Here is a 106,905-nt window from a genome sequence, read left to right on the forward strand (position 1 = left end):
GCCCGACCACAACAGCAAAGCCGGACGCGCACGCTCCAAACAGCTCGCAGCCGCTATCGACGCGCCCCGCTACTGCTACGGCGGCAGCCAATCCGCAAGCTGCTCCTCGAACACCTCGAAGGCGACAGCGCATCGGAAATCTAAGACCAATAACATGATGAAGGCGCAGGCCAACGCTCGGGCCAAGAAAAAAGCCGAAGCTGAACGCCGCAAGAAGGACGGCATCTTCGGATGGGTGAAGAAGGGAGTCAGCGCGGCACACGGGTTCATGCAGGAGCACAGCACGCTCCTGGGAGGGATCGGCGTGGTGCTTGGCGTGGCCGCTATGATCACGCCAGTCGGATGGATAGTGGCAGCTGGATTTGCGCTTGCTGCCGTCACCACAGCTGACGCGTGTTTCTCTAAGCAATGGGGAAGTTGCGCGATTGGCGCTGTAAGCTTCGGGCTGGCTGGGGGCGGGGCTGCTCTCGCAAAATCGGCAGATTCGCTTAGTGCCGTTCCGAGTGCAGGAGGTTTCGGTCGCGAGGTACTTCAATCAGCGTATGAGGGAGGTATGCGCGGTATCGGACGTGTTTCCGATGGTGCCTCTGTAGCCTTTGCCGGAATCGGAACTCTGACGGGAGGGAATCTTGGCCACTCCCGCACAGAGGACGACTATTAATTAGTCATAACCTGCGATGGTTCCAACAGTTCAACTGGCGGAACCATGCAAGAGGTGCCAGGGTTTCGATCACGGCACATTAATCTCGATCTTTCGTCACGGTCCGTCGGTTTCCACGGCGGGCCGTTTCGATTGTTCCGGCTGTTGATGGCAGGGTTGATGACTCGGCCGTCGGTCATGGTGGAGGGCGTTGAGCGACTGGTTCCGGTCGAGGTGGTGCTGTCCGCAGGGACGGGAACTGGCTGGCATCTGTGGCACTGATGCCTGTCGGCCTCGGGGCGCTCGATCTGGGAAAGGTCCCGAACCTGGACCGACGTGATCATCAACGCTCTTGCGCAGCTCGAAGTTCTCCCAAACCTCAGCTGACCAGCATTTACCGCCCCTGCGAACAGCACCACCTCGACCGGAACCATCGAACCCAGCTCCCGCCCCGCCGCGCCAGCCGGGCGGCCCAAAGCCCAAGGCCGTGAAGTTACGGCTCCGGGTGGGTTGGCGATTGTGCTCTGATCTGCCGCGTTCTCGTATGTGAGAAGCGGAGCCCCGGTAGAACTGGCAGTCGACCAAGACAGCCGTTCACAGCACCGGAGGCTCCGCTGTCCGATCAGTGTGTCATCACGCGTGAAATCATGGTAACCAAGGGCCTGTTCGCCCCCGGGCACCTACCAGATCGTCCCGTTCGAGATGGTCGATGCGGCCCTTACCGAGACGGGTGCCGTCCAGCAACGGCTGCGGAAGATCCCCGCCCGGGTCGTGGTCTACCTGCTGTTAGCCGCAGCCCTGTTCGAGGACTGCGGCTACCTGGCCGTCTGGCGCAAGCTCACTGCCGCACTGGAGGCGATACCGGGTCGTGAAGGTCACCGGCCCCGCGCTCTGGGACGCCCGGACCCATCTGGGTGTCCGCCCGATGCAGGCCCTGTTCGACCTGCTGCGCGGGCCGGCCACGGCGATCCGTACCGCCGGCGCCCGTTTCAAAGGTCTGCTGACCGTCGCGATCGACGGCACCTGCCTCGATGTCCCCGACAGCCCGCTGCACCGGGCCCGACTCGGCAAGGGCACCAACCAGTACGCAGCCTCCGGCTACCCGCAGATCTGCCTGACCACCCTGGTGGCCTGCGGCACCCGCGCGGTCCTGGACGCCGCCTTCGGACCCCCGCTCCAGCGGAGAGACCGTCTACGGCAAGCGGCTGACGCGTTCCCTGCACGCCGGGATGATCGTCCTGCTGGACCGGGGTTTCTCCGGCAATCCGTTTCCTGGCTGCGGTCGCCGCCACCGAGGCCGCGTTCCTGGCTCGCCTCTCGGCCGCCCGCAAGCCACCGATCCTGGCCCGCTTCGACGACGGCTCCTACCTCTCCCGCTTCGGCGCCCTCGAGGTCCGCATCATCGAGTGCGAGATCACCATCACCACCAGCCGGGGCCGTCAGACCGGGCTCTACCGACTGGCCACCAACCTCCTTGACCACCACCGCTACCCAGCATCCGACCTGGTCAGCCTGTATCACGAAAGGTGGGAAGTGGAGAGCGCCTACTTCGCGATCAAGAAGTCCATGCTGGGCCGCCGGGTCCTGCGCTCGAAGACCTGGGCCGGCATCGCCCAGGAGGTCTACGCCCTGCTCAGTGCCTACCAGGTCCTGCGGATCGCGATCGCCGACGCCACCGAGACCACACCCGGAACGGACCCGGACCGCGGCAGTTTCAGCGTCGCGCTTCGATGCGCCCGCGATCAGATCGTTCAGGCCGCGGGCATCATCGCCGACACCGCCATCGACCTCGTCGGAACGATCGGCCGAGCCGTCCTGGACCAGCTCATGCCCACCCGCCGCCTCCGCATCAGCCCTCGCGCAGTGAAACGGCCCTTGTCCCGGTACGCGTACAAGAGCCTCAAGGTCGACCGACGCAGCTACACGGCCACCCTCAGCATCAACATCTTGACGCCCACGATCAGCCCGTAACTTCACGGCCTTGGCCCAAAGCCCGGCCGCCTACAGCCCGAACAACAGGCGGAACGGCCCATCGAAGAAACCGACGGGCCGTCACGAAAGTCGAGACTGAACAGTCGCCCGTTTCTGTAGCATCACGAGTATGACCAATGCATGGATCACTCTCGACACTGCCGGACGGCGTAAGATCTGGTGGAGAATTGCCGGATTGACGCTTATATGTGCTGGTCTAGCGGCGGTGATGTCACTATCTGAGCCTACGGTGCCCTGGTGGTGGATCGGAGGTGTAGCCGTGTTCTGGTTGATCGCGCTTTCCACTATGGTCAAGCGCGGATACGGCAGGTCGCTCCTTACTTCTGACCATCTAGTTTTCCGGACCCTTGTGAGCCGGAGGCCGATACCCTGGGTCGAGATAGCGCAGATCGAGAAGCGGCGTCACCAGTCACGTAGCTTTGAATGGTGGGACGTACGCGTTGTTCGGGTCAGCGGAAGATCGCTTACCGTCCCCGGCACCTTCACTAGCAAACGGTACGATGCCGCACTTGAGCAGAAGTTGGCTTTGATCCGTGAATACTGGTCTCGCTCGACCAGTCGCTGATTACGCTTTGCGCTCGTAACATGATCTTGGCGAAACGTGCTGGTTGTCCGTGCCCGGTGTGAAGATTCGGTCGTTCGTGATGGTGTGAGTAATCGGCCGTGGATCGTGGACGACGACTTGTGGGCGCTGATTGAGCCGCTCCTGCCTCCTTGGCCGGAGCGGTCGCCGGGGCCGAGACCGGTGCCGGATCGGCTCTGCCTACAGGACATCCTGTTCCGTCCTCTACAACGACATGGCGTGGCAACTACTACCGCTGGAGTCGGAGTTCGGCTCGGGTCAGACGTGCTGGCGGCCGTCTGGACCGGTGGCAGGAGGCGGGGGTCTTCGACCGGCTGCATCAGGTTCTGCTCGCAGAGCTGAACGCGGTCGGCGAACTCGATTGGTCCCGGGCCTGCGTGGATGGTTCCCACATCCGCGCGGAAAAGAGTGCGCCGACACCGGTCGACCGAGGGAAGACGGGCAGCAAACACCACCTGGTCTGCGATGGACGCGGCACCCCGCTCAAAGTCATCGCCACTGCGGTGAACGTTAACGACATCATCCAGACCCTTAATCTGGTCGATGGCATCCCGCCCGTCGCTGGCCGGCTCGGCCGACCGCGACGGCACCCCGAGTCTGTCCTGGGCGACAAGGCGTACGACTCGAAGGCCGTACGCCGGGAACTGCGGCGCCGCAGGGATCCCGCCGGTCATCTCCCGCAAGGGCGCCCCGAACATCAAGGGCCTGGGCAAGCTCCGCTACGTCGTCGAGCAGACCTTCACCCTGCTCCACCAGTTCAAACGTCTCGCCGTCCGATGGGACCGACGCATCGAACTCCACGACGCCTTGGTCTCGTTGGGCTGCAGCCTCATCTGCTGGAGGCGCCTCAAGAAGATCGGATCATGAACTTGCGCTGCAGTTCTAGGAGTTACGGCTCACGATTGAGTTGGTGTATGACGCGAGATCGTGGACCCAAACCTGCAGACGCCGTCTCCTGAGCATGTCCAGGAGAGGGAGGGTGTGTCGGTAGGTCGCTGACCAGGTGATGTCGGTGCCGCCATGGGGGGCTCGGGCCAGGTCCACAGACCCTCGATGAGAGGTGAACAGTCCTGCGGCCTGTTCGTAGCTGAACCGCTGGTCGGGAACCATCTCGACGACGCGCTCGCGGCAGCACACACGCCCAGTGCAGGAACGGATGGTGCGCAGGTCATCCACGCGCGCCGGTCGGTCAACTCCCGCAGGCACATCCCACTCGACGTCGGCGTAGGCGGACCACAACGGCCAGGATTCTGCATCCAGGAGCGCCGCGTAGACGATGGCGGCAGATGCCGATGAGTGCGAAGAAGCAGTAACACCGAGAGGCGACACCCTAACAAGGGTAGACCGCGTCTCACCGTGATCTGTTACGAGCTCTTAGGATCGCGGTATCAGGGGCGCGTCCATAATTCTTATGGACGCGCCCCTCCTTGTTGTAACCGGGTCTGGGCAGCGCCCTTCGGGATGAGCCCTGTTCCGCTTGCTCCGCTTTCGCAAGCCGAAAGGCCGGCGCGCCGGAGGTCCGTTGGACGTAATACTCCGCGGCCGGCGGGCCGGACGGTTCGACCCGTTCGTCGCCCCCGCGCCCGCGGCCACCTCGGCACGGAGAGTGGGGGGACCCCGGAAGCGTCGGCGCCGCGGCTGCGGGGATACTCCGGCGCACGGTCACGTTATTTCTGTCCAGTTTTCGTCGTCCCCGGCATGGTGCTGGTCCGGCGTACGGCAGAGGCCCAGACCGGTGCGTACGGCTGACCCCGCCCGGTGCTTCCGCCGGATGATCTTTCGCTACGCAGGGTCATCGCGCCCGCCGCGAGTAATGGTGAGGAAGGAGGCTCGAATCCCGTTGCAGCGCAGAGGTGATCCGTGGCCGTGGGTGCCGAGCCCCCATACTGCTCGGGGGCGGCGGTCGTGCTGGGCGAAAAGAAACTGGTGTGGCGAACGCCTAACCGCTCCCGATCGAGCTGGATCAAGGAGAACGTAGCCGGATGGAATCGGGCCTATATATCCGTTTCTTCGGCATCGTCGCAGGTGAGAACCGTCACCGGTTTGGGTTCGAGTCCCACCCGCCCCACCGCCCGCAGGTCAGGCGAAACGTTCTGACCTGCGGAAACGTGGGTTTCCCTTTGCTGGGGTGCCATGAATCGGTGCGGCGAGCGTGCATCGTTGTGAGCCTCCGCCGATTTTGGGCCGTCGCCGTCCGTACCGCAGGCTGTGACCGCTGGCAAGCCGTTGACTTCGACGGACTGGTCCTCTCGGTTCGCCCCCCAAAGCAACTAAATGAAAACGGCCACTTCGCCGGGTAAAGTCCCAGCTCAGGAAGTGTTGCCCCCGCGCCCGCGGGGATGGTCCCCCGATGAACACCACCGCCGCCGCAGACACCGCGTTGCCCCCGCGCCCGCGGGGATGGTCCCCAGACCTTGTCGATCGAGCCGAGGAGCTTGCCGTTGCCCCCGCGCCCGCGGGGGATACTCCGTCCTTGTGCTCAAGGGGCTTCAGCGGGCGTTAAGTCCGTTACTGGTAGCGGCCTCATTGGCGGACCGGGCTTCACGGCAGATCACCCGGCCGAGCCGAGGTCAGTGACGTGTGCGCGAAGTCGGAAGAGAGGGGTAGGTCACCGTGACGGACAACGGCTTGGTGTGGATCGGTGAGCACTGGTACAGCGGTGCGATCGTCAAGCACGGGATGCTCTCGGACATCAGCCTCACGGCGGTGCGTGGCGTGGATCCGGTGGACTTCGTGGTGCGCCTCGGCGCCGACCGCGGCATGGCCGAACGGCCGACACGGTTCAAGGACTTCGACAGGCTGAGCGTGAGCCCGGGTGACAGCGTGGCGACGTTCGGCCGGAACGGCGAGTGGGCGTATGTCCTGGAGGTCGAGCGGTCCACCTGGCACCTCGTCTTCCTCGACCGGCTGGGCCAGGACACCTTGGTGGAGCAGGGTGACGAACTTGTCTGCCTGGACCGCTTCCTGCACGAGTCCCCGTGGGTGTGCTGCGTTGACGCAGCCGGCGAAGTGAGTTCCGGCGAGCTTGGTGACAGCCTGTTGGAGACCGCGGTCCCGCCCGGGGACCGGTTCGGGACGTTTGCCGCGCTGAACGCGGCCATGCGCCGGTCCGGGGCGGTGCGGGACACCTTCCCCGGCTGCGAGGACCCCGAGAACCCTGAGGACAGGACGAGGAGTTGGCGAAGCGGCTGTTCGTGGCGGTGGGCGAGCATCTCGGGCTGTCGCTGCCGCGTCGGGAGATCGAGCTGGGGCTGCTGCCCGCGGTGCACCTGCCCTCGCCGGTGTGAACCGGTAGCGGCCAGGAGGCGCCGCGCCTTCTCGGCGCGGCGCCTCCTGTGAGCGGGTTGGTGCTACTGGTTCTTCGTGGTCATGGTGCACTTCACGGTCGTGCTGTCGGCGGAGCGCGCCGAGCCCGTGTTCGTGTTCAGCCGGTACGGGTCACGGTTCAGCAGTCGCTGGTTCGCGTTGAAGTCCCCGAAACCGGCTGTCGAACCGCTGTTGTCGTTCCTGGGGATCGCGGACCGTCCGCAGACCTCTTTCCACGTCGGCGTGTGGCCGTCGATGTTGAATGGGTGAACGGTGCTGCCCTGCTTGCCCGCAAGGGTCTGCACGCAGGCGTCCCCGCTGCTGCCCGGGTTCAGGTCACCCGCGAGCGAGGGTATCCCGCCCCTGTTGCAGGTGGCGTTGAACGCGAACTCGTCGCAGGAAGAGAGCCTCGATCCGTACCTGTGCGCCGCCCCCGCCGCCACTCGTCGCCCAGGCAAGCATCGATGTTGAACCCGGCTGCACGAATCACGCCGATCAGTCGGCAACCTGAAGCCCTCGCTGACCGTCAAGTGGCGGTCGCGCGTAGGCCCGCAGTTTTTCTCAGTAGACGAAGAGGCTCTTGCGCGCCAGCTGTTCGGCCTCCATCGCCGCAATTGCGTCACGGCAGGCATTGGTGAACTTCCAGAAGTCCGCGTTGGTGGTGGCCGCACGGTTGCTCGCACCGGAGTAGTTGCCGAAGAGACTCTGACGGAGTTCGGTGGTGATCTCCAGCTGGCCGCCGCCTTCGCCCGTCAGCGTGCGGTTGCAGATGTTCTCCGGCAGGTTGCCGTTGATGTCCTCCGGGTCACTGTCGAGTACCTGGAAGCCCGCGCCGCGAAGCTTCGCGGACAGCAGCTGGCGGAGACGGGTGTTGATGCCGCCGACCACGACCGCCTTCGGCTGACCCGTGGGCGCGCCGGCCTGAGTCGCGGTGCAGCCGTGCAGGCTGAGGACATTGGCGCTGCCCGCGGCCATGGACCGTGCGACCGGGTCGTCGCAGTGTGACGCGGTGACGTGCAGCTCGCCGTTGTTGGAAGAGCGCAGGCCTTCGAGCATCCAGTAGTCGTGCACCGGGGCGCCCGCGGTGACGGGGGCGAGGGTGTCGGGCCGGTAGCCCGCTATGCCCAGGCAGAGCTCGGAAGTGCCCATCTCGATTCCACCGCCGTGGATGGCCAGCACGCTGGTCAGACGGGGAAGCGGCGTGGTGGTCTTGTCGTTGTCGAAGGCCTCGTGCCGCTTGAACCGGCGGGCGAAGTCCTGGCCCTCGACCGCCTTCGTGTACAGGTCCGAGTTCGAGGCGTAGAGGTCACCGCCGGCGGCGGCAGCCGGAGTCGCGGCGAGGCCGGTCAGGAGCGGGCCACCTGCGGCTGAGGCCACGAGGGAGGCGAGGACGGTTCTGCGACTGGTGTGGGACGGGGACATCGTTGTTCCTTCAGCGCTGTGCGGGTCGATCCGCGGATGCGTGCGACGCCGGGTTACCCGGCACGGAAGCAGGAAGGACGGCGCATGCCACACGATGGCGCGACTGAAAAGTCGGATCCCCCTTCCGATGGCCGGAATTGTATCGGCTGATTCGAGGAGGCGGAATGCGGGAGAAGGGCTGTACCCCCCACCGGTCAGGTGCGCCGGACCCGGCGTTCGCCGGACAAGTCGCGTGGGTACGGCTTGCGTTCGCTCCCGCAGTCACCTCGGCAACCCCGAGCGAAAACACGGGGATCGGCAGAACAGCCCCGTGCTCACCGGCTTTGAGGGAGTGATCCGAGTCGTGCAGGCGGGCACCGTACGTTGACCACCCGTCCTGCGCGAGGGCGGATCTTGGGTTCTGGCCGCCGCCGGCGCGGTCTCGGTCGGCCCACCGGTGTCGCGCCGGAACCGGAGCGCCGGGCAGAGGAGATCGCCTCGCGCACCGTCAACAAGGAGCGGGCGCGATCCGGGGAGGTCAACTCTTCCAGCCGTGTCTCCACCACTGACCCGAAGTCCGCCTCCCGGCGTGGTGGCGAGCGTTCGCACAGCCTCGGCCGCTGAGGCCCGGCGACATCCTGACATCTCGCTCCTGCCGCGAGCAGCCAGGATTTCTCCCGTAGAAGCGAGGTGAATCGGCCTTTCTTTGCCGCACATGTGGTTCGTTCGCCGCCGGGCGGGCATGACGTGAGGGCAGTCACCGAATGGACTCTCCGCAGGGGGAACCGGATGAGTGGAATCGGCACGCCGTCCCGCACCGCGTCCATACCGGCGGCCTGTCTTCGGCTGGACGGGGAGTTGGCCCGGCCGGCCTCGTTGACCGTGGCGGATCTGCGGGCGCGCTGGGGGCAGCGCCATGCGGAAGTGGTCTTCGACTGCGCGAAGAACGGGCCGCAGCGTCACACCTTCGACGGGCCGCTGCTGCGTGAGGTCGTCGCCGATGCGCGGCCGGCCTTCGATGCGGCGCGGCGCAAGGACCGCTCGCGGTTCCTGCTGGCCGTCACGGGCGGGGACGGTCACCGTACGGTGCTGTCCTGGGCGGAGATCGACGCGGACTTCGCCGACTCGCCCATCCTGCTGGCCACCGCCATGGACGGGCGGGACCTCGACCTGACGGGCAGTCAACTGGTGGTGCCGTCCGACCGGTGCGGGGCCCGCTACATCAGTGCGATCACCCGCGTCTGGGTCGGTGCCTGCGCCTTCCCGGCGCCGTAGGGGGCGTGGGGCGCCGGGGTGCCGTTACCGGTCGGTGGCGAGGGAGACTTCGGTGGACTTGATCAGGGCGCGCACCGATGAGCCCTCGGTGATGCCCAGTTCCCGCACCGCCTCCAGGGTGATCGCGGCGGTGATCTCCTGACCGCCGTCGAGGCGGACCTTGACGGACGCCATGACCCCTCCCTCGGTGACGCCGGTAACGGTGCCGGGCAGCTGATTTCGGATGCTCAAGCTCATGGGGGATCGCCTCACGTGCGGAGTGGGATGTCTGGTTTCAGATGCTACGTCCGCGTTCTGGTTGGTGCGCTCCCGGATGCGCGACAGGTTTTAGGGGCTTCCTCCAAGCAGGGTGGCAGGTGCCATATAGCTTCGCCCTATGAATTGCAAATGCGAGCTGACTGGGGCTACCTTGCCGCATATGCAGTCCTACACAATCGGTCAGGCGGCACGTCTGCTCGGAGTCAGTCCCGACACCGCGCGCCGCTGGGCGGATGCCGGCAAGGTCGCGACCCACCGCGACGAAGTCGGTCGCCGTCTCATCGACGGACGCGATCTGGCCGCCTTCTCCATCGAGGTCGCACAGAACGCCTCCAGTGAGGACGGAGCGTCCTACACCTCGGCGCGCAACGCTTTCCCGGGCATCGTCACCGCCGTCAAACTCGGCGACGTGGCAGCCCAGGTCGAGATCCAGGCGGGTCCGCACCGGCTGGTCTCCCTGCTCACCCGGGAGGCCGTCGAGGAGCTCGGGCTGGAGGTCGGCATGCAGGCCACCGCCCGCGTGAAGTCGACCAGCGTGCACATCGACCGCACCTGAGTCCGGCCGCACCGCATCTCCGCCCGCATCGCATCTCCGCCCGCACCGCATCGGATCTCCGACCGCATCGCATCTCCGCCCGCATCGCATCTCCGCCCGCACCGCATCCGAGTCCGACCGCGCCGTTCTCGCTCCCGGCACTCCGATCGGCGCCACCAGTACCACTGTTCGGACCGTCAGGACTGTCCGCCGCTGCCCGTGGAGCGGCGTCGGCCTCCCCGAGCCCGCGAACGGGCCCGAGCGGGGGAGGTCTTGTCCCGCGTGGCTCGTCCCCATTCGTTCGGGCGGCACAAGTCGCCTGTTCCCCAAGGAGTCCCACTCTTATGTCTCCCACCTTCACCCGTCGCCGTACCGCCGCCGCGATAGTGACTGCCGCTCTGGTCCTGCCGCTTGCGGCTGCCTGCGGCAGCAACGACGACAGCAAGAAGGACAGCGGCTCCGCGTCCACCGCCGGTGGAACGAAGAAGACCGACCTGACCGTCCTCGCGGCCTCCTCGCTCACCGATGTGTTCGCCACCGCGGGCAAGGCGTACGAGAAGGAACACCCGGGTACGAAGGTCCACTTCTCCTTCGCGGGATCGCAGGAACTCGCCGCTCAGGTGAAGCAGGGCGCCCCGGCCGACGCGCTCGTCACGGCGGACACCAAGACCATGGACGGCCTGAAGTCCGACGCCGGTACGCCCACCGTGATCGCCAAGAACCGTCTGGTCATCGCCACCGGCAAGGGCAACCCGGACAAGATCGCCAACCTCAAGGACCTCTCCGACACCAAGCTGAAGGTCGTCCTCGCCGCCCCCGAGGTGCCGGTGGGCCGGTACAGCAAGCAGATCCTGGACGCCCAGAAGATCACGGTGAAGCCGGTCTCGCAGGAGGTGAACGTCCGGGCCGTCCTGAGCAAGGTCGAGCTCGGTGAGGCGGACGCCGGTCTCGTCTACAAGACGGACGCCGCCACCGCGACCGACAAGGTCGACACCGTCGACATCCCGGACGCGCAGAACGCCGTCGCCTCCTACCCGGCAGCGGCCTTGAAGACGTCGAAGCACTCGGCGGCAGCCGCCGAGTTCGTCGCCTGGCTCTCGTCTCCCGAGGCCCAGAAGATCCTTCAGGGCGCGGGCTTCCAGAAGCCGTAGCGAAGCCGGCCGTACGGCGAGTCGTAGTACGGCTCTGCCCACACGGCTCACCGCTCACCGCGTCGCGGGCTCACCGCGTCGCGGGCCGGGCCTCCGCCAGAGGCCCGGCCCGAGCCGCCTGCCGCAGGGGTCCCGGTCACCGGAACCGGGCAGGGGACCGGGCACAGGTCCGGGTCACCGGAACCGGCTACCGGCCCGGACACCGGAACCGGGCACAGAATCACCGATCACAGGGAACCGCCGATGAGACGTCTCCGCACCCGCACACCCGGCACCGGCACCCCCCTGACCCTGGTCCTGCCCGCGCTGCTGGCGATCGCGTTCCTGCTGATGCCGCTGATCGGCATCCTGGCCCGGACCAGTTGGAGCGACCTCGGTACCCATCTGACCAGCCCGGGAGTCACCCAGGCGCTGCGGCTGTCGCTGCTGGTCTCCTTCTGGGCGCTGGGACTCTCGCTGCTGTTCGGGGTGCCGCTGGCCTGGCTGCTCGCACGGGTCGAGTTCCCGGGCAAGACGCTCGTACGCTCCCTCGTCCTGCTGCCGATGGTGCTGCCGCCCACCGTCGGGGGGGTGGCGCTCCTGCTCGGTTTCGGCCGCCGCGGGCTGCTCGGCCCGTGGCTGGAGGGCACCTTCGGGATCACGCTGCCGTTCCACACCTCGGGGGCGGTGGTCGCCGCGACGTTCGTCGCCATGCCGTTCCTGGTCATCAGCCTGGAGGGCACACTCGCCGGTCTGCGCCCCCGCTACGAGGAGACCGCAGCCTCGCTCGGCGCCTCGCCGGTACGGGTGTTCTTCACCGTGACCCTGCCCATGGTGGCCCCGGGGCTGGCCGCCGGTGCCGCGCTGACCTGGGCGCGGGCGCTCGGTGAGTTCGGCGCGACCATCACCTTCGCCGGGAACCTCCCCGGCTCCACGCAGACGCTGCCCCTCCAGGTCTATCTGCTGCTCCAGGACTCCCCGGAGGCGGCGACCTCCGTATCGCTGCTGCTGCTCGTCATCGCGATGGCCGTGCTGATCGGGCTGCGCGGGCGCTGGACCGGCGGGGCCGCGGGGCGCCCCCGGCGCGCCGAACGCCCGGTGGACGACGACGCCACGCAGCCACCGGCCGGCTTCGCGGCAGCCGGAAACCTCCGGCCCGCCGCCCCCGAACCGACCGCCCCGCAGGAACGCTGGCCCCTGCACGCCGATGTCACCGGCTTCAACGAGCTGACCCTGGACGCGGATCCCGGCACCACCATCGCGGTCGTCGGCCCCAACGGGGCGGGCAAGACCACGCTGTTGCGCGCCCTCCTCGGACTGACGCCGCGCGCCCGTGCCGTACTGCGCCTCGGCGACACCGACGTCACCTCGCTGCCCCCGCACCGCCGCGGGGTCGCCTGGGTACCCCAGGACGGCGCGCTCTTCCCGCATCTCAGCGCGCTGACCAACACCGCGTACGGGCTGCGGGCCCGCCGGGTGCCGCGCGCCGAGGCCCGCCGGGAGGCGCAACAGTGGCTGGAGCGGCTGGGTGTCGGTCAGCTGGCCGCCCGCAAACCCTCCCAGCTCTCCGGTGGACAGGCCCAACGGGTCGCCCTTGCCAGGGCGTTGGCGGCGCGGCCCCGTCTGCTGCTGCTCGACGAACCGCTCGCCGCGCTCGACCAGACCACCCGCGCCCAGGTACGGCACACCCTCCGCGCGCACCTCGGCAGTTTCGGCGGGGTGTGCCTGATCGTCACGCACGATCCGGTCGAGGCCGTCTCGCTGGCCGATCGGGTGCTCGTACTCGACGAAGGCCGCACCCTGCAGGACGCGTCGCCCGCCGAAGTGACCCGGCACCCCCGCTCACCGTGGGTGGCCCGGATGCTGGGCAGCAACGCCTGGGCCGGAACGGCCGCCGACGGCGGTCTCGCGCTGGCCGACGGCGGCCGGCTCGTCGTCGCCGAGGGGCTGGCCGACGGAGCACGGGCGCTGGCGATCATCACTCCCGAGGCCGTGTCCGTACACCGCGACAAGCCCGCGGGCAGCCCGCGCAACGTCTGGCCCGGTACCGTCCGGGAGATCACCTCGGCGGGCAGCAGACTGCGCGTCCTCGTCACGTCCGACCTGGCCCCCGACCTGATAGCCGAGATCACCCCGCAGGCCGCCGTCGAACTCGGCCTGGCGGACGGCGTATCCGTATGGACCAGCGTCAAGGCCACCGAGGTCACGCTCGTCGGGCTCTGAGTATCCGGGGGCAGGCCCGGCTACCTCCTGGGCCTGCCCCCGGCTACCCGAAACGGGACAGGCCCCGGCTACCCGAAACGGGGCAGGCCCGCCCTGGCTAGGTGTAAGGGGAAGCCGGTTAGCATCCCGTGTGACCCCGATACGCCCGCCCAAGGAGCTGCCGATACGGCGGCGCATATTCGCCGACCTCACGCCGCTGCGCACCTCGCCGGATTTCCGGCGGCTCTGGTTCGGCAACACCATCTCCTGGGTCGGCCAGGGCATGACCGCCCTCGCGATCTCCCTCCAGGTCTACGACCTCACCCGCTCCAGCTTCTCCGTCGGCCTCGTCGGGCTGTTCTCACTGGTGCCGCTGGTCGCCTTCGGCCTGTACGGCGGGGCCGTCGCCGACACCCTCGACCGGCGCAAGCTCGGGCTCTACAGCGCCCTCGGCTCGGCGGTCCTCTCGGTCGGGCTCTCGGCGGCCGCGTTCGCCGGATTCGACCATGTCTGGTTCCTGTACGGCATCGTGGCGCTCCAGTCCGTCTGCGCGGCCCTCAACGCCCCGGCCAGATCGGCCATGATTCCCCGGCTGCTGCCCGCCGAACAGCTGCCCGCGGCCAACGCGCTCTCCTCCATGACGAGCACCTTCGGCATGCTGATCGGGCCGATGCTCGGCGGTCTCATCGTCGGGTTCCAGGGCTACCAGGCGGCCTACCTGGTCGACGCCCTCTCCTTCGTGGCGGCCCTGTACGCGATGTGGCGGCTGCCCTCGATGCTTCCCGAACGGGCCGCCGGGGCCAAGAAACGGGCGTCGGTCCTGGACGGTCTGCGCTTCCTGGCGACCCGGCCCAACCTCCGGATGACGTTCTTCTCCGACTTCTGCGCCATGATCCTGGCCCAACCGCGGGCCCTGTTCCCCGCGGTGGCCGTGCTCTGGTACGGAGGCGACGCCCGGACGACCGGACTCCTGGTGGCGGCCCCCGCGCTGGGCGCCCTGCTCGGCGGGGTCTTCTCCGGCTGGCTGGGCGGCGTCCGCAGGCACGGTCTGGCGATCGTGGTGGCGGTGGCCGGATGGGGGCTCGCCGTCGCGGTGTTCGGACTGACCAGGAACCTCTGGCTCGGGCTGTTCTTCCTCGCGCTGGCCGGGGCCGCGGACACCGTGTCGATGGTGTTCCGCAACACGATGATGCAGGTGGCGGCGCCCGACGAGATGCGCGGCAGGCTCCAGGGCGTCTTCATCGTGGTCGTCACGGGCGGCCCGCGGCTCGGCGACTTCCTGGCCGGCTCGACGGGCGACCTGGCATCCCCGGAGGTCGCCGTGGTCGGCGGCGGCATCGCCTGCGTACTGGCGGTCGCGCTGCTGGGCCTGACCCGTCGCGGCTTCCTCCGGTACGACGCGCGGTCGCCCGTACCGTAGCCGGGCCGACCGTTACCTCACGACCGGGACTCCCACACCACCGTGTTCCCGTCCCCGTCCCCGTCCCCGTCCCCGTGGTCCGGCGTCCCGTCGTGCGTGACGCTCAGCCGGACCCGTTCCTCCCGCGCGTCGACCACCACGGCGATGTGCGTGACGTCCGGCAGCCGGTGCGCGCGGGCCAGCGCCTGCCGCAGTTCCGCCAGCAGTTGCTCGCCCACCTGCTCGGTGATCCGGGTGTCGACCGGGCCGAGGAAATGCACCGAGGGCGCGAACCCGAGCAGCGCCCCCGCGCCCTCCGTCTCCCGCAGCACCTTGCCGCGCAGCGTCGACGGAGCGTCGGCGGGCGGCTGCTGAAGGGCGAAGATCGCGGTCCGTACGTCCTGGATCGTGGAGTCGAGTTCGTCGACCGCCCGGCCGACGAGTTCGCCGAGTTCCGTCCCGGCGGCCCGCCGTTTGGTGGACTCCAGCATCATCTCGGTCGCGAACAGCCGCTGGACGACCAGGTCGTGGAGGTCGCGGGCGATCCGGTCGCGGTCCTCGTACACCGCGAGCTGCTCCCGGTTGTGCTGGGCGTCGGCCAGCACCAGCGCGAGTGCCGCCTGCGAGGCGAACTGGAGGGCCAGTGTCCGGTCCGCCGCGTTGTACGGACGGCCGCTGCGCCGCCGTGGCAGCGCGAGTGTGCCGATCAGCTTCCCGCCGCTCTGCAGCGGCAGCATCATGCTCGGCCCGAAGCGGGCCCGCACATGGGTGGTCATCCGGGGATCGGTCGACGAGTCCTCGATGAACACCGGGTCCCCGCCCAGCAGTTGGATCAGGACCGGGGAACCTGGCTCGATCGTCGTGCCGATCAGGTCGCCCGGGTCCTCGAAGGTGGAAGCGGCGACGATCTCCATGCCGCCGCTCTCGGTCGGCAGGAGCACCACTCCCGCCACCGCGTCGGCGAGACCGCGGGCCTGCTCGGCGACGGTGGTCAGGGCGTCGGTGGCGCTCTCCCCGGTGAGCAGCGCGTTGGTGACGGCCGCGGCCCCCTTGATCCAGCGCTCCCGCTGCCTGGCCGTCTCGTACAGCCGGGCGTTGCCGATGGCGATGCCCGCCTGCGAGGCCAGCACCCGCAGCAGTGCCCGGTCGTCCTCGTCGAAGGCCCCGTCGCGCTTCTGCGCCAGATGAAGTGTGCCGAAGACCGCGTCGTGCACCCGGATGGGGACCCGGAGCAGCCCGGGGGTTCCGTCGGGGAGGCCGATCAGCGAGTCGCCGTCCTCGCCGGTCGCGAACAGGTCGGTGAGGCGGTCGCGTTCGGGGTCGATGATGCCGAGCGCGCCCTGCCGCGCGCCGGTCAGACCGGCCGCCGAGTCCACGATGTGCTGGAGGGTGCTGTGCAGTTCGAGGTCGGTTCCGACGCTCAGCACCGCTTCGAGGAGCACCGGCAGCCGTGCGTTCTCGGTCATCCCGGTCCCCCGGACATCTCGGCCCCCGCTCGCCTTCGGTCCGTCCGCCGCGGCCTCGCCGCTCAGCCGCTCAGCGGTGCGAGGGTCATGGGCGCGATCTTGCCCTCCAGCATCGCGCCCAGCCCGAGGACCGAGCAGACGTCGGGCCGTTCGGCGATCTGGACCGGCATGCCCGTCGCGTTGCGCACCATCTGGTCGAGGCCGGGCAGCAGGGCGCTGCCGCCGACCATCATGATGCCGCGGTCCGACAGGTCGGCCACCAGATCGGGCGGGCAGCCGCGCAGCACCCGGCCGATGCCGTCGAGCACGGCGGTCAGCGGGGTGTGGATCGCCTCCCGCATGGCAGCGGTGTCGACCTGGACCGAGCGGGCCAGCCCGGTGGCCACGTCACGGCCGTGGATCTCGGTGGACGCGGGACCCTCGGTGGTCAGGCCGTTGCCGCTGAGCGCCAGTTGCAGCGGACGCACGGACTGGCTCGGCAGCAGCAACTCGTGGTGCTGGCGCAGATGCTGCACGATGGCCCGGTCGATGGCCTCGCCGCCCACCGGGACACGCTCCGCGGTGACGATCGATCCGAGCGAGAGGACGGCGATCTGGGTGGTCGCCGCGCCACAGACCATGATCATGGTGGCGGTCGGCTGTTCCACGGGGAGCCCGCAGCCGACGGCCGCCGCGATCAGGGTGTCGACCAGCTCGACCCGCCGGGCGCCGAGCCCGACCAGGGTCTCCACCGTGGCGCGCTGCGCCAGCGGATCGGAGTCGTGCGGGGTGCATGCGGCGGCGCGCAGCATCGGGGTGCGGCGCAGCCTGCGTCGGAGCTTCTCGCCGAGGAGCTGGCCGAGCATCCGCTGAGCCATCTCGATGTCGACGACGCTGCCGCCCGACACGGGGCGCACGACCCGGATGTAGCCGGGGGTACGGCCGGTCATCTGCTCGGCGAAGGTGCCGACGGCGATGAGCGCCCCGCTCCGGACGTTCACGGCGGCGACGCTCGGCTCGTCCACGACGAGACCGGCGCCCTTCACGAACACCCGGGTGCGGGCGGCCCCGAGGTCGACGGCTACCTGGCAACGGCGCAACTGCTCAAGGCTGACGGTCACGGCGGGATCTCCCGAGAGGCGCGGAGGTGGAGCACCGGCGGCAACCGGTCCTCCTCGCATCCTGCGACGGCCGGGGCCCGTGCGCGCGCCGGGCTGAGCCGGCCGGGTGCCTGCCTGACGTCCCGGCTCGACGCTCCAGCCGTCCTGACATCCCGGCCGCGACGCCCCAACCGTCCAGACCCCCGAACGGGAGGCACCCGCTACTGCGCTGTGCCGGTGTACGCCACCTCCTGCAGCAGCCCCCAGGTGAACCCGGCGACACAGGGCCGCCCGCCGGGCGGGGTGAAGGCCAGCCGCCAGCGGGTCGGTGCGGTGCCCTCCAAGGGCCGTACGGGGGCGAAGGCACGGGCCACCTCGTCCACCGTGCACGACCAGGGGACCAGGTCCTCCGCCGTACGCAGCACGGGCCCGGCGGCTCCCGGCGCACGGACCAGCCACTCGTTCCACACCCCGCCGCCCGGCGCGGTCAGCACCTCGAACCGCAGACCGGGCCAGAGCGGTACGGGCCACTGACGGGCCTCGCACTCCAGGTCGCCGATTCTGCGGCGGACCGTGGCCACCGGCTCGCCGAGCACGGACCGGTAGCGCCGCAGCGCCCCGTGGGACCTGGGGGAGCGGACCATCGCCTGCCAGCGCCGGTTGGCCTCGCGCATGTCGGCGAGCGAGACGCCCAGCTCGGCGCGGGCATCGTCGACGAGGGCCGGCTGGTGGTCGGCCATCCTGCGCAGCAGCACCAGCTGGAAGTCGAGCGGCCCGAACGGGGTGGCTGATTGCGGCATGCGTCCATCCTGCCCGTACCGGTGCACGGACCCGCGCCCGCGCCCGTTCCCGGACCCGCGCCCGTTCCCGGACCCGCGCCCGTTCCCGTACACGGACCCACACCCGTACACGGACCCACACCCGTACGCGGACCCACACCCGTTCCCGTACACGGACCCGCACCGGTACCCGTGCGCGGACCCGTCAGGGCTTGGCCGGTGGCTGGTCCGCCGTGCCGCCGAGCATCCGCCGCAGCAGATCGCGCAGCACCGTGCGTTCTTCGGCGGACAGCTCGCCCAGCGGTTCCCGGGCGAACGTCAGCGAGCCGCGCAGCAGGGCCGACGTCTGCCGGCCCCGGTCCGTGACAGCGGCGAGCTTGACCCGGCGGTCGGCCGGATCGGGGCGGCGCTCGACCAGGCCGCGCGTCTCCAGCCGGTCGACGATCCCCGTGACGTTCGACGGCTCGCACTTCAGCTTCTGCGCGAGACGGCGCATCGGCATGGCCTCGATGGAGAGCAGACCGAGCACCCGGGCCTGGGCTCCGGTCAGCGCGTGTCCGGCAGCCACTTCGTCGTACTCCTCGTAGTACCGGGAGACGACGTCACCGATCAGCTCGACGACTTCGAGGGTCAGTGGGTCTGTACGAGTGGCCATGCCCACCATCGTACCCACTTGCTTGACATTCTAAAATATCTAGGCGCATGGTTGTTTAACGCAGTCGATATTTCATGCAGTGAAGCTTTACTCAGGAGGTCGAGCCCCCATGTCCGCATCCCCCACGACGAGCCGCGAATGGCACCTCACCGCCCGTCCGAACGGCTGGCCCACCCCGGCGGACTTCGCCCTGCGCGAGGTCCCGGTGACCGAGCCCGCCGAGGGCCGGATCCTGGTCCGTAACCGCTACTTCTCGGTCGACCCCTACATGCGCGGCAGGATGAACGACGTGAAGTCGTACGTCCCGCCCTTCCAGCTCGGCAAGCCGATGGACGGCGGCGCGGTCGGCGAGGTCATCGCCTCCGCCGCGGACGGGTTCGCCGTCGGTGACCACGTCGTCCACGGGCTCGGCTGGCGCGAGGTGTCGGACGTACCGGCCGCGCACGCCACCAAGGTCGACACCTCGCTCGCCCCGCTCTCCGCGTACCTCGGCGTGCTCGGCATGACGGGCCTCACCGCCTATGCGGGCCTCTTCGACGTCGCCTCCTTCAAGGAGGGCGACACCGTCTTCGTCTCGGGCGCGGCCGGCGCCGTCGGTAACCAGGTCGGCCAGATGGCGAAGCTCAGGGGCGCCGCGCGCGTCGTCGGTTCGGCGGGCTCCGACGAGAAGGTCAGGCACCTCGTCGAGGACCTCGGCTTCGACGCCGCGTTCAACTACAAGAACGGCCCGGTCCGCGAGCAGTTGGAGGCCGCCGCCCCCGACGGCATCGACGTCTACTTCGACAACGTCGGCGGGGACCACCTCGAAGCCGCGCTCTCCTCCTTCAACGTGCACGGCCGCGCGACCATCTGCGGCATGATCGCGGCCTACAACAACACCGAGCCGACGCCGGGCCCGCGCAACATGGCCCTGATCATCGGCAAGCGGCTGCGGCTCCAGGGCATGCTCGTCAACGACCACGCCGCGCTCCAGCCGCAGTTCGTCAAGGACGTCGCGGGCTGGATCGCCTCCGGCGAGCTGAAGTACGAGGAGACGGTGGTCGAGGGCGTCGAGCAGGGCGTCGAGGCGTTCCTCGGCATGCTGCGCGGGGAGAACACCGGGAAGATGATCGTCGCGGTCAACCAGTAGTCTCACTCCCAGGCCGTCGCGGTCGTGGGCGCGAGCCGCGGCGTACACAACAGAAGGAACCTCATGGCAATCCAGCACATCGACGTCGCGTACACCGCTGTCGCCACCGCGGAGAACGGCCGGGACGGCCGGGTCTCGTCCAGTGACGGCAAGCTCGACGTCGTCGTCAACCCGCCGAAGGAGATGGGCGGAAGCGGCGCGGGCACCAACCCCGAGCAGCTCTTCGCCGCCGGTTACAGCGCCTGCTTCCAGGGTGCGCTCGGCGTCGTCGCCCGGCAGGAGAAGGCCGACATCTCCGGTTCGACCGTGACGGCCGCCGTCTCCATCGGCAAGACCGAGCAGGGTGGCTTCGGCCTGGAGGTCGAGATCACGGCGGCCATTCCGAACGTCGACGCCGCCACCGCGCAGTCGCTGATCGAGAAGGCGCACCAGGTGTGCCCGTACTCGAACGCGACCCGCGGCAACATCAAGGTGGAGCTGGCCGTCGCCTGACCCGGCTGCGCGCAGGGCCGTCGGGCCGTCGGCCGGACGGACCCTGGGAGGGCCGCATTCCGCTCGGGCGGGGTGCGGCCCTCCGCGCGTGCTGCCCGGCGCGTACGTTGTGTTCGCTCCGCCGCACGAGCCGCACGAGCCGCACGAGCCGCACGAGCCGCACGAGCCGCACGAGCCGTACGAGCAGCACAAGTGGAACGGGCAGAGCAGTGGAACAGGGGAGGCGGGCAGCGTGATGCGTCCGGAAGTGGCGGTACGCGAGCGGGCCGAACTCGGCGAGGGCCCCACCTGGGACACGGCGGCCGGCCGGCTGATCTGGGTGGACATCCTCTCCTCGCGGGTCCACACCTTCGACCCCGCGACCGGCCGGCGCACGGTCCTGGACACCGGGCAGCACGTCGGCGCCGCCAAACCGCGGTCCGGCGGGGGGCTGGTGGTCAACCTCAGGGACGGCGTGGCGCTCTACGGCGCCGACGGCGCCTTCTCGTGGCTGGCGCACGACCCGGTACCGGGCCGCCGTGGGAACGACGCCGCGGTCGCGCCCGACGGGGCGCTCTGGGTCGGAACCATGCGGTACGACGACGCCGAGGGCGGCGGCACGCTCAGCCGTGTCGCGCCGGACGGCACGGTCACGCGGACGCTGGTGATGAGCTGCTCCAACGGCACCGGCTGGAGCCCGGACGGCTCCCTCATGTACCACGTCGACACCCCGACCCGGCGGATCGATGTGTTCGACTTCGACGGTGAACTCCCGTACCACCGAAGGGAGTTCGCGACCATCGAGGAGGGGGCGGGCTTCCCCGACGGTTTGGCGGTGGACGCGGCCGGATGTGTCTGGGTGGCGCTCTGGGACGGCTCGGCGCTCCGCCGGTACACCCCGGACGGCGCCCTCGACCGTACGGTCCCGCTGCCCGTACGGCGCCCCACCTCCTGTGCCTTCGGCGGCCGGGAACTGCGCGACCTCTACATCAGCACGGCCCGCGCGGGTCTCGACGCACCGCACCCGCTCGCCGGCTCCCTGCTGGTCCTGCCGGACGCCGGACAGGGGCTTCCACAGCCAGCGTTCCCGGGCTGACCCCGGGCCCGTACGCCGGACATCCGGACGCCGGATCGCCGAGCGCCGGACATCCGAACGCCAGGCCGCCGAGCGCCGGACATCCGAGCGCCGGACGGGCGTGTCGGTGCACCCCGCTAGGCTGGAACCCATGGGTGAACTCGGGGCGGGCTTCGGTTATCTCGTGAAGGGCCATCGCTGGGTCGCCCGGCACGGCAAGCAGTACGGATTCGCGCTGCTGCCCGGCCTGGTCACCCTGGTGCTCTACATCGCCGCGCTGATCGCGCTCGTCTTCTGGGCGGACGACGTGACCGCCTGGGCCACACCGTTCGCCGACGGCTGGAACTCCCCCTGGCTCGGGCTGTTCCGCGGCTTCCTGACGGCGCTGCTCTGGGCGCTCTTCCTGCTGTTGGCCGTCATCTCCTTCACCGCGGTGACACTGCTCATCGGCGATCCCTTCTACGAGGCGCTCTCGGAGCGGGTCGACGCGTCGGACGGCTACGCGGCCCACGGGTCCGGACTGCCGCTCTGGCGTGACCTGTGGGTCTCGGCGCGCGACAGCGTCCGCGTCCTGGTACGGGTGACGTTCTACGGGCTGCTGCTCTTCGCTGCGGGATTCGTCCCGGCCGTCGGCCAGACGGTCGTCCCGGTGATCGGCTTCTGCGTCTCGGGCTTCTTCCTCGCGGAGGAGCTGACAGCGGTGGCGCTGCAACGCCGGGGCATGGAGTTCAAGGCGCGGCTGGCCCTGCTGAAGAGCCGCCGCCTGCGCACGCTCGGCTTCGGCGTCCCGCTGACGCTGGCCTTCCTGGTGCCGCTGGTCGCCGTCTTCCTGATGCCGGGTGCGGTGGCGGGGGCGACGATGCTGGCCCGCGACCTGGTCGGCGAGGAGCCGGTGGCAGCGCCCGAACCGGAACCCGAACTCGAACCGGAACCGGCCCCGGAGCCCGTACGGACGACCGGTGAGGCACCGGGGCCCGCCGCGTCCTGACCGGCGCGGGCCATCCCCCGGCCGGCCCCGGGCCGAACCGGACGGCCCGGCGTCACTTCCGGGGCAGGCACTCCGCGCGACGCCACGAACGCCCGGAAAGCGGCCGGCTGTCCACCGACTCCGGATCCAGCAGCCACGGGTACTGCAAGCCGTCCATGACCGCCACCTCCGGCGGTGCCACCTCCAGCGGTGCCACCACCAGCGGTGCCACCACCAGCGGTGCCACCTCCTCCGGCGGGAGCCCGCCGGCTACCGCACCCCGAACCCGTACACCGTCGACGAGACATACGCACCGCCCGGCCGGAGCACCGCACCGGGGAACTCCGGCCGGTTCGGCGTATCGGGGAAGCGCTGGGTCTCCAGCGCGATCCCGGCGCCGGGCCCGTACGGACCGTCGTCGATGTGGTCACCGGTGTAGAGCTGCAGCCCCGGCTCGGTGGTCGTGACGCTCAACGTCCGCCCCGACACCGGGTCGTACAGCTCGGCCGCGTCCGCCCCGTCGAGCACGAAGTTGTGGTCGTACCCCGGACCCACCTGCCGCGCCCGGCGGAAGTCGAAGCGCGTCCCCGCCACCGGCGCCAGCTCCCCGGTGGGGATCAGATCCGCGTCCACCGGCGTCAGCCGCGACGCCGCGATCCGCAGCTCGTGACCGGTCGCGCTGCCCGACCCCTGGCCGCCGAGGTTCCAGTACGAGTGGTTCGTCAGGCTCACCACGGTCGGCGCGTCGGTCGTCGCCCGGTAGGCGATCCGCAGCGCACCGCTCTCCTCCAGGCTGTAGGTCACCGAGACGTCCAGCCGCCCGGGGAACCCTTCCTCGCCGTCGGGGCTGACGCGGAAGAGCCGCACCCCGTGCTCCACGGCCTCGGCGTCCCAGACCCGCTTGTCGAAGCCGCGCTCACCGCCGTGCAGGCTGTTGGGCGGGTTGTTGCGGGCCAGTCGGCAGGTCCGTCCGTCGAGCACGAAGACACCACCCGCGATCCGGTTCGCGTACCGCCCGACCAGCGCCCCGAAATACGGGCCGGTGTGCTCCAGGTACCCGCTCAGCACGGGGAAGCCCAGCACCACATCGGCCACGGCCCCCGCGCGGTCGGGCACCTCGACCGACTGCACGATCCCGCCGTACGTCAGCACCCGCACCCGCGTACCGCCCCGTTCGAAGGTCCACCGGTGGACAGGGGTGCCGTCACCGAGACGGCCGAAGGGTTCCGGCTGCGCGCTGTTCATGATCGGGACCCTACGCCGGGGGCCTTACGGCCGTGACGTTGCGGTAGGCGATGGCCGCGAGCTGCTCCTGGCCGTTCCTGCCGGGGTGGAACCAGTCCCACCGGCTCAGCTGCGCCTGGGTGAACGGGTAGTCGAACACCGCCCCGCCGTCGTACCGGCAGTGCCGATCGGTGGCGCACACGTCCTTGAGCACCTCGTTGTACGCGATCACCCGGTCCCGCACGGTGTCGCGCCGCCGCACGGCCGCCGGGTCCATCGCGTCCGAGTCCCGCAGCATCGAGGAACAGATCCCCAGCTTCCAGATCTCCTTGCCCAGCGGGTTGGTGCGCCCCTGCGACCAGAGCCGCTTGAGGTCCGGGACGCTCGACACGTAGACCTGGCTTTCGGGCAGCGCGGTGCGCAAACGTTTCAGCGCCGTCTCAAACGAAGTCCGGAATTCATCCACCGGTGTCATGTGCGAAACCGAGGTCCGGCAGGCGTCATTGGCACCCGCCATGATCGTCACCAGCTCCGGCCGGTGCGCCACCGCCCTGTCGATCTGCGCGGGCACATCTGCCATCAGCGCGCCGGTCTTCGCGTCGTTCCAGCTCTCCTTCGCACCGAGCCGGGAGACGAGGCTGTGCACCGCGGTGTCCGTACCGGTCGCCCAGGAGACCCGGGGGCAGTCGGACAGCACCGAACACGCGTCGAAGCCACGGGTTATCGAATCGCCCACTGCGGCCACCGACCGGGGACGCGTGTCCCAGGCGGGTGAGGGAGAGGGTGACGCACGGTGCGCGGACTCGGACCGGGCGCCGTTCCCACTGTCGGAAGAGTCACAGCCCGTCAGCGCTCCGAGCGGGACCAGAAGTACGGCCGTCAGAGCGGCTACGGCGCCGCGACTGCGGCGGATCCGGCGGGAATCCGGCATCCCACTGCCCCCTCCATGTGGCGGACCCAGGCGTCCTGCCGAGTGAAACCTGTGTGTTCAACAGCCTTTGGACCGACCGTACGTCACACGAGTGACGTCGCAGCGCGGTACGTTTTTCCCCGTCGACCAGTGGCAACTTCGCCGCACCCAACGGCTCCGATAAATTACATCACGTCACATACTGTCCCATTTCAGGAGATTAACTCCCGATGCTGTTTACTGTTGCACCCCGGGGCAGAACGGGCGAGAGGCTGCTGGGGAAGGCGAACCTCGAACCGCACTGGAGGTCCCGGTGACGACACGTGGAGTTCTGTACGTGCACTCCGCACCGCGCGCGCTCTGCCCGCACGTTGAATGGGCAGTGGCGGGTGTTCTCGGTGCGCGGGTCAATCTCGACTGGATCAGGCAGCCCGCCTCTCCCGGCACCTGGAGATCGGAATTCTCCTGGCAGGGCGAGACGGGCACCGCGTCCAAACTCGCCTCGGCGCTGCGTGGCTGGAACCTGCTGCGCTTCGAGGTGACCTCGGAGCCGTGCCCCACGGCGGAGGGCGAGCGGTACAGCGCCACGCCCGAGCTCGGCATCTACCACGCCGTCACCGGCATGCACGGCGACATCCTGATCCCCGAGGACCGGCTGCGCGCCGCACTCGCGCGGTCACTGGGCGGCGAGAGCGACCTGGAGGCCGAGATCGCCCGCCTGCTCGGCAAGCCGTGGGACGACGAGCTGGAGCCGTTCAGGTACGCGGGCGAGGGCGCCCCGGTGCGCTGGCTGCACCAAGTCGTCTAGACGCCCCCTACGGTGGCCGTATGGCTGACAACACCGCAGTAGCTGTCCTCGGTACGGGCATCATGGGCGCCGCGATGGCCCGCAACCTCTGCCGGGCCGGACTCGACGTGCGGGTCTGGAACCGGACCCGCTCCAAGGCGGAGCCGCTCGCCGGCGTCGGCGCCCGCGTCACCAGCACGCCGGGTGAGGCCGTCGAGGGCGCGGACGTGATCCTCACGATGCTGTACGACGGCGCGGCGGTGCTCGACACGATGACCGCCGCGGCGCCCTCGCTGACCCCCGGGGCGGTCTGGCTCCAGTCCACCACCGCGGGTACCGGCGCACTCGCTCCGCTGACCGAACTGGCCCGCACCACCGGTCTCGTCTTCGTCGACGCGCCGGTCCTCGGTACCAAGGCCCCGGCGGAGAGCGGACAGCTGACGGTTCTGGCGGCCGGTCCCGACTCCGTACGCGAAGCGGTCGCGCCGGTCCTGGACGCGATCGGATCGCGTACGGTCTGGGTCGCCGACAGCGGCAGCACCGGAGCGGCCACCCGCCTCAAACTGGTCTGCAACAGCTGGGTGCTGACCCTCACTCATGGCACGGCCGAGGCGCTCGCGCTGTCGGCGGGCCTGGGGGTGGACCCCGCGCGTTTCCTGGACGCGGTGGCGGGCGGCTCGCTGGACTGCGGATATCTGCGTCTCAAGGCGGACGCGATCCGCAACGGCGACTACACGCCGAGCTTCTCGGTCACGACGGCGGCCAAGGACGCCCGGCTGATCGTCGAGGCGGGACGGGCGGCCGGGGTCCGGATGGACGTGGCGGCGGCGGGCGGCGAACGGTTCCGGCGGGCCGAAGCGCTGGGGCACGGGGGCGACGACATGGCGGCGTCCTACTTCGCCAGCTTCGAGGCGTAGCCGGGCCAAGAGGCGTGGGACGGCACCCGGCGCGGGACCACGGCTTCGAGGCGGCGGCTACGAGGCGTAGAACGGAATCCGGGCGAGCACGGTATCGACGACGACGGCGAGGGGCCCGGGGAGGACGAATCCCCGGGCCCCTCGCCGTCGTGCTGAGCGGTGTCAGACCGAGCGGAACGCGAGCACCACGTTGTGCCCGCCGAATCCGAACGAGTTGTTGATCGCCGAGATCGAACCCTGGGGCAGCGTGCGCGGCTTGTCGCGCACGATGTCCGCTTCGATCTCCTCGTCGAGGTCGTCGATGTTGATGGTCGGCGGGGCCGTGCGGTGGTGCAGCGCCAGCACCGTCGCGACGGTCTCGATGCCACCGGCGCCGCCGAGCAGGTGCCCGGTCATCGACTTCGTGGCGGAGACCGCGACATGGTCGAGCTCGTCGCCGAGGACCTGGCGGAGCGCCTTGATCTCGGCGATGTCGCCCTGCGGCGTGGACGTCGCGTGCGCGTTGAGGTGCACGACCTCGGCCGGCTTCAGATCGGTCGATTCGAGCAACTGCCGCAGAGCCGCGGCGATGCCGCGCCCCGTCGGCTCGGGCTGCGCGATGTGGTGGGCGTCCGAGGACAGGCCCTGGCCCACGACCTCGCAGTAGACCTTGGCGCCGCGCGCCGCGGCGTGCTCGGCCGACTCCAGGACCACGATGCCGGAACCCTCACCGAGGACGAAGCCGTCGCGGGCCTTGTCGTACGGGCGGGAAGCCGTCTCGGGCGTCTCGTTCTTCTTGGACATCGCCATCATGTTGGCGAACGCCGCGATGGGCAGCGGGTGGATGGTCGCCTCGGTGCCACCGGCGACGACGACGTCGGCGCGGCCCGAACGGATCATCTCGACCGCGTACCCGACGGCCTCGGCACCGGACGCGCACGCGCTGACCAGTGCGTGCACCCCTGCCTGCGCGCCGAGTTCGAGCCCGACGTTGGCGGAAGGACCGTTCGGCATGAGCATGGGGACGGTGTGCGGGGAGACGCGGCGGACGCCCTTCTCCTTCAGCACGTCGTACTGGTCGAGCAGGGTGGTGATGCCGCCGATCCCGGAGGCGATGACCGTACCCAGCCGCTCGGGCCGGATCTGCTCGTCCTCGCCCGCCTTCGCGGTGAAGCCCGCGTCGGCCCACGCCTCGCGGGACGCGATGACCGCGAACTGGGCCGAGCGGTCCAGCTTGCGGGCGAGCGGGCGGGCCAGGACCTCGCTCGGGTCGACAGCCGCGGAGGCGGCGATACGGACCGGAAGTTCGGCGAAGCGCTCCCCGGTGAGAGGCTTCACGCCGGAACGGCCTGCGAGCAGTCCGTCCCAGGTCGATGCGCTGTCGCCGCCCAGCGGTGTGGTTGCGCCGATACCGGTGACGACCACGGTGCGATTGGTCGGGCTCACTGGAATTTCTTCTCCACGTGTAGAGGGGATTGAGAGGGACCGGCGATGGTGGGGCGGCGACGCTGCCCCCTCCATCGCCGGTCCCTCCGCATCACGGCGCCACCGCCGGGTGGCGTCAGCCGCGGGCCTGGATCAGGCCTGGTGCTTCAAGATGTACTCGGCAGCATCGCCGACGGTCTTGAGGTTCTTGACGTCGTCGTCGGGGATCTTGACGTCGAAGCGCTCTTCGGCGGCGACGACGACCTCGACCATGGACAGCGAGTCGACGTCCAGGTCGTCGGTGAAGGACTTGTCCAGCTGGACGTCCTCGACCGGGATACCGGCGATCTCGTTGACGATCTCGGCGAGACCGGTGACGATCTCTTCCTGAGTGGCGGCCATGGTGGCGCTCCTTCGATGTGTAACCGTGTGTGACGGGACTTCTGGGGTGTTCGAACGAACCGGATTGCTCCGGAATGCACTAGGGGAGGGTAACGACCGCCGCGGCGTAGACGAGACCCGCCCCGAAGCCGATGACCAGCGCCGTGTCGCCGCTCTTCGCCTGACCGGTCGCCAGGAGCCGCTCCATCGCGAGCGGGATCGAGGCTGCCGAGGTGTTGCCGGTGGTCTCGATGTCACGGGCGACCGTGACGTGCTCCGGCAGCTTCAGTGTCTTCACCATCGAGTCGATGATCCGCATGTTGGCCTGGTGCGGGATGAAGACGTCCAGGTCGTCCGCGGTGATTCCGGCCGCGTCCAGCGCCTGCTGGGCAACCTTCGCCATCTCGAACACGGCCCAGCGGAACACCGCTTGGCCCTCCTGCGTGATCGCAGGGAACTTGGCGCGGCCCTTGCCGTCCCGGTAGTCCGTCCAGGGCACGGTCTGCTTGATGGTCTCGGACTTGTCGCCCTCGGAGCCCCATACCGTGGGCCCTATGCGCGGCTCGTCGGAGGGGCCGACCACGACCGCGCCCGCGCCGTCGCCGAAGAGGAAGGCCGTCGCGCGGTCCTCCAGGTCGGTGAGGTCGCTGAGCCGCTCGACGCCGATGACGAGTACGTACTCGGCGGAGCCCTCGACGACCATGCCCTTGGCGAGCGTCAGTCCGTAACCGAAGCCCGCGCAGCCGGCGGAGATGTCGAAGGCCGGGGCCTTGTCGGTGCCGAGCTTGTGCGCGATCTCGGTGGCGATGGCCGGGGTCTGCTTGAAGTGCGAGACGGTCGAGACGATCACCCCGCCGATCTGGTCGGCGGTGATTCCGGCGTCGGCGATGGCCTTGCCGGACGCCTCGATGGACATCGCTGCCACGGTCTCCTCGTCGGAGGCCCAGTGGCGGGTCGCGATGCCGGAGCGGGAGCGGATCCACTCGTCGGACGAGTCGATCGTCTCCAGGATCACCTCGTTGGGCACCACCCGGGTCGGGCGGTAGCCGCCGACGCCCATGATGCGTGCGTACGGGGAGCCCTGGCTGGGCTTGATCTTCGCCATGCTCTCTCGGACTCCTTAGGCCCCGGCCGCGTCAGCGGCAGGTGATTGGGTCTCGGCGATGAGGGCGCGGGCCGCGTCGAGGTCGTCGGGTGTCTTCAGCGCCAGCGTCCGTACGCCCGGCATGGCGCGCTTGGCGATGCCCACGAGGGTGCCGCCGGGGCAGACCTCGATGAGCGCGGTGGCGCCCAGCTCCTGGAAGGTCTCCATGCACAGGTCCCACCGCACCGGGTTCGAGACCTGGTTGACCAGACGGGCGATGACATCGGCGCCGCCGGTGACCACCTTGCCGTCGGCGTTCGACACGTACGGCACGGCCGGATCGGCGACGGTCAGGTCCTGCGCGGCGCTGCCGAGCCCGGCGACCGCCGGAGCCATGTGGCGCGTGTGGAAGGCGCCCGCGACCTTGAGCGGCAGGACGCGTCGTACGCCCTCCGGCTTGTCCTCGGCGAGCGCGGCGAGCTGTTCGGCGGTGCCCGCGGCCACGATCTGGCCCGCACCGTTCACGTTCGCCGGGGTCAGCCCGAGCTTCTCCAGGTGCGGCAGGACGACCTCGGGGTCGCCGCCGAGCAGCGCGGCCATCCCGGTCTCCGTGACGGCGGCGGCCTCGGCCATGGCGAGCCCGCGCGTCCGTACGAAACCGAGCGCGGCGGTGTCGTCCAGGACACCGGCGAAAGCGGCGGCCGTGATCTCGCCGACGCTGTGTCCGGCGACGGCGCCGGGCACGAGGTCACCCAGCGCGGCGGCGGACAGCAGACCGGCGGCGACCAGCAGCGGCTGGGCCACGGCGGTGTCGCGGATGGCGTCCGCGTCGGCCTTCGTGCCGTAGTGGGCAAGGTCGAGCCCGATGGCGTCCGACCACGCGGCGATGCGGTCGGCAGCGCCGGGGAGGTCGAGCCAGGGAGTCAGGAAGCCGGGCGTCTGAGCGCCTTGGCCGGGAGCGACGAGTACGAGCACCCTCACACTCTCTCTTGTGGATGGCCCCGAACGCCCGTGGGGACAGGGACGAAGAACCGTCGGGGTAATTGTTGGTGTCCGACAAAAGTCTAGAGCTGCGTATCCCCGTCGGCCAGGCGCCCCAGGATGAGCGCGATTCGCAGCGTGAACGCCGAGCGCACATCGGACGGCGACCACCCGGTGACGTCGGTCACACGTCGCAGCCGGTAGCGGACGGTGTTGGGGTGCACGAACAGCATCCTGGCCGCGCCTTCGAGGCTGCTCGCCTGCTCCAGATAGACACTCAGCGTCTCCAGGAGAGCCGAACCGGCTTCCTCCAGCGGTCTGTAGATCTCCTCCACCAACTGCTCGCGCGCGGCCGGGTCGGAGGCGATGGCGCGCTCCGGCAGCAGATCGTCGGCGAGCACCGGGCGCGGCGCGTCCTGCCAGGCGTACCCGGCTTTCAGCCCGGCGGCTGCCGCCTGCGCGGACCTGGTGGCGGCCAGCAGATCGGGCACGATCGGCCCGGCGACCACCGGGCCCGCCGCGTACGGACCGATCAGCGCCTTGGCGACCTGGAGCGGGTTGTCGTTGCCGCCCGCGATGACGACGAGCCGGTTGCCGAGCACCCCGGTCAGCACCTGGACCTTGGCGTGCCGCGCGGCGCGGCGGATCGCCTCGACGGTCAGTTCGCTGTCGCCCTCGGGCGCGGTGCCGAGAATCACGCAGACGTGGTCGGGGGAGTTCCACCCCAGCGCGGCGGCGCGGGACACGGCCCCCTCGTCCGCTTCGCCGGACAACACCGCGTTGACCACCAGGGATTCCAGCCTGGCGTCCCACGCGCCACGGGCCTCGGCCGCCTGCGCGTACACCTGTGCGGTCGCGAAGGCGATCTCCCGGGCGTACACCAGCAGCGCCTCGCGGAGGATCGACTCGTCACCGGGCGCGGCGACTTCCTCGATCGCGGTCTCCATGACCTCGATCGTGGTGCGCACCATCTCGACGGTCTGCCGCAGGGTGATCGCCCGGGTCAGCTCGCGCGGCGCGGTGCCGAACACATCGGTGGAGATGGCCTGCGGCGCCTCGGGATGCCGGAACCACTCGGTGAACGCGGCGATACCGGCCTGGGCGACCAGGCCGATCCAGGACCGGTTCTCCGGAGGCATCGCCCGGTACCACGGCAACGTCTCGTCCATCCGGGCGATCGCGTTCGCCGAGAGCCGGCCGGAGGACTGTTCCAGCCGCTTCAGGGTCGCGGCATGCGGGTGTGCGGCATGGGGTGCGGGCTGCGCGGAATCGGGTGGGGGCACGTGCACAAGACTGCCTTATCGGGACGTCGGCACAGCGCGGCGGGGCTACGGTGGGCTGCGTGATTGATGTACGGCGCTCCGGCGAGCGCTACCGCGGAGGCGACCCGCAGGCCGGTATCGACTCCCTGCACGCCTTCTCGTTCGGCACCTTCTACGATCCGGACAACCTCCGCTTCGGCCCGGTCCTCGCCTGCAACGAGGAACGGCTCGCACCCGGCGCGGGCTTCGACGAGCACCCGCACAGCCACACCGAGATCGTCACCTGGGTGACCGAGGGCGAACTCACCCACCGCGACTCGACGGGCCGTACGACGCTGGTGCGCGCGGGCGACGTCCAGCACCTCTCCTCGGCGGGCGGGGTCCGCCACGAGGAGCGCAACGAGGGCCCGGATCCTCTGGTCTTCGTCCAGATGTGGCTCACCCCGCTGAAGCCGGGCGGCGACCCGTCGTACGAGATCGTGCACGGCATCGCGGACTCCACGCCGTACGCGGTACCGGCGGCGGGCGCCCTGCTCTCCGTCCGCAGACTGGCCACCGGCGAGCGCACGGCGGTGCCGGATTCGCCGGGGGTGTACGTCCATGTCGTACGGGGTGAAGTCGGCCTCGGCGGTGAGCAGTTTGGGCCTGGCGACTCGGCGCGGATCACCGGACCCGAGGACCTGGAGCTGACGGCGTTGCGGCCCGCCGAGGTGCTGATCTGGGAATTCGCGCTCTAGCAGGCTGTCGGTCTGTCGGACATGCCAGGACCGCGCCTATACGAGCGGTTCGCTCAGCTCGATGGAGCGCAGAGCCGCAGCCAGGGCCCGTTCGTCGCCGATGTCGAGGGCCGTGTCGGTCAGCTTGATGACATGTTCGTCGCCGTGCGCCAGCGCCCGTTCGAAGACCTCTTCGGCGGTGACGGTGCCCGGCGGGACGTACGCGACCGGGGCCGTGGATGCGTACATCGCGGTCACCGCCGCGGAAGCCGTCCAGGCGGCCCGCAGGCTCGGCACCCACAGGGACTGCGGGAGCGCGGGCAGGGTGCGCAGCACCGCGTTGGGGGCTGTGGCCGCGTGGACCAGCATCGTCTCCTCGCCGTGGCCGTGAGTGGCGTACCGGTGGGTGGCCGCCTGCACCAGCTCGGTGAGGCGCCTGCGTGCTTCGTCCGGGTCCGTGATCGCGGCTGCCCACACCGGCATGCCCGTGACGCGGCTGAACCGGTCGGCGAAGCCGCCCTCCTGGTCGGCGATCGGTGCCACCGCGTCGAGGGCGGCGGCTGCGCTGTCGGCGCCGGGCAGCGCGGCGAGGTGGTCCGCGACGGGGTGGTAACGGGCGGCCCAGTAACCGAGGCCATGGGCGAGTTCGAGCAGCCGCGGCTCGGTCTCCTCGCTGGTCAGAAGAGTGCGTACGGAGTGTCCCACCCGGATCACCGGATGGGTGGAGCCGCCGTACATGCCGGGCAGGAGACGGGGCCACCACGCGGTGAGCACGTCGCGCCAGGGGCGCTCGGCGATCTCGCGGCCGAAGTAGTCGATCCAGTCGGCGGCGCGGCGCGAATCACCCAGCGCCGAGCGCCAGTTGGCGGCCGTGACCGGCTCGATCCCGGACGGGAACTCCTCAAGCTTGGGCGCGTACAGGTCGAGCCACCGGTGCACCGAGCCGGCCCGACCGTGCGCGGCCAGGGCCTCGACGGCCATGGGCGCGTGATTGGTGAGCCGCCCGAGCCGCTCGGGCCCTGAAGTGTGCAGTCGCTGAAGCGCCTCGTCGAGAATGCCGGTCGTATCCATGGCACGGACGCTAGGCGAGGCGCCATGGCGGCGTAACGGGCGGAAGCCTTAGGACCGGTCCTAGTCCTGTCGTCCGCGAGGTCCTAGCGGAGCCCGTCCACGAAGGCCTGCCAGGCTCCCGCGTGGATGAACAGGGTGGGTCCGGCGGGGTTCTTGCTGTCCCGGACCGGGACGGCGCCGGGGAGGCCGTCGGCCACCTCGACGCAATCACCGCCGGTGCTTCCGCTGTACGTCGACTTCCGCCACGCCGCGCCGTCGGTCACGGTGCACTCCACGCATTCGCCGCCGTTGGTGCCGCTGTACGACGACTTGCGCCACGCCGCGCCGTCGGTCACCGTGCACTCGACGCAGTCACCGCCGTTGGTGCCGCTGTACGACGACTTGCGCCAGTGCGCTCCGGTCAGGTTATGACGGGTCCCCATAACGTTCCTCCATCACGCGAGCGATCAGTGTCGCCGAGTCCTCGGGGGAGAGGGCAGTGGCTTGCAGGCGAGCGTAACCGACCGAACGCTCCTTGATCACTTGAGGATTGGCCGTCATGTGCCCCTGGTCGTAGCTCTCCACATAGAAGAGGTCGGGGTCATCGTCCAGCCGAAGAAGTGTGAACGAGCCCATCATCGCAGTGTGTTGGCCAACTGAGAACGGAAGAACCTGGATCTGCACCCACGGATCGTCCCGGAACTTCAACAGGCGGGCCAGTTGCCTGCGCATGACGTCCCGTCCGCCGACCTCCTGGAGCAGTACGGCCTCGCTCAGGATGATCCACAGGGCAGGCGGATTCTCGCCCTCCAGGATTCGCTGACGCTCCAGCCGGGCTGCCACCATCTCGTCGACCTTGCCCGGGTGGTCGACGCCGAGCAGGGCCCGCGCATACTCCTCCGTCTGAAGCAGCCCGTACACCAACTGCGCCTGGTACGTGGAGATGTACGCCGCGCGGGCCTCCATCTCCGCGTACGGCTGGAACCAGGTGGGCAACTGGCTCCGCAGGACCAGGCCGACCAGCCGGGAGAACGTCCCGTCCGTGCCGAGTGCCGCGTCCACCCGTTCGGAGAAGTCGCGGGTGGGGATCTTCTTCGTGGTCTCGACCTGGCCGACCAGGGAGCCCGTGCAGAACATGATGTCGCCGAGCTGAGCCTGTCTGAGGTTGTTGGCCTCGCGCTGGCGGCGGAGCTCCCAGCCGTAGTAGTCCAACGGGGAAGCGCTGGGGTCGAGCGAGTGGATGTTGGCCACGACGGGCACCTCCGGCCTGCAACGCCTCGCGGCGTTCGGTTCAGTTCGTGGCCGAGCGTAATCGAAGCGTTGCACTCTGGGGTCATGAATGATGCAACTGGTCTGTCGGCGGACGCCGCTGAGGAGATCTACCGCGCTGCCCTCGCGGTGAACGAGCACTCGGCGCGGCACCTGCGCCGCCTCCTGCGCCTGTACCTCACCGGCTGGGACCTGCTGGAAGTGGCCGACGCGGCCGAGTTGGCGCTCACCGAGCTGATCGCCAACGTCGTACGGCACGTCCCCGGCCGCTGCTGTCAGGCGTGCATCCTGCTGCTTCCGGCCGGGGGCGTGCGGGTCGAGGTCGCGGACGGTTCGCCCCGACTGCCCTGCGTGGTCATGGGGGATGAGCTCGACGAGGGCGGGCGCGGGCTGCTCCTGGTCGCCGCTCTCACCGACAGCTGGGGTGTGGAGCTGCGCCGCGACGGGTGCGGCAAGACGGTGTGGTTCGAGTGTCTGGCCGCGAAAGCGGCCGACGCGCCCGTGCCGGGGACGGCCGGGGCGTGACGCGTCACCGTACGGTACGGACCTCCGCGAGTACCGCGTCCGTGAACGGCGGCCAGGCATCGATCGCCCACGGCCCGAAGTCGCGGTCGGTCAGGGCGACACAGGCGGCCCCCGCGTCCGGGTCGACCCAGAGGAAGGTGCCCGACTGGCCGAAGTGGCCGAAGGTGCGCGGGGACGACGAACTGCCTGTCCAGTGCGGGGACTTGGTGGTGCGGATCTCGAAGCCGAGGCCCCAGTCGTTCGGGTTCTGCAGACCGTAGCCCGGCAGGACGCCCTTCAGCCCGGGGTGCACCACCGAGGTGGCCTCGGCGACGGTGCGCGGGTCGAGGAGGCGCGGTGCCTGGAGCTCGGCGGCGAACCGGGCGAGGTCGTCCACGCTCGACACGGCGTCCTTGGCGGGGGAGCCGTCCAGCGAGGTCGACACCATCCCGAGCGGTTCGAGCACCGCCTGGTGGAGGTAGTCCGCGAAGGGGATGTCGGTGGCCCGGGTGAGGTGGTCGCCGAGCGCCTCGAAGCCCGCGTTGGAGTAGATGCGGCGCTCACCGGGGCCCGCCATCACCCGCTGCTCGTCGAAGGCCAGCCCGCTGGTGTGGGCGAGCAGGTGCCGGACGGTGGCGCCGGGGGGACCTGCGGGCTCGTCCAGTTCGATCGCGCCCTCCTCGTACGCCACGAGCACGGCGTAGGCGGCGAGCGGCTTGGTGACCGAGGCGAGCGGGAAGCGGCGTCCGGTCGGGCCGTGCGTACCGGCGAGGGCGCCGTCCGCTCGTACGACGGCAGCGGCCACCGTGGGTACCGGCCAGTTCTCGGTCATCGCCAGACTCTTCATGGGGAACGAGCCTAACGACCCCGGTGTACGTGCCTCACCGCAAGGTCAGCCGCATCGCCGGATCGGGGGTCCGGACGAATCCGAGCGAGGTGTACAGCGGCTCGCCGTCGGACGAGGCGCGCAGATCCACCTTGGGGACGCCGCGCTCCCGGAACCAGCCGAGCAGCGCTTCCATGCAGCCCCGGGAGAAGCCGCGTCGGCGCATGTCCTCGTCGGTGGCGACGCTGAAGACGTAACCGGACGTCCCGTGGGGATTGCCGGGGCCGCCCAGCCGGTACTCGATGGTGCCGACCACGCACGCCGCCAGTCCGCCGTCCGGCCGGTCGACGACGAACGCGGTGAGATCGCCCGTCGGATCGGCGAGCCTCTTGCGGAGCGTCTCGACGGCGGCGGGCTGCCAGCTGACGTCGGGGTCCGGTGCCGGGGAGAGGGAGTCCTGCATGATCTTGCGCAGGCGTACCAGTTCGGAGGCGTCGTCGGGTGTCGCGCGGCGGATGGTGCTCATGGTCCGGCAGGCTAACGGCTCGGTGCGGGACCTGGCCAGGAAGTTCTGCGCGGTTCCGCTTGCTTGGAGTGCACTCCAGGCAATTAGCGTTGAGGTCGTTGCGAGGATGAAGGAGCTGGGACCGCATGACTGTGACCGCCACCGTTCCCGAGGCCGTGCGCGAGTCCGCCAGGGAGGACCTCTGCGTGGCCCCGCCGGTGGTGGGCCGTCGCCCCGACGGCCAGGACCAGTACACGATCAGCGAGGCCGTCGCCTTCACCGGTCTCACCGCGCACACCCTGCGCTGGTACGAAAGGATCGGGCTGATGCCGCACATCGACCGGTCGCACACCGGCCAGCGGCGCTTCACCAATCACGACCTGGACTGGCTCTCGTTCGTCGGCAAGCTGCGGCTGACGGGAATGCCGGTCGCGAGCATGGTCCGGTACGCGGAACTCGTCCGTGAGGGCGAGGGCACCGCCGAGGCGCGGAAGGAACTGCTGGAGCAGACCCGCACGGATGTGCGTGCACGCATCGCGGAGCTCCAGGACACGCTCTCCGTACTCGACTTCAAGATCGGCACTTATACGGACGCCCAGCGGGCGTCGGAGAGGGTCTGAACCCGATGAGCATCGAGAAGATCGCCAAGGTACGGCTGGGCCACGACGGACCCGAAGTGGGTGTACAGGGCTTCGGCGCCATGGGCATCAGCGAGTTCTACGGGGACACGGACGAGGCGGCGGCCCGGGACACCCTGGAGGCCACGGTCGAGGCCGGCGTCACCCTGATCGACACGGCCGACATCTACGGCGAGGGCGCCAACGAGACGTTCCTGGCGCCGTTCGTCGCCGCCCACCGCGACGAGATCACCCTGGCCACCAAGTTCGCCGTCGAGCGGCGCCCGGACGACCCGCACTACCGGGGCGTACGCAACGACGCCGCGTACATCAGGCAGGCCGTCGACCGCAGCCTGAGCCGGCTGGGCGTCGACGTGATCGACCTCTACTACATGCACCGCCGTACCCCCGAGGTGCCGCTGTCCGAGTCCGTCGGAGCGATGGGCGAACTGGTCAAGGCGGGCAAGGTCAAGTACCTGGGGCTGAGCGAGGTGACCGGGGCGGAGCTGCGCGAGGCCCACGCCGTGCACCCGATCACCGCCGTGCAGTCCGAGTGGTCGCTGTTCAGCCGGGACGTGGAGATCAGCCTGGTCGGCGCCGCCGCCGCACTCGGGGTGGCCGTCGTGCCGTACTCCCCGCTGGGGCGCGGCTTCCTGACCGGGGCGTTCGCGGACGCGTCCAAGGACCTGGCGGGCAGCGACTTCCGCAAGCTCCAGCCCCGCTTCACCGGCGACAACGCCGCGGCGAACGCGGCGCTCCTCGAACCCGTGCACAAGATCGCCGCGGCGCACGGTGCGACCGCCGCGCAGGTGGCCCTGGCCTGGGTGCAGCAGCGGGCCGAGGTGCACGGGCTCACCGTGGTGCCGATCCCCGGTACCCGTAAGCGCAGCCGGCTGCTGGAGAACACCGGCGCCACCCGGCTCCGGCTGACCGACGGGGAACTGGCCCTGCTGGAGCCGATCGCGGCACAGGTCAAGGGCGACCGCTACCCGGACATGTCGTCGACCTCGGCGGCTCGCGAGTAGCCGGACAGGATCGGACCGGACCGGAACCGGAGGGGGCCCGTGGTGTGCGGGCCCCCTCCGGCGTGGGGCGGGCGTACGGCGGGGAGCACGCTCGCTGTCGTGCACCGGGCCGTCACAACTCGGCGAGCAGGTCCGCCTTCTTCGCGGTGAACTCGTCGTCGGTGACCAGGCCGGAGTGGTGCAGCTCGCTCAAATGCCGTATGCGCTCCGCGATCTCCGCGGGACCGCACCGCCCGGCGGCGGCGGGCACCGGCGCCGGGCGTGAGTGGCGGGCCGCCCCCAGGACGGCTGCGGCGAACGGCAGCGACTCGTGCACCGGTCCGTAACCGAGGCCGAACACGACCGCCGAGGGGTCCTGATCCGCCTGCTCCACACCGTCCTCGCCGTGCCGCCGCAGCCGCAGGTAGCCGTCGACGGCATCCGGGGAGCGCCAGTCGACACCGGTCAGCTCCGACACGGGGAAGTTCTGGTCGCCGCACTTCCACTTGGCGGACGACGCGCCTGTCCGGGACCACCGGAAGGAGACCTGCGCGCCGTCGAAGGACGCCTTGCCGTCGTACGCCTTGAAGTGGCGCGGCGCCTCGGGCGCGGCGACCAGGAACCGCTCGGCCGGTTCCTTCGCCTCCGGCACGAGCCGGGTGGCCAACTCCTCGGCGTAGTACGAGGCCTGGGGCTCCCGCGCCGCGGGCAGCACCAGGCGGTACGGGTCGCACCCCTCCTTCAGCTGCCCGGAGGCCGCCTCCATCAAGGGGTCGGCGCCCACGCGTGGCACCGCGCGCAGGATCACCGTCCCGCGTCTGCCCCCCGTCAGCGTCACGGACTCCAACGCCTCGTGGGGGATGCGTCGCTGACGCAGCGCCTGGAAGAGCTTCGGCGTGCGAATCCCCCGTTCGAAGCGGATGAGCACGGAGTCGCTCGCGAACTCCCAGGTGGCTTGATTTCCGGCCAGCACATCACCCATGTGCCACATCGTAGGGGGCGTGCGCCCGCGCGTCGCCCCTCGGCGCCGTACCTGATTCACCTGGGGTCCACGCGCGTGGAGCGCCCGGGACCAGGCTGACCGCGGTTGCCTTCAGGGGCGCGTGGGGGCAGCGCCGGGCTGAGGCTGCTGGAGGATGGAGAGCGGGTCACTGGTGGGGGCGACGAGGTATTTGGCCAGATAGGCCGGGGTTCCGGCCAACATCGCGGTCTGCGTGAGGACGAGGACCGGATCGGACGGGCGCAGCCCGAGGAGCTTGCCGCGGGTGGCTCCGGCGATGCCCGCCGTGACCGTGCATTCGCCGGGACCGAAGACCGGGCCGAGCATGCCCGTCATGGCGCTGAGCAGAGTGCGGTCGGTGTCGTGCAGCTCCTGCATGCGGGCGGCCACCACGGGGGAGAGGTCGCGGAGGTCCGAACCGGCCGGGATGTGCTCCTGGACCAGGGCCAGCGGCTCCTCGCCGCGGAGCAGGCGGGTCTCGCAGAACCAGGTGTTGCTGTCCTCGTCGAGCTTGAGGCCGTTCATGACGAAGTCGGTGGTCCGCTGGAGGGCCATCTCCACGCGCTCCTGGCGCACGGGCTGTCCAGGGGTGGCGAGCGTGTCCTCGAAAGGCTGCAGCTGCTCCAGGCCCGGACGCGGAAGCACCTGACTGACGAAGCGTCCCACCCCGCGACGGGTGCGGATGAGCCCGTCCTCCTCCAGCAGCATGAGCGCCTCCCGCACCACCGTGCGGCTCACCCCGAGGGCGACGCCGAGGTCGACCTCCTTGGGCAGGGCCGAGCCCAGGGGGAAGACCTGGTCGCGGATGCCGTGCGCGAGGCGCGAGTAGACCGCCACCCGCAGCGGCTGTCCGACGGGAACGGTCATGGGCTCGGCCAGAAAACCGTCGACGGTGACAGCCAAGGCACACCTCGCTTCGCTACGGGCTGGTAGTCGGCTCCATCTAACCAGAATTCACACACTAGACGCATGTCGGACCGAGAGGTATAACATCTCACATCAGCCAACAGTGTGACTCAATGTAACGATGAGGTTCCTTGTGAACACAGGCAGTCCAGGACTCAGAGACGCAAACCAGCTGGAAAACGGTGGAAAAGCACCCCTGCAAGGGGGGAAGGTGACCGCTCTCGTGGCGGCGCTGTTGCTGAGCGTCATCGCCTACCAGTTGAACGCCAGCATGATCACCCCCGCACTGCCGGAGATGGCGCGGGCACTCGGGGGGAGCGTGGGGGACATCTCCCAGGTCTCCTCGCTGTTCTTCCTGGCCGGAGCGATCTGCGGTGTCGTCCTCAGCCGCGTCAGCGATTTCTGGGGGCGCCGCCGGATACTCCTCGCGGTCCTGGCCGTGACCACCGTCGGCACGATCCTGTGCATCGCCGCCCCGAACCTGCCGGTCCTGCTCACCGGCCGGGTCCTCCAGGGTGCGTCGAGCTCCGCCTTCCAGATCGCGTACGTCGTCCTCAACGAGCGGCTCAGCAAGAAGGTCTTCGCCGCCGCTCTCGGCGTGATCACCGCGATCAACGGCGGTGTCGGCGGTGTGGACGGCCTGTTCGGCGGCTGGCTCTCCGACGCCTTCGGCTACCGGTCGATCTTCGCCGTCATCCTGGTCGTCGGAATCGCCGCGGCGGGCTGCGTGGCCCTCGTCCTGCCCAAGGACGGTCCGCCGGTGACGGCCGGCCGGATGGACTGGTGGGGCGCCGGCGCCCTGTCGATCGCCCTGTACTGCGTCACCTATCTCGTCTCGCACGGCTTCGCCGACGGCTGGGACAGCGCGAGCACCCTCGGATACCTGGCGGGCACCGTCGTCTCGGCGGTCGCCTTCGGGTTCATCGAGCGGCGCAGGACCACCCCGCTGATCGCCCTGAGCCACCTCAAGTCCCGTGAGGTGTGGCCCGTCATCGCGACGACCGTCGTCGTCCTGTCCGGGATCTTCGCGGTCATCAACTTCACCGTCGTCGTCATCAGCCAGAACCCGGAGACCGGCTTCGGCCTGTCCGCCACGGAATCGTCCCTGCTCTTCCTCACCCCGGCAGCGCTGATCGGCCTGGCCGCCGCCCCGATGGCGGGATGGCTGGCCGACCGGAAGGGCTGGCTCGGTACCCTCCGCGTCGGCCTCGTACTGAGCATCGTGGGCCTGTGCGTGATCGCCGCCTTCCCGCTGCAGAAGTGGACCGTCTTCGCGGCGGTCGCCTTCCTCGGCATCACGTACAACGGCCTCGTCCTGACCACGCTGAACGGCCTGGGCGTCCTCAACTCACCCAAGGACGCGCCCGCGGCGCTGCCCGGCCTCAACAGCGCCGCCTTCGGGACCGGCGCGAGCATCGGCATCGGCCTCGTCGCTCCGTACGCCACCCGCGGCACCCTCGGCGGCTACAGCACCGCCCTGTGGATCTCCGTGGGTATCACCGTCCTGGCGCTGGCCACCAGCCTCTTCATCACCCGGCGCGAGGACTGACCCGTCCCGCCGACGGGTCCCGCACCATCCGCAACCGACACCAAGGAACCGCCATGACAGCCCAGCCGCTCTACTTCGACTGCGACACCGGCATCGACGACTCGATGGCCCTCGCCTACCTGCTGGCCTCCCCGGAGATCGAACTGGTCGGCGTCGGCACCGTCAGCGGCAACGTCGACTCCGCGCAGGCGGCCCGCAACACCCTGGCGCTCATCCAGCTGGCCGGCCGGGACGACATCCCCGTCGCCGTCGGCGCCGCCGATCCCCAGGCCGGTACCTACAACGGTGCTGTCCCGCACATCCACGGCCACAACGGCATAGGCGACATCACCGTCCCCGACTCCACCCGGCCGGCCGTCCCCCGGCACGCGGCGGACCTGATCATCCATCTCGCCCGCGTCCACCAGGGGAAGTTGCGGCTGCTGACCACCGGCCCGCTCACCAACATCGCCGAGGCGCTCCGCCGGGAGCCCGAACTGCCCTCGCTGGTCAAGGACATCACCATCATGGGCGGCGCGGCCCACCAGAGCGGAAACGTCTCCCCGGTCACCGAGGCCAACATCGGCAACGACCCCGAGGCCGCCGCCGAGGTCCTCGCCGCGCCCTGGGACATCACGCTCGTCCCGCTCGACGTGACCCTCGCGCACACCCTCGAAGAAGCCGACCGTCAGCTCCTGCTCGACTCCGGCCGCCCGCTGCCGACCGCCCTGGGCGAGATGCTCGACCTCTACTTCGAGTTCCACCGGGACACCTACGGCCGCCGCTGCTGCGCCCTGCACGACCCCCTCGCCGCGGCCATCGCCGTCGGAGGTGTGGTGCCCACCCTCGCGCCCGTCGTCGATGTGGTGGTCGACGACACCCGGGGTCCCGGCCGCGGCCAGACCATCTGCGACCTGCGCGGCCAGTTCCGTGACTATCCGCCGCAGCCCGGTGCGCACTGCCGTGTCGTCCTGGAGACCGGACCCGACACCGCAGCCCACCTCGTCCGGCGGCTCCTCACCCTCTGACCGGCCCGGCCGGCGGCCCGCCGGCCGCCGGTCCGCAACCGGTCAGCTGTGACAGGTGTCGCTGCCGTTGGCGCAGCTGACCGCGTCGAACTCGCCGGTGCCCACCGCGGCGAAGTTGCGGAGGCTCTCGGTACCTGGCGCGAAATAGCCGGTGTGGCCGTGCGCCTGTCCGGCCGAGACGATCCGGGCGCCGAACTGGGGCGCGACCGGGTCGGCGCCGTGGCCGAGGCCGCCGACGTCCAGGTGCGGCACGTCCTGGATCCAGTCGTCGCTGTCCCGCATCGCCCACACCCGGGCGTCCGTGTCCAGCTGACCCGCGTTCTCGACCCGCATCCCCGGGCTGCCCGCCACGGCGATGTCGGTGACGCGCGGGGGCAGGTCATGGGCGGCGACCCCGCACAGCACCGAACCGTAGCTGTGGCAGAACAGCGCGACGGGCGCGTCACCGGGCAGCGAGTCGACGAGTGCGTGGAGCCGCAGGGACCCCTCCGCCGCGAGCCGTCCGATGGCCGCGTCCACGCCGAGCCCGACGGGCGTGGTGTAGTCGGCCCAGGCGATGACCGCGGTCCGGGAACCCGGGGCCGCGCTGTGCTCGGCCGCGTACAGCGAGGTCGCCATGCCCACCGGAGCGGTGTACGGGTTCTTGGACTTCTGGAAGGTCAGCAGATTGGTGTCGACGCCCGGCACCACGATCGAGATGTGCCGGGCGCGCGGCAGATCGCCGATGACCTCGGCCACCCGGCCGGTCCCGGTCGGATCGAACGCCAGGATCTGCCGGCCGGGCTGCAGCAGTGCGGTGTAGCGGTCGTACGTGCGCCGGGCGTCCTGATGGCCCAGTTCGCTGAGCGACGGATCGGTCAGCCGCTGCCGCTCCGAGGTGCGTGCCTGGCGGAGCGCGTCCTGGTTGGCCTGGTAACGCAAGGTCACCGGGGCGCCGTTCAGATTGCCGACGACCAACGGATAGCGGTCGGCGAGCCGGCTGCGCTCGGCAGCCGTGAGCCCGGCGAAGAAGCGCGCCAGCCGGTACGGCGACGCACTCGTCGGCGGCAGCGGGTGCCCCGCCAGAGAGCCTTTGCCCCAGGCGGTGAGTGCGGCCTGGCGGGGTCCGGCGGTTCTCTGGTGGTGCACGGCGGTCCAGCCGGTGGTTGCCAGCATCACGAACACCACCGCGAGCGCGAGCAGCGTGCGCCAGACGGTCAGAGTGGGGGAGGAGTCGAAGGAAGTCACTGCCCGCCACCCTAGGAGACGCGGAGCGGCGCTTGCGAAGTCAGTGACGTACCTCACGTTTCAGAACATGAATGTAGTCGGATGGCTACAGTCCGTGTGCGCCCGTCGCACGCCAGTTCCCTGCGAGCGCCGGGCCGAAGTGGTCGAGGTAGGTCACGGTCAGTTCCCGCATGGCGGCGATGCTGACGTCCTGCCCCTGGCCCCACACCCGGCCGCTCGCCCGCATCACCCCGTCGAACGCGGCGACGGCCACCCGCGGTCGCGGATCGGTGTCCAGGTCGAGTCCTTCGCGGGCCGCGATCAGGTGGACGATCTTGTCCTCCAGCTCGGCGGAGCGGCGCAGATGGATGGCGAGCAGTGCGGGCGACGACTCGATGACCTGGAAGGTGCGCAGGTACAGATCGAGGGGGACGACGTCCTCGATCGTCAGGCCGATGTCGTCCCAGGACGCGAGCACGGCGTTGCGCATCGCCTCGAACGGGCTCTCCTCCGGCGGGCGGGCGTGCAGGGCCGTGAAGTACTGGGACTCCACCAGGTCCTGGACCGCGAAGGCGACCTCCTCCTTGTTGGCGAAGTACCGGAAGAAGGTGCGCTGGGAGACCTGGACGGCCTCGGTGATCTCGTCGACGGTGGTCCGCTCGTACCCCTTCGTCGTGAAGAGTTCCAGCGCGACGCGCAGCAGGGCCTCGCGGGTGCGCTGCTTCTTGCGCTCCCGCAGTCCCCCCGGCGCGTCGGGCGTCGAGGGTGCTGTCTGCTCCACCGTCACTTGCTGGTCCTCTTTCCGTTTTCCGCCGTTTTGCGGGAATAGATTACCTGTGAGCTACCTGACAGTTACCGACGGGCGAAATGGTTGGTCAACTGTCAGCGACTGACATTATTCTGACTTGTATGACTAGTCAGACCACTGTCGACAAGGTGCCGCAGGATATTGCGGCACCGCCGGCCAAGGGGCTCCGCGGCCACCCTTGGCTGACGCTCTTCTCCGTTGCCATCGGCGTGATGATGGTCGCGCTCGACGGAACCATCGTCGCGATCGCCAACCCCGCCATCCAGAAGGACCTCGGGGCCACCTTCTCCCAGGTCCAGTGGATCTCCAACGGCTACTTCCTCGCGCTGGCCGTATCCCTGATCACCGCGGGCAAGCTCGGTGACCGCTTCGGCCACCGGCAGACCTTCCTCATCGGCGTGGTCGGCTTCGCCGCGGCGTCGGGTGCCATCGGCTTCTCCCACAGCGTGGGCCTGGTCGTCACCTTCCGGGTCCTCCAGGGCCTGTTCGGCGCGCTCCTGATGCCGGCCGCCCTCGGGCTGCTGCGCGCCACCTTCCCCGCCGAGAAGCTCAACATGGCCATCGGTATCTGGGGCATGGTCATCGGCGCCTCCACCGCGGGCGGCCCGATCGTCGGCGGCCTGCTCGTCCAGCACGTCAGCTGGCAGTCCGTCTTCTTCATCAACGTGCCGGTCGGTGTGGCCGCGCTCGTCCTGGGTGTGCTGATCCTCAAGGACCACCGCGCGGAGAACGCGCCGAAGTCCTTCGACATCCTCGGCATCCTGCTGCTCTCGGCCGCCATGTTCTGTCTCGTCTGGGCGCTCATCAAGGCCCCGTCCTGGGGCTGGGGCGACACGAAGGTCTGGACGTTCCTGGTCGTCTCGGTGGTCTGCTTCGTCCTCTTCGGTTTCTGGGAGACGAAGGTCAAGGAACCGCTCATCCCGATGGCGCTGTTCCGCTCCGTGCCGCTGTCCGCCGGTGTGGTGCTGATGGTGCTCATGGCCATCGCCTTCATGGGCGGTCTGTTCTTCGTCACGTTCTACCTGCAGAACGTGCACGGCATGAGTCCGGTCGACGCGGGACTCCATCTCCTGCCGCTCACCGGCATGATGATCGTCGGCTCTCCGCTGGCGGGCGCGGTGATCACCAAGCTCGGCCCGCGCATCCCGCTCGCGGGCGGCATGCTGTTGACGGCCGTCGCCATGTACGGCATGTCCACGCTGGAGACCGACACCGCCGGCCTCACCATGTCGATCTGGTTCGCGCTGCTGGGCCTCGGTCTCGCACCGGTCATGGTCGGTGCGACCGAAGTCATCGTCGGCAACGCCCCGATGGAGCTCTCCGGTGTGGCGGGCGGCCTCCAGCAGGCCGGTATGCAGATCGGCGGCAGCCTCGGCACCGCGGTGCTCGGCGCCGTCATGGCCTCGAAGGTCGACAGCGCCCTGCCGGAGAAGTGGGCGGCGGCCAAGCTTCCGCCGTTCGGTCCGGGCCAGCTGGACCAGGCTTCGCAGGCGGTCCAGGTCGGCATGGCTCCGGTGCCGCCCAAGGCACCGGCGGACCTCGCCGCGAAGATCACCACCGTCGCGCACGACACGTTCATGTCCGGCATGGGCCTGGCCTGCCTGGTGGCCGCGGTGGTGGCCGCCGCGGCGATCTTCGTCGCGCTGCTCACCAAGCGTGGCGAGAACGCCGAAACGGGCGCGGGCGCGGCCCACATCTGACGTCAACCTCGCGCCACGACAGCCCCGCCGGATCGTTCCGGCGGGGCTGTCGCCTATCAGGGTGGTGTACGCCCTGGCCCCTTCCGGCGGTACCGGGCCACGGACCAGGCTGCGGTCAACTGATCCGCACGACACGGGGGACGCACCATGAACACGAACAACACCCGGCCCACGAGCAACACCCGGCCCACGAACGCCGCGACGCCCACGAAAGCCACCCGCCGGGCCCTGCTCCGTACGACCGTCACCGCCGGAATCCTGACGGCCGCCGTCCTCGCGCCGCAGACCTCACCGGCCGCCGCGCAGCCCCGGATGGGGGACTGCGCGACCGGCCAGCTCTGCCTCTGGGAGAAGGGCGAATTCAAGGGCAGCCGCCGCACCTACGAACTCTCCGGCCTCGACATCGAGAGCTGCACGGCGCTCCCGAAAGGAACGGCCGTCGGATCCCTCGCCAACCGCACCGGACGCCCCGTCACGACGTACCAGTCGCAGGAGTGCGGGGACACGGGTGAGTTCGAGACGTACCCGGGCGGCGGCACGTGGCTGCCCCGATCCCCGTACCAGGTAAGGGCGTTCAAGATCTGGGAGAACTGACGGCGGACGGAGACCGAAGGCAGAAGGAGGGGGCGGCCGGGACCACGTGGTCCCGGCCGCCCCCTCGCGTACGGTCCGGCCCGTTACGCGTCGCCGCCCGCAGCACCCGGGTCCGCGGACGTCACGTCCAGGAGCTGGTAGCGGTCGATGGCCTGCTTCAGCGCCGAGCGGTCGATCCGGCCCTGCTTGGCCAGTTCGGTGAGGACCGCGACGACGATCGACTGCGCGTCGATGTGGAAGAAGCGCCGTGCCGCGCCCCGCGTGTCGGCGAAGCCGAATCCGTCGGCGCCCAGCGACTGGTACGCACCGGGAACCCAGCGCGCGATCTGGTCCGGCACCGAGCGCATCCAGTCCGACACGGCCACGAACGGGCCCTCCGCGCTGGAGAGTTTCCGTGTGACGTACGGGACGAGCTGCTCCTCCTCGGGGTGGAGCAGATTGTGCCGCTCCACGTCCACGGCCTCGCGGCGCAGCTCGTTCCAGGAGGTCGCGGACCAGACGTCGGCCTTCACGTTCCACTCGTCCGCGAGGATCCGCTGGGCCTCGACCGCCCACGGGACCGCCACCCCGGACGCCATGATCTGCGCCGGGATCTGGCCCTTCTCACCCTGCTTGAAGCGGTGGATGCCCTTGAGGATGCCCTCGACATCGACATCGGCGGGCTCCGCCGGGTGCTGGATCGGCTCGTTGTAGACGGTGAGGTAGTAGAAGACGTCCTCGCCGGGCCTGCCGTCCGCCGTCTCGCCGTACATCCGGCGCAGACCGTCCTGGACGATGTGCGCGATCTCGAAGCCGTACGCCGGGTCGTAGGCCACACAGGCCGGGTTGGTCGAAGCCAGCAACTGCGAGTGTCCGTCGGCGTGCTGGAGACCCTCGCCGGTCAGGGTCGTACGCCCGGCGGTCGCACCCAGTACGAAACCGCGCGCGAGCTGGTCGGCCATCTGCCAGAACTGGTCGCCGGTGCGCTGGAATCCGAACATCGAGTAGAAGACGTACACCGGGATCAGCGGCTCGCCGTGGGTGGCGTACGCCGATCCCGCAGCGATCAGGGACGCGGTGCAGCCCGCCTCGGAGATGCCGTCGTGCAGCATCTGGCCGGTCGGCGACTCCTTGTACGCGAGCAGCAGTTCGCGGTCCACGGACTCGTACTGCTGGCCGAGCGGGTTGTAGATCTTCGCGCTCGGGAAGAACGCGTCCATCCCGAACGTGCGGTACTCGTCGGGGGCGATCAGCACGAAACGCTTGCCGATCTCCTTGTCCCGCATGAGGTCCTTCAGGACCCGGACGAACGCCATGGTGGTGGCGATCGACTGCTGCCCCGAACCCTTCTTCGCGGTCGCGTACGTCTTGTCGGCGGGCAGCGGCAGCGGCTTGGCGCGCACCACCCGGGTCGGCACGTACCCGCCGCAGGACTTGCGGTGGTCGTGCATGTACTGGATCTCTTCGGAGCCCCGGCCGGGGTGGTAGTACGGCGGGTTGCCGTCCTCCAGCTCCTTGTCCGCGATGGGCAGGTGCAGCCGGTCCCGGAAGCGCTTGAGGTCGTCCGCCGTCAGCTTCTTCATCTGGTGGGTCGCGTTGCGGCCCTCGAAGTTCGGCCCCAGCGTCCAGCCCTTGATGGTCTGGGCGAGGATCACCGTCGGCTGGCCCTTGTGCTCCTTGGCCGCCGTGTACGCCGCGAAGACCTTCTTGTGGTCGTGGCCGCCGCGCCCCAGGTGCAGGATCTGCTCGTCGGTCATCCCCTCGACCATCTTGCGCAGCCGCTGGTCGTCACCGAAGAAGTGCTCACGGATGTACGCACCGCTCTCGGTGGCGTACGTCTGGAACTGGCCGTCCGGCGTGGTGTTCATCCGGTTGACGAGGACGCCGTCGCGGTCCTGGGCGAGCAGCGGGTCCCAACTCCGGTCCCAGACCAGCTTGATGACGTTCCAGCCGGCGCCGCGGAACTGCGACTCCAGCTCCTGGATGATCTTGCCGTTGCCGCGCACCGGCCCGTCGAGGCGCTGAAGGTTGCAGTTGACGACGAAGGTCAGGTTGTCCAGGCCCTCACGGGCGGCGATGGAGAGCTGCCCCAGCGACTCCGGCTCGTCCATCTCGCCGTCGCCGAGGTAGGCCCAGACATGCGACTTGGAAGTGTCCGCGATGCCGCGGGCCTCCATGTAGCGGTTCATCCGGGCCTGGTAGATCGCGCCGAGCGGACCGAGGCCCATCGAGACGGTCGGGAACTCCCAGAAGTCCGGCATCAGCCGCGGGTGCGGGTAGCTGGAGAGGCCGTTGGGGGCCTTGGACTTCTCCTGGCGGAATCCGTCGAGCTGCTGCTCGGAGAGCCGGTCGAGCAGGTAGGCACGGGCGTAGATGCCGGGGGAGGCATGTCCCTGGAAGAAGACCTGGTCGCCGCCGAGCCCGTCGTCCTTGCCGCGGAAGAAGTGGTTGAAGCCCACGTCGTACAGCGAGGCGGACGAGGCGAAGGTGGCGATGTGGCCGCCGACCCCGATGCCGGGACGCTGGGCGCGCGAGACCATCACGGCCGCGTTCCAGCGGGTGGCGTTGAGGATCTTGCGCTCGATCTCCTCGTTGCCGGGGAAGAACGGCTCGTCCTTGGTGGCGATCGTGTTGACGTAGTCCGTGCTGCGCATCTCGGGCACGGCGACACGCTTCTCGCGCGCGCGCTCGATCAGACGGAGCATCAGATAACGGGCGCGCTCACGGCCTCGCTCGTCGACGGCGGCGTCGAGGGAGTCGAGCCATTCCTGGGTCTCTTCAGGATCGAAGTCCGGGACCTGGCTCGGAAGGCCGCCAATGATGATCGGGTTGCGATCGGATCCGGAAGCCACACTGTTCCTTCGCTGTTCGGTCGTGCGAGTACGGGTGGTCGTGCGATACGGGTGTACGCCGCCACCATCGTGTACCGCGAAGACGTAAACGTCATCTGTACCGAGGGGTAACCGCCACTCGGTGAGACATCCCGTCCGAAGGCAGCGGATGAGTCCGGCCAAATCGCAATCTTACGCCCGGACCGCTCAAGCATTCCCGAAGTCCGCCGGGTCACGATTGGCCCACTGCGTGTCCCGGATGTCCGCAGGAGATGCCCGCAAAAGCGGATGAAGGGTGTGGGATGAATCACCGCAGGGCCTCCGAACCTGCCTGAGGTCGGGATGAGGTGCCTGGAAACGTCACCGTTTAGGCTGTCTCGGCGGCCGGGTACTTGCGCGATCGGTCCCGCCCGTGTGGACTACCGCCAACGCCCCGCGCCCGCGCGTGGCTGGTGCATTTCCCAAAAACGATCAGGAGGCAAACCGTGAGCGCGACCGCGGACCACGCGGAGGAGCGGACCAATCAGGCAGCACGCCTGGGGTTCGAGCCCGGACAAGTGGTCCAGGAGATCGGCTACGACGACGACGTCGAGCAGGAACTCCGTGAGGGTATTGAGAGCGTCACCGGCCTGGATCTCGTCGACGAGGACTACGACGACGTGGCTGACGCTGTCGTGTTGTGGTTCCGCGACGAGGACGGCGACCTTACGGATGCGCTGGTGGACGCCATCGGTCTGGTCGACGACGGCGGCGCGGTTTGGCTGCTGACCCCCAAGACCGGCCGTGACGGTTACGTCGAGCCGAGCGACATCAACGAGGCATCTCAGACCGCCGGTCTGGCCCAGACCAAGAGCATCAATGCGGGTAAGGACTGGACGGGCAGCCGCCTGGTCACCCCGAAGGTGGCAAGGTCCGGCAAGCGCTGAGTCGCCCTGAACCAGGAGAGCCCCCGCCGGTGCACACCGGCGGGGGCTCTGCGCTGCCCGGGGGGCGTACGCCGCCGCCGGGGCTGCGCCTAGGCTGGGCATCATTCGAATGGCCCCACCGAAGGGATGCGTTTTCATGGCGATCGAGGTCGGCACCAAGGCTCCGGATTTCGAGCTGAAGGACAACCACGGCCGGACGGTTCGGCTCTCGGACTTCCGTGGTGAGAAGAGCGTCGTGCTGCTCTTCTACCCCTTCGCCTTCACCGGCGTGTGCACCGGGGAACTGTGCGCCCTCCGTGACGAGCTGCCGAAGTTCGTCAACGACGACGTGCAGCTGCTCGCGGTCTCCAACGACTCCATCCACACGCTGCGCGTCTTCGCGGAGCAGGAGGGCCTGGAGTACCCGCTCCTGTCGGACTTCTGGCCGCACGGCGCCGCCTCGCGCGCGTACGGCGTCTTCGACGAGGACAAGGGGTGCGCGGTGCGCGGCACCTTCATCATCGACAAGGAGGGCGTCGTCCGCTGGACCGTCGTCAACGGCCTGCCCGACGCTCGTGACCTGAACGAGTACACGAAGGCGCTCGACACCCTCTGAACCGGCCGGTCAAGAGTCTGCCGAGTCCGGGAACCCGTCACTAGGATCGATTCGTTGATCCGATGCCACGTACAAACGGGGGCAAGGGCCACTCCTCGGCCCCTCGAAACCAATTGGGAGGACTCGTGGGAGTCAGCCTCAGCAAGGGCGGCAACGTCTCGCTGACCAAGGCCGCACCCAATCTGACCGCGGTAGTCGTCGGTCTCGGATGGGATGCGCGCACCACCACCGGTGGTGACTTCGACCTCGACGCCAGCGCGCTGCTGACGAACGAGGCCGGAAAGGTCGCCAACGACTCGAACTTCGTCTTCTTCAACAACCTCAAGAGCCCCGACGGCTCGGTGGAGCACACCGGTGACAACCTCACCGGTGAGGGCGAGGGCGACGACGAGGTCATCAAGGTGAACCTCGCCGGGGTTCCCGCCGATGTCGCCAAGATCGTGTTCCCGGTCTCGATCTACGAGGCCGAGAGCCGCCAGCAGAGCTTCGGCCAGGTCCGCAACGCGTACATCCGCGTGGTCAACCAGGCCGACAACTCCGAACTGGCGCGGTACGACCTCAGCGAGGACGCCTCGACCGAGACCGCGATGGTCTTCGGCGAGCTCTACCGCAACGGCGCCGAGTGGAAGTTCCGCGCCATCGGCCAGGGGTACGCCTCGGGACTGCGCGGTATCGCGCAGGACTTCGGCGTCAACGTCTGAGCAGGTAATCGCTCCGTCCGGCGCCGCACACCCGTGCGGCGCCGGACGCGCTGACCACCGTTCACACCTCGGGGAGGACAACGATCATGGGCGTCACGCTCGCCAAGGGGGGCAATGTCTCCCTCTCGAAGGCCGCACCCAACCTCACACAAGTGCTGGTCGGACTCGGCTGGGACGCACGTTCCACCACCGGAGCCGACTTCGACCTCGACGCCAGCGCGCTGCTGTGCCAGTCGGGCCGGGTGCTCGGCGACGAATGGTTCATCTTCTACAACCAGCTGACCAGTCCCGACGGCTCGGTGGAGCACACCGGTGACAACCTCACCGGTGAGGGCGAGGGCGACGACGAGTCGATCATCGTGGACCTCGCCAAGGTGCCGGCGCACTGCGACAAGATCGTGTTCCCGGTGTCGATCCATGACGCGGACAACCGCGGCCAGACGTTCGGGCAGGTCGCGAATGCCTTCATCCGGGTGGTGAACCAGGCGGACGGGCAGGAACTGGCCCGTTACGACCTGAGCGAGGACGCCTCGACCGAGACCGCGATGATCTTCGGCGAGCTCTACCGGTACGGCGGCGAATGGAAGTTCCGGGCCGTGGGGCAGGGGTACGCGTCGGGGCTGCGAGGCATCGCTCTAGACTTCGGGGTCAATGTTTCCTAAAGCATTCTTCCGGTGCGGTTCAAGTCCCGGAGCCGTCCGGGGTTTCGTGCCTGGAGCCCGGTGCCGGGTCCTCGGGGCGAGGAAACGTACATCCGCGCACGGCGCGGGGGAGATCGAACACACGTGATGGGGTAGGTAGTGCTTCTGAAAACCTTCGGGTGGTCATTCGTGATCACCGTGGTCGGTCTGGTCGTGGCGGTGATCTACGACGGATGGACCGCCCTGGGCATCGTGGCGATCCTCTCCATCCTCGAGATCTCGCTGTCCTTCGACAACGCCGTGATCAATGCCGGAATCCTGAAGAAGATGAATGCCTTCTGGCAGAAGATCTTCCTCACGATCGGCGTGATCATCGCCGTCTTCGGGATGCGGCTGATCTTCCCCGTCGTGATCGTCGCCATCAGCGCCAAGATCAATCCGGTCGAAGCGGTGAAACTGGCGTTCAACGAGAAGGAGCACTACCAGCAGCTGGTGACCGACGCGCATCCGTCGATCGCCGCCTTCGGTGGGATGTTCCTGATGATGATCTTCCTCGATTTCATCTTCGAGGACCGGGACATCCAGTGGCTGCGCTGGATCGAGCGCCCGCTCGCCAAGCTCGGCAAGGTCGACATGCTCTCGGTCTGCATCGCGCTCGTCGTGCTGCTGATCTCCTCCTTCACCTTCGCGGCCCACGCCCACCAGCACGGGGGCGCACACGCCGACAAGGCGCAGACGGTTCTCATCGCCGGGATCGCCGGCCTGATCACGTACCTCGTGGTGGGCGGACTCTCCGGGTTCTTCGAGAACCGCCTCGAAGAGGAGGAGGAGCGCGAGCAGGAGGCCGAGGAGGCGGCCAAGAAGTCCGGCTCGAACGTCGCAGCGGTGGTGCTGGCGGGCAAGGCCGCGTTCTTCATGTTCCTCTACCTGGAGGTCCTGGACGCGTCCTTCTCCTTCGACGGGGTCATCGGCGCCTTCGCCATCACCAACGACATCGTCCTGATGGCGCTCGGCCTCGGCATCGGCGCCATGTACGTCAGGTCGCTCACGGTCTACCTGGTCCGCCAGGGCACGCTGGACGACTACGTCTACCTGGAGCACGGCGCGCACTACGCGATCGGCGCGCTCTCGGTGATCCTGCTCATCACCATCCAGTACGAGATCAACGAGGTCATCACCGGCCTCGTCGGTGTCGTCCTGATCGCCTGGTCCTTCTGGTCGTCGGTCCGCCGCAACAAGCGGATCGAGGCCGAGGGCGGAGCGGATCCGAGCGAGAAGACGGAAGCCGTCTCCGGGGTGTGACCCGCACGGGATTGCGGAACGCTCTGTACGGGGCGGTCAGGACGCGCGAGCCTCCTGACCGCCCCGTACGTGTGGGAAGAGCCGGACAAGAGCCAACGAGACAGCTGGGGGTGGGACATGGCCTTCTGGGACAGTCTGCGACGGGAGCGGTCGCCGCACTTCGATTCGGGCAGCGCGGCGTCCAACGCCATCGAGCTGACCAAACGGCACCCGGTGGTCTCCCTCACCAAGCAGGGCGCGACCACCGGAAACCTGCGCGTCAACCTGTCGTGGCGGATGCGTACGTCGGACTTCGGCGGCAAGTCACGGCCGGGCGGTGGCCTGCTGCGCCATCCGTCCAAGCTGTTCCAGCCCGAAGTCGTCCAGGCGCACACGCAGGGCGTCGTCAACGTCGACCTCGACCTCGGGTGTCTCTACGAGCTGGAGGACGGTTCCAAGGGCGTGGTGCAGCCGCTGGGCGGCTTCCTGGGCAGCCTCAACGAATCGCCGTACGTCCAGCTGAGCGGCGACGACCGGTTCGGGTCGCCGTCCGGTGAGACGCTGTTCGTCAACCTCGACCACCGCGACGAGATCAAGCGGCTGCTGGTCTTCGTGTACATCTACGACCAGACGCCCGCCTTCGACCGTACGCACGCCGTCGTGACGCTCTACCCCAGCAACGGCCCGCGCATCGAGATCCAGCTGGAGGAGCGCCACCCGCAGGCCCGCTCCTGCGCGGTCCTCTCCGTCGAGAAGGTCAAGGGCGACATGGTGGTGCGCCGCGAGGTGAAGTTCGTCTACGGCTTCCAGGCCGAGCTGGACCGGCTGTACGGCTGGGGGCTCCAGTGGGGCCGCGGGTACAAGACCAAGATCTGATCCGGCCGGGCTCACCCGGCGGGCTCACCCGGCGGGGGTGAACTCCCTACCGGGTGAGGAACTGCGGCCCCATCGGCGGCAGCCTGAAGTACGGATCTGGGGCGGGCGCGGCTGCCGCAGCGGGCTGCGGGTAGCCGTAAGCGGGCTGCGCGGCGGGCCGGACGGGGGCGGGATGCGGGTAGCCGTACCCGGCCGGCGGTGCCTGCGGCGGTGGCGGAAAGGCAGCGGTCGCTGCGGTCACCGGGGCGGCCGTGTGTTCCGGCTGCGGCCCCGGCCCCGAGGCCGGATCGGCCTCGTCCACCGAGATGCCGAACGCCGTAGCCAGCCCGACCAGGCCGGTCGGGTAGCCCTGCCCCACCGCACGGAACTTCCAGCCGTCGCCGCGGCGGTACAGCTCGCCGCAGATCATCGCCGTCTCCTCGCCCGTCTCCGGCTGGACGTCGAAGACCGCCAGGGCCGGTGTGCCCTCGCCGGCCGGTGCGGCGGCGTCGTACAGCAGGATCCGCAGATCCCGCACGGTCCGGAAGGGCGCGTCGTCGGTGGAAGCGGCCAGCACCACCTGGTCGACCGACGGGTCCAGCGCAGCCAGGTCCGCCTCGACGGTGTCGGTGAGACCCTCGGTGACGCGTTTCTTCGGCAGCCGCCGTACCAGGCCGGACGGGTGGCGCGGCTGGTTGTAGAAGACGAAGTCCTCGTCCGAGCGCACCCGGCCCCCGGTACCGAGGAGCAGGGCCGATGCATCGATGTCGGGGACGTCGGGGCCCGGAGTCCAGCGGAGCACGGCCCGTACCGCCATGGCGTTCAGCGGGACGTTCGAGCCCTTCAGCATCGCGTGCGTCATGCCCGTCATCCTGCCTTCCCCGCCGGGCCGCGGACAACGTGGGGGCACATTGCGGAGAGTTCGGTACATCCCCTCGAAACGGGCGGGTCAGGTGAATTTCATCTCCGTGGGAACTAGCGACGTACGCCCCTACGTACTATTACCGGCCACACCTCATCAGGACGACACAGCAGTACGGGGGGAACCTATGCGTCATTTCGGGCATATTCCGCCCGTTGTCCGGGACCGGCTCTTCCACCGGGAACCGGCCGACTTCACCGCGGCGTCCCCGGCGCCCACGCTCGCCGCCGCCCTCGGGGCCACGCTCTACAGCCCGGCCACCCGGCCCGCACTCGCCGACGACATACGGAAGCAGGCGGCCTGCGGGGTCGTCTCGATGGTCCTCTGCCTGGAGGACTCGATCGACGACGCGGAGGTCGCCGGGGGCGAGGCCAATCTGGTGCGGCAGTTCGCCGACCTGGACGCGGGCGGCGGAGAGACACCGCTGCTCTTCATCCGGATCCGCGAGCCGGAACAGATACCCGACCTGGTCCACCGGCTCGGCCCGACGGCCCGGCTGCTGTCCGGATTCGTACTCCCGAAATTCACCGAGGAGCGCGGCAGCGCCTTCCTGGAGGCGCTCACCGGGGCGGAGCCCGACGGCGGCCGGCCGCTGTTCGCCATGCCGGTACTCGAATCGCCCGAGCTGTTGCACCTGGAGAGCAGGGCCGACAGCCTCGCCGGGATTGCCCGCACCGTCGACAAGTACCGCGACCGGATCCTCGCGCTCCGGCTGGGCGTCACCGATTTCTGCTCGGTGTACGGCCTGCGCAGGACGCCCGACATGACGGCGTACGACGTCCAGATCGTCGCCGGGGTCATCGCCGACGTGGTGAACGTGCTGGGCCGCTCGGACGGCACCGGCTTCACGATCACCGGACCCGTGTGGGAGTACTTCCGGGTCCAGGAGCGGATGTTCAAGCCGCAGCTGCGCCGCAGCCCCTTCATGGAGGGCCGGGCCGACCAGCTCCGTACCACCCTGATCGAGCACGACCTGGACGGACTGCTGCGCGAGATCGAACTCGACCGCGCGAACGGGCTGCTCGGCAAGACCTGCATCCACCCCTCGCACGTGGCGCCGGTGCACGCGCTGTCGGTGGTCAGCCATGAGGAGTTCAGTGACGCCCAGGACATCCTGCGGCCGGACCGGGACGGCGGCGGGGTGCTGCGTTCCGCGTACACGAACAAGATGAACGAGGTGAAGCCGCACCGGGCCTGGGCCGAGCGGACCCTGCTGCGGGCCGAGGCCTTCGGGGTGGCAAGGGAAGACATCGGCTTCGTCGAGCTGCTGACCGCCGGACTCTCCGGCTGATGCGGCCGATGCGACACACGAGAGAGACGTGCAACGTGGTCTGGTCGGGAACATGGGTCGAGAACCGGCTCGGCGTACGGCTCGTCGGGGACGACGACCTGCGGGGTCTGCTGGGCCTCGCGCTGCGACGCAATCCGAAGCGGGCCCATCTGCTGGTCTCGAACGTGCTGGGCAAGCACGTGCCGCAGCGCCCTTCGACGGTCTACGGCCACGGCTACCGGCTCGGTCTGCGGGTGCGGGAACTGCTGGGCGACGAGGCGGCGGGCCGGGCGGTCGTCCTCGGATACGCGGAGACCGCGACGGGCCTCGGCCACTCGGTCGCCGACGGGGTGGCCCTCGCGCCCTACCTGCACTCCACCCGGCGCGCGGTCGCCGGTGTCGCGCCGGCGGGCGGCTTCGAGGAGTCGCACTCGCACGCCACCTCGCATCTGCTGCTGCCCGAGAACCCGGACCTGCTGGCGGGCGACGGCCCGCTCGTCCTCGTCGACGACGAGTTCTCCACCGGCAACACCGTGCTCAACACCGTCCGTGACCTGCACGAACGCTATCCGCGCGAGCGGTACGTCGTGGTTGCGCTGGTCGACATGCGCTCGGCCGCCGACCGGGGACGGCTGGCCGACTTCGCGCGGGAGATCGGCGCGCGGGTCGACCTCGTGACGACGGCCCGTGGCGTCGTGGAGCTGCCGGAGGGCGTACTGGAACTCGGGCAGCGGATCGTGGAGGAGCACGAGACGCGCGAGACGTGTGAGGTGCGTGGGGGGCGTGAGGCGCGCGATACGTGTGAGACGCGTGAGGCGGACGAGATACCTGAGGCGCGGGAGACGCGCGAGGCCGGCCCTGCCGAGCCGGTACGGGTGGACCTCGGCTGGCCCACGGGTGTGCCGGACGGTGGACGGCACGGCTTCACCCCCGGACACCGCGCCGCTCTCGACGCCGCGCTGCCCGGCATGGCGGCCCGTGTCGCGGCCGAGCTGCGGATCACGGGGATCACGGGGATCACGGGGATCACGGGGATCACGGGGATCACGGGGGACACCGGGGACACCGGGGACACAGGAGCACCGAGGGGTACGGGGGACCGCCCGCGCGTTCTCGTCCTCGGCTTCGAGGAGCTGATGTACACGCCGCTCAGGCTGGGCCTCGCCCTGGAGCAGGCCGGGTACGACGTGCGTACCTCGACCACCACCCGCTCGCCCGTCCTCGCGCTGGACGACCCCGGATACGCGATCCGGACCAGGCTGGTCTTCCCCGACCACGACCGGCCCGGCGACGGCCCCGGCGAGCGCTACGCGTACAACGTGGCCGGAGGCGGCTTCGACGCCGTCGTCGCCGTGGTCGACTCCGTGGCCGACACCCCCGAACTGCACGCCCCCGGCGGGCTCCTGGCCCAGCTCGGCGCCCACACGCCCCGGGTCCTGCTGGCCGTGGTGCCCTCGTACGTCCCCGCGCCCGCTCCGGCGGAACAGCATCCGGTACCGCAGGGGCGGTGCCCCCGGCAGGGGGAGCAGCCTCCCGGACCGCAGAAGCAGCCTCCCGGACCGCAGCAACAACAGAAAGCAGCCCCCATGCCCGAGCCGTTGCGCGGCCCCGCCTTCTCCTCGTACGCCCCGGAAGACGTCGGCTGGCTGCTCCAGGACCTCTCCGGCGTCGCGCTGGAGGCGCCCGTCGAGGAGCGCGAGGAGGCGGTGCAGACCGGTGGCGCCCATTACGCCGAGTCGCTGCCCGTCGAGTACCAGCCGAGCGAGCAGTACCAGCAGCTGTTCCGGGCCGCGCTGGAGACCTCGGCGGCGCGGATCGCGCAGGCCGTCGGCACGGTCACCGAGACACTGCTCGCCGAGCACCCCCGGAGCGGGGAGGGGGCGGAGCCCCCGCTCGCGCGCCCGGTGCTGGTCTCGCTCGCCCGCGCCGGTACACCCGTCGGCGTACTGATGCGCCGCTGGGCGCTCCACCGCCACGGCCTGGACCTGCCGCACTACGCGGTGTCCATCGTGCGCGGCCGGGGCATCGACGCCAACGCCCTGCGCTGGCTGGCCGCCCACCACGACCCGGCCGACATCGTCTTCGTGGACGGCTGGACCGGCAAGGGCGCGATCACCCGCGAACTGGCCGAAGCCCTCAAGGAGTTCCCCGGTTTCCGCCCGGAGATCGCGGTCCTCGCCGATCCGGGCGGCTGTGTCCGTACGTACGGCACCCGCGAGGACTTCCTGATCCCCTCCGCCTGCCTCAACTCCACGGTGTCCGGGCTCATTTCGCGCACCGTGCTCCGGGCCGACCTGGTCGGGCCCGAGGATTTCCACGGCGGGAAGTTCTACCGGGAACTGGCCGGATCCGATGTCTCCGCCCACTTCGTCGACACCGTCGCCGCCCGCTTCGACGAGGTGTCCGGAGCGGTGGACACCCAGGTGAAGGAGCTGCTGACGGCGGACCGTGCGCCGACCTGGGAGGGCTGGGCCGCCGTCGAGCGGATCAGTGAGGAGTACGGCATCCGCGACGTCAACCTCGTCAAGCCAGGGGTCGGCGAGACCACCCGCGTCCTGCTGCGCCGTGTCCCCTGGAAGATCCTCGCCAGAAGTGGTGCGGGCGCCGACCTCGACCACGTACGGCTGCTCGCCGAACAGCGCGGCGTCCCGGTCGAGGAGGTCGACGGCCTGCCGTACACCTGCGTCGGTCTGATCCACCCGCGCTTCACCCGTGGCGCGACCGGCGCCGACGGCACCGCGGCGGTGGCCCGATGAGCCGGTCGGCACCCGTCCTCGTCGCCAGCGACCTCGACCGCACCCTCATCTACTCGGCGCCCGCCCTGGACCTGACCGGGCCCGACGCTCAGGCGCCCCGGCTGTTGTGCGTGGAGGTGTACGAGAGCAGGCCGCTCTCGTACATGACGGAGACCGCCGCCGGGCTGCTGCGCGCACTCGCCGCCGACACCGTCTTCGTACCGACGACCACCCGCACCAGGGAGCAGTACCACCGCATCCAACTGCCCTGCGCCACACCGGAGTTCGCGATCTGCGCGAACGGCGGCCGACTGCTCGTCGACGGGGTGTCCGACCCCGACTGGGAGTCCGCGGTGGCCGGACGCCTCGCCGAGGAGTGCGCCCCGCTGGCCGAGGTGCGCGCCCACCTCGTCTCCGCCGCCGACCCCGCCTGGCTGCTCAAGGAGCGCGTCGCCGAGGACCTCTTCGCCTATCTGGTCGTCGAGCGGAGCCTGCTGCCCGAGGGCTGGGCCGGTGAGCTCGCCGACTGGGCCGGGGCGCGCGGCTGGACGGTCTCCCTCCAGGGCCGCAAGCTCTACGTCGTTCCCGAGCCGCTCACCAAGAGCGCGGCCATGCGTGAGGTGGCCCGCCGTACCGGCGCCGAACTCACCCTGACCGCAGGCGATTCGCTCCTGGACGCGGATCTGCTGCTGGCCGGCGACCGGGGCTGGCGTCCGGCGCACGGTGAGCTGGGGGACTCCGGCTGGAGTGCACCGCATGTCACCGTGACCGCCGGGCGTGGGGTCGCCGCGGGCGAGGAGATCCTGCGGGAATTCGGCCGTGCGGCCGACGCGCACCGGGGGTGACGGGCGCCGTCGGGCCCGCCGTTCCTCCCGGTATCGCCGTCCTGCCGGCACCGGTTGTTCCTACCCGCAGCACCCTCCGCCGCAGCAACCGCCTCCGCCGCCTCCGGACGGTGCGGCGGCCGTCGACGATCCGCCGACAGCCACCGCGGACAGCAGCTTCACCGTGTCCTCGTGGCCGTCGGGGCAGGCGGCGGGCGCCGAGGACTCCGCCATCGGGCGGCTGATCTCGAAGGTGTCGCCGCACGTGCGGCAGCGGTACTCGTAACGGGGCATGGCGCCAAGGTTAGAGGGGGACCGCCCCTCGGCGCACCACCCCCGTCCCACCCCGTACCACTCCGCCCCGCAGGACCGGACAGAGCCGGGTCCTGCGGGGCGGAGTGACGTGCCCGGGTGGGGGATCAGGTGGCTTCGGGTCCGGCCGTCCTGATGACCGCGAAGGTGCCGCCCTGCGGGTCCTGGACGACGGCCATCCGGCCCGCCATCATGTCGAACGGCGGCTTGAGGACATTGCCCCCGGCCCGGACCAGTGCGTCGACCGTGCTGTCGGTGTCGTCGACAGCGAAGTACGTCAGCCAGTGCGAGGGCGTTCCCGGCGGCAGGTCGTCGATGTTGGACAGGCCCTGCAGGCCGCCGACCGCGCGGCCCTCCACCGACAGCGAGAAGTAGCCCTCCCCGCCCTCCATGGGCGCGACGGTGATACCCAGCGCCTTGGAGTAGAAGGCCGAGGCGGCGGCGGGGTCACTGGTGTCGACCTCGTTCCAGATGACCGCCCCGGGCTCGTTGACGATCCCCGCACCGGGGAAGTCGCGAGCCTGCCAGAGGCCGAAGGCGGCGCCCGTGGGGTCGGTCACCACGGCCATCCGGCCGAGCGTGAGCACGTCCATGCCGGGCATCACGACCTGGCCGCCGTTGCCGGTGACCGCCTTCTCGGTGGCGTCCACGTCGGCGGTGGCCAGGTAGGTGGTCCACACGGTCGGCGGCGTCGGGTCGGGCCGGCTGCCGTCCGGGTTGAGCGCGGCCATGATCCCGGCCACCGGCTTGCCGTTCAGGGTGCAGAGCGCGTAACCCCCGGTGTCGGGTAGTCCGACTTCTCCCTGCCAGCCGAAGAGGTCGCGGTAGAAGTCGAGAGCGGCCTGCTGGTCGGCGACCAGGAGATCGACCCAGCACGGGGTACCAGTTGCGTAGGGGCCGGTGACGTCGGGCATGAGGAGCCTCCAAAGACTGAAGCGGGGCTGTCCCGAAGACTGATGCGGGGCTGTCCCGGAGTGGCGTACCCATCTCTGAGCAGCCCTTTGTTCTCTGCCGGTACACGGTCCACATCAGTCTTCCACCGGCTCACGGCACGTGCATCTTCGCGGGCGACGGCTCGGGTGTGCTCGTTCCCCGGGAGCGAGCGGCCCGCTCGGTACGGCCCGCTGCCTACCTCGGGGGAGGCCGTCAGTGCCCGGAGCCGCGCTCCTCGCGGATCTGCTCGACCACCCGGGTGGCGGTCTTCCGTACGTCCTCGGTCTCGGTGAGGAAGTGCCAGTAGTCGGGGTGCCGCCCCTCCAGTCCGGCGACCGCCTTGTCCAGCCGCTCCACCGCGAGGTCCAGCGGACGGGCGTGCCGCGGCTCGGGGGTGCTGCGGCCGGCCATCGCCAGCCGCTGGGCGTCCCGGATCGCGAACCGGGTCCGCTCGATCTCCTGCTGGGGATCCCTGGCCACGGCATTCAGCCGTTCCAGCCGCGCACCGGCCGCGGACACGGCCTCGTCGGTGCTGTTCAGCAGCGCCCGTACCGTACCGAGCAGGGACGTCGCGTCGGGCCAGCGCTGCTCGGCGCGGGCCTTGGCCGCGTCCTTCAGCTTCTCCTCGGCCTGCCGCACGGACGCCGCGGCCTGCTCGGGCACCTGCTGGAGGTCCTGCCAGCACGGCGCGGTGAAACGCCGCCGCAACTCGCTGAGGACCGGGGCGACCGTGCCCGCCCGGGTGGTGAGCGCCTGCGCGCGGGTGCGCAGCGAGACCAGCCGCCGGTCGATCTCGGCGGCCCGCTCGGGCAGTTGGGCGGCCTCCGCCCGTACCGCTTCCGCGTCGCGCAGCACCTGGTCGGCGCGTTGCAGTGTCGCCGTCACGCCGTGCTGGCCGGCGCCCTGGTTGAGCCTGGTCAGCTCCGGCCCGAGCGCCGCGAGCCGGGCGGCCAGGTCGTCGGCCTTGAGTCCGGCGCCGCGTACCGCGTCCAGCGCGTTGCTCGCGGACAGCAGTGCCTGGCGGGCCCGCTCCACGGCGGGCGCCAGCCGGGCGAGTTCGGTCTCGGCCTTGCCGAGCAGCGGTTCCAGCCCCTGCGCGAACCGGTCGAGCTCTCCCTTCACCCGGAGGAGATCGTCCTTGGCCCGGGTCAGCTCCGTACGCGCCTGGGAAGCCGCGGACGCCTCCAGGCCGTCGCGGTCCAGGTCGTGGGCGTCGACCGCGGTGATGTACGAGGTGCTGACCTCGTCGATGCGCTGCCCCAGCGAGGCGAAATCAGCCAGGGCCTTGCGCGCCGCGGGTGAATTGTCCACCGCGGAGATCGTCTCGATCGAGATCCGCAGATCGCGCTGCGCGGTGTCCAGGTCGTAGAAGGCCGCAGCCGCGGCGTCCTTCGCGGCCTGCGCCTCCGCCCGCTGGCTCTCACCGCGCCCGCCGAACCAGCGCCGCGTACCCCCACCGGCGAACGCCCCGGCCAGTGAGGCCAGCAGCGGCACCGGAAGGACCATGAGCGTCAGGACATCCCGGACGGCACTCGCTCGCGCATACGGCTGTCCACGTCTTGCCGTCACATCCCGCTCCCGTGCTGGTCCGCCCTGCCCCGGCCATTCTCCCACCAGGTAGGGACGAACACACAGGCCGGTCAGTTCGCGCTTCGCACCGTGACTTCCCCGTTGCTGCTGTGTGCACGCACGGTGTGGCCGCTGGCGTCGTTCTTGGGCACGCTGACCCTGACCCGTCCGTTGTGGCTCCTGGCGTCGACCTTGTAGGAGACCCCCGGCTTCTTCGGCAGCGTGATCCTGATCGACCCGTTGTCGCTGCCGCTGTCCACCCGGTCGGGCACCGCGGCGAGCGAGAGGCGGACCTGCCCGTTGCTGGAGTCCGCCGAGATGCTCCTGGACGAGAGGGCATCGCCGTTGATCTGCCCGTTGTCGCTGTGCAGATCCAGCGCCCCGCTGGAATCCTTGACGGTGACCTTGCCGTTGTCGGAACGGAGCTTCAGCGCCGTGTCGAACCCGGAGGCGGTCACGCTCCCGTTGTCGTCCTGCACGGTCACCGCGACGCCGCGCGGCACCTTGATCTGATGGCGCGCCTCACAGTTGTTGACCAGCCCACTGCATTTCAGCTTCAGGGTGAGCCGGTCGTTCTTCATCGACCAGGAGGCGTTCGGCCCGCTCCCGACGAGAACCCACCCGTCCACGCGCCGGCTGACCTCGACCTTCTTCACATCGGCGGGCACCAGCTCGATGGTCGAGTTGTCGGATTCGATGGTCAGCGTCTTCCCGCTGAGGGGAAACGACTTGTGCTCGACCGGCGCACTCGACGCATCCGCACCGCACCCGGTGAGCGCGACAGAGACGAGAACAGCTCCGCCGGCGGCGAAGAGCGTACGGGTTCGGAGTGCCACGGTGATCAATCCCCCAGGTCGGTGCGGCAGAGTTCCCCTACGGTACGAACCTGGACCACCGGAGGACGATCCGGCCGCCCACCGGATCGAGGGTGGGGTTAGCCCCCGGTCGGACGGGTTCCGGTCCGCTTCCGTCCGCTTCCGTCCGAGGGGCCCGGCCGGCTTCCGGTCCGCGGACTCCGGCGGCTCCTCGCGTCGGCGGGAGCGTCCGTACGAGGTCTCACGCCGGGATCCAACGGGTTTGTGAACAGGGGCCCCGGGCCATGTACCCTGTTGCTTCATCCACGGGTGCGTAGCTCAGGGGTAGAGCGCTGCTCTTACAAAGCAGATGTCGGCAGTTCGAAACTGCCCGCGCCCACCAGTAAGTAGCACGACAAAGGCCCAGGTCACCGGTATTGAACCGGGAGCCTGGGCCTGTTCGTTCCTCCGTGAATCCGGCGGGGGAGTGGCGTCGTGCCAGTCACGTGCCAGATGCGTCGTCGGGCTCTGCGGGCCGGACCTTTCTGATCTGCTCGTCGACGTGAGCGGCGATCGCGTGGTCACGGCCGTTCACCAGGTGCTGGTAGATCAGCGCGGCACGCACCGACGAGTGGCCCATCCGCTGCATCAGCTCACGCGTGGTCGCACCGCCGGTCGCGGCGAGAGTGTTCCCCGTGTGGCGCAGATCGTGGAAGTGAACGTCGCCCAGGCCGGTCGTCCTGAGGGCCCGCAACCACAGGCGACGGAAGTTGTTCCGTCGAAGCTGCCCGCCTCGTGCTCCCGTGAAGACCAGCCCGGTGCGACCCGGCTCGGCGTAGGCATCGAGGTGAGCTGCCAGGCTCTCCGTCAGCGAGTCGGGGAAGGCGACGGTTCGCACACCGGCCGCGCTCTTGGGCGCCTTGACCAGGATGCCGTCCGAGCGGGTCTCCGCCAGGGCGCGCCGTACGGCGACGGTTCGCCGTTCGAGGTCGATGTCATGGCGCTGGAGCGCGGCGAGCTCCCCGAAGCGGAGGCCGGTGAAGGCCGCCAGGAGGATGAACACCCGGAAGCGCGCCGGCACGGCGTCGGCGAGCTGGAAGACCTCCGTGACATCGAGGAATGGCCGTTCGGCTGTCTTCGCCGCCCCGGCGCCCTTGATGCGGCAGGGGTTGCGCTGGATCAACTCGTCGTCGACCGCGGTGTTCATGATGGCGCGGAGGATCTGGTACGCCTTGGCCACCGTCGGTTCACCAACACCGGACTCCAGGAGGCCGGCACGCCAGCGGCGGATCTGCGGTGTGGTGATCTCGCTCAGGACCACGTTCGCGAAGGTAGGCAGGACGTGGAGACGCAGCGCGCTGCCGTTGCGTTCGCGGGTGGTCGCCGCGTAGTCGCGCTCCTTGAACCAGGCGTCGGCGTAGACCCCGAAGAGGACCTTGTCGTCCGGGTTCTTCCACCGGCCATCGAGGATCTCCGCTTCCTTGCGGACGAGCCACCGATCAGCGTCGGTCTGAGTGGGGAAGGTCTCCGGAGCCGAACGCAGCAGACCATCCGGGCCAGGATACCGGGCTTGAAAGCGGCCGGACGGCAGCTTTCGGACCGAGCCGAACCGGCGTCGTTTGCCCCTCTGGTTCGCCATCAGGCCACCGCCCCGAAGCGCCGCAGACTCGTGACGATCGGCTGGACGGTGTGGGCCGTTATGAAGTCGGCCAAGGCGTTCTCAGGGATGCGGACGTGCCTCCCCACCTTCACGAACACGATCCGCCGTTCGGCGATCAGGCGCCGAGGGAAGCGCGCGGTTGTACCGAGGAGTTGAGCGGCCTCCTCTACCGTGAGCAGTCGGTCAGTCATGCGGCCATGTCTCCTTCCAGGGCGAGGGCTTCGCGGGCGGTTTCTCGGTTGTGTTGCAGGGCTCTGGCGATCGAGGCGGCGAGGATTGATTCGCCGGGGCTGTGGCCTTGTCCGGCGTACTGCCAGTCGGTGAGGACGAGGACGGTCGGGTCCTGGGCCGGGTCGAGGAGGCCGAGTTCTTCGCGCTGCTGGGCGGCGCGGTAGTCGGCGCGGACCTGACGGAGTGCGCCGAGGGTGGTCGAGTAGCGGCGCGACTTGGAGGAGAAGTGGCCGCGGAAGCCGAGCATGTGTGCCCAGGCCCTCAGCCGCCGGTCCGGGTAGAGCGGATCGAGATCGAAGCAGGCTTCGATGAGTCGGCGCGGGTGGTCGGGTACATCGAGGAGGGCCAGGGCTTCGCGGTTGCCGATGCGACGGTCGACGGTGCCGGTTGTCTCGGCGGCCTTGGTCGCGTACTTGGCGACGTAGGAGGCGACAGCCTGTTCGGTGATGTCGGTCCCGACGTCGAAGGCGCGGATGGGGCGGATGTCGAGCTGGGTGCCCCAGCGCAGTGGGCGGGCGGGTTGGCCGGCGGCGGCTGGGACGGTGATGGTCGTGTAGCCGTGCGCGGCGGCGGCGCGGATGGAGTCGCTGAGCAGCTGCACGGAAGCCCAGGAGGGTGGCGGGCTGTCGGGTCCGTCCGGGCCGTCGAGGCGAATGACGGCGTGGAAGTGGACGGCACCGCGCTTTTGGAACTCGGCGACCTTGCCGTACGAGACCCGTACCGCTTCTTTGAGTTCGCGTTGAGTGAGGCCGGCGCGGGCGGCTATCTCGCGGCGGAGGCGGTTGGCGAAGCGTTGCCAGAGGTCCCCGGCGTGGTTGTTGAAGAGGACCGCGCCCGTGTAGTCGTACGTGTCGGGGTTGAGCGGGGTGCCGAGGACATGGTCATCCGGCCTGTGGGTGGTGCCGCAGCGGCAGCGGCTGGAGTCGGGGCGGTTGTGGACCGGGCCGAAGGACGGGGCGGTGAGCGTGGCGAAGACGCGGGGATGGTCGCGGACGGTGGCGGGGACGTCCTTGTCCTGGTCGCCCGCGAGTCCGGCGCGGATCAGGTGGTAGGTGTCGGCGGAGTAGGTCCAGGCGCAGGCCGCGCAGCGTGAGGCGCGGCGGTTGCCGCAGGCGACGCGGAGTCGTCCTCCGGGCTCGGCGCTGGTGGAGTAGCGGTGCAGGGTCTGGCCGGTGGTCCTGTCCTTGGTGAGGGTCCAGCCGGAGAGGTGGATGGGGTTGGAGCAGCCGCCGGTGCGGCGGATCTGGTCCTGCCAGCGGTCGAAGCCGGTGGACCCGGCCACCCGCAGCAGATCGCCGAGGGTGGCCGGGTCCAGGCTCGCGAGGATCGAGTCCGTCACGCGTGCTCCCGCTGGACGATCGGGGCGGGAGTCGCGGTGCGGGTCGAGCCGGTGCCGCGGCAGAGGTGGCAGGCGACCAGGAGGGTGCCGCGGGTGCCGTTGTCGAGGAGCGTCCCGGTGCCGATGGCGACGACGGGGAAGCCGTTGCAGTCCGGGCAGAGACGCGGCGGGGCAGGGCTGTGCTGGGCCATGATGGCGGTCCTTTCGACTGCGGTTGGAAGGGGCCGGGCTGTCCGGGCGACGGCGATGCTTGGCGGCTTGTGCGGTCCGGGGGACGGTCAGCGGCGCTGGTCTGCGGAAGTGATGAGCGAGCGGATGACCAGGGCGCAGATGGCGACGGATGCGCCGGTGACGGCGACCGCGAGGAGCATCGAGACCAGGACCGCGCCGACGACCAGGACGACGGCCGTCCCACCTCCCACGAGTGCGACGACGGCGCCGGGCGTGAGCTGGACGGTGGGCCTGGCCGCAGCGGTCGGGACAGCCAGTGGGGCAGGGCTCGGCTGGATGTGCTGGACCACGGCGGTCGGCTCGACGCCGGTCGGTCGGGTGATGAGGCCGGCGGGCTGGGGCATGGTCGGAACCTTGGGCTTGAGCACGATGGATCTCCCTTCGCGGGTGGCTACTTGACGGCGGTGTCGATGACGGGAGCAAGGAGGCTGTCGGCGAGGAGGTAGCCGCCGAGCAGGAGGACGGCGACGAGCCACATGGGCGGGCGGATGAGCTTGATGCCGAGCCAGCCGACGATGATCAGGGCGAACCAGAGCGGGACATCCACGGGGCCGTTCTCCTATCGGGCGGTGCAGCGGTGGGTGCGGGCAGCGAGCTGGGCGGCGGTCTGGCTGGAGTAGTCGGCGGACCAGCCGCAGCGGTCAGCGGTGCAGACGGCGGCGTGCTTGGTCTGGCCGCGGTGGTCGCGGTGGGTGCCGATCTGCACGGGGCCGATCCGCATCACGGAGTGGAAGTGGTCACGAGCGGGCATGGCGGTGGTTCTCCCGTCTGGTCAGGCGAGTTGGGCGGCGATGGTCTCGGCGAGCTGTGGCGGGACGCCCAGCCGGGCGCGCAGGGTGTCGGTGTCGATCGGGGCGCCGGTGCGGGCGTGGTGGTCGGCGGCGAGCTTGCGGGCGTGGTCGACCAGCGCAGCCGGGACCGACGGGCCGGCGGGGGCGAGGGCCGGGGTGTTCTCGGCAGCTGCGGTGATCGGCTCGGGCTCGGGTGCCGGATCGGGGGCGGGTTCCCGCTCGACTTCTGTCGCGGGATGCGGGACTGCGGGTGCCGGCGGAACGGGCTCCGGCTCCTCGGCGGAGTGCGAGTGGGCGAGGAGGGTGCCGCCGAGGAAGGCGAGGGCGGGCCATCCCGCGATGCCGAATCGCAGCCAGGCCGGCGGGTGGGTGAGGTCGAGGAATCCGGCGGTCGCGACGTTGGCACCCAGCGAGGCGAACAGCGCGATCAGGAACCAGCACCAGGCCAGCCGAGATGGACCCTCGCTGCGCAGGCGCCGCCAGGCAGCGACCAGGAGCAGGTCCACCGAGATCGGGTAGGCCCAGGCCTTCCAGCCGTCCTGCCCAGCGGCGTTGGCGAGGTCGTGGAGGTGGGCGAAGGACAGGGCACCGGCGATGACGGCCTGGACCAGGACGGCGTCCACGCGGAACGCGGGGCGGGCCATCAGACGCCCCCGGGGTGGTCGGTCCCGCCGATGGGGTCGTAGCCGGGCGGGAACATCCCCGGCGGCTCAGGAAGTGACACGGCCAGGGACGGACCAATGGAGTCGATGAACGTGTCGTCGGCGCCCGGCATTTCGGCGTAAAGGGCCAGAGCGCCGAGCATCAGGACGGTGCGGTGGAAGTCCTCGATGTGCTCACACATGGGAGTCGGTCTCCCTTTCTTCAGGCATGGAGCGGGTAGGGACCTGGCGCGATGCGGTCGCGCCGACCGGGGGTGCGGGAGGACTCAGGCCGTGGCGGGGGTGGCCTTGGCGAGCGGCTCGGAGGCCGGGGCCAGGGAACCGACCATGGGGCGGAAGGCCGCGAGGACGGGGAGGGCCGGGGTGCGGTCGGCGTACCGGTTGCAGATGTTCACGGCCTGGCGCAGCGAGGTGTGCGGGGCGCGGATGCGGGCCCAGCCGCCGGAGGAGTCGCCGGTGACGGCGATGCCGGGTGTCTCGGTGGGAATCTGGATTGCGGCCAGGACGGCGTCCGGAGCGATGTCGCCGAAGGCCATGTTGGCGGAGGACTCGTCATTGACGCGGTGGGCGGTGCGGCCGGTGAGCTGGGCGCGGAGCATCGTGATGCCCTTGCCGAGTTCGGATCCGAAGCGCTGCCCGCAGATCTCCAGGTAGATCCCGGCAGCACGGCCGAGCTGGGCGAGGCGGACCAGTGCGGTGATGATCCGGTCGCGACGCTTCTCCTCGTCCTTGGACGCGAACAGGGCGAGTTCGGCGACCTCGTCCACCAAGACCACGACCGGCACCGGACGCAGGTGTTCGGGCAGGTCCCAGATGTCAGCGGCTATTTCCGCATCTGGCACGTTCACCGTGATCCGCTGTTCAGCCCGGATCAGTTGGTAGACGTTCTTCATGTGCGTGACGAGAGCTTCGAGGAGCTCCAGGGCGGTGTCAGGGTTGTCGGCAAGGGCGCTGAACCTGCGTGCTAGCGGGAAGAGTTCGACCCCCTGCTTGCAGTCGATTCCGACCAGTGCGACGTCCATGGGTGCGAGGCCGGCCACCAGGTTGCGCTGGTAGACAGACTTCCCTGACTCGGTGGCGCCGAGGGTGAGCCCGTGCGGAACGGCGCGGTAGTCGCGGTAGTGGACTGCCCCGTCCTCGCGCAGGGCGACCGGTACCCGCATCGGTGCAGGGTCGGTCTTGGCGGGCATCTGCACCCGCTTGAGCACGTCGTATCCGGTCATCCGTACTTCGACGAGGCCGGAGCGCAGTTCGCGTGAGGTCACGCCGTACATGCCGAAGGAGTGGCGCAGCCGGTCCGAGGCGGCGGAGACGTCGAACGCGTCCTGTCCGGGGCGGAGCTTGAGGCGTAGCACCAGGCCGGTGCGTGTGGGGTGGACGCGCAGGATGCGCGGGGCGCGGGATTCCGGCATGGGGCGGTTCGCGATCCGGGCGAGGGCCAGACGCCAGCGGGAGGGCGGGACGGTCAGTCCGCACGCGTCCATCACGGAGACGTAGCGGGCCAAGACCCGCAGAGCGGCTAAGACAGCGCCGAAGGCCAGCCAGTACCAGGCGGGGCGCCGCCACCGCAGGATCACTGCGGTAGCGACAACCAGCACCAGGGCGACCGTGAAGCCGGTCATGCTCAGGCCGCCTTCGACTGCGACGCAGCGGCGGCGAGCGAGGTGACAGCGACCGCGCGGAACGCGATCCCGTGCTTCTTCTGTCCGTTGAACTCGTTCTCCCACGCCGAGGCGACCAGCCCCGTCAGCGCAACCGGGGTGCCCATGGCCAGATCCTCGGAGACGCCCGGCTGGGGAACCGTGAGCTTGAGGATCTCCACCTCCTCCGGCGTGGAGAACATGACCTCCACCGTCATCAGCGTCACGCCGTCCTTGTCCAGCGCGATCTCACCGGTACGGCGGTCCTTGACCTTCGGCTGAGGGGCCTTGGCAACCATCACGGTCGCGTTCGTGGTGTCGACGGGAATCTGACGCACAGCAGATCACTCCTCTGTAGGTGCTGAACTCCATCACTCATGTATATGAGTGACATGAAGAAGAGTGCATCACTCTTGTACATGAGTCAACCCGCTACGAAGAGGAAATCGCAGCGGGCTGAGGTGAGTTGAGCGGACGTCAGTCGGTGGCGGGGATCCGGTAGCTGAAGACGAACTGGTCAGCGGCCATGAGGGTGTCGCAGACCTCGACCACACGACCCTCTTCGGTCACGGCATCGCGGATGAGGTGAATGACCGGGGCGCCGGGGCTCAGCGCGAGTTCGGAGGACTCCGCCTTCGAGGCCGGCCGCGCCTGGAGGGTCTCGATGAACTCCGCGAAGACATGGCCGTCGTCTTCAAGCCGGGCGTAGATCCCACCGGGGCCGGGGTTCTCGGAGAACAGCTCCGGGATGTCCTTCACAACGTCCCACGGCAGGTAGGACGTTGCCGTCTCGACCGGAGTGCCGTTGCGGAAGTAGAGGCGGCGGCGTGCCAGCACCTTGGCTCCTATGTCCACACCGAGACGTTCCGCGATGTCGGCGGGTGCATCGGCGGGGCCGATGAACAGCACGCTCACCTTGGCGGTCGCGCCGGCCTGCTCCGACTCCGCGAGGTAGGCGGCTTTGCCACCCTTGCGATGCGAGCGCCGGAACCGATCGGAAGACCGATGACGCACCGGGGGCCGGGCCTTTACCAAGGACCCCTTGCCGTGCCGGGTCTCCACCAGGCCGCTCGCACGGACCTCCACCATGGCCTTACGGATCGTCCCACCGGAGACGCCGTAGCGGTCCACCAGCTCTGACTCACTCGGCACCATGTCGCCGGGCTTGAGGACACCAGCCCGGATCTGCTGAACGATCTCCTCGGCGATCTGAACGTACCGAGGTACGGCCCTGTCACCTCCTACTGCTGTTCCCATCGACCTACTCACTCTCCTATGCTCCTGTACATGAGTAACAGCGCCCAGGAAGCTCCGTCAACGCCGAAGCACAGTGTGTCCGTGGCGGGGGCTGTCGTGCGCGAGGACGGCCGACTCCTGGCGATCCGCCGCGCGGACAACGGGACATGGGAGCTGCCGGGCGGCGTGCTGGAATTGGAGGAGTCCCCGGAGCAGGGCGTGAGTCGCGAGGTCTTGGAAGAGACCGGCATTCACGTCGAGGTCGACGAGCTCACGGGCGTCTACAAGAACACGACCAGGGGCATCGTCGCCATGGTCTTCCGGTGCAAGCCCTCCGGGGGCACCGAGCGCACATCAACCGAATCAACCGCGGTCGACTGGCTCACCCCGGAACAGATCACCGAGCGCATGTCCGAGGTCTACGCAATCCGCCTACTCGATGCCCTGGACGGGGCCGGCCCGCACGTGCGGAGCCATGACGGCAGTCGACTGAACCAGACACAGTGACGGTTCCAGGCCCTCACGAGAGGATGAGCCGTGACGAAGCGCTACTCCTCGTTCAGCGCCTCCTGGACTGCGACACTGCCAGCGAAGCCGAAGGCGACGAGATCCTGGACGCCCTGTGCCGCGGACTCGCATGCCCTCACCTCGGCGACTACATCTACTGGGACTTCGAGCCCGACCTAAGCGCCGCCAAGGTCGTCGATCGAGCGTTGGCCTACAAGCCGATCGCGCTCTGACCCAAGCAGCGCGGTAAGAGTTTCTCTACTTCATCAAGTCCCGCGCACGGCGCGGGCGCGCGCCGCCTCAGCGGCGCGGCCTGCCTCTGTCTCCGCCCCGGCTGGCCGCGCCCGGCGGCGCGCTACGTGCTGCGGGCCGTAGGTGGGGATACCCGCTGTGGCTGGGGCGGTCGGCTCCACGGCTTTAGCCACCTCCCCGGTTCGGGTCCCGCGTCGAGCAAGACCAGGGGGCCACTCGTTCAAACTCCGGGCAGGATCACAGCCTGCCCGAGTTGCCGGCCAGCGTACGGCCCCCTGATCATGCTCGACCCCAAACCGGGCAGGACACCGGCCAAACCCGCTCCACCGACCTTCATGCTGCGCGTAGTCTGTGAGGTTATGAGGGGGAGCCAGCTACGCAGCAGTTTCTTGGATCGCGCTGCCGATCGTCTATGGGCCGTTGAAGGAAGACTTGATCTTCCCGATGTGATTAATTTCCGTGACTTGAAGCCGTTCTGGAAAGAATATCGATCCGAAGTGCTGGATCATCTTGCCAACGTCCACTACACCCCAAACCATATTGAGCTTGTTGAGCATCCCAAGAACTACATAAATACGCGCCCGCTCGCAAGGCTCTCTGTTCAAGACCGCCTCATATATGAGGCATTGGCGTTTGAAGCCGCAGAGTCCATAGATCCACTTTTGTCGGAATCGGTATTTAATCATCGATCCCGACGCCTATCAGTACATTCTGTCGCAGACTGGAAGGCGATGCGCAAAAGGGCGCGCGGATTCCTAAATGATGACAAGAGTATGTTGATGGCAAAGACTGATATTGCTTCTTTCTATGAGCATATTGAAATCGACGTTCTTGCGATGGACCTGGCGGCAGTTGGCGTCGATAATGCAGTCATAATGCAGCTCCAGAGTTTTCTCGAAGGATTCGAGCGGCAGTGTCACACATGGGGCCTCCCGCAAGGATCTGCCGCTTCGGGGATATTGGCCAATGCCTACCTCCTTCCGATAGACAATTTCATTCAGCAGTTTGATATAAAGTTCATCCGCTACTCAGATGACATGTACCTGTTTGATTCAGATGAGGAAAAGCTGCGTTCGATTCTGCAGCAAGTCAATCGAGCATTCAGGGCAAGACGACTGAACATGTCGGCGCCAAAGACTGGGATACTTGCGCGCAATGACGCCGAGGAGTATCTAGATGACATGCGAAAGGACTTGATTATCTACTTCCTTGGACTAGGTAAGCCCTGGGCGGTAAAGGACCTGCGAGACCTATTCATTTCTGCCATTAATGAAACGCCCGCGAATGAAAGGGATATCAAATTCTCACTGCCCACGCTGGGTATCAGGAAGGATGATTCCGCATTTTCGTGGGCTGTCGAAAGCATTAAGACTTGGCATCACCTATCTGCCCGCATCCTCAGGTACCTGGAGAAACTTCCCCACAAGCGTAAAGATCTGCAGGTCATGCTGGAGGAGGTACTCGATCGGGTGCCGATCGTTGATTACCCCTTTCTGGAGCGCAATGTATTTGAGACGGCGATTCGGTGCGGGATCGGCTCAGAGGTAATACGGAGCAGAGCCTGGACGGCAGTTCGTGATCGCAACAGGAGTAGCTATCCTCGGGAATTCGCAGCAAGGTACATAGGGAGACTCGGGACTCCAAATGATGGGCAGCTTCTTAAAATGGAGTACGAAGGAGAGTCTCATATTGACGTACGGCGAGCTCTCCTGGTGGCCATGTATGAGGCTGATTACATACCTCCTGGTCTACTCAGAAATCTTGAGAACTCATCCACGATGCTTAAGTGGACCGCTAAATACTTGCTCACGGCACCCGACGAAGTCCCTATTCCTAAATTTTAGGAATCCACGATCAAAGAGGATTCGGCAATGGCGAGATTTTCTCTCTACTTCACCCTTTTCCTAACTTCTTTGGCCCTCTCGTTCACGGCCCACGATTCGACTGTGGGTGATCTGGCCAGTGGTGCCGTTATAACTCTCGTTATTCCTGTGGCTGACGCTTTGATTGCAAATCGCACTAACGTGCGCCACCTATGGTATTCCGTTCGTTTTGCATCGCGGGACGTGCGGATATCTGCGGCTTACCTCTTCAGGGTTAAAATCGACGACAAGTATCTACTGATTCAAGGGCGTCGTTTTCCGCAACTCCAACCTGTGGGCGGAGTGTATAAAATTTCAACCTCCGGTAGGTCATTCCTTTCAAGCATCGATGCACAAGATGATTCATTGATACCTTTCGATAGCCAAAGCAGCAATGACCTAAGAATACGCATAAAAGGATCGCGGATTCCTAAATTTTACGCGTGGTTTGATTCGCGTTCCGGGCGTGAAGATTCTCCATGGCGTGAATTCCACGAGGAGCTCGTCAGTACAGGGATACTGCCTGCTGACGCATTCCATTTCACTTTCCAGGATTACGTCAAACGAGAGGTCGACCGAATCAGGTACAGCGAGCACGCTCAATCGTGGGAAATTTTGATTGCAGATGTCTACGAGCTGCTACCCAGCCCCGATCAAGAATCGGCGCTGAGGCGGCTCGCAATGACGGATACGCCAAACGTGGCCTGGGTCACCGAAGAGGCAATCCGGCGTCGTGGAGTACTGCCAAATGGGACAGTTTTGAACATTGCCCAGCATGCCCGTCGCATCGTGTGACAGCCTCTTCTTATGTGATGTCGGGCCGATTTCTATTCCCCTCTCCCCGGAAGATGCATGGTGCGGATGTCATTCGTAGACCCGCATTGAGCGAGGTCTCAGTGTTCGGCCCTCTCTGCCAGCCTTGGGCGCAGACATCCCGCCCCCGCCGCGCTGCTTTTCCAAATACCCCGTTGGCATCGGTGAACTGTCACAGAAAGGACGCAGTCCGGGGTGATCGAGGGTGCAGAAGCCGCCTCTTGAGCGATCGGAAGCGGGTAACGTCTGTATGAATCCGGGTAGCTGATGGGGGCAAATAGAATGGTGAGTTGGTCTGAAGCGCTTCCGTATGTGTCTCAGGCGGCGACACTCGCTGTCGCAGCAGCCGCAGTGGCCTTCACCCATAAGTCTAGTAGAGACACGGGTGCACGCGAACTATCGACGAGGATGTGGGAGAAGCGGACCGACACCTATACCGAGATTCTGCGAGCTCTACGCGACCTGGACCCCACGAGGAGACCATCACCTGAAGGATTTGTGGAGAGAGAGCATGCGGACGGTCAACCTTCGGACGGAATAGAACTCCTCGCGCGCGACCTAGATTCAGAAGAATGGCAGGAATTTACAGCACGTGTGGACTCCTTCGCATCCGAGGAAACCAGATACCTGTTTAGCTTGTGGTTAGCTTCACTCGCTGGCTGGAGCTGGTTGACTATGAAGTGCCTCATCCATCATGGAGCAGATGGCGAGAAGTATACTGAATCCACTGCCGAGTTGGATCAGTGTTACGCCGGCACGTGGGAGGTATCGAAGGAGCTGACGGCGCAGGTGCGTGCAGAGCTCGCCTTCAAGAAACGCTCCGTCAGGCGGGTTGTTGTAACCGCTCCTGAAGGATTTCTCGGTGCCGTAACGGACGTTAAGTTCGTCAAGGGTAGACAAAAGAACCTTGAGCCCCTTAGCGCTGCGCGTCTGGTTTCGGTAAAGCACGGCTCTCCGTCGGAGTGACGTGAGGCGGCGTGAGCGTCACCAGCAAGGCCCGGACTTTCTCGGGGGGCATCGGTTTCAGCGAGTTTGATGATCTCTACCTAAAGGCCCCCGGGAGATGGGTCCTCGTAGTCTCCTCTGCTGGTGGAGAGATTTGTCGTTAGCACGCGATGCCCGTGACTCGCTGCTACGCGGAGCGCCGATCCCTCTATCGCTCGTGGCACCGTTCGTGAAGGGCTCATGCGGACGGTCGGTGGGCGGAGGGATTGACCCAGCAGAGAAGCCCCAGAACGAGTCTGGGGCTTCTCTAATACTGGATGCGCGCTACTGCTAGCCGAATGCTGCCGCCGGGAGATGTGGGCCTTCGCCTCCTTGACGGGAGGGAATCGGTGTCGATAAGCGGTGGCCGCGGCTTGTTGCCACGCGAAGCACCTCGTGGAGGGCTTCAGCTAGGGCCGTCGCCAGGTGGCGCAGTTCTTGCGGCTCGGCGTCCTTGTCTCCGAGTGTTTCGGTTGCGCGTTCCAGGAGGTCGGTTGCCGTGCCGAGTTGTGCCGCTTCGATGTTGTCTGCCACGCGAGACAGATGACCGCTGTTGTCGTCGGTGCTCAGGTAGCAGGGCTTTCCCTCGGGGCTCAACCACGGGAGGAGCCGGAGTTCGTTGTGGGGCGTCATCCTTCTGTCCTCCTGTCTCCGCTTGTCGTGTGGTGCGTGAAGAGCGCGTCGGCGCGATCGCCGGGAAGCAGCAGGCGCGCTGCCTCGACGACGCGTCCGGTTGTGTCGGTCGCCACGCGGATGACCGCCAGTACGGGCAAGGCTGAGCTGATGCGCAGAGTTGCCGCTTCTCTCGGTGTTGGGAAGCGTGCGCTGATCCGCTCCTTTACCTCGGCCAGCGGCGGGTGCAGTTCCGACAACCTTGCCCACACCCCCTTGCGTAGGGCCGACTCGCCTGGACCATCGGCCGGCGCCAAGTCGCGGGGGACGTAGATCCTGGCCAGGCTGTGCGGTGCCTTCTCCGCGTAGCTGATGCAGAGGAATTCGGTCAGTGGGCTGCTTGCTGACACCCTCAGAAGAGCGGTCAGATCCCCTCGCGCCGGGAGATGCGTCGTGCGGACCGTCATGCGGAGAGCCGCATTGGCCGCGGTCTGGGCGTCGGTCGTGCGGCCGCCGCCGACGTACGTGATTCTTCGGATGGGATGGCGGACGAAGCCTCTGCCGTGAACCTTCTCGACGAGCCCTTCGCCCTGGAGTACGGCGAGGGCGTTCCGCAGGGTCGGGGTGCTGACCGCATAGCGTGCGGCGAGTTGTGCCTCAGAAGGGAGACGCTCGCCGGCCTTGATGCGGCCGGTTGAGATCTGCGTCCGGAGGTCGTCGGCGATGACATGGCGGCGTGAAGCCACGGGATGAATCACCTCCGCCTCAGGATCCGAAGGGCCACGAATCGACTCTGGGCGTGCATGGTCAGTAGCTCTCCCGACTCGAAACGAAGCCGTTTTGCCGCACCCGAGAGTTGGAGGAGGTCGGCCACACGGCACGGCTGACCTCCGATCTGGATCACATCGCCTCGCTGCACGCTGGTCGCGGTGATCTCGACGGTTGCGGCAAGTGCGCCACTGGGCGTCCATCTGCTCACTGGGGCGCCTCTCCTGAAGTGGAAGGGTGGCAGGGGCAGTCGCAGGCTTCGTAGACCACGGGGATGCCGACCGGTGCCACGGCGGGGGAGGAATGCGCGCACTGGCGGTGCGTGCCAATGAGGCACGAGCTCGACCTGTAGGGCGTGGTTTTCGCGTTCGTCACACCTGGCCGCTTATGAGTTGGCATCAGTTCGTCCCCCTCGGTGCGACCCGGGCCCCCGCGAGCGGTGTGTGAGTTACGGGTGTTGGTTGCTGCTTCGCGCCTTCGCAGCGGGTCAGCACGTACGGGCGCACGAGCTGGCTGTCCTCGTCAGCGAGGACGTCCATTCGGTGCCGAAGCTGCCCCATGTGCAGCGTGGGGGCGTCGGCGGGGTCGAGCGGGACGGTCCGTGGGCCGAGCACGGTTAAGGCGCGGCGGTGCCGGCCTCTCGGGAAGTACCGCTCACTGGTGCGTGAGACGGCACCCCGGATACGGTTGAACACGCTGATCAGCTCCTAACGCTGATGGCCAGGTCCCCGGACATCGCCCGTCGCGGGGACCTCTTTGTGTACGGCGGCCCATAAGACGAGGCCGTCCGCGTCGCTTGCGATGAGGCCGAATCGATCGGCCGTCGCCACTGCATCCAGGACCTCCCGCCATGAGTCGGCGGGGAAGTAGTCCGGCACCTCCGCTCTGATTGATGTGCGGTACGCGTGCTGCACCACGTGCGTGGTCAGTCCGGCGGCGGACAACCGGGCGGCGATGTCCTCGGCGCTCAGTTCAGAAGCGGGCACAGGTATCTCCGTCGCCGTGCGATCACGTTACGTGAAGCTAGTTAACTAGATTAGAGCTAGTGGACTAGATTTTCCATATGCCTGAGCAGCCGCCTTATCTCCGCATCGCGGACGTTCTCCGACGACGGATCGCGGAGCGCGAGTGGATGCCGGGGGGCCGGCTGCCCTCGCGTGCCCAGATCGGCCAGGAGTGCGGCGTCGGCGAGAACGTCGTTCGTCGCGCGCAGGAGCTGCTGATCTCGCAGGGAGTCCTGGAAGGCCGTGCGGGGTCCGGCACCTATGTCGCGGAGCCCCGTCGGCGCGTCCGGGTGGTGCGTTCCTCGGCCCGCGAGCAGCGTGACGATTCCCCGTTCCGGGCAGACATGCAGGCTGTGGGCAGACGCGGAGACTGGGAGAGCCGGACCGAGGCCAAAGTCCCGGCGCCGACCGAGATCGCGGCGCGGCTCGGTTTCGGCGAAGGCGATCTGTGCGTCCGGACCGTGTACGAGTTCCTGGCTGACGGGAAGCCGGTGCAACTGTCGACGAGCTGGGAGCCGTACGACCTCACCGCCGGCACGCTCGTCGTCCTTCCCGAGGGAGGGCCGCACGCCGGGGCAGGCGTCGTGAACCGTATGGCTGCGATCGGCATCACGGTCAGCCATGCCGTCGAACAGCCTGAACCGCGGCAGGCGACTTCGGAGGAGGCGTCCCTCCTCGGTATTCAGAAGGCCGCTCTTGTCACCCACATCAGGCGGACGTACTACAGCGACCAGGGGCGGCCGGTAGAGACGGCTGACATCGTCGTGCCTGCTGCCTTGTGCGAGATCGTTTACGAGATCCCGGTCGATCGGCACTAGCTTTTGGAGGGGTGCCAACTTGGCTGTGTGCCTCAGTTGACGTTCGAACGCTGAGCGGGCTTCAAGGTCCGAGCGGAACGGGGGATGGCTGCGAGCTGTTCGAGGGAGGGCGGAGACCGTGACGGCGAGCAGTGAGCGGGAGCGCTGGGAGTGGATGCCCGAGGTCGGTGCGGGGCCCTTGCGGTTCGGGATGAGTCCGACCGACGTCGCAGTCGCGCTCCAGGTCGTCGCCCCGCAGGAAAAGGTTGGCGGACCGTACGGGCAGGAGAACTTCGCCGACGGGGTGAAGGTCTTTTACGACGAGGGCAGGCTGGCGTGCGTGTCCTTGGACGCGGTCGTGGGCCCTCAGGCCTTCCTCGCAGGTTGGGCGCTGGCCGGCCGTGATCCCGAGCAGGCGCACCAGTTCCTCCTGGACCATGCTGAAGAGCATGGAAACTGCTTGCTCTACACGTCCGACGAGTCCCTTGCCTTGACTGATCTCGGGTTGCTTCTACGGGCCCAGCGGGTCGGCGACGTGCTCTTGTCGCGACCGCTCTTCATGATCGAGGAGTGGTTCGACTCGGAGTACTACCGTGACCGTCTCCCGCTCGAAGGCGCACCGGTCGTGCACGCACGGGGCGAGCCCTCGTAAGGCGACTCATGCTGGATCCGATGGGACACCTCCGGCAATCCTGGGCCGTCTGTGGGCCGTGCGACGTCGCCCGAGGCCGACAATCAGCGACCGACAGTGACAGCCCACCTACCGAGGTCCAGCCCAGAACCCGCAGCTCAGGCCCACCCAGCGATACGGGTTTCCATCCAGGGGTGGCGGTCAGGCAAGATGGGGTGTTTCTTGCTGGCTAGGCACCAGGAGGCAGGGGCTCGTGGCGGTGCCAGATGAGGTAGCGGTCCTCTCGGCGCAGCTCGGCCGAGCCCCATTCGATGCGCATCACGCCTTGGCTCATGGAGCACGCATAGGCGACCAGGACGAGGCGCACGTCCTCTGGTAGGAGGCTGAGGTCAGGGTGCGCCTCCGCTTCATCGGACTCATCGAAATCCAAGTCGAAGGCCTGCTGCATCGGTTCTGGGCCGTGTCGGCGAATCAGATCTGCGCGGAAGCCGGTAGCGCGGCGTAGGCGCGCGGCCGTGACGGGGACATCCTTCTTCGCGTAGCAATACGGATAGATCAGGTGGCCACGAATGATCATCAGCGTCCGGCTCTGTAGGCGCACCGGCACGGCATCAGAGAGTGAGGCCAGGCTGACAGCCAGTTCCTCGTACTGGGCAGCGTAGAGCCCGTGTCCATAGGCCTCCAAGGTCTGGGTGTGCACACCCTCGTGACCACTGCGGGCCCTGGCATGTGCCCGGACCAAGCTGGCTGGGATCAGGTCAGCCAACTGGCCGGCCGTGTCTCCGAAGGTCTTCCGCGCCCACGGTGTCACTGTCCGCATGACCTCTCGCTCCTCCCCCTTGTAGCACTCAGCGCCGAGCGACGTTCAGCGAAACCGTGCTGTGAAGGAGAGGGCACCGCAAGAGGGCATCCGGCGCATAGAGGGGCGCACGGCTCTCCGCAGAGATTGGCGACAGCAAGTGAGCAGATGCCCAGCAGGAGACCGGCTGTCAGACCTCAGTGGGAGGGTGCCGTCATGCAGAACGTGCTCTTTGACCTGCCGGACGAGGCTCCGGAACACGCCGTGATCGCTCGCTTCCAGTTGGGCGGCGACGAGTTCGGTGAACCTGACCAGAGGTCGCTGGTCTTTGAAGCCGAGCGGTCCATCGGTGCCGCGGTCGCAGCCGCTGGTGTTGGTGAGGTCGACGGCAATGAGTGGTCGGCGATCGCCTGGTCGCGACCGTTCACTGGGTGCTGATGGATCAACGCGGCCCACACCGACGAGTGCCCCATCCGCTACACGTCGTGGCTCCGCCGGTCGCGGCGAGGGTGTTCCCAGTGTGGCGCGGATCGGGGAAGTAGATGTCTCCGAGGCCAGCGGGTTTGAGAGCCTGGAGTCATTGGTGGCGGAAGTTGTTCCTGCGCAGCAGGCCGCCGCGTGCTCCCGTGAAGACCAGCCCGTCACGGCCCGTCCTGGCGTAGACAGCGAGATGAGTGACCAGGCTCGCCGCCAGCGAGGCAGGGAAGGCGAGTGCGCAAACCGGCCGCGCTCTTGGGTGCCTTGACCAGAATGCCGTCAGGCCGTGTCTAAAGGTGCTCGTTCCTTCCATGGAACCATGCAGCCGTGTCGAGGATCCTCAATATGCCGATGTCCTCACCGATGCCTGCGAGACCGCGGACGTCTTCGAGGTGGGCTACCAGTATGCCGTGGTCAGCGCGAAGCGAGTGGCGCACGTCAGACCAAAAGCTCAAGTCTGTTGATGGGCGTTCGAAGACCTTCTTGATCACCGAGTCATAGACAGGTAGCAAGCGAGGGCGTTTACGAGCAAGCAGTTTACCAGCGCTGATTGAGCCTATGCCGTCGATATCGCGCAGACTCTGCCACAAGTTCCACGCCGGACTGTCCTTGGCGACGTGCCGCTCCTCCGCGGCGGCGAGCTCAAGGTCCACGGGAATCTGTGAGAGTAGACAACTGTAAGGATTGCAACCCGATGGCTCTAGCACACGGAGGACTGCTCGCACTGGCACGTCAACGCTCAACGTCGCAACGGCAATGAAGTCCGCCGGCGTGAAGTGGTTCGCCACCTCCGGCTGGTCTCCGCCCCCTGTCAAACGCTCGAACCGGGCACCGGTATAGGCAGGCGCACCGTTGGGGAGGAGCGCCCAATAACGACGAAGCAAGCCAGCAACGTATCGCCGATTCCACAGGACCGCCGGGATCTTCAGCGTCATCGGGCCTCCCGGCGCTGGGCTGCTGCATTGGTACGCGGCCGCACCGCTCTCATGCTCAACAGTGTCACCAAGGCGGTGGCGGTTGTCAGCGCGGCCTCGGCCGCCTCCTGGGAGACGGGGACCTCCCGCGGACCGCCTGCGTGCCGGTCACTGTGCCCTTCCCACAGGTCCGTGAGCATGGCGACCACCCCGCCGGTGTTGCCCGGCTTTCCGGACTTGTTCGTGAGCACGTATTCGTACTTAGCATCCGCGTTCCGGAGGTGATCGCGGACCTTGCCGAGCGTGGGCAGTTGGTCGCGCGGCAGGAGCATCGGACAAGCGACAGCCTCAACCGCGCGGATCACGTCAACGTATGCACCGCTTGGGTCGGTGTGCACCGCCATCAGCTTGTCGCGCGCCCGCTCCAGGTACTGCCGAGCCGAAAGGTAACCGCTGCTCTCGGCGGCATTGGCTGCCACGTTCAGCGCCTCGCTGAGGCCCGCCTCCATCCGCCGCTGGAGGCCGCGCTGATTTGGTGTTACCTCGTATACCGACCGTGACTCAACCAGCAGGCGGTCCAGCGGCTCGACGATTCGCTTGGTCCGTCTGACACTGCCGCTGAACCAGGTAACAAACGGCGGCTTCTCCGGGGCGGGCAGTTCTGTGCACAGCAAGCAGAGCAAGTCGTCAACCACGTCCCACAGGACTTCCCGCTCCGTTCCCCAGGCTAGGAAGAGCACGTATGGGTCAGGAGGCAGCGGCACAACTGGCCCCCGGCTGGCACGAGTGCTCTCCGTCCTCGTTACCTGCTCCGCCTCCCAGCGCGCATCGAGCCGTGCCTGCTCCCTTTCGCACTTTCGCAGCTCGCGTTCGTATCTGTCCCAGTCCGCCTGCGGCAGGACGAGATCCAACCGCACCATCGCATGATGCGCTTCGTCGGGTTTCAGCGCCGCAGTCTCCTGGATCCAAGAGCGGAGCGCAGGTTCGAGAGAAGGTGGCATGCCCTCCACGAGCGCAGGCACAGGAGCCGTGCCCATGCGAACGGACAGGCGGTGACGGCTGGTTGATCTCATGTGCCGACGATAGCGTCCTGAAGGTACACACCACCTTCTCAATTTCCACACGCATGGCCCTGAATGCGAAGTGGGCCACAGGTCGAGTAAGAGAACACAGTTGGGGCGATTCCCTGGTAAGGGACGGACGCCTCGCATCATCGGGTGCTGTTCGAGGACCGGCGCCAGGTGACGTCCTGCAGGTAGGTGCGGCTGCTCGCGGTCAGTGAGGGAGCCGGCGGACGTGTGCCAGATACGTGCCAGATCGAGCAGTCAAGCACGGTCACTGGAGGATCGCCGCGGCGTCCGCAGCCTGTGACAGCCCTCGCAGCGCGCAGAGAGGGCTGAGCTGCGATGACGTATCAGCTGCGGGTGCCAGGCTTACAAAGCAGATGTCGGCGGTTCGAAACCGTCCGCGCCCACCAGCGAAGTCGGTGAAAGCCCCGTTCCCTGCCGGGTCAGGCGAGGAACGGGGCTTCTTCGTACGTGTTCGTACGCGCTACCCCCGGCCCCCGTCCACCGCACCCTCCGGGCCGCCGCCCATCATGCGCAGCATGTCCCGGCCGCCGGTGCGCAGGAAGCGGGTGAGCAGGGCTGCGGCCAGGAGCAGGAACGCGATGTTGAGCCAGGTCGTGTAGTCCCAGGAGGCGCCCTGTTCGGGGATGTGCGCACTGGTCCGGCTGGGGATGATCCCCAGGCCGCCGAAGACCGCCTCGGTCACGTACCCGGCGATGACCATCGCTCCGTAGAAGACGCCGAGGACGACGGCGGCCGTGCGGGCTCCGTAGTACTTCCGGTAGATGTTCAGGATCGGGAGGATCAACAGGTCCGCGTAGAGGAAGGCGATCACCCCGCCGAAGCTGATGCCGCCCTTCCACAGCACCACGGCCAGCGGCACATTGCCCACCGAGCAGACGAACGAGACGATCGCCACGAGCGGGCCGATGAGCGGTCCGATCAGTGTGGCGGCGAGCGGGTGTCCGTCCAGGAAGAAGGCTTGCCAGAAGGAGTCCGGCACCCAGGCCGCGATCGCGCCCGCGATGAACAGGCCGGTCACCAGGTCACGCAGGATCGCCGCCCACTCCATGACGAAGACGTGCGCGACCGAGGTGAGCCCGGCCGGGGAGAACAGCCGGTGGGCGAAGGACCCTTCGCCCTGAATGGACATGTCCATTGCCGCGTGGCCCTCCATGGACCCGGCGACGCCCTTCTCCGCCTGTTCGCGGGCCTCCTTCAGCAGTCGCTCGCGCATGAAGAGGCGGAACAGCACCGCCATCACCACGATCATGACGGGGCCGCCCAGGAACTCGGCCGCGGTGAACTGCCACCCCATCAACAGGGCCAGGATGATGCCGAGTTCGACGACCAGATTCGTCGAAGCGATCTCGAAGGCCATGGCGGCGGTGAAGTTCGCGCCCTTCCGGAACAGGGAGCGGGCCAGGGCCACGGCCGCGTACGAGCAGGAGGACGAGGCCACGCCCAGGCCCGCGGCCAGCGCGAGGGTACGGGGGCGGTCGTCGCCCAGCAGCCGTACGACCGTCTGCCTGCGCACCACTGCCTGTACGACGGCCGACAGGGCGAAGCCCAGGATCAGGGCCCAGGCGATCTCCCAGGTCATGGAGCCGACGATGGACAGTGCGTGGAGAAGGGCGTGCACGGGCTCTCCTGTTCCGTACGGGCTTGGGGGATGGGGGGCAACTCCGAGCCTCGCGCGAGCCGTCAGGCCTCACCGGGTGGGTACGCTGCGATGCTGCCCACGCCCGAGGTGAACCAGCGCCCCCGTTCGGCCGGTTGCCGGTCGGGCTGCTCGCGGGCGGACGGATTCCGATCAGCCCGTTCCTGCTCGTTCTGCGCATCGGTGTCCATGCACGCGAGACTCGTACAGCCCGGCCCCGTCCCGGCCGCCCGACGCGCCGGAGCCGGTCCGTGAACCGTGCGGGGTATCCGGGCACGCTCAGCGTGCTCGTAGGATGCGGCCCATGCGTGTGCCGAGCCGGGAGCTGACTCCCAAGGACCTTGAACTCATCGAATTCGCCCGGCGGATCGTCGACGCGAACACCGACGCGCCCACCGAGGACGACGACGGCGCGCACACCATGGGCGCCGCGGTGCGGGGCGCCGACGGCAGGATGTACGGCGGGATCAACGTCTACCACTTCACCGGTGGCCCCTGTGCGGAGCTCGTCGCACTCGGGCACGCCCGCGCCTCGGGGGCGAGGGAGCTGTCCACGATCGTCGCCGTGGGCAACTGCGGGCGTGGTCCGGTCGGGCCGTGCGGCAAGGACCGGCAGGTGCTGCTCGACTACCACCCGGGCATCCGGGTCATCCTCCCCGGGCCCGAGGGCATCAGGAGCGTCCGGATCGAGGACCTGATGCCGCTCGCCTCCGTGTGGCGCGCCGACGCGGGTACGCAGCCGTTCGACCCGGCGGTCTTCGAGGACCCCGAGAGGAGCGGGTAACCGCTACTCGCCTCTCTCCCGGCCCGCCGGGCTCAGCCCCGCCGTCCACTTCTCCTCGATGTGGCCGAATTTCCACACCGCCATGGCGACGAGCCAGGTCACGAAGAACAGTCCGACGATCACGAAGCCGACGATGTTCAGATCCAGTCCGCCGACCCAGTCCCAGAAGAAGCCGTGCAGGCCCAGCTGCTGGGTGAGCAGGCCCAGCAGTTCCACCGTGCCGATGAGGAAGGCCACGGCGACCGACAGGCCGGTGATCGTGAGGTTGTAGTAGACCTTGCGGACCGGCTTCGAGAACGCCCAGCCGTACGCGAAGTTCATGAACGAACCGTCGATGGTGTCCAGCAGGCACATCCCGGCGGCGAACAGCACCGGCAGGCAGAGGATCGCGTACCAGGGCAGGCCGGACGCGGCGCCCGAGCCCGCCAGTACGAGCAGTGCGATCTCGGTGGCCGTGTCGAAGCCGAGGCCGAAGAGCAGGCCCAGCGGGTACATCTGCCAGGGCTTGGTGATCGACTTCATGAGCCGGCCGAGCAGCCGGTTCATCAGACCCCGGTTGTTCAGGTGCTCCTCCAGGGCCGCCTCGTCGAAGTCGCCCGAGCGCATCTTCCGGAAGACCTTCCAGATCCCCACGAGGATGAGGATGTTGATCCCGGCGATGAGGTAGAGGAAGACACCCGAGACGGTCGTGCCGATCAGGCCGGTGACGTGGTGGAGCTGGGAGTTGTCGTCGCGTACCGGGCCCGCGAGCGCCTTGATGCCCAGCGACAGCAGGAGGGCCAGGGCGAACACGATGCTGGAGTGGCCGAGGGAGAACCAGAAGCCCACCGACAGCGGGCGCTGCCTCTCGTTCATCAGCTTGCGGGTGGTGTTGTCGATCGCCGCGATGTGGTCGGCGTCGAAGGCGTGCCGCATGCCCAGGGTGTACGCCGTCACGCCGATGCCGATGCCGAACGACTTCGTACCGATGCTGTAGTGCTCGGGGGCCACGATCCACACCAGGGTGAGCCACCCGATCACGTGCAGCGCCACGATGAAGGCACCCATCCCGCCCAGCCGGATCCACTCCTGTCGCGTCATGGACATCCGCAGACGCTGTCGGCGGGAGGAGGCCACGGGCGGGGCGGTGGAGGTGGCTGTGGGGGACACGGGCACTGCCTTCCGCGGTCGGGATGAACCTACGACCAGCTAATTGCATACCTGTCGCAACTGCAACCAAAGGGCAGTAAAGCCAGGTCAGGGGTGCCGTGCCGTGCCGGTGTTGGTGCCGGTGCCTCAAGGGCGAGGTCACCCCGCCTGCGTGCCGACGGCTTCCCGGTACCGGAGCAGCAGCATCGCGGCGTCGTCCTGCAGCGGACCCGCGGTGTGCTCCACCAGGTCCTTGCGGAGATTCTCCAGCGCGCTCTCCGGATCGGCGTCCTTCAGGAACCGGTGCCGGTCCCCGAGCGGATAGAAGGTCCCGTCGTGGTCCCGCGCCTCGGTCACGCCGTCCGTGTACAGCAGGAGTTGGTCACCGGGGCCGAAGGCCACCTGGAAGGGCCGTGGCCCCTCGGTGGCGTGGACGCCCAGGCCGAGGGGCAGCGCGTACTCCGCGGGCTCCGGGAAGTGCGCCGAGCCGTCCGCCCGTACGAGGAGGGGCGGCGGGTGGCCGTAGTTGAGGAACACCGCGCCGCCCTCGGGGCTGATCTCGGCGATCAGCGCCGTCACGAACTTCTCACCCTGGAGCGCCCGGTCCACCGAGCGCTCCACCCGTGCCCCGACCCCGGCCAGATCGGGCTCGTCGTGCGCGGCCTCCCGGAAGGCCCCCAGCACCACGGCCGCCGTCTCCACCGCCTCCAGGCCCTTGCCCTGCACGTCGCCGACTATCACCCGGACCCCGCCGGGGGCGGCGACCACCTCGTACAGATCGCCGCCGATGTGCGCCTCGGCGACGGCCGATGTGTACGAGACGGCGGCGCGCAGATGGCCCGCGGTGTGCGGTACGGGGCGCAGCAGCACCCGCTGGGCGACCTCGGCGATGGAGCGCACGCTGGCCAGTTCCGCCTCGCGCCGCTGGCGCATGACCGCCGCCGCGACGCCCGCGACCGTCACGCCGACCACCGATGCCATCGCGGTGTATCCGCGCCTGGCGTGGAACGCCCCGTCGTGCCACGCGAGCGCGTAGCAGAGCACGAGCGCCAGCAGCCCGATGGCGGCGGTGCGGCGCCAGCCGCCGATCAGCCCCGCGAAGGCCGGGCCGAGCGAGATGAGCGGCAGGAAACCGACCCACGACCCCGCCGACATGTCCACCCCGGCGACCACTGCCATCACGGCGAACGGCAGGACGGACAGCGAGGCGTATGCGGGGCTCTTCTCCTCTGGCATGTGCGCTCTCCGGTGGTGTGACGGGTGGGAGGGGTGGTTCGGCCTCCGAAGCTGTGAGATGCGTTGACGTGCCGTTCCGTTGCGTATGACTCCGTTTGTTCGGCGGGGTGTTCGGCCAGGTGTGCGGATGTGCGGCTGTCCGTGACGGCGTCGGTGACCGCCCTGTGACTGTGCCTCCGGCCGGCCCGGTCCGGGTCGCTCCAGATTGTTTAGACTATGCAAAGGTTTCCCTTGCGAAGCACCTGGGTCGGCGCGCCGTTATGGAATCGAGGCCGGGTGTGCGAGCGGGTCCACGGCAGCCGGGGGGAAGCGCCACGCCCGTGAACCCGCTCATGAAACCGAACACCCCGTAGGGCAGTCTCTGTTTCTGTGTACTCACTCCCGAACCAGAGCCAACCCGGCGCCGCCGAAGGGCACATGGTCGTCTGCGGTGACGACGGCCTCGCCCACCGGCTCGCCGCCGAGCTGCGCGGTGTCTACCGGGAGCAGGTGACCCTGGTCGTCCCGCCGGCCGGGGCGGCGGGGGTTCCCGCACGTACCCAGCTCAGCCCGGTCGGCCGGGCCTCCGCGCTCTTCGGGCGGATGTCCGCCGTCGTGGCCAGGCCGCCCGCCGGGGACCGGGACGCGGTGGCCGACCGGCTCCTCGAAGCACCGGACCTGGACGACGAGGTGCTGCTCCGCGCGGGGGTGGACCAGGCGTCCGCCCTGGCGCTCGTCCACCAGGACGACGAGGCGAACATCCGGGCCGCGCTCGCCGCCCGCCGCCTCAACCCCCGGCTGCGGCTGGTGATCCGGCTCTACAACCGCAAACTCGGCCAGTACCTGGAGGAGTTGCTCGACCAGGCCGCGGCCGTCAGCGCGCCGGAACTGGACCAGGACGCCGTCGACGCGTCCACGACCGTTCTCTCGGACGCCGACACCGCGGCCCCTTCGCTCGCCGCGACCGCGGTGGCCGGGACCAGCAAGATCGTCCGGGCCGACGGGCTGCTGCTGCGCGCCGTCGAACGCATGCCGACCGGACCGGGCGAGGCCGCCGATCCAGGGCTGTGCACCCTGGCGCTGCTCTCCGCGACCGCCAGCGACCCGGCCGGCGCGGACGGTTCGGACAGCAGCGGCGACGCGGGACCCCAACTGCTGCCCGACGAGGCGTCCGTCCGGGCCGCGGCCGGCCGCGGCACCGTCGTACTCGAAGCCGTCTCCAACACCGGACCCGCCCTGTCACCGGGGCGGCTGGCGGGCCGGGGCGCACCGCTCGGCCAGGTGTTCTCGCGCCGGCTGCGCTGGTCCCTCCTCGGTGTCCTCGTCTCGGTGCTCGGCCTGGCCGTCGCCTCCTCGGTGACGACGGGCGACAGCCCCCTGCACGCCGTGTACCTGACGCTCCTCGACCTCTTCGCCATCGGCGACCCCGCGATCGGCGAACCGACGAGCCGCCAGGTGATCCAGCTGCTGTCCGGGCTGACCGGGCTGTTGCTGCTGCCGGTGCTGATCGCCGCCGTGCTGGAAGGGCTCGGTACGTTCCGCACCGCGGCCACCCTGCGCCGCCCGCCCCGCGGACTGTCCGGGCACGTCGTCCTGCTCGGCCTGGGCAAGATCGGCTCACGTGTCCTGGCGGGGCTGCGGGAGCTGGACATCCCGGTCGTGTGCGTGGAAGCGGACCCGGAGGCGCGCGGTATCGCCCTCGCCCGGCGGCTGCGGGTGCCGATCGTGATCGGGGACGTCACCACCGAGGGGGTGCTGGAGTCCGCCAAGATCGGGCGGGCCCGCGCCCTGCTGGCGCTCACCAGCGCGGACATCACCAACCTGGAGGCGGCGCTGTACGCCCGTACGGTGCAACCCGGCCTCCAGGTGGCGATGCGGCTGTTCGACGACGAATTCGCCTCCGCCGTCTACCGGACCCTGCGCGCCGCCCATCCGCGGGCCGTCACCCGCAGCCGCAGCGTCTCCTCGCTCGCGGCGCCCGCCTTCGCCGCGGCGATGATGGGCCGGCAGATCCTGGGCGCCATGCCGGTGGAGCGCCGGGTGCTGCTCTTCGCCGCCGTGGACGTCGCGGGCCATCCGCTGCTGGAGGGCCGCACCCTCGAAGAGGTCTTCCGCCCCGGCGCCTGGCGGATCCTCGCCCTGGACCTCACGGCCCCGGCCGACCGCCGCGCCGACCTGTCCGTACCGCGTTCCCCGGACGACGGGGCACACCGTGCCGAACTGGTCTGGAACCTGCCGCAGAGCTACGTCCTGCGCGCCGAGGACCGGGTGGTCATCGCGGGCACCCGCCAAGGGCTCGCGGACCTGCTGGGCAGGCGGCAGCCCGCGCGCGACGGGGGTTCCGCGACGGGCCGCTGACCGGCGCCGGTGCCGTACCGGGCCCCTGCCCCGCGCCGTACGGGACCCCTGCCCCCGGCCTCACCCCTTCGGCCGCGCCCCCGCTTCACCCGATCGGCCGCGCCCCGGTGGTCGCCCGTACGCCGCCCGGCCAGGCTCGGAACCCCGCGCCCCGGGTGCGCGGCTGAGAGGAGCCCGAAGTGACTGAGCTCTCCGACCTCGCCGCCGAGGCGTACGTCTACGGGTACCCGCTGGTCTTCGACCTGTCGATGGTCTCGACCGCCCTGCACAAGGGGTTCGGTTCGCTGCCGTCCGCGGCCTTCAACGAGTTCGCGCACTCCTCCCGGCTCGCCACCCCGGAAGCGCACTTCGTGTCGGTGAACAACGACACGGTGTACTCGGTCGCACAACTCGACCTCTCCGGCGGCCCGGTGCTGCTGCACGTACCGGACACGCTCGGTGCGTACTACGTCCTCCAGTTCATCGACGCGTGGAGCAACAACTTCGCCTACGTCGGCCGCCGCGCGACCGGAACCGGTGAGGGCAAGTGGCTGATCGTGCCGCCCGGCTGGGCGGGCGAGGTGCCCGACGAGGTGACCGGGGTGATCGACGCGCCGACCAGCGTCGTCACCATCGCCGGGCGCCAGGCCTGCGACGGGCCCGCCGACCTGCCCCGCGTCCACGGGCTCCAGCAGCGGCTGCACCTCAAGGTCCTCGAAGCGGTGATGCACCGCACCGGTCTGCCCGCGATCGACCACGAGGTGCCGCCCACCCTGCAGTTCTTCGAGAAGCTCAGGGTCTGGATGGCGGCCTTCCCGCCGTCCGCCGACGACCGTGCGTACCAGGACCGTTTCCAGCTGCTGGGGGTGCTGGAGGAGGGACCGTCGCCGTACGTCCGGCCCGACCCGGCGCTGGTACGCGGGCTCGCCGAGGGACTGAAGCAGGGCACCGAGTTCGTCGAGCGGGCGAGCCGGCCCGCCGAGGACGGCAGCCGGACGCCGGGGGCGTGGGAGATGAACCCGCATCTCTTCGACTACAACCTCGACTGGTTCGGGGTGGGCACGATCGACTCCCCGGAGTGGCGGATCGCCGACCGCGGGGCGTCGTACCTGACCAGGGCGGTCGCGGCCCGGACCGGGCTGTGGGGCAACCACGGCTACGAAGCGGTCTACGCCCACACCTACGAGGACGCCGAAGGCCAGTGGCTCAACGGCTCCAAGAGCTACACGCTGCGCTTCGCCCAGCTGCCGCCCGTGCGGTCCTTCTGGTCGGTGACCATGTACGACACCCCGCACTTCTACCTCGTCGACAACCCGGCCGAGCGGTACTCGATCGGGGACCGGACACCGGGACTCGTGTACGGCGACGACGGCTCACTGACGGTGTACATCCAGCGGGACCGCCCCACCGACCCGGTCGAGGCCGCCAACTGGCTGCCCGCGCCGGCCGGGGACTTCCGGCCGATGCTCCGGCTGTACACCCCCGAGCAGTCCGTTCTGGACGGGAGTTACGAGATCCCGCGCATCGAGGTCCGGCGGCCCGCCGGAGGGTGACGCGACCGGCTGCGGCCACTCACCCCGGCGGGACCGGCCGGTCCCCGGCACTCGCGGCCCGGTCCCCGGCACTCGCGGCCCGAACGCCTGACACTCGTGGCCCGAACGCGTGACACTTGAGGCATGTGCCGCAGTATCAAGACCCTCCGCCCGCCCGTTCTCCCCGAAGCAGCCACCGAGGAGGAGATCAGGGCAGCCGCGCTCCAGTACGTACGGAAGGTCTCGGGGTTCCGGGCGCCCGCCGCACACAACCGTGAGGTGTTCGACCGGGCCGTGGACGAGATCGCCGGGGCGACGCAGCGGCTGCTCGCGGATCTGGAGGTACGCGGGGCCGCGAAGCCGTGACCGGCGCGGCCGGGCGCCCGTGCGGCGAAGCCGGTCCCGGCTCGGGGCGGGCGCCGGGGGCTCCGGGGTTCTGCAGGGTTCTGCGGGGTGATGTCCTAGGAAGCGGTGACGGGCGTCGCGGGGCGCCGTATGAGCAGCGCCGCCACCGAGCCCGCGCCGAACAGCGCGAGCAGCGACACCGCCGTGCCCAGCCAGCTCGCGCCGAGCCACTGACCGCCGAAGTATCCGAGACCCACGCTGTAACCCGCCCAGGCCACGCCCGCCAGGGCCGACCAGGGCAGGAACTCCTTCGCCCTGCGGTGCGCGGCGCCCGCGCCGAGCGAGACGACCGAGCGGCCCGCGGGCGCGAAACGCGCTATGACGACGAGCAGCCCGCCGCCCCGGGCGAGCGCCGTGCCGAGACGGTCCTGCGCGGCGGTCAGCCGGCGGGAACGGGCGATGGCCCGGTCCAGGCGCTCACCACCGCGCCAGGCCAGCCGGTACGCGACCAGATCACCCAGAACCGAGGCGGCTGCCGCGCAGGCCGTGAGGATCAGCAGGTCCGGGACGTTGTGCGGGACCTGCCCGGCCACGGTGGTGGAGCCCGCCGCCGCGCCGGTGGCCGCGGTGATCACCAGGACTCCGCTGGGCAGTATCGGCACGAAGACATCGAGGACGACGGAGAGCGCGACCACGGCATAGATCCATGGACTGTCGGTCAGTGACCGCACACTCTCGAACACTCGGACTCCCCGGCTCGTCAACAAGGCCGCGGCGTCGCAGGAGAGCAGCAGGTGCGGCAGTACAGCCATACAGCGTACGCGTGGAGTTTCCGCCGGGTTCCCCCGGGGCGGGTGATGTTCGACAGATCACGTTCACTCGTACGGGTTGTCCTCGCGCGGGTTTCGCCGCCGCGCCCCCGGGCCGGGGCCGCACAGCATTCGATGAGCGGGCGGTGCCGCCGATCGGTGCGGCAGTCGCGGAAGCAGTCGGCAGAGCGACAAGGAGCGGACGATGGTGGCAGGCGTACTGGCCGGAGCGGCGGCGCTGGCGATGCTGACGGGCGGGGGCGCCGGGAACGTGCCCGCGGGGACGTACTGGCAGCGGGTCCACGCGCAGTTCGCGCCGCCCTCGGCGTTCATCGCTTCGCCGGCGGTGACGTACGACATGGAGCGGGTGCCCGCCGCGGCCGGGATCGTGGTCGAACAGTCCACGGATGCCTCGGGGACACGGATCACGGCGCGGTTGACGGGGCTGAACCCCCGGCGTGCGTACGGCATGGACGTCCACACCGGGACCTGCGGCAGCACGCCCGGCTCCGCGGGGTCCCGGTACCGGGACGCCGGGAGCCCGGCGGGTCCGGCCGGCCGGATGCCGCTGGACTTCACCACCGACGCGAAGGGCGGTGCGACCGTGACCGCGTGGCGCGGCTGGAACTTCCGTCCCGGCGGGGCCGGTTCGGTCGTGATCCACCCGACGCGGCACGGCGAGGGGGACCGTGCGGCCTGCTTCGCGGTGCCCTTCGGGCCGGTGGCCGGACCGTCCGTGAGGTGACACGGGAGTGCCCGGTCCGGCAGGGCGTTCCACCGGACCGGGCACCGTCCGTCACCGAGGAGGATGGTTTCAGCAGCCGTTCAGGACGCCCTGGAGCGCGGTCTTCTCGGCCGAGTCGACGGTGAGCTTGTAGTAGTGCTTCACCTCCACCCACGCCCGGACGTAGGTGCACTTGTAACTGGCCAGCGGCGGGAGCCACTTGGCCGGGTCCTTGTCGCCCTTGGACTGGTTGACGTTGTCGGTCACGGCGATGAGCTGCGGGCGGGTCAGGTCGTTGGCGAACGCCTGCCGCTGCGCGGTGGTCCAGGCGCTGGCGCCCGAGCGCCAGGCTTCGGCGAGCGGGACCATGTGGTCGATATCCACGTCGGACGACGCCGTCCAGTTGGCGCCGTCGTACTCGGAGTGCCAATTACCGCTGGTGGCCGCGCAACTGGAGCTCTGCACCACATCGGTGCCGTCGCGCTTGAGTACCACTTCGCGGGTGTCGCAGGTGCCGGACTGGATGATCCAGTGCGGGAACTTGGCGCGGCTGTAGCCGTCGGACGAGCCCTCGGCCGCGACGGTGAGGGAGCTGAGATAGGTGCGGGCGGTGGCCGCGGACACCGGAGTGGGCAGGGCCGCCTGGGCGGCGGGGGCGGTGACGAGACCGGCGAGCGTGAGACCTGCGGTCGCGGCGAGAACAGCTATTCGACGCGCGTAGACACCTGACATGTGAACTCCCGTGGGGTGGAGTGGCGTTGGCCGCTCTGGTTGGGACATCGTGGCGGCGCCGGATTGCCGTGGGGTGGGCGCCAGGTAACAGAGTGGCGACATGCGCACGTCACATCAAGAGCTGTGGCGAGGTTTGACGTGTCCACAGATCTTCCGGATGACCGTACGGTTGGCGCGTGTTGCTACCCGTCAACCTCGCGCTGGGAATCACCCTCGGTGCACTCCTGCTGGTCGCGGCCCTGGTGGCCGCCCTCGCCAGGCTCGACCGCGCCCGCGAGATCCTGACCGCGGGGCTCCGGGCGGCGGTTCAACTCGGGGCCGTAGCACTTTTGATCGGCTGGGTCGTCCGATCGGGGCTGTCGTTCGGCTTCGTGGCGCTGATGTACGCGGTGGCGGTACGGACGGCGGGCCGCCGCATCACCCGGAACGGGACCTGGTGGTGGGCGGCCGTGCCGATCGCGGCCGGGGTCTTCCCGGTGGTGGCGGTGCTGCTGCTGACCGGGCTCGTGCCGGTGCGGGGGATCGCGGTCATCCCGATCACCGGGATCCTCATCGGCGGCGCGCTCACCGCGACCGTGCTCGGCGGCCGTCGTGCCCTCGACGAACTGACGGTGCGCGCGGGCGAGGTCGAGGCCGGGATGGCGCTGGGTCTGCTCGACCGCGAGGCCCGGCTGGAGATAGCCAGGCCGGCCGCGTCCGACGCGCTGCTGCCGGGGCTCGACCAGACCAGGACTGTGGGCCTGGTCACTCTCCCAGGTGCTTGAGACCGGCGGGCAATTGGGGGGCGGCGTCGCGGGGTCTGGCACGCACGCTCGCCGCGTTGTCGTCAATCACCATGGCTCCGCCATGCCTCAATCCTCCGCCTTGCGACCGCACGCACCAGACCTCGCTCCTTCACCCACCCCCCAATTGCCCGCCGGTCTTCGTCGGCATGCTGCTGAGCGGATCCTCCCCGCTGCTGGCCGGGGCCGTGCAGCTGTTCGTGCTGGTCGCGCTCTGTGTGGTGCAGGTGGTGTCGGTCGCCCTGGTGCTGGAGCTGGTGGCCCGGGGGCGGCTGCGCCGATGAGCCGGTGCCGTACCCTGTACGGAGCAGAAGGGGAGTAGCTCTTCGCCGGAACGTCGACATACTGCCGAACCTCGGTTCGGCCGGCGCCCGGAGGCGGATCTTCTTGGAGACCCGCCAGCGAGACCTTCGGCCGCAGTGTCCTGTTGACGCTGCCGTGCCGAAGCGACCCCTTGTTCCACGAGTTCAGGTCCTCTCGGCGCGGGCAGCCCGTACCGATTGAGGAAATCAACCCGTGATCAGCTTCACGATCCTGGCGATCACCTTCGGCGTGGTCTTTCTCGCCGAACTCCCCGACAAGACCGCTCTCGCCGGTCTGATGCTCGGCACCCGCTACCGCGCCTCGTACGTCTTCGTCGGCGTCGCGGCGGCCTTCGCCGTCCATGTGGCCCTCGCCATCGCCGCGGGCAGCGTCCTGACGCTGATCCCGCACCGGCTGCTCCAGGCGATCGTCGGCGCGCTGTTCCTGGCGGGCGCGGCGATGCTGCTCTTCAAGAAGGACGACGAGGAGGAAGAGGTCAAGGCCCCCGCCGACCAGTCCTTCTGGAAGGTGGCCGGGGCCGGCTTCATGCTGATTCTCGTCGCCGAGTTCGGTGACCTGACGCAGATCATGACGGCCAACCTGGCCGCCCGTTACGACAGCCCGGTCTCGGTCGGCATCGGTGCCGTGCTCGCCCTGTGGGCGGTCGGCGGCCTGGGGATCCTCGGTGGCCGCAAGCTGATGAAGCACGTGCCGCTGAAGCTGATCACGAAGATCGCGGCCGGTCTGATGCTGGTGCTCGCGGGATTCAGCCTGTACGAGGCGATCGCGGGCTGAGCGGCTTCACGGCCTGACACCGCGGAGGACCGGCCCCGGGATGTCAGGCCGTGACGTGCACCCGCAGCGTGCCGTCGTCCGCCCGCTCGACGCGGATCTGCGTCAGGTCCCGCACCTGGGCGGCCGGTGCGTGTGCGGCGGCCCGCGGGCCGACACCCACCACGCGCATACCCGCCGCGTGCCCCGCGGCGATCCCCGCCCCCGAGTCCTCGAAGACGATGCAGTCGGCGGGGGCGAAGCCCAGGGAGGCCGCGCCCTTGAGGAAGCCCTCCGGGTCCGGCTTGCTGGCGCCGACGCTCTCCGCCGTGATCCGGATCTCCGGCATGCGCACCCCGGCGGCCGTCATCCGGGCCTGCGCCAGCCGCTCGTCGGCCGAGGTGACCAGGGCGTGCGGAAGGCCGACCAGCGCGTCCATGAAGGCCGGAGCGCCGGGGACCGGGACCACTCCTTCGGTGTCCGCGGTCTCCAGGGCGAGCATCCTGCGGTTGTCCGCGTAGTTCTCCTCGACCGGGCGATCCGGGAGGAGTACGGCCATGGTCGCGTACCCCTGGCGGCCGTGGACGACCTTGAGCGCCTCGTGCGGGTCCAGCCCGTGGTCGACGGCCCAGCGGTGCCAGATGCGCTCGACGACGGCGTCGGAGTTCACGAGGGTGCCGTCCATGTCGAGCAGCAGCGCGCGGGCGGTCAGCACGGTCATCAGGGCTCCAGGGGCGCGGAAGAAGCAATGGCGCGGAAGAAGAAACGGCGCGGAAGGAAGAAACAAGGCGGTCCCGCCCGCCGGTCAGGGAGTACGGGCGGAACCACTTTGTTTCAGCAGGGTACAAAAAGTGGCGCGGTCTGCGCCAGCCGCCCTGGTCACTGCGGCGCGGCAGCTCCGTGGTACACGGCCGGACGTCGTCGGGCCGCTGCCTACGGCTGCCGTGTCATCGCCTCCAGCGCGCGCCGGGTGGCCGGCCCGTACACGCCGGGCGGATCGCTGTGGATGCTCATCCACGACTGGTACTCCCGCACCGCGTCCGTGACCTGCTGGTCGAAGCGGCCGTCGGCGGTATCCCGGTAGACGTAGAGCTGGGTCAGCCGCCGCTGGAGTTCCACGACCTCCGGGCCGCTGTCACCCGCCCGCAGTACCGGGGCGTCCGGCGGTGCGGATTCCGGGTGCGGTGCCGGGGTGGTGGCCCGCACGGGGGAGGGAGGCTGCGCGGGCGCCGACGGGGCGGCGGCCGGTGCCGACCCGGCCGGGGTGGCGCTCGGCGGCGGTCCGGACCGGGCGGCGGTCGGCGAAGGCCGCACGGCGGCGGTGGCCCGGGGCCCGGAGGGCGGTGCGGACGGCGCGGACGGTGACGGTACGGCCGAGGGCCGGGCCGGCAGGTCGGGCGCGCTCGTCACCGTGTCGGGCAGCGCGTGGTCCTGCACGGAACCACCCCCCTGGAACAGGCCGGCGGCGAAGGCCGCCCCGCCGAGCACGGCCAGCGCCGCCACCCCGCCCGCGAGCACCGCGAAGGGTTTTCGGCGCGGCGACGGCGACGGCTCCGGACCGGGCCCGCCGACCGGCAACCGGACCACCTGCAACGGCACCGTCGGCACCGTCGGCATCGGCATGACCGGTGGCTCTGTCGGCTTCACCGGCTCCGTCGGATACGCGGCCCCCACCACGTCGTCCGCCGGATCGGGCTCCGGATCCGGCAGCTGTACGTACGGACGTATGCGCAGTGGATCGAAATCCTCGTGGCTCAACTCGGCCACCCCCTTGAACTCGCGGCGATTATGCCGCAGCACCAGGATGGAGGGCATGGCTCAGGAATCCCCGGCACCCCCGGCCTCGCCGGTGGCGGCGGACGGGCAGCCGCAGCGGTCCGTCATGGTGGCGATCGGCGCCCTGCTGCTCGGGATGCTCATCGCCGCACTCGATCAGACGATCGTCTCCACCGCGCTGCCCACCATCGTCAGTGACCTCGGCGGTATGGAGCACCTGTCCTGGGTGGTCACGGCGTACATGCTGGCCTCGACGGCCGCCACCCCGCTGTGGGGGAAGCTCGGCGACCAGTACGGCCGCAAGAAACTCTTCCAGACCGCCATCGTGATCTTCCTGGTCGGCTCCGCGCTCTGCGGCATCGCACAGAACATGCCGCAGCTCATCGGCTTCCGCGCCGTGCAGGGGCTCGGCGGCGGGGGACTGATGGTGCTGTCGATGGCGATCGTCGGCGACATCGTCCCGCCACGTGAACGCGGTAAGTACCAGGGGCTCTTCGGCGCCGTCTTCGGCGCGACCAGTGTGCTGGGCCCGCTGCTCGGCGGGCTCTTCACCGAACAGCTCACCTGGCGCTGGGTCTTCTACATCAACCTGCCGATCGGCGTCGTCGCGCTGCTCGTCATCGCCGCCGTACTGCACATCCCGGTCCGCGCGACGAAGCACACCATCGACTACCTCGGCACCTTCCTCATCGCCTCGGTCGCCACCTGTCTGGTGCTCGTCGCCTCGCTCGGCGGCACCACCTGGGCCTGGGGGTCGGCGCAGATCATCGGGCTCGCGGTACTCGGCGTGCTGCTGCTCGCGGTGTTCCTCCAGGTGGAACGGCGTGCGGCCGAGCCCGTACTGCCCCTGAAACTCTTCCGCATCAGGACCTTCGTGCTCTGCTCGGTCATCAGCTTCATCGTCGGCTTCGCGATGTTCGGCGCCATGGTCTACCTGCCGACCTTCCTCCAAGTGGTCCAGGGCGTCTCACCGACCATGTCCGGTGTGCACATGCTGCCGATGGTGCTCGGCCTGCTGCTCTCCTCGACGGCGTCCGGGCAGATCGTCAGCCGCACCGGCCGCTGGAAGGTCTTCCCGATTGCCGGTACCGGCATCACCGCCATCGGGCTCGGGCTGCTGCACCGGCTCACGGAGCACAGCTCCACCTGGTCGATGAGTGTCTGCTTCTTCGTGTTCGGCCTCGGGCTCGGCCTGGTCATGCAGGTGCTGGTGCTCGCCGTGCAGAACGCCGTGAGCTACCAGGACCTGGGCGTCGCCACCTCCGGCGCGACCTTCTTCCGCTCCATCGGGGCGTCCTTCGGCGTCGCGATCTTCGGCACCATCTTCACCACCCGGCTGCACGACAAACTCGTCGCCGCCCTGGCGGGCAGGCCGCTGCCGCCCGGGGTGAGCGCCGAGCGCCTGGAGGCCGACCCCCGGGCCATCACCGCCCTCCCGCCGCAGCTGCGCCCGCAGGTCCTGCACGCGTACGCGTCGTCCATCACCGATGTCTTCCTGTACGCCGTCCCCGTGGTGCTGTTGGCCTTCGCCGTGTCCTGGTTCCTCAAGGAGGACAAGCTGCGCGGCTCGGTCACCACCCCGGAGGTCACCGAGACGCTGGCCTCCAACCCGGTCGAGAGGTCGTCGTACGACGAGGTGATGCGGGCCCTGTCGGTGCTCGGCAGCCGGGAGGGGCGGCACGAGATCTACGAGACGATCACCGAGAAGGCGGGGTACGACCTGCTGCCCGCCACCAGTTGGCTGCTGCTGCGCATCAAACGCCACGGTCTCGTCGAGCCCGGCCAGCTCGCCGACACCTCGCCCGTCTCGCTGCGCGCCATCACCGAGGCGGCCCGGCAGGCCGAGGAGCGTGGCCTGGTCGCACGCGAAGGGGTGGAGCTGGCGCTGACCGACCCCGGTGTGAACGTCGCCGCGCGGCTCTGGAAGGCCCGCGAGGAGTCGCTCGCCGAACTGCTCGGCGACTGGTGGGGCCCGGACCGGCCGACGGATCTGGTCCTGCTGGTCGACGAGCTGAACGACGAACTGTCCGGCTCCGACGCCGAACGGCCGCACGGCCCACGGGAGGACGACCTGACGGGCGACTGGACCGGGGACCGGGGACCGACCGGCTGAGCGGTCCGGCCCGGACGGGGCAGGGCAGGGCAGGGCACGGCAGGGCAGGGCACGGCAGATCAGCGTAGGGCAGGGCAGGTCAGGGCCTAGAGATCCTTGCCGTACCAGATGTCCATGTACGGACCGGTGGTGTACGCAGGGATCTCCCGGTAGCCGTGCCGGACGTACAGCCCCCGCGCCTCGACGAGGTCGAGCCGGGTGTTCAGCACCATCTTCGTGGCCCCGAGCTGCCGCGCGGCGTCCTCAAGGGCGGTCATCAGCGCGCGGCCCCCACCGGTGCCGCGCTTCTCGGGGCGCGTGTACACCCGGGTGAGCTCGGCGGTCACGGGGTCGAGGAGCCGTACGCCGCCACAGGACGCGGGCTCTCCGCCGCCGTGCCGTCCGACCACGAACTCGCCGGTGGGGGAGGCGAGTTCCTCCACGCCGTCACCGGTGAGCCCCTCGTCGACCTCCTGCGTGGTGGCGGGCCGCTGCCAGTAGCGGCTCGCCACCTCGTCGTAGTACGCCCGGCGCAGTGCGTACGCGTCGGGGCTGTCGAAGGGTTCGGGGGTGACGGTCCAGTTCATTCGCGCCATTGTGGCCGGATTGCCACCGCGCGTCACCCGGGTTTCCGGTGCGGTCAGCCGTTCTTCGGCGACGCCTGCTGGACGACCTCGAAGGACCACAGGGTCGAGCCGGACGCGGCGGGCTTGGGCCGCTCGCCGCCCTCGGTGCCGCCGCCGTGCGCCCCGCGCATGGAGGTGGCCATCCACTTCTCGAAGTCGGCCTCGCTCGCCCAGCGGGTGTAGACGAGGTACTGGTCGGTTCCCTCGACCGGACGCAGCAGCTCGAACCACTCGAAGCCGTCGGAGTTCTCCACGGATCCGGCGCGGGAGGCGAACCGCTTCTCCAGGACCTCGCGCTGCTCGGTGGGCACGGTCAGGACATTGATCTTCACGATGCTCATGACGCCCATCCTGCCGTACGGCCCGTGCCGTCCTGCGGCCTGTGCCGGGGCGCGGGGATGGGATGGGGACGGGGTCAGGCCAGGACCTGGGCGATGACGAAGCCGTCGTACCCCTTGCTGCCGACCGTCTGGAGCGCGGTCGCGCTGAGCTTCGGGTGCGCGGCCACCATCTCGATGAGGGCGCGGGTGCCCTGGACCCGGGGGTCCGTGCTGTCCGGGTCGGTGACCGCGCCGTCCCGCACCACGTTGTCGCCGATGATCACGCTGCCCGGCCGGGTCAGCTTGAGCGCCCACTCCAGGTAGTGCGGGTTGTTCGGCTTGTCGGCGTCGATGAAGACCAGGTCGAAGGGGCCCACGCCCTCGGCCGCGAGCTGCGGCAGGGTGTCCAGGGCCGCGCCCGTCCGGACCTCGGCGATCGTGTCCAGTCCGGCGCGTGCCAGGTTCGCGCGGGCGACGTCGGCGGCCGTCGGGTCCGCCTCCAGGGATACGAGGCGGCCGTCCGCGGGGAGCGCCCTGGCCAGCCAGATGGTGCTGTAGCCGCCGAGCGTGCCGAATTCCAGGACGGTCCTGGCGCCCTGGATGCGGGCCAGCAGGTGGAGCAGCTTGCCCTGGTTCGGGGCGACGTTCATGGGGATGAGCCCGGCCGCGTCGCTGGACGCCAGCGCGGCGTCCAGGGCGTCGTCGGCGGGGACGAGGTGATCGGTGAAGTAGCGGTCGACCTCGGTCCACTGTTCCTGGGACATGTGTTTCCCTCACTGACCTTTCGCGCGAGTTAGTTCCTAAAAGGAACCTACAGGGAGGGTGGTGATGCCCGCGCAAGGGGGGTCTCGTGTCTCGGGCGCGTGTTTTGGGTCCGTGCCCCGGAGGTGCCCGTGACTCCGGCCCGCGTGTCAGGAGAGCGGCGGCGGTACGTGCACCGGCTGCGGTGGGACCACCGGGCGCCTGTGCCGGGCGAGCACCAGCAGCAGCGCGGCCACCACGAGTACCACCAGCCCCGCGCCCACCGTCAGCAGCCAGACGGGCACACCGCCCACCGTCAGCAGCCTGTCCTCGTACACCACCCGCTGGAAGGGCCGGTCGGACGCCGTCCTGGTCAGTTCGTGGTCACCGTCGATGCGGGACGGCACCGGGAAACTCTGTTCCACGGCGGTCAGATACCGCTCACCGTCCGCGAAGCGGCCGAGCGGGCCCGTCGGGGCGACCTCCCCCGCGTACGTCACCTGCGGCGGCAGCCCGCCGATCGCGCCGCGCGGCTCCATGCGGTGCGCGGCCAGTACGTACAACTCCAGCGACTGCGCGTTCGTGGCGCGCCGGGAGAGCCGCATCGGATAGACCAGCCGGTCACTGGCGAAGCTCAGCCGCAGCGGGTCGAGGGTGCCGGTGAGCGTCCGGCCCTTCTGCTCCGGGGCCAGCCGCACCGCGACGTACTCCCACTTCCGGTCGACGTACGGCTGGAGGTCGGCGGACATCCCGCCGGGCAGCCGGAAGCCGTTCAGCCGGAGCCAGCTGTCGAGGGCCTTCGGGTCCGTGGCGGTCAGCCTCGCCACGTCGAACGGGCCCAGCTGTTCGCGGCCCACCACGCCCACCGCCGGGGCGCCCGGTGCCGGGCGGGCGGCGGACGCGTCCGCGCCCCGGTCCGAGGCGAAGGGCCAGTCGCCGTGCGTCGGCCAGAAGTGGTCGCGGGTACGGGACACCGGTGCGGTCACCGACGCCAGCGCGTCGAAGAGCCCGCTGTCGCCGAGCGTGACCGTGGCCCGGTGCGGTACGGGCATGATCCAGGCGGCCTCCTCGGCGTTCCCCGCGACCGTCAGGCTCATCACGATCTGCTCGTCGCGGCCGTCCCAGCGCACCGCCGAGGTCTCCTGGTTCACGGTCAGCCGGGACGACGGGTCGTGCACCAGCGCACCGCATCCGCAGGCGTACGCCGGTGCCACCAGCGACCCCAGCTGGATCAGGAGCAGCGAGAGCACCACCAGCAGCGTCCGGCTCCGCAGCCCCCGCGCCGGTGTCCCGCGCGCGGGCAGCCCGAACAGCCCCCGTCTCCGTGCCGACCGCAGCATCCCTGTCCCCCTGGTTCCCCCGGTGCTCCCGCCTCCGGCACGGGAAGAGACGGCGCGCCGGAGACATCGGTTCCGTCAACGCCGCGGTTCCGTCAACGCCGTGGTGGCGCCCGTCCGTCCGCGGAGTGACGCCGGGCCGACAGGTGGTCCGGGGCAGTGCTTGAATGGCCGCCGGGGGTTGACCGCCGAGGGGTGCCGATACCCGTCCGGCCAGGGCCCGAAATCCCCGGGCGACGAGATTTCCGTACCCTGCACAGGCGCTCATCACCGCGACCGATGGCCGGAAATGCACGGTCGTGTCAGGTGAACAGGGGGTTGCGTGCGTCCCTGCCCCGGAGCAGTGCGAGGCTCTGAACAGACAAGGACCGGGAATTGATGACGGGTGGAGGGCCGGCGCGGCGTGGCGAATGACGGGCACAGTGGAACGCGGAATGCGGTCGGCGCGGGAGCGGGAATCGAACGGGCTCGGGTGGTCCTCTGGCTGTTCGTCGCCGCACTGGCGGTCCGCCAAGTGGCAGCCGTACTGCGGCTGCCGCCCGGCCGGCGGCTCACGGACCTGGAGGCGTGGACGGGCGCCGACGGCGTCCTGCACCTCGGCGATCCGCTCTACGCGACGGGCAAGTTCACCGGCACGCCGTTCGCCGGTCTCGTACTGAAACCGCTGACCCGGTCCGCGGAGGAGAGCCTCGGGGTCGCCTGGACCTTCGGGTCGCTGCTGCTCGTCGTCGTGCTCGGCCTCGTCGTCTCCCGCGCGCTGCCGGGCACGGTCTCCCGGCGTACGTCCCTGCTGGCCGCGCCCGTCGCGATCAGCCTGCTGATGCTCTCGCTGCCGATACGCAACGCACTCCATCTCGGCCAGACCAGCATCATCCCGGTGCTCCTCGTCCTGCTGGGCTGCTTCACCGTGCGCGACCCGCGCGGCTCCGGGCTGCTCATCGGGCTCGGTGCGGCCCTCCAGCCGACCGTGCTGCTGTTCGTACCGCTGCTGTGGCTGACCGGCCGCAGACGCGCGGCACTCACCGGCGCGGCGACCTTCGTGGTCTGTACGGCGCTGGCCTGGGCCGTGATGGCGCGCGACTCCTGGACGTACTGGATCCACCACGTCGCGGGCGCCGGCCTCGGCCCGCACCCGGACGGGCTCGCCAACCAGTCCCTGCACGGTGCGCTGCTCCGCTTCGGGCTGCACGGACCGCTGGAGATCGTGGTCTTCCTGGTCCTCGCCGTCGCGGTCTCGGTGCTCGCGCTGCGGCGCGCGGCGCGCTACGCGAAGGACGGGCAGCTGCTGCTCGCCGTCGCGGTGACCGGCTGCGCCGCGGTCGCCGTGTCGCCGACGGCCTGGCAGCACCAGCTGCTGTGGGTACTGCTCGCGGTGGTCGGCCGGGTGGGCAAGCGGGTCGCGGACCGGATGGTGTGGCCCGCCGTGGTGATCCTGGTGATGACGCTGCCGGGCACGATGCTGCTGCCCAACATGGCGGCGCTCTACCCGGTACGGGACAACGTGGTGCTGCTCACCGCGCTGGCCGCCGCCTGTGCGGTGCCCTTCCTGGAGCGCACCTCGCCGAGCTGGGAGGCCGCGGTGCCCACCGCGTACGCGACCCCGGCCCCGGCCCGCTGGAGCCGGGTCCCGCTGCTGCCGTTCTGGCGGCGGGTGATGGCCCGCCCCAACCTGCTTCTCGAACTGCTGGCGATCCGCGTCGGATACTCCGTGTACTCGCACATCCGCGCGGCTGCCACCGGCGGCCGGGACACCGCCGAGGCGCACGGACGCACGGTCGTCTCGATAGAGAAGGCCCTGCACATCGACATAGAGCACTGGGCCAACCACGCGGTGGTGAAGATCCACTGGCTCGAATCGTTCTTCAACTTCTACTACGAGTCGTTCCACTTCGTGGTGCCGCTGGCGATCCTCGCCGTGCTCTACGTGCGCAGCCCCGCCGACTACCGCTGGGCGCGCACCTCGCTCTCCTTCGCCACGCTCCTCGGCCTGGTCGGGTTCTACTTCTTCCCGCTGGCCCCGCCCCGGCTGATGCCCGGCCTGGGCTTCATCGACTCGGTCCACGGCACACAGGACCTGGCACACCCCGACTACGGCGCGATGACCGCGATGACCAACCAGTACGCGGCGATGCCCTCGCTGCACTTCGGCTGGGCGCTCTGGTGCGGCATCGTCGTCGCCGTACTGGTCCCGAAGCGGTGGATGAAGGCGGTCGCCCTGCTGCACCCGCTCTTCACGGTGAGCGCGATCATCGCCACCGCCAACCACTGGGTGCTGGACGCGATCGGCGGGGCGACGGTGGTCCTGCTGGGCTTCGGCCTCACGTATCTGCTGGCCGGGCGGCGCACGCTGCTGGCCCCGGTGGACCGGGCGGGCCCGGAGCCCGCGCACCCGGCCGCCGTACCCTCCCAGGCGACCGGGACGGTCTGACCGGACGGCTCCGGCCGGACAGCTCCGGCCGGGACGGCTCGAACAGGTGGGCCCGGCCGGAGCTTTCCGGCCGGGCCCACCGTGTCAGCCGCGGTTCACCTGGAGTTCCTTGATCCCGTTCAGCCAGGCCGAGCGCAGCCGCCGCGGGTCGCCCACCAGTCTCAGGTCCGGCAGGACGTCCGCGATGGCGTTGAAGATCAGGTTGATCTCCAGTACGGCGAGCGACTTGCCGAGGCAGAAGTGCGGGCCGCCGCCGCCGAAGCCCAGGTGCGGATTGGGGTCACGGGTGATGTCGAACTGCTCCGGGCTGTCGAAGACTTCGGGGTCGTTGTTGGCCGACGAGTAGAAGACCCCGACCCGGTCGCCCGCCTTGATCTGCTGACCGCCGAGCTCCAGGTCCTGCGTCGCGGTGCGCTGGAAGGAGACCACCGGGGTGGCCCACCGCACGATCTCCTCGGCCGTCGTCTCCGGGCGCTCGGCCTTGTACCGCTCCCACTGCTCGGGGTGGGTGAGGAACGCGTGCATGCCGTGGCTGATGGCGTTGCGGGTGGTCTCGTTGCCCGCGACCGCGAGCAGGATGACGAAGAAGCCGAACTCGTCGGACGAGAGGTTCCCCTCGCCCTCGGCGGCGACCAGTTGGGACACGATGTCCTTGGCCGGGCACTCCTTGCGGTCGGCGGCGAGGTTCATCGCGTACGAGACGATCTCCATCGCTGCCTCGGTGCCGACCTCCTCGGTGATCGCGTACTCCGGATCGTCGTACGCCGCCATCTTGTTGGACCAGTCGAAGATCTTCGAACGGTCCTGCTGGGGCACGCCGATGAGTTCCGCGATGGCCTGCAGCGGCAGCTCCACCGCGATGTTCGTGACGAAGTCGAAGGAGCCGTCGTCCGCGGAGTTGGCCAGCGCGGTCTCGACGATCGACCGGGCGCGGTTGCGCAGCACCTCCTCCAGCGAGCGGATGGCGCGCGGGGTGAAGCCGCGCTGGACGATCTGGCGGACCCGGGTGTGCTCGGGCGGGTCCATGTTGAGCATGATGAGCCGCTGGACGTCGATCTGGTCGCGGCTGATCGACTCGTTGAACCGGATGACCGCGGTGTTGGTGTTCGAGGAGAACAACTCCGGGTGCGTGGAGACGTATTTGACGTCCGCATGCCGGGTGACGGCCCAGTAGCCCGAGTCGTCGAAGCCCGCTACGCCCGTCGGCTGGGTGCACCACCAGACGGGAGCGGTCTGCCGGAGCGTGGCGAACTCCGGGTGGGGCACCCGGTCCTGGAGCAGGTCCGGATCGGTGAAGTCGAACCCTTCGGGCAGATGGGGGCAGTGCATCGGCTCCTCCAACTCCAAGCTCTGGCCATCGGTCTGACGGACCATCAGAAACTCACCGAAAGATAGTAACGAGTTCTACAAGGAGCAAGGGTTCCGGGAAGAGTTGTTGCGCACCGAGGCGCCCCGATCCCCGGAA

110 protein-coding genes, 1 tRNA gene and 5 pseudogenes are annotated in these 106,905 nt (G+C 69.2%); 54 read left to right on the forward strand and 62 right to left on the reverse strand.

Annotated features, from left to right (window positions below):
- The 4 genes and pseudogenes from NBY69_RS26350 to NBY69_RS26365 all read left to right on the forward strand — a co-directional run.
- On the forward strand, positions 1–661 hold a 661-nt coding region (locus NBY69_RS26350; protein ID WP_250304057.1), incomplete at its 5' end, for a hypothetical protein.
- A 681-nt stretch (positions 662–1,342) separates the two neighbouring features.
- Positions 1,343–1,849 carry a transposase domain-containing protein gene (locus NBY69_RS26355; protein ID WP_250304058.1) on the forward strand — a complete coding sequence of 169 codons (507 nt, stop codon included), beginning with the start codon at positions 1,343–1,345 and terminating at the stop codon, positions 1,847–1,849.
- A gap of 303 nt (positions 1,850–2,152) precedes the next feature.
- On the forward strand, positions 2,153–2,611 hold the full coding sequence (locus tag NBY69_RS26360) for a hypothetical protein (RefSeq protein ID WP_326695635.1): 459 nt from the start codon (positions 2,153–2,155) through the stop codon (positions 2,609–2,611).
- Positions 2,612–3,299: 688 nt separating this feature from the next.
- Positions 3,300–4,082 (forward strand): annotated as a pseudogene (locus NBY69_RS26365) (IS5 family transposase).
- Positions 4,083–4,097: 15 nt separating this feature from the next.
- Here NBY69_RS26365 and NBY69_RS26370 read toward each other — a convergent pair.
- The gene (locus NBY69_RS26370) at positions 4,098–4,544 is read right to left on the reverse strand and encodes an SRPBCC family protein (RefSeq protein ID WP_250304060.1); all 447 of its coding nucleotides are present in this window, start codon (positions 4,542–4,544) and stop codon (positions 4,098–4,100) included.
- Positions 4,545–5,828: 1,284 nt separating this feature from the next.
- On the opposite strand from NBY69_RS26370, the gene NBY69_RS26375 reads away from it, so the two are divergent.
- Positions 5,829–6,554, forward strand: coding sequence for a hypothetical protein (locus NBY69_RS26375; protein ID WP_250304062.1), 726 nt, complete (start codon positions 5,829–5,831; stop codon positions 6,552–6,554).
- Between the two features lie 11 nt (positions 6,555–6,565).
- Here NBY69_RS26375 and NBY69_RS26380 read toward each other — a convergent pair whose 3' ends face one another.
- Positions 6,566–6,979, reverse strand: a complete 414-nt coding sequence (locus NBY69_RS26380) for a hypothetical protein (RefSeq protein ID WP_250304064.1) — start codon at positions 6,977–6,979, stop codon at positions 6,566–6,568.
- A gap of 103 nt (positions 6,980–7,082) precedes the next feature.
- Positions 7,083–7,943 carry a poly-gamma-glutamate hydrolase family protein gene (locus NBY69_RS26385; protein WP_250304065.1) on the reverse strand — a complete coding sequence of 287 codons (861 nt, stop codon included), beginning with the start codon at positions 7,941–7,943 and terminating at the stop codon, positions 7,083–7,085.
- A gap of 453 nt (positions 7,944–8,396) precedes the next feature.
- Here NBY69_RS26385 and NBY69_RS26390 point away from each other — a divergent pair.
- Both NBY69_RS26390 and NBY69_RS26395 read left to right on the forward strand, forming a co-directional pair.
- A pseudogene (locus tag NBY69_RS26390) lies at positions 8,397–8,531 on the forward strand (plasmid stabilization protein); the annotation flags it as partial.
- A gap of 180 nt (positions 8,532–8,711) precedes the next feature.
- Positions 8,712–9,197, forward strand: a complete 486-nt coding sequence (locus NBY69_RS26395) for a molybdopterin-dependent oxidoreductase (RefSeq protein ID WP_250304068.1) — start codon at positions 8,712–8,714, stop codon at positions 9,195–9,197.
- 33 nt (positions 9,198–9,230) lie between these two features.
- On the opposite strand, the pseudogene NBY69_RS26400 reads toward NBY69_RS26395, so the two are convergent.
- Positions 9,231–9,434: pseudogene (locus NBY69_RS26400) on the reverse strand (molybdopterin-binding protein); the annotation flags it as partial.
- A 181-nt stretch (positions 9,435–9,615) separates the two neighbouring features.
- Between NBY69_RS26400 and NBY69_RS26405 the strand changes: the two are divergent.
- The 4 genes from NBY69_RS26405 to NBY69_RS26420 all read left to right on the forward strand — a co-directional run bounded on the left by NBY69_RS26405 (position 9,616) and on the right by NBY69_RS26420 (position 14,742).
- Positions 9,616–10,011 carry a molybdopterin-binding protein gene (locus NBY69_RS26405; RefSeq protein WP_250304069.1) on the forward strand — a complete coding sequence of 132 codons (396 nt, stop codon included), beginning with the start codon at positions 9,616–9,618 and terminating at the stop codon, positions 10,009–10,011.
- Between the two features lie 323 nt (positions 10,012–10,334).
- On the forward strand, positions 10,335–11,141 hold the full coding sequence (gene modA / locus NBY69_RS26410; RefSeq protein ID WP_250304071.1) for a molybdate ABC transporter substrate-binding protein: 807 nt from the start codon (positions 10,335–10,337) through the stop codon (positions 11,139–11,141).
- A gap of 243 nt (positions 11,142–11,384) precedes the next feature.
- Positions 11,385–13,343, forward strand: a complete 1,959-nt coding sequence (locus tag NBY69_RS26415) for an ABC transporter permease (protein WP_250304074.1) — start codon at positions 11,385–11,387, stop codon at positions 13,341–13,343.
- 130 nt (positions 13,344–13,473) lie between these two features.
- A complete protein-coding gene (locus tag NBY69_RS26420) occupies positions 13,474–14,742 on the forward strand; it encodes an MFS transporter (protein WP_250304076.1) in 1,269 nt (422 codons plus the stop codon).
- Between the two features lie 17 nt (positions 14,743–14,759).
- On the opposite strand, the gene NBY69_RS26425 is transcribed toward NBY69_RS26420, so the two are convergent.
- The 4 genes from NBY69_RS26425 to NBY69_RS26440 all read right to left on the reverse strand — a co-directional run bounded on the left by NBY69_RS26425 (position 14,760) and on the right by NBY69_RS26440 (position 18,700).
- A complete protein-coding gene (locus NBY69_RS26425; RefSeq protein ID WP_250304078.1) occupies positions 14,760–16,187 on the reverse strand; it encodes a GAF domain-containing protein in 1,428 nt (475 codons plus the stop codon).
- 62 nt (positions 16,188–16,249) lie between these two features.
- Entirely contained in the window at positions 16,250–17,287 is a 1,038-nt protein-coding gene (locus NBY69_RS26430; protein ID WP_250304079.1) for a rod shape-determining protein, read from the reverse strand.
- Positions 17,288–17,487: 200 nt separating this feature from the next.
- The gene (locus NBY69_RS26435) at positions 17,488–18,066 is read right to left on the reverse strand and encodes a hypothetical protein (protein WP_250304081.1); all 579 of its coding nucleotides are present in this window, start codon (positions 18,064–18,066) and stop codon (positions 17,488–17,490) included.
- Positions 18,067–18,250: 184 nt separating this feature from the next.
- Positions 18,251–18,700: a MarR family winged helix-turn-helix transcriptional regulator gene (locus NBY69_RS26440; RefSeq protein WP_250304083.1), complete on the reverse strand. Its 450-nt coding sequence runs from the start codon at positions 18,698–18,700 to the stop codon at positions 18,251–18,253.
- A 109-nt stretch (positions 18,701–18,809) separates the two neighbouring features.
- Here NBY69_RS26440 and NBY69_RS26445 point away from each other — a divergent pair, with 109 nt between their 5' ends.
- From NBY69_RS26445 to NBY69_RS26460, 4 genes are all read left to right on the forward strand, one after another.
- Positions 18,810–19,829, forward strand: coding sequence for an NADP-dependent oxidoreductase (locus NBY69_RS26445; protein WP_250304085.1), 1,020 nt, complete (start codon positions 18,810–18,812; stop codon positions 19,827–19,829).
- 63 nt (positions 19,830–19,892) lie between these two features.
- A complete protein-coding gene (locus NBY69_RS26450; protein ID WP_250304088.1) occupies positions 19,893–20,321 on the forward strand; it encodes an organic hydroperoxide resistance protein in 429 nt (142 codons plus the stop codon).
- A gap of 235 nt (positions 20,322–20,556) precedes the next feature.
- On the forward strand, positions 20,557–21,396 hold the full coding sequence (locus NBY69_RS26455; RefSeq protein ID WP_250304247.1) for an SMP-30/gluconolactonase/LRE family protein: 840 nt from the start codon (positions 20,557–20,559) through the stop codon (positions 21,394–21,396).
- Positions 21,397–21,526: 130 nt separating this feature from the next.
- A complete protein-coding gene (locus NBY69_RS26460) occupies positions 21,527–22,363 on the forward strand; it encodes an EI24 domain-containing protein (protein ID WP_250304090.1) in 837 nt (278 codons plus the stop codon).
- Positions 22,364–22,415: 52 nt separating this feature from the next.
- Here the strand turns inward: NBY69_RS26460 and NBY69_RS37685 are convergent, their stop codons facing one another.
- Genes NBY69_RS37685 through NBY69_RS26475 form a run of 3 tightly spaced genes read right to left on the reverse strand, consistent with a single transcriptional unit; the run spans position 22,416 to position 24,497 of the window.
- A complete protein-coding gene (locus tag NBY69_RS37685) occupies positions 22,416–22,589 on the reverse strand; it encodes a hypothetical protein (protein ID WP_374211342.1) in 174 nt (57 codons plus the stop codon).
- A 23-nt stretch (positions 22,590–22,612) separates the two neighbouring features.
- Positions 22,613–23,587: an aldose epimerase family protein gene (locus tag NBY69_RS26470; protein WP_250304091.1), complete on the reverse strand. Its 975-nt coding sequence runs from the start codon at positions 23,585–23,587 to the stop codon at positions 22,613–22,615.
- A gap of 10 nt (positions 23,588–23,597) precedes the next feature.
- Positions 23,598–24,497, reverse strand: coding sequence for an SGNH/GDSL hydrolase family protein (locus NBY69_RS26475; RefSeq protein WP_250304093.1), 900 nt, complete (start codon positions 24,495–24,497; stop codon positions 23,598–23,600).
- A 292-nt stretch (positions 24,498–24,789) separates the two neighbouring features.
- Here NBY69_RS26475 and NBY69_RS26480 point away from each other — a divergent pair, with 292 nt between their 5' ends.
- Both NBY69_RS26480 and NBY69_RS26485 read left to right on the forward strand, forming a co-directional pair.
- Positions 24,790–25,284 (forward strand): DUF3145 domain-containing protein, encoded by a 495-nt coding sequence (locus tag NBY69_RS26480; protein ID WP_250304095.1) that lies wholly within the window; start codon positions 24,790–24,792, stop codon positions 25,282–25,284.
- A gap of 20 nt (positions 25,285–25,304) precedes the next feature.
- Positions 25,305–26,180, forward strand: coding sequence for an NAD(P)-dependent oxidoreductase (locus tag NBY69_RS26485; protein ID WP_250304097.1), 876 nt, complete (start codon positions 25,305–25,307; stop codon positions 26,178–26,180).
- A 162-nt stretch (positions 26,181–26,342) separates the two neighbouring features.
- Here the strand turns inward: NBY69_RS26485 and fabF are convergent, their stop codons facing one another.
- The 5 genes from fabF to NBY69_RS26510 form a co-directional block, all read right to left on the reverse strand.
- Positions 26,343–27,605, reverse strand: a complete 1,263-nt coding sequence (gene fabF, locus NBY69_RS26490) for a beta-ketoacyl-ACP synthase II (protein ID WP_250304100.1) — start codon at positions 27,603–27,605, stop codon at positions 26,343–26,345.
- A gap of 132 nt (positions 27,606–27,737) precedes the next feature.
- Positions 27,738–27,986, reverse strand: a complete 249-nt coding sequence (locus tag NBY69_RS26495) for an acyl carrier protein (protein WP_250304102.1) — start codon at positions 27,984–27,986, stop codon at positions 27,738–27,740.
- Between the two features lie 79 nt (positions 27,987–28,065).
- Positions 28,066–29,070, reverse strand: a complete 1,005-nt coding sequence (locus NBY69_RS26500; RefSeq protein WP_250304103.1) for a ketoacyl-ACP synthase III — start codon at positions 29,068–29,070, stop codon at positions 28,066–28,068.
- A 15-nt stretch (positions 29,071–29,085) separates the two neighbouring features.
- A complete protein-coding gene (locus NBY69_RS26505) occupies positions 29,086–30,024 on the reverse strand; it encodes an ACP S-malonyltransferase (protein WP_250304105.1) in 939 nt (312 codons plus the stop codon).
- An 89-nt stretch (positions 30,025–30,113) separates the two neighbouring features.
- Positions 30,114–31,313, reverse strand: coding sequence for a CdaR family transcriptional regulator (locus NBY69_RS26510; protein ID WP_250304106.1), 1,200 nt, complete (start codon positions 31,311–31,313; stop codon positions 30,114–30,116).
- 59 nt (positions 31,314–31,372) lie between these two features.
- Between NBY69_RS26510 and NBY69_RS26515 the strand changes: the two genes are divergently transcribed.
- Positions 31,373–32,029, forward strand: a complete 657-nt coding sequence (locus NBY69_RS26515; RefSeq protein ID WP_250304108.1) for a pirin family protein — start codon at positions 31,373–31,375, stop codon at positions 32,027–32,029.
- Between the two features lie 36 nt (positions 32,030–32,065).
- Here NBY69_RS26515 and NBY69_RS26520 read toward each other — a convergent pair whose 3' ends face one another.
- The 3 genes from NBY69_RS26520 to NBY69_RS26530 all read right to left on the reverse strand — a co-directional run bounded on the left by NBY69_RS26520 (position 32,066) and on the right by NBY69_RS26530 (position 34,309).
- The gene (locus NBY69_RS26520) at positions 32,066–33,079 is read right to left on the reverse strand and encodes a questin oxidase family protein (protein ID WP_250304110.1); all 1,014 of its coding nucleotides are present in this window, start codon (positions 33,077–33,079) and stop codon (positions 32,066–32,068) included.
- An 83-nt stretch (positions 33,080–33,162) separates the two neighbouring features.
- Positions 33,163–33,501: a DUF397 domain-containing protein gene (locus NBY69_RS26525; RefSeq protein ID WP_250304112.1), complete on the reverse strand. Its 339-nt coding sequence runs from the start codon at positions 33,499–33,501 to the stop codon at positions 33,163–33,165.
- Positions 33,485–34,309, reverse strand: a complete 825-nt coding sequence (locus NBY69_RS26530) for a helix-turn-helix transcriptional regulator (protein ID WP_250304114.1) — start codon at positions 34,307–34,309, stop codon at positions 33,485–33,487. The genes NBY69_RS26525 and NBY69_RS26530 overlap by 17 nt, the downstream gene beginning before the upstream one ends.
- Before the next feature lie 84 nt (positions 34,310–34,393).
- Here NBY69_RS26530 and NBY69_RS26535 point away from each other — a divergent pair, with 84 nt between their 5' ends.
- A complete protein-coding gene (locus tag NBY69_RS26535; RefSeq protein WP_250304116.1) occupies positions 34,394–34,852 on the forward strand; it encodes an ATP-binding protein in 459 nt (152 codons plus the stop codon).
- Positions 34,853–34,856: 4 nt separating this feature from the next.
- Here the strand turns inward: NBY69_RS26535 and NBY69_RS26540 are convergent, their stop codons facing one another.
- Both NBY69_RS26540 and NBY69_RS26545 read right to left on the reverse strand, forming a co-directional pair.
- Positions 34,857–35,678 carry a serine hydrolase gene (locus tag NBY69_RS26540; RefSeq protein ID WP_250304117.1) on the reverse strand — a complete coding sequence of 274 codons (822 nt, stop codon included), beginning with the start codon at positions 35,676–35,678 and terminating at the stop codon, positions 34,857–34,859.
- Between the two features lie 34 nt (positions 35,679–35,712).
- Positions 35,713–36,183: a GNAT family N-acetyltransferase gene (locus NBY69_RS26545; RefSeq protein ID WP_250304118.1), complete on the reverse strand. Its 471-nt coding sequence runs from the start codon at positions 36,181–36,183 to the stop codon at positions 35,713–35,715.
- Positions 36,184–36,308: 125 nt separating this feature from the next.
- Between NBY69_RS26545 and NBY69_RS26550 the strand changes: the two genes are divergently transcribed.
- Entirely contained in the window at positions 36,309–36,782 is a 474-nt protein-coding gene (locus NBY69_RS26550) for a MerR family transcriptional regulator (RefSeq protein ID WP_250304119.1), read from the forward strand.
- A 5-nt stretch (positions 36,783–36,787) separates the two neighbouring features.
- The gene (locus NBY69_RS26555) at positions 36,788–37,804 is read left to right on the forward strand and encodes an aldo/keto reductase (protein WP_250304120.1); all 1,017 of its coding nucleotides are present in this window, start codon (positions 36,788–36,790) and stop codon (positions 37,802–37,804) included.
- A gap of 112 nt (positions 37,805–37,916) precedes the next feature.
- Here NBY69_RS26555 and NBY69_RS26560 read toward each other — a convergent pair whose 3' ends face one another.
- Both NBY69_RS26560 and NBY69_RS26565 read right to left on the reverse strand, forming a co-directional pair.
- Positions 37,917–38,765: a DUF4429 domain-containing protein gene (locus NBY69_RS26560; RefSeq protein WP_250304123.1), complete on the reverse strand. Its 849-nt coding sequence runs from the start codon at positions 38,763–38,765 to the stop codon at positions 37,917–37,919.
- 111 nt (positions 38,766–38,876) lie between these two features.
- Positions 38,877–39,686: a GntR family transcriptional regulator gene (locus NBY69_RS26565; protein ID WP_250304124.1), complete on the reverse strand. Its 810-nt coding sequence runs from the start codon at positions 39,684–39,686 to the stop codon at positions 38,877–38,879.
- 214 nt (positions 39,687–39,900) lie between these two features.
- Between NBY69_RS26565 and NBY69_RS26570 the strand changes: the two genes are divergently transcribed.
- Together NBY69_RS26570 and NBY69_RS26575 are read left to right on the forward strand one after the other, a co-directional pair.
- Positions 39,901–41,238: an MFS transporter gene (locus NBY69_RS26570; RefSeq protein ID WP_250304127.1), complete on the forward strand. Its 1,338-nt coding sequence runs from the start codon at positions 39,901–39,903 to the stop codon at positions 41,236–41,238.
- Positions 41,239–41,291: 53 nt separating this feature from the next.
- Positions 41,292–42,245: a nucleoside hydrolase gene (locus tag NBY69_RS26575; protein WP_250304129.1), complete on the forward strand. Its 954-nt coding sequence runs from the start codon at positions 41,292–41,294 to the stop codon at positions 42,243–42,245.
- Between the two features lie 42 nt (positions 42,246–42,287).
- On the opposite strand, the gene NBY69_RS26580 is transcribed toward NBY69_RS26575, so the two are convergent.
- Both NBY69_RS26580 and NBY69_RS26585 read right to left on the reverse strand, forming a co-directional pair.
- Positions 42,288–43,472, reverse strand: coding sequence for an alpha/beta hydrolase (locus tag NBY69_RS26580; protein ID WP_250304131.1), 1,185 nt, complete (start codon positions 43,470–43,472; stop codon positions 42,288–42,290).
- Between the two features lie 85 nt (positions 43,473–43,557).
- Positions 43,558–44,238: a TetR/AcrR family transcriptional regulator gene (locus NBY69_RS26585; protein ID WP_374211343.1), complete on the reverse strand. Its 681-nt coding sequence runs from the start codon at positions 44,236–44,238 to the stop codon at positions 43,558–43,560.
- Between the two features lie 122 nt (positions 44,239–44,360).
- Here NBY69_RS26585 and NBY69_RS26590 point away from each other — a divergent pair, with 122 nt between their 5' ends.
- On the forward strand, positions 44,361–45,959 hold the full coding sequence (locus NBY69_RS26590; protein WP_250304133.1) for an MFS transporter: 1,599 nt from the start codon (positions 44,361–44,363) through the stop codon (positions 45,957–45,959).
- Between the two features lie 147 nt (positions 45,960–46,106).
- Entirely contained in the window at positions 46,107–46,553 is a 447-nt protein-coding gene (locus NBY69_RS26595; RefSeq protein WP_250304134.1) for a peptidase inhibitor family I36 protein, read from the forward strand.
- A gap of 83 nt (positions 46,554–46,636) precedes the next feature.
- Here the strand turns inward: NBY69_RS26595 and aceE are convergent, their stop codons facing one another.
- On the reverse strand, positions 46,637–49,384 hold the full coding sequence (gene aceE / locus NBY69_RS26600; protein ID WP_250304136.1) for a pyruvate dehydrogenase (acetyl-transferring), homodimeric type: 2,748 nt from the start codon (positions 49,382–49,384) through the stop codon (positions 46,637–46,639).
- Between the two features lie 464 nt (positions 49,385–49,848).
- Between aceE and NBY69_RS26605 the strand changes: the two genes are divergently transcribed.
- From NBY69_RS26605 to NBY69_RS26630, 6 genes are all read left to right on the forward strand, one after another.
- Complete coding sequence (locus tag NBY69_RS26605; RefSeq protein WP_250304138.1) at positions 49,849–50,289, forward strand: DUF3052 domain-containing protein; 441 nt, start codon at positions 49,849–49,851, stop codon at positions 50,287–50,289.
- A 136-nt stretch (positions 50,290–50,425) separates the two neighbouring features.
- A complete protein-coding gene (locus tag NBY69_RS26610) occupies positions 50,426–50,884 on the forward strand; it encodes a peroxiredoxin (protein ID WP_250304141.1) in 459 nt (152 codons plus the stop codon).
- Between the two features lie 125 nt (positions 50,885–51,009).
- A complete protein-coding gene (locus tag NBY69_RS26615; RefSeq protein ID WP_250304143.1) occupies positions 51,010–51,585 on the forward strand; it encodes a TerD family protein in 576 nt (191 codons plus the stop codon).
- Positions 51,586–51,671: 86 nt separating this feature from the next.
- Complete coding sequence (locus NBY69_RS26620) at positions 51,672–52,247, forward strand: TerD family protein (RefSeq protein ID WP_250304145.1); 576 nt, start codon at positions 51,672–51,674, stop codon at positions 52,245–52,247.
- A 138-nt stretch (positions 52,248–52,385) separates the two neighbouring features.
- Positions 52,386–53,528: a DUF475 domain-containing protein gene (locus tag NBY69_RS26625; RefSeq protein ID WP_250304147.1), complete on the forward strand. Its 1,143-nt coding sequence runs from the start codon at positions 52,386–52,388 to the stop codon at positions 53,526–53,528.
- A gap of 117 nt (positions 53,529–53,645) precedes the next feature.
- Positions 53,646–54,383: a Tellurium resistance gene (locus tag NBY69_RS26630; protein WP_250304149.1), complete on the forward strand. Its 738-nt coding sequence runs from the start codon at positions 53,646–53,648 to the stop codon at positions 54,381–54,383.
- A 46-nt stretch (positions 54,384–54,429) separates the two neighbouring features.
- Here NBY69_RS26630 and NBY69_RS26635 read toward each other — a convergent pair whose 3' ends face one another.
- Positions 54,430–55,224, reverse strand: coding sequence for a TerD family protein (locus NBY69_RS26635; RefSeq protein ID WP_250304151.1), 795 nt, complete (start codon positions 55,222–55,224; stop codon positions 54,430–54,432).
- Positions 55,225–55,411: 187 nt separating this feature from the next.
- On the opposite strand from NBY69_RS26635, the gene NBY69_RS26640 reads away from it, so the two are divergent.
- From NBY69_RS26640 to NBY69_RS26650, 3 genes are read left to right on the forward strand one after another with little or no spacing between them, the layout of a single operon-like run.
- Complete coding sequence (locus tag NBY69_RS26640) at positions 55,412–56,575, forward strand: HpcH/HpaI aldolase/citrate lyase family protein (RefSeq protein WP_250304153.1); 1,164 nt, start codon at positions 55,412–55,414, stop codon at positions 56,573–56,575.
- Between the two features lie 8 nt (positions 56,576–56,583).
- Positions 56,584–59,310, forward strand: coding sequence for a phosphoribosyltransferase (locus NBY69_RS26645; RefSeq protein ID WP_250304155.1), 2,727 nt, complete (start codon positions 56,584–56,586; stop codon positions 59,308–59,310).
- A complete protein-coding gene (locus NBY69_RS26650; protein WP_250304157.1) occupies positions 59,307–60,134 on the forward strand; it encodes an HAD family hydrolase in 828 nt (275 codons plus the stop codon). The genes NBY69_RS26645 and NBY69_RS26650 overlap by 4 nt, the downstream gene beginning before the upstream one ends.
- Positions 60,135–60,194: 60 nt before the next feature.
- Here NBY69_RS26650 and NBY69_RS26655 read toward each other — a convergent pair whose 3' ends face one another.
- The 4 genes from NBY69_RS26655 to NBY69_RS26670 all read right to left on the reverse strand — a co-directional run bounded on the left by NBY69_RS26655 (position 60,195) and on the right by NBY69_RS26670 (position 63,763).
- A complete protein-coding gene (locus NBY69_RS26655; protein WP_250304158.1) occupies positions 60,195–60,407 on the reverse strand; it encodes a zinc ribbon domain-containing protein in 213 nt (70 codons plus the stop codon).
- A 125-nt stretch (positions 60,408–60,532) separates the two neighbouring features.
- The gene (locus NBY69_RS26660) at positions 60,533–61,339 is read right to left on the reverse strand and encodes a VOC family protein (RefSeq protein ID WP_250304161.1); all 807 of its coding nucleotides are present in this window, start codon (positions 61,337–61,339) and stop codon (positions 60,533–60,535) included.
- Positions 61,340–61,571: 232 nt separating this feature from the next.
- Positions 61,572–62,864: a hypothetical protein gene (locus NBY69_RS26665; RefSeq protein ID WP_250304164.1), complete on the reverse strand. Its 1,293-nt coding sequence runs from the start codon at positions 62,862–62,864 to the stop codon at positions 61,572–61,574.
- A 134-nt stretch (positions 62,865–62,998) separates the two neighbouring features.
- Positions 62,999–63,763, reverse strand: a complete 765-nt coding sequence (locus NBY69_RS26670) for a DUF4097 family beta strand repeat-containing protein (RefSeq protein ID WP_308409504.1) — start codon at positions 63,761–63,763, stop codon at positions 62,999–63,001.
- A gap of 286 nt (positions 63,764–64,049) precedes the next feature.
- Between NBY69_RS26670 and NBY69_RS26675 the strand changes: the two genes are divergently transcribed.
- Positions 64,050–64,124 (forward strand) — tRNA-Val (locus NBY69_RS26675).
- A gap of 99 nt (positions 64,125–64,223) precedes the next feature.
- On the opposite strand, the gene NBY69_RS26680 is transcribed toward NBY69_RS26675, so the two are convergent.
- The 12 genes from NBY69_RS26680 to NBY69_RS26735 form a co-directional block, all read right to left on the reverse strand.
- Entirely contained in the window at positions 64,224–65,360 is a 1,137-nt protein-coding gene (locus NBY69_RS26680) for a site-specific integrase (RefSeq protein ID WP_250304165.1), read from the reverse strand.
- The gene (locus NBY69_RS26685) at positions 65,360–65,572 is read right to left on the reverse strand and encodes an excisionase family DNA-binding protein (RefSeq protein WP_250304167.1); all 213 of its coding nucleotides are present in this window, start codon (positions 65,570–65,572) and stop codon (positions 65,360–65,362) included. The genes NBY69_RS26680 and NBY69_RS26685 overlap by 1 nt, the downstream gene beginning before the upstream one ends.
- Complete coding sequence (repSA, locus tag NBY69_RS26690; RefSeq protein WP_250304168.1) at positions 65,569–66,951, reverse strand: replication initiator protein RepSA; 1,383 nt, start codon at positions 66,949–66,951, stop codon at positions 65,569–65,571. Before repSA ends, NBY69_RS26685 begins: the two co-directional genes overlap by 4 nt.
- Positions 66,948–67,142: a hypothetical protein gene (locus NBY69_RS26695; RefSeq protein ID WP_250304170.1), complete on the reverse strand. Its 195-nt coding sequence runs from the start codon at positions 67,140–67,142 to the stop codon at positions 66,948–66,950. The genes repSA and NBY69_RS26695 overlap by 4 nt, the downstream gene beginning before the upstream one ends.
- An 87-nt stretch (positions 67,143–67,229) precedes the next feature.
- A complete protein-coding gene (locus tag NBY69_RS26700) occupies positions 67,230–67,550 on the reverse strand; it encodes a SpdD-like protein (protein WP_250304172.1) in 321 nt (106 codons plus the stop codon).
- A 23-nt stretch (positions 67,551–67,573) separates the two neighbouring features.
- Positions 67,574–67,729: a hypothetical protein gene (locus NBY69_RS26705; RefSeq protein WP_250304173.1), complete on the reverse strand. Its 156-nt coding sequence runs from the start codon at positions 67,727–67,729 to the stop codon at positions 67,574–67,576.
- 12 nt (positions 67,730–67,741) lie between these two features.
- Positions 67,742–67,933, reverse strand: coding sequence for a mobile element transfer protein (locus NBY69_RS26710; protein WP_250304175.1), 192 nt, complete (start codon positions 67,931–67,933; stop codon positions 67,742–67,744).
- A gap of 21 nt (positions 67,934–67,954) precedes the next feature.
- Positions 67,955–68,617: a DUF2637 domain-containing protein gene (locus NBY69_RS26715; RefSeq protein WP_250304177.1), complete on the reverse strand. Its 663-nt coding sequence runs from the start codon at positions 68,615–68,617 to the stop codon at positions 67,955–67,957.
- Positions 68,617–68,817 (reverse strand): hypothetical protein, encoded by a 201-nt coding sequence (locus NBY69_RS26720; protein ID WP_250304178.1) that lies wholly within the window; start codon positions 68,815–68,817, stop codon positions 68,617–68,619. Before NBY69_RS26720 ends, NBY69_RS26715 begins: the two co-directional genes overlap by 1 nt.
- An 84-nt stretch (positions 68,818–68,901) precedes the next feature.
- Positions 68,902–70,257, reverse strand: coding sequence for an FtsK/SpoIIIE domain-containing protein (locus NBY69_RS26725; RefSeq protein WP_250304180.1), 1,356 nt, complete (start codon positions 70,255–70,257; stop codon positions 68,902–68,904).
- Positions 70,258–70,259: 2 nt separating this feature from the next.
- Positions 70,260–70,613 carry a hypothetical protein gene (locus tag NBY69_RS26730; protein WP_250304182.1) on the reverse strand — a complete coding sequence of 118 codons (354 nt, stop codon included), beginning with the start codon at positions 70,611–70,613 and terminating at the stop codon, positions 70,260–70,262.
- A 139-nt stretch (positions 70,614–70,752) separates the two neighbouring features.
- On the reverse strand, positions 70,753–71,532 hold the full coding sequence (locus NBY69_RS26735; RefSeq protein WP_250304183.1) for a GntR family transcriptional regulator: 780 nt from the start codon (positions 71,530–71,532) through the stop codon (positions 70,753–70,755).
- An 18-nt stretch (positions 71,533–71,550) separates the two neighbouring features.
- Between NBY69_RS26735 and NBY69_RS26740 the strand changes: the two genes are divergently transcribed.
- From NBY69_RS26740 to NBY69_RS26760, 5 genes are all read left to right on the forward strand, one after another.
- Positions 71,551–72,018: an NUDIX hydrolase gene (locus NBY69_RS26740; protein WP_250304184.1), complete on the forward strand. Its 468-nt coding sequence runs from the start codon at positions 71,551–71,553 to the stop codon at positions 72,016–72,018.
- A gap of 23 nt (positions 72,019–72,041) precedes the next feature.
- Positions 72,042–72,251: an e9imm peptide gene (locus NBY69_RS26745; RefSeq protein ID WP_250304186.1), complete on the forward strand. Its 210-nt coding sequence runs from the start codon at positions 72,042–72,044 to the stop codon at positions 72,249–72,251.
- A gap of 300 nt (positions 72,252–72,551) precedes the next feature.
- A complete protein-coding gene (locus tag NBY69_RS26750) occupies positions 72,552–74,114 on the forward strand; it encodes an RNA-directed DNA polymerase (RefSeq protein WP_250304188.1) in 1,563 nt (520 codons plus the stop codon).
- Positions 74,115–74,216: 102 nt separating this feature from the next.
- A complete protein-coding gene (locus tag NBY69_RS26755) occupies positions 74,217–74,927 on the forward strand; it encodes a hypothetical protein (protein ID WP_250304190.1) in 711 nt (236 codons plus the stop codon).
- A 369-nt stretch (positions 74,928–75,296) separates the two neighbouring features.
- Positions 75,297–75,911: a hypothetical protein gene (locus NBY69_RS26760; RefSeq protein ID WP_250304192.1), complete on the forward strand. Its 615-nt coding sequence runs from the start codon at positions 75,297–75,299 to the stop codon at positions 75,909–75,911.
- 309 nt (positions 75,912–76,220) lie between these two features.
- Here the strand turns inward: NBY69_RS26760 and NBY69_RS26765 are convergent, their stop codons facing one another.
- The gene (locus tag NBY69_RS26765) at positions 76,221–76,562 is read right to left on the reverse strand and encodes a hypothetical protein (protein ID WP_250304193.1); all 342 of its coding nucleotides are present in this window, start codon (positions 76,560–76,562) and stop codon (positions 76,221–76,223) included.
- Positions 76,559–77,287: a GntR family transcriptional regulator gene (locus NBY69_RS26770; RefSeq protein ID WP_250304195.1), complete on the reverse strand. Its 729-nt coding sequence runs from the start codon at positions 77,285–77,287 to the stop codon at positions 76,559–76,561. The genes NBY69_RS26765 and NBY69_RS26770 overlap by 4 nt, the downstream gene beginning before the upstream one ends.
- Before the next feature lie 483 nt (positions 77,288–77,770).
- On the opposite strand from NBY69_RS26770, the gene NBY69_RS26780 reads away from it, so the two are divergent.
- Positions 77,771–77,929, forward strand: coding sequence for a hypothetical protein (locus NBY69_RS26780; RefSeq protein WP_250304199.1), 159 nt, complete (start codon positions 77,771–77,773; stop codon positions 77,927–77,929).
- 87 nt (positions 77,930–78,016) lie between these two features.
- On the opposite strand, the gene NBY69_RS26785 is transcribed toward NBY69_RS26780, so the two are convergent.
- Positions 78,017–78,295 carry a hypothetical protein gene (locus tag NBY69_RS26785; RefSeq protein ID WP_250304201.1) on the reverse strand — a complete coding sequence of 93 codons (279 nt, stop codon included), beginning with the start codon at positions 78,293–78,295 and terminating at the stop codon, positions 78,017–78,019.
- A 77-nt stretch (positions 78,296–78,372) separates the two neighbouring features.
- Between NBY69_RS26785 and NBY69_RS26790 the strand changes: the two genes are divergently transcribed.
- Positions 78,373–79,131 (forward strand): GntR family transcriptional regulator, encoded by a 759-nt coding sequence (locus tag NBY69_RS26790; protein ID WP_250304203.1) that lies wholly within the window; start codon positions 78,373–78,375, stop codon positions 79,129–79,131.
- Between the two features lie 118 nt (positions 79,132–79,249).
- Complete coding sequence (locus NBY69_RS26795) at positions 79,250–79,762, forward strand: hypothetical protein (RefSeq protein WP_244318163.1); 513 nt, start codon at positions 79,250–79,252, stop codon at positions 79,760–79,762.
- A 208-nt stretch (positions 79,763–79,970) separates the two neighbouring features.
- Here NBY69_RS26795 and NBY69_RS26800 read toward each other — a convergent pair whose 3' ends face one another.
- A complete protein-coding gene (locus tag NBY69_RS26800; RefSeq protein WP_250304205.1) occupies positions 79,971–80,561 on the reverse strand; it encodes a hypothetical protein in 591 nt (196 codons plus the stop codon).
- A gap of 195 nt (positions 80,562–80,756) precedes the next feature.
- Between NBY69_RS26800 and NBY69_RS26805 the strand changes: the two genes are divergently transcribed.
- Positions 80,757–80,978: a hypothetical protein gene (locus NBY69_RS26805; RefSeq protein ID WP_250304206.1), complete on the forward strand. Its 222-nt coding sequence runs from the start codon at positions 80,757–80,759 to the stop codon at positions 80,976–80,978.
- A gap of 329 nt (positions 80,979–81,307) precedes the next feature.
- Here NBY69_RS26805 and NBY69_RS26810 read toward each other — a convergent pair whose 3' ends face one another.
- From NBY69_RS26810 to NBY69_RS26825, 4 genes are all read right to left on the reverse strand, one after another.
- Positions 81,308–81,952, reverse strand: a complete 645-nt coding sequence (locus tag NBY69_RS26810; protein ID WP_250304208.1) for a DUF6308 family protein — start codon at positions 81,950–81,952, stop codon at positions 81,308–81,310.
- Positions 81,949–83,004 carry a hypothetical protein gene (locus NBY69_RS26815; protein WP_250304210.1) on the reverse strand — a complete coding sequence of 352 codons (1,056 nt, stop codon included), beginning with the start codon at positions 83,002–83,004 and terminating at the stop codon, positions 81,949–81,951. The genes NBY69_RS26810 and NBY69_RS26815 overlap by 4 nt, the downstream gene beginning before the upstream one ends.
- A 478-nt stretch (positions 83,005–83,482) precedes the next feature.
- Positions 83,483–84,640: a permease gene (locus tag NBY69_RS26820; protein ID WP_250304212.1), complete on the reverse strand. Its 1,158-nt coding sequence runs from the start codon at positions 84,638–84,640 to the stop codon at positions 83,483–83,485.
- Between the two features lie 62 nt (positions 84,641–84,702).
- Positions 84,703–84,849 (reverse strand): hypothetical protein, encoded by a 147-nt coding sequence (locus tag NBY69_RS26825; protein WP_250304214.1) that lies wholly within the window; start codon positions 84,847–84,849, stop codon positions 84,703–84,705.
- A gap of 113 nt (positions 84,850–84,962) precedes the next feature.
- Here NBY69_RS26825 and NBY69_RS26830 point away from each other — a divergent pair, with 113 nt between their 5' ends.
- A complete protein-coding gene (locus NBY69_RS26830) occupies positions 84,963–85,442 on the forward strand; it encodes a cytidine deaminase (protein ID WP_250304215.1) in 480 nt (159 codons plus the stop codon).
- A 3-nt stretch (positions 85,443–85,445) separates the two neighbouring features.
- On the opposite strand, the gene NBY69_RS26835 is transcribed toward NBY69_RS26830, so the two are convergent.
- Positions 85,446–86,522 (reverse strand): HoxN/HupN/NixA family nickel/cobalt transporter, encoded by a 1,077-nt coding sequence (locus tag NBY69_RS26835; protein ID WP_374211345.1) that lies wholly within the window; start codon positions 86,520–86,522, stop codon positions 85,446–85,448.
- Between the two features lie 207 nt (positions 86,523–86,729).
- Complete coding sequence (locus tag NBY69_RS26840) at positions 86,730–87,806, reverse strand: PP2C family protein-serine/threonine phosphatase (RefSeq protein ID WP_250304218.1); 1,077 nt, start codon at positions 87,804–87,806, stop codon at positions 86,730–86,732.
- A 417-nt stretch (positions 87,807–88,223) separates the two neighbouring features.
- Here NBY69_RS26840 and NBY69_RS26845 point away from each other — a divergent pair, with 417 nt between their 5' ends.
- From NBY69_RS26845 to NBY69_RS26855, 3 genes are all read left to right on the forward strand, one after another.
- Entirely contained in the window at positions 88,224–90,143 is a 1,920-nt protein-coding gene (locus NBY69_RS26845) for an NAD(P)-binding protein (protein WP_250304253.1), read from the forward strand.
- Positions 90,144–90,322: 179 nt separating this feature from the next.
- Positions 90,323–91,675: a DUF1254 domain-containing protein gene (locus NBY69_RS26850; protein ID WP_250304220.1), complete on the forward strand. Its 1,353-nt coding sequence runs from the start codon at positions 90,323–90,325 to the stop codon at positions 91,673–91,675.
- 123 nt (positions 91,676–91,798) lie between these two features.
- Positions 91,799–92,020, forward strand: coding sequence for a DUF2277 domain-containing protein (locus tag NBY69_RS26855; RefSeq protein ID WP_250304222.1), 222 nt, complete (start codon positions 91,799–91,801; stop codon positions 92,018–92,020).
- A 95-nt stretch (positions 92,021–92,115) separates the two neighbouring features.
- Here the strand turns inward: NBY69_RS26855 and NBY69_RS26860 are convergent, their stop codons facing one another.
- The gene (locus NBY69_RS26860; protein ID WP_250304224.1) at positions 92,116–92,742 is read right to left on the reverse strand and encodes a DedA family protein; all 627 of its coding nucleotides are present in this window, start codon (positions 92,740–92,742) and stop codon (positions 92,116–92,118) included.
- Positions 92,743–93,013: 271 nt separating this feature from the next.
- Here NBY69_RS26860 and NBY69_RS26865 point away from each other — a divergent pair, with 271 nt between their 5' ends.
- The gene (locus tag NBY69_RS26865) at positions 93,014–93,553 is read left to right on the forward strand and encodes a superoxide dismutase family protein (RefSeq protein WP_250304227.1); all 540 of its coding nucleotides are present in this window, start codon (positions 93,014–93,016) and stop codon (positions 93,551–93,553) included.
- A gap of 69 nt (positions 93,554–93,622) precedes the next feature.
- Here the strand turns inward: NBY69_RS26865 and NBY69_RS26870 are convergent, their stop codons facing one another.
- Positions 93,623–94,264, reverse strand: coding sequence for an HNH endonuclease family protein (locus NBY69_RS26870; protein WP_250304228.1), 642 nt, complete (start codon positions 94,262–94,264; stop codon positions 93,623–93,625).
- A 176-nt stretch (positions 94,265–94,440) separates the two neighbouring features.
- Here NBY69_RS26870 and NBY69_RS26875 point away from each other — a divergent pair.
- From NBY69_RS26875 to NBY69_RS26885, 3 genes and pseudogenes are all read left to right on the forward strand, one after another.
- Positions 94,441–95,025 (forward strand): annotated as a pseudogene (locus tag NBY69_RS26875) (ABC transporter permease); the annotation flags it as partial.
- A 161-nt stretch (positions 95,026–95,186) separates the two neighbouring features.
- Positions 95,187–95,330, forward strand: a pseudogene (locus NBY69_RS37545) (ABC transporter permease); the annotation flags it as partial.
- Between the two features lie 232 nt (positions 95,331–95,562).
- The gene (locus tag NBY69_RS26885) at positions 95,563–96,144 is read left to right on the forward strand and encodes a TMEM165/GDT1 family protein (protein WP_250304230.1); all 582 of its coding nucleotides are present in this window, start codon (positions 95,563–95,565) and stop codon (positions 96,142–96,144) included.
- 43 nt (positions 96,145–96,187) lie between these two features.
- On the opposite strand, the gene NBY69_RS26890 is transcribed toward NBY69_RS26885, so the two are convergent.
- Positions 96,188–96,841 carry an HAD-IA family hydrolase gene (locus NBY69_RS26890; protein WP_250304232.1) on the reverse strand — a complete coding sequence of 218 codons (654 nt, stop codon included), beginning with the start codon at positions 96,839–96,841 and terminating at the stop codon, positions 96,188–96,190.
- 212 nt (positions 96,842–97,053) lie between these two features.
- Positions 97,054–97,935 carry a peptidoglycan-binding protein gene (locus NBY69_RS26895; protein WP_250304234.1) on the reverse strand — a complete coding sequence of 294 codons (882 nt, stop codon included), beginning with the start codon at positions 97,933–97,935 and terminating at the stop codon, positions 97,054–97,056.
- On the opposite strand from NBY69_RS26895, the gene NBY69_RS26900 reads away from it, so the two are divergent.
- On the forward strand, positions 97,934–100,009 hold the full coding sequence (locus NBY69_RS26900) for an MDR family MFS transporter (RefSeq protein ID WP_250304236.1): 2,076 nt from the start codon (positions 97,934–97,936) through the stop codon (positions 100,007–100,009). The two genes, NBY69_RS26895 and NBY69_RS26900, sit on opposite strands and share 2 nt — an antisense overlap.
- A gap of 86 nt (positions 100,010–100,095) precedes the next feature.
- Here NBY69_RS26900 and NBY69_RS26905 read toward each other — a convergent pair whose 3' ends face one another.
- The 4 genes from NBY69_RS26905 to NBY69_RS26920 form a co-directional block, all read right to left on the reverse strand.
- Positions 100,096–100,575, reverse strand: a complete 480-nt coding sequence (locus NBY69_RS26905; RefSeq protein ID WP_250304237.1) for a GNAT family N-acetyltransferase — start codon at positions 100,573–100,575, stop codon at positions 100,096–100,098.
- Positions 100,576–100,628: 53 nt separating this feature from the next.
- A complete protein-coding gene (locus NBY69_RS26910; protein WP_250304238.1) occupies positions 100,629–100,955 on the reverse strand; it encodes an antibiotic biosynthesis monooxygenase in 327 nt (108 codons plus the stop codon).
- Positions 100,956–101,029: 74 nt separating this feature from the next.
- Entirely contained in the window at positions 101,030–101,698 is a 669-nt protein-coding gene (locus NBY69_RS26915; protein ID WP_250304240.1) for an O-methyltransferase, read from the reverse strand.
- Positions 101,699–101,845: 147 nt separating this feature from the next.
- Complete coding sequence (locus tag NBY69_RS26920) at positions 101,846–103,015, reverse strand: DUF2330 domain-containing protein (protein WP_250304242.1); 1,170 nt, start codon at positions 103,013–103,015, stop codon at positions 101,846–101,848.
- A gap of 400 nt (positions 103,016–103,415) precedes the next feature.
- Here NBY69_RS26920 and NBY69_RS26925 point away from each other — a divergent pair, with 400 nt between their 5' ends.
- Entirely contained in the window at positions 103,416–105,440 is a 2,025-nt protein-coding gene (locus NBY69_RS26925) for a bifunctional glycosyltransferase 87/phosphatase PAP2 family protein (protein WP_374211344.1), read from the forward strand.
- Positions 105,441–105,524: 84 nt separating this feature from the next.
- Here NBY69_RS26925 and NBY69_RS26930 read toward each other — a convergent pair whose 3' ends face one another.
- The gene (locus NBY69_RS26930) at positions 105,525–106,769 is read right to left on the reverse strand and encodes a cytochrome P450 (protein ID WP_250304254.1); all 1,245 of its coding nucleotides are present in this window, start codon (positions 106,767–106,769) and stop codon (positions 105,525–105,527) included.
- Positions 106,770–106,905 lie beyond the last annotated feature (136 nt).

The organism is Streptomyces sp. A 4/2 (assembly GCF_940670765.1).
GTDB lineage: Bacteria > Actinomycetota > Actinomycetes > Streptomycetales > Streptomycetaceae > Streptomyces.

What these genes read in the sequence shown, in the direction of transcription:
- NBY69_RS26355 (WP_250304058.1), top strand. Translation starts at nt 1,343, where the DNA reads ATGGTCGATGCGGCCCTTACCGAGACGGGTGCCGTCCAGCAACGGCTG.
- NBY69_RS26385 (WP_250304065.1), bottom strand. Translation starts at nt 7,943, where the DNA reads ATGTCCCCGTCCCACACCAGTCGCAGAACCGTCCTCGCCTCCCTCGTG.
- NBY69_RS26395 (WP_250304068.1), top strand. Translation starts at nt 8,712, where the DNA reads ATGAGTGGAATCGGCACGCCGTCCCGCACCGCGTCCATACCGGCGGCC.
- NBY69_RS26405 (WP_250304069.1), top strand. Translation starts at nt 9,616, where the DNA reads ATGCAGTCCTACACAATCGGTCAGGCGGCACGTCTGCTCGGAGTCAGT.
- modA (WP_250304071.1), top strand. Translation starts at nt 10,335, where the DNA reads ATGTCTCCCACCTTCACCCGTCGCCGTACCGCCGCCGCGATAGTGACT.
- NBY69_RS26415 (WP_250304074.1), top strand. Translation starts at nt 11,385, where the DNA reads ATGAGACGTCTCCGCACCCGCACACCCGGCACCGGCACCCCCCTGACC.
- NBY69_RS26425 (WP_250304078.1), bottom strand. Translation starts at nt 16,187, where the DNA reads ATGACCGAGAACGCACGGCTGCCGGTGCTCCTCGAAGCGGTGCTGAGC.
- NBY69_RS26435 (WP_250304081.1), bottom strand. Translation starts at nt 18,066, where the DNA reads ATGCCGCAATCAGCCACCCCGTTCGGGCCGCTCGACTTCCAGCTGGTG.
- NBY69_RS26440 (WP_250304083.1), bottom strand. Translation starts at nt 18,700, where the DNA reads ATGGCCACTCGTACAGACCCACTGACCCTCGAAGTCGTCGAGCTGATC.
- NBY69_RS26445 (WP_250304085.1), top strand. Translation starts at nt 18,810, where the DNA reads ATGTCCGCATCCCCCACGACGAGCCGCGAATGGCACCTCACCGCCCGT.
- NBY69_RS26450 (WP_250304088.1), top strand. Translation starts at nt 19,893, where the DNA reads ATGGCAATCCAGCACATCGACGTCGCGTACACCGCTGTCGCCACCGCG.
- NBY69_RS26455 (WP_250304247.1), top strand. Translation starts at nt 20,557, where the DNA reads ATGCGTCCGGAAGTGGCGGTACGCGAGCGGGCCGAACTCGGCGAGGGC.
- NBY69_RS26460 (WP_250304090.1), top strand. Translation starts at nt 21,527, where the DNA reads ATGGGTGAACTCGGGGCGGGCTTCGGTTATCTCGTGAAGGGCCATCGC.
- NBY69_RS26470 (WP_250304091.1), bottom strand. Translation starts at nt 23,587, where the DNA reads ATGAACAGCGCGCAGCCGGAACCCTTCGGCCGTCTCGGTGACGGCACC.
- NBY69_RS26475 (WP_250304093.1), bottom strand. Translation starts at nt 24,497, where the DNA reads ATGCCGGATTCCCGCCGGATCCGCCGCAGTCGCGGCGCCGTAGCCGCT.
- NBY69_RS26485 (WP_250304097.1), top strand. Translation starts at nt 25,305, where the DNA reads ATGGCTGACAACACCGCAGTAGCTGTCCTCGGTACGGGCATCATGGGC.
- NBY69_RS26495 (WP_250304102.1), bottom strand. Translation starts at nt 27,986, where the DNA reads ATGGCCGCCACTCAGGAAGAGATCGTCACCGGTCTCGCCGAGATCGTC.
- NBY69_RS26500 (WP_250304103.1), bottom strand. Translation starts at nt 29,070, where the DNA reads ATGGCGAAGATCAAGCCCAGCCAGGGCTCCCCGTACGCACGCATCATG.
- NBY69_RS26520 (WP_250304110.1), bottom strand. Translation starts at nt 33,079, where the DNA reads ATGGATACGACCGGCATTCTCGACGAGGCGCTTCAGCGACTGCACACT.
- NBY69_RS26525 (WP_250304112.1), bottom strand. Translation starts at nt 33,501, where the DNA reads ATGGGGACCCGTCATAACCTGACCGGAGCGCACTGGCGCAAGTCGTCG.
- NBY69_RS26535 (WP_250304116.1), top strand. Translation starts at nt 34,394, where the DNA reads ATGAATGATGCAACTGGTCTGTCGGCGGACGCCGCTGAGGAGATCTAC.
- NBY69_RS26540 (WP_250304117.1), bottom strand. Translation starts at nt 35,678, where the DNA reads ATGAAGAGTCTGGCGATGACCGAGAACTGGCCGGTACCCACGGTGGCC.
- NBY69_RS26545 (WP_250304118.1), bottom strand. Translation starts at nt 36,183, where the DNA reads ATGAGCACCATCCGCCGCGCGACACCCGACGACGCCTCCGAACTGGTA.
- NBY69_RS26550 (WP_250304119.1), top strand. Translation starts at nt 36,309, where the DNA reads ATGACTGTGACCGCCACCGTTCCCGAGGCCGTGCGCGAGTCCGCCAGG.
- NBY69_RS26555 (WP_250304120.1), top strand. Translation starts at nt 36,788, where the DNA reads ATGAGCATCGAGAAGATCGCCAAGGTACGGCTGGGCCACGACGGACCC.
- NBY69_RS26560 (WP_250304123.1), bottom strand. Translation starts at nt 38,765, where the DNA reads ATGGGTGATGTGCTGGCCGGAAATCAAGCCACCTGGGAGTTCGCGAGC.
- NBY69_RS26575 (WP_250304129.1), top strand. Translation starts at nt 41,292, where the DNA reads ATGACAGCCCAGCCGCTCTACTTCGACTGCGACACCGGCATCGACGAC.
- NBY69_RS26590 (WP_250304133.1), top strand. Translation starts at nt 44,361, where the DNA reads ATGACTAGTCAGACCACTGTCGACAAGGTGCCGCAGGATATTGCGGCA.
- NBY69_RS26595 (WP_250304134.1), top strand. Translation starts at nt 46,107, where the DNA reads ATGAACACGAACAACACCCGGCCCACGAGCAACACCCGGCCCACGAAC.
- NBY69_RS26610 (WP_250304141.1), top strand. Translation starts at nt 50,426, where the DNA reads ATGGCGATCGAGGTCGGCACCAAGGCTCCGGATTTCGAGCTGAAGGAC.
- NBY69_RS26620 (WP_250304145.1), top strand. Translation starts at nt 51,672, where the DNA reads ATGGGCGTCACGCTCGCCAAGGGGGGCAATGTCTCCCTCTCGAAGGCC.
- NBY69_RS26630 (WP_250304149.1), top strand. Translation starts at nt 53,646, where the DNA reads ATGGCCTTCTGGGACAGTCTGCGACGGGAGCGGTCGCCGCACTTCGAT.
- NBY69_RS26635 (WP_250304151.1), bottom strand. Translation starts at nt 55,224, where the DNA reads ATGACGCACGCGATGCTGAAGGGCTCGAACGTCCCGCTGAACGCCATG.
- NBY69_RS26640 (WP_250304153.1), top strand. Translation starts at nt 55,412, where the DNA reads ATGCGTCATTTCGGGCATATTCCGCCCGTTGTCCGGGACCGGCTCTTC.
- NBY69_RS26645 (WP_250304155.1), top strand. Translation starts at nt 56,584, where the DNA reads ATGCGACACACGAGAGAGACGTGCAACGTGGTCTGGTCGGGAACATGG.
- NBY69_RS26650 (WP_250304157.1), top strand. Translation starts at nt 59,307, where the DNA reads ATGAGCCGGTCGGCACCCGTCCTCGTCGCCAGCGACCTCGACCGCACC.
- NBY69_RS26655 (WP_250304158.1), bottom strand. Translation starts at nt 60,407, where the DNA reads ATGCCCCGTTACGAGTACCGCTGCCGCACGTGCGGCGACACCTTCGAG.
- NBY69_RS26660 (WP_250304161.1), bottom strand. Translation starts at nt 61,339, where the DNA reads ATGCCCGACGTCACCGGCCCCTACGCAACTGGTACCCCGTGCTGGGTC.
- NBY69_RS26665 (WP_250304164.1), bottom strand. Translation starts at nt 62,864, where the DNA reads ATGGTCCTTCCGGTGCCGCTGCTGGCCTCACTGGCCGGGGCGTTCGCC.
- NBY69_RS26680 (WP_250304165.1), bottom strand. Translation starts at nt 65,360, where the DNA reads ATGGCGAACCAGAGGGGCAAACGACGCCGGTTCGGCTCGGTCCGAAAG.
- NBY69_RS26685 (WP_250304167.1), bottom strand. Translation starts at nt 65,572, where the DNA reads ATGACTGACCGACTGCTCACGGTAGAGGAGGCCGCTCAACTCCTCGGT.
- NBY69_RS26695 (WP_250304170.1), bottom strand. Translation starts at nt 67,142, where the DNA reads ATGGCCCAGCACAGCCCTGCCCCGCCGCGTCTCTGCCCGGACTGCAAC.
- NBY69_RS26710 (WP_250304175.1), bottom strand. Translation starts at nt 67,933, where the DNA reads ATGCCCGCTCGTGACCACTTCCACTCCGTGATGCGGATCGGCCCCGTG.
- NBY69_RS26715 (WP_250304177.1), bottom strand. Translation starts at nt 68,617, where the DNA reads ATGGCCCGCCCCGCGTTCCGCGTGGACGCCGTCCTGGTCCAGGCCGTC.
- NBY69_RS26720 (WP_250304178.1), bottom strand. Translation starts at nt 68,817, where the DNA reads ATGTGTGAGCACATCGAGGACTTCCACCGCACCGTCCTGATGCTCGGC.
- NBY69_RS26725 (WP_250304180.1), bottom strand. Translation starts at nt 70,257, where the DNA reads ATGACCGGCTTCACGGTCGCCCTGGTGCTGGTTGTCGCTACCGCAGTG.
- NBY69_RS26735 (WP_250304183.1), bottom strand. Translation starts at nt 71,532, where the DNA reads ATGGGAACAGCAGTAGGAGGTGACAGGGCCGTACCTCGGTACGTTCAG.
- NBY69_RS26740 (WP_250304184.1), top strand. Translation starts at nt 71,551, where the DNA reads ATGCTCCTGTACATGAGTAACAGCGCCCAGGAAGCTCCGTCAACGCCG.
- NBY69_RS26745 (WP_250304186.1), top strand. Translation starts at nt 72,042, where the DNA reads ATGAGCCGTGACGAAGCGCTACTCCTCGTTCAGCGCCTCCTGGACTGC.
- NBY69_RS26750 (WP_250304188.1), top strand. Translation starts at nt 72,552, where the DNA reads ATGCTCGACCCCAAACCGGGCAGGACACCGGCCAAACCCGCTCCACCG.
- NBY69_RS26765 (WP_250304193.1), bottom strand. Translation starts at nt 76,562, where the DNA reads ATGACGCCCCACAACGAACTCCGGCTCCTCCCGTGGTTGAGCCCCGAG.
- NBY69_RS26790 (WP_250304203.1), top strand. Translation starts at nt 78,373, where the DNA reads ATGCCTGAGCAGCCGCCTTATCTCCGCATCGCGGACGTTCTCCGACGA.
- NBY69_RS26800 (WP_250304205.1), bottom strand. Translation starts at nt 80,561, where the DNA reads ATGCGGACAGTGACACCGTGGGCGCGGAAGACCTTCGGAGACACGGCC.
- NBY69_RS26805 (WP_250304206.1), top strand. Translation starts at nt 80,757, where the DNA reads ATGCAGAACGTGCTCTTTGACCTGCCGGACGAGGCTCCGGAACACGCC.
- NBY69_RS26810 (WP_250304208.1), bottom strand. Translation starts at nt 81,952, where the DNA reads ATGACGCTGAAGATCCCGGCGGTCCTGTGGAATCGGCGATACGTTGCT.
- NBY69_RS26815 (WP_250304210.1), bottom strand. Translation starts at nt 83,004, where the DNA reads ATGAGATCAACCAGCCGTCACCGCCTGTCCGTTCGCATGGGCACGGCT.
- NBY69_RS26825 (WP_250304214.1), bottom strand. Translation starts at nt 84,849, where the DNA reads ATGGACACCGATGCGCAGAACGAGCAGGAACGGGCTGATCGGAATCCG.
- NBY69_RS26830 (WP_250304215.1), top strand. Translation starts at nt 84,963, where the DNA reads ATGCGTGTGCCGAGCCGGGAGCTGACTCCCAAGGACCTTGAACTCATC.
- NBY69_RS26835 (WP_374211345.1), bottom strand. Translation starts at nt 86,522, where the DNA reads ATGACGCGACAGGAGTGGATCCGGCTGGGCGGGATGGGTGCCTTCATC.
- NBY69_RS26840 (WP_250304218.1), bottom strand. Translation starts at nt 87,806, where the DNA reads ATGCCAGAGGAGAAGAGCCCCGCATACGCCTCGCTGTCCGTCCTGCCG.
- NBY69_RS26845 (WP_250304253.1), top strand. Translation starts at nt 88,224, where the DNA reads ATGGTCGTCTGCGGTGACGACGGCCTCGCCCACCGGCTCGCCGCCGAG.
- NBY69_RS26855 (WP_250304222.1), top strand. Translation starts at nt 91,799, where the DNA reads ATGTGCCGCAGTATCAAGACCCTCCGCCCGCCCGTTCTCCCCGAAGCA.
- NBY69_RS26865 (WP_250304227.1), top strand. Translation starts at nt 93,014, where the DNA reads ATGGTGGCAGGCGTACTGGCCGGAGCGGCGGCGCTGGCGATGCTGACG.
- NBY69_RS26870 (WP_250304228.1), bottom strand. Translation starts at nt 94,264, where the DNA reads ATGTCAGGTGTCTACGCGCGTCGAATAGCTGTTCTCGCCGCGACCGCA.
- NBY69_RS26890 (WP_250304232.1), bottom strand. Translation starts at nt 96,841, where the DNA reads ATGACCGTGCTGACCGCCCGCGCGCTGCTGCTCGACATGGACGGCACC.
- NBY69_RS26900 (WP_250304236.1), top strand. Translation starts at nt 97,934, where the DNA reads ATGGCTCAGGAATCCCCGGCACCCCCGGCCTCGCCGGTGGCGGCGGAC.
- NBY69_RS26895 (WP_250304234.1), bottom strand. Translation starts at nt 97,935, where the DNA reads ATGCCCTCCATCCTGGTGCTGCGGCATAATCGCCGCGAGTTCAAGGGG.
- NBY69_RS26905 (WP_250304237.1), bottom strand. Translation starts at nt 100,575, where the DNA reads ATGAACTGGACCGTCACCCCCGAACCCTTCGACAGCCCCGACGCGTAC.
- NBY69_RS26910 (WP_250304238.1), bottom strand. Translation starts at nt 100,955, where the DNA reads ATGAGCATCGTGAAGATCAATGTCCTGACCGTGCCCACCGAGCAGCGC.
- NBY69_RS26915 (WP_250304240.1), bottom strand. Translation starts at nt 101,698, where the DNA reads ATGTCCCAGGAACAGTGGACCGAGGTCGACCGCTACTTCACCGATCAC.
- NBY69_RS26920 (WP_250304242.1), bottom strand. Translation starts at nt 103,015, where the DNA reads ATGCTGCGGTCGGCACGGAGACGGGGGCTGTTCGGGCTGCCCGCGCGC.
- NBY69_RS26930 (WP_250304254.1), bottom strand. Translation starts at nt 106,769, where the DNA reads ATGCACTGCCCCCATCTGCCCGAAGGGTTCGACTTCACCGATCCGGAC.